This is a genomic window from Duganella sp. (assembly GCF_039595735.1).
Taxonomy (GTDB): domain Bacteria; phylum Pseudomonadota; class Gammaproteobacteria; order Burkholderiales; family Burkholderiaceae_D; genus Rugamonas.
Genome location: NZ_JBCNLB010000002.1, coordinates 337,129 through 450,907 on the forward strand (window position 1 = coordinate 337,129; position 113,779 = coordinate 450,907).

A 113,779-nucleotide genomic window follows, 5' to 3' on the forward strand; every position below is an offset into this window, starting at 1 on the left:
TAGTCGACACGCGACGGGCCGTTATCGACCACCACCCAGCCGGCAGGGCTCAAACGCCAGCCGCCGTCGGCGCGTACCCATTCGGCAGGACGCCAGCTGCTGCCGATGCGTTCGCGCTCCCAATGGCCGCCCAGCCAGACGTGGCGATAGCCATCCCAGTTCCAGTAGCCGGGCGCCCAGACGTAGCCGTGACGCGGTGCAGGCACGCTTTCAAAACGAGGCGGTGGTGGGGCATTGCCGATCACAACGCTGACGCCGACCTGCGCGGATGCGATGGATGGTACAAAAGCTGCTGCGCTCAGCGCGAGCATGGCGGTAGCGAAAATTGGCTTGATCATGATAGTCCTCCGTCTCTCTTTAATAGCGCGGTTCCGGCGCTTGGACGAACTATATCAAGCGGTAAAAAGTATTGCCGTGAATGATGCAACTTTTTACATATGACACAAAGCTGTTTGCCGCTATGTGCGGTGGCGAACAGATTGCAGGGGAGGAGATCAGGGATAGGGGTAGAAGCTTCGCCTGTTACGCGGGGCCGCGCGTTCAGGCGAAGGTGCTGCGGGCGCTCAAATCGTGCTCGCTTTTTGGGTATCGGCAGCCAGCGTGGTGGCGCGTTCTTCCAGGACCGATTGCAGCTTCTGTTCAGCGGTCATGCGCTTGGCGCTCACCACAACAACTTGCATGCTGGGGTCTTGCACGTCCACGCTGGATTTGTCCAGTGCGTAGGTGGCGCCGCAAGCCAGAGCGACGGTCATCACAAACAGGGCTTCGAAGTTTTTCAGGGTTTTCATTTTGCTTCCTTTCGGTGGTTAAAGTGAGTTTCGATGTGCTCACTGTATCCAAAGCCTCGTCAAGCTGCGATGGGATTGCGACGAGTCGCATTTTTTGCGGCCCGAAATGCGTTTTGGCGGGATGAGAGGGGTGTTTTTCCTCGTCCCCCTGCTAAGCAAAGGCAGACAAAGACCACCAGCGCGAGGGGCAAATGCCGCGATTCATCCATACGATCTTGCAAGCCTGGGCCGAGCGCCGGCGTGCCCGCCGCCGCAGCGCCAACCTGCGTGCCGGCCAGCGCAGCACGCCGACGATGACGCTGGTGCAGTCGCGCCGGACGGGCCCTGATTCGGCATCCACAGCGCCAGTCGCGCGCTCGCGGATGGCATGGATTGCGGCCGGGATGTGCTTCGCGCTCGGCGGCGGTGCGCTGATTGCCGGCCACGCGCGCCATCTGACGGCAGCCACGGCCAGCACGCCGCAGTCGGCCGCCAACGTGCGTGCCGCGCATGCCTATCAATCGGTCCTGCCAGGCATCGCATTCACGGTGCCGGAACAAGCCGGCATCAGCACCAGTCTGCATCCCGGCGGCGCCTTGCTGATCGCCGCAGGCCTGCAAGCCGCGCCGCCCGTGCGGGTGGACCTGTGCAGCCAGATGCGCAGCCCGACCGACAATCGCCTGCTGCCACTGCGCCTCGGCTATCGGTTTGATGACGTCAAGCGCTGGGTGGCACGCAATGAGCAGGCCAATGTACAGATCTCGCTGCGCAACGTGCTGCTGGTGGCTGACCGCAGCAGCGCTGGCGCCATGCCGGAAGTGCAGATCGAAGGCATTGCCCGCGCCGACTTCACCGACCCGTTGAGCGAACCGCTGCAACTGAGCTGGCGCAGCCAGCATGCCAATACCCGCTGGCTGAGTGACGCCAGCTTCGGCCAGGTGGAGCAGGGCACCAGCGGCCAGGTCGCGTTGCGTCAACAGGGCTGGCTGCTGTGGGGCGTAGATTCCGCGCTGCGCATCGAACGCCGTACCAATGCCATGTGCCCGCAGGCCGGTGAGCTGCTGGTCCAGTTGTATCGCCCGGCCGCCGCGACGTCTGGCCCGGCGCTGGTCACCGCGTTTCCGGCGCGTGGCCGCGCGGTCAGCGCTTATCTGGCGCCGGGCACATATCAGGTGCCCAATGGCGCCGGGAACGCGCTGGAAGATCAGGCCCTGTTCGATCAGTTGCAGGCGCAGGGGCTGGTCCGGCTGGCGCCCGGTGGCGCGATCGAACTGGCGCCGCGCGATCTGCCGCAATGGCTGGCTGCCGCCAGCGGGGAGCGGGCGGCGGAGCTGCGCAACTGGCAGCAAGTCCGTCCTGGATCTGCCACCAATAAGCTGTTCAAGCGCCTCTACTATCAGGCTGACGGCGCCTACGTTCGCCAGCAGATCGACATCTACAACAGCGAACGCCGGCTGCTCGCATGGCGCATCAAGGCGCCCGAAGGACTGGCGCTGGAGTGGACCGCCAGCACCGGCAGTGGCGCCGCCCACGGCAATGCGCCGGTGATGGTGGCTACCACCAGCCAGATGCCGGTGTCCGCCTCGCGCCTGTTCGCGTCGCTGCCGCAAGGCTGGCAGCCATGGACCCGCGTGGCGCGCTGGCCGCAAGCCGGCGAAAGCACGGGCGCCCGGCCAACCGTACATCTGACGCTCGCACTGCCGCGCGCCGCTGCGGGAGGGGAGGTGCTGCATCTGCTGGTCGCGGGCCGTGTCGGCGATGGCATCATCGGCGCCAGCGCGCAATCCGCGCCGGCCTGCACCGGCCGCGCCTGCGCTAACAGCGGCGATGTCCGGCAAATGGCGCTGACCCTGCAAGCCGGCGCGCGCAGCGTGCAGCTGGACGTGCAGCCGCTGGATTTCAATGCACCGGAAGACCAGAAATACCGCCACCTGCGTGTGGTTGACGGGCATCTGATCTGGCAGCCGCTCGCCGCCATCGACAACTCCGTCTCGCGCGCTGCCGCGCCATCGCCGGTCCAGCTGCAGGACCGTAATGGCACCACATTGTGGAGCGATGGTGCGCCGAGCGATGCCGCGGTGGAGGCGGGCCTGGCGCCGCTGCTCGGCATCAATCCGGAGCATGCCAGCGGCATCGCCGGCATGCTGGCGCGTCTGCCCGCCGCGGATGGCGTGGTGCAGGCCAGACTGACGCTGGACCTGCCCCTGCAGGCGCTCAGCCAGCGCATTCTCGACTGCGTGGCCATGCAGCGGGGCCGCTGGGATACGGGCCGCTGCATTGGCGGTCAGGCCGCACAGGAGGGCCGTCACGCCGGCATCGTCATCCTCGACACCGAAACCGGCGACATCCTGGCGGCAGCGGGCGCTGGCGCGGGCAACGTCACCAGCGCCAATTGGGCCGAGGTGCGTGACTTCGACCGCACCAGCCCCGCGCGCAGCCCGCTGCGCCTGCCGGCGCTGCAGCATGATGGCGGCGCGCACCAAAGTCCTGGTTCCACTTTCAAGGTGGTGAGCGCACTGGGACTGGAAATCGCCGCGCAAAGCGATCCGCAGATCGACGCGCTATTGGGCGGCATGCCGCTCCCCGCCATCAATCGGCTGGCCGCACAGCGCGGCTATGGATTCCAGACCGATGCCGCCAGCTATCCGCTGAACCCGCGCCTGGCCCACATCACCAACTACCGCGAACAAAGCCTGGATCGCCGCGCACAGGAAGGCCGCCTCGGCCTGGCACAGGCACTGACCTACAGTCTGAATACCTGGTTCGCCTGGTCCAGCGAGCTGAGTGACCGCAGCCTGTTCGGCCGCCCGGACGGTGGCGCGCCTGACCTGCAAGCGCTCGACCCCGATGCGCTGGACAGTATTCGCCCCATCGTGGCGGCCGCGCACCGCCTCGGCTTTGAACAATCGCTGCGGCTTGACGGCGGCTTGCTGCCGGCCGATTTCAACTGGCGCAGCTGGGACGCATTGCAGGCCACGCCGGCGCACATGGACCCCATCCACACCCGTCACGAGCTGCGGCAGATGGCCATCGGCCTGCGCATGCAGGTGACGCCGCTGCAAATGGCTCTGGCTTCAGCGGCGGTCGGACAGGGGCGGGTGGTGGCGCCGCGCATGCTGCTGTCGCTGGGGCGCGAGCAGGCCGTCGTGCCGGCTGCGCCGCCACTGGGCATCCGGCTGGACCGCATCAAGGCCGGCATGAAAGGTGTTGTCGATGTCGGTACTGGCGCCGGCGCGTTCCGCAGCGTGGCGCTGGCCGGCGTACGTCCTGGCTTGTACGGCAAAACCGGCACTGCGCCCAGTGGCGAGGAGACGGCCACGGTCTGGTTCACCGGTTGGCTGGAACCGGGCAGCCTGCCAGGTCAGACCCACAGGCTGGCGATGGCGGCCTTCGTCAGTCATTCCGACGCCACCGGCGGCGAGCACGCGGCCCCGGTGATTGCCGCCATCCTGTCTACGCTGGCAGCACAGAACGGTGAACAGAAGGGGAAATAGCCTTGTAAACGGGATAATGCTCGTTGCCTTTTTATGGCATGCTTGAAAAGCCTTTTGATTTACTCACTTACAGGACTTTATGCGCTTGCCAGGAACCCGCTATCAGGAGCATGGCTGGGAACAAGTGCGCAAGCTGCTGGGACTCTGCTCGTTGCAGGCGTTCCGGCAGATTGAAATGCACCAGGTGCTCGACCCCGAGCAGCACGCGGCGCTGCTTGACGCCTATACCGATGCGGTAGCGGCGTCGTTGCGCGCCAACGCCCGCACCGCACGCGGCGAGGCCGAAGGCAACAGCTACGGCGAGAGCGTGTATGAATTGTCGCTCGGCCTGCTGTATGAGCTGCAGGCGCAGCCGGCATATTGGACCGCGTTTGTGGCGGCCATGGCGAGCGAGCATGCGCGCAGCGGCGCATTCTGGCACGATGCGGCAGCCGAGGGTGTACTGCGCAAGAAGATCAACGACATGTATGCCACCTTGCGCGACAAGGTCGATGCGGATAATTACATCGTCGCCACAGGGCGCGAGTGTTCGCCCAACAAAATCTACACTTACCGGATGCTGGATACGGCCTATCGCGATATCGCCAGCCTGTTCGCGGCGTGGGAGCAGAATGCCGCGCAGGTTGGGGCGATCCTTGGGCGGACGCTGGCCGGCACCCCGATCGAGGTGCGGCAGATGAAGTCGATCTCCGGCTGCAAGTCAGAGTGGATTATCCGCTGGAGCGAGTCGCTGGAGCAGTTTGCCGGTGCGCCGGGGCCCTTGCACACCAAATCCAAGCGCTTTGCCAGCTTGAAGAACAGCCCGGAAAAGATCGCGTCGCTGCTGGCGGAAATTGGGGATTACGAAGAGCTGTCGGCCAATTTGGACAGCGCGGAAGACTGGCAGGGCGAGGCCGGCGAGGCGGCGCTATGGCTGGAAGATTACTGGCGGGTGCTGGGCGAGTCGGAACAGGAGGAGGCCAGCGGGCAGCCGTGCGACGACGACCGCATCCTCCCCGCACCCGAGTCGGATGAGGAAGATGCCGCCGAGGCGGACCCGGCGCCGACAGATACTGAGGTGGTTAGTGAGGCTGATCTGGCGGCCGAACAGGCGCGCGCCGATGGTCTTTCCCTGCCCCTCCGCTATCTTGAATTGGCGCGGGCAGCGCAGGAAGCCGGCAGTTGGACGGTGCGCGTATTGCGTGACGAGTCGCTGCCGATTCGCCTGGCGGTTTACCAGAAGCTGCTGGGCGCAGCCGATGACACCTATCCGGACGCCTGGCTGGACCCGGCCACCGGCGAGCTGCCGACCTTGCAGCAGTTGGCGGCACTGGACCAGATTTCGATGCCGACGCTGCGCAAGCGCCGTAATGAAGCGATCGCCAAGCTGCAGGCAGCGGGCGCGCGATGAAGGAGAACGATTTGAACTCAGCACAAGATGATCTCGAAGCGCGTTTGCGCGAACGCGTGCTGCTGTCACGCCCAGCGCCGGGCGATCGCCTGATGCTGGCCGACGCCACCATGCTGGCGGCCCTCGACGGCAGCCGTGTCCTGACGCCGAATGAGCGGCAGGCCCTGACCGCGTCGCCATTGACGTTGCGCCGTTTCCGCCAGTTGTCGCTGGAGCGCCATGCTGCCGTGCAGCCGGCCGCCAACGATTCAGCGTGGACCGGCAGTCGTGGCATGCTGCGCGCGGCGGCTACGGCGGAGACGCTGGATGCACTGGTGACGGACGATGGCTACTGGACCTTGCATTTCCTGCCGCAGGATGGCGGCTGGCAGGTGATTCTGAGCTTGTCGGCCGAGGCGCCGTTTGCGGTGCGTCTGCTGCGGGAGCAGCCGCAGTTGCGCGTTATTGATGGCGGTGGGGCGATCGTCCTGCAAGGACGGCTCGATGCGGACGGCGAATGTGAGCGCGCGTGGCCATTTGCGACGGCGCCGGCGTCGCATTTTCAACTCTATGGAGCCGGCTTTGCCGTCGAACCGGTAGCGCCGTAGATGATGGGATTGTTCAGCCGCCGCCGCAAACCGGCCGCCGATACAGGCGGCCTTGGCACCTCTCTGATCGCGCTGCGGCTCGATGCGGGGGATATCGCGCCGGCCCAGAGCATGGTGGTGATCTTCAATGCGGCCGGCCATGCACGTCGTGCTGCTGCTGGCAAGGTGTCGTGCGAGCAGGGGGAGGTGGTGTTTTGCTTTCATCCGGGGCCGTACACGGCGGACCTGATACCGTTTGCGGCGGCGCCGGAGTGGGGGCTGCGGCTGCGGTTTGTGGTGGATGCGGCCAATCCGCGTGTGTCGCAGCAGCGGTTTGATTTGTATTTGTACAGCGAGACGGCAGGGCGCCTGACGTTGGCCGATTTCGCATCGTCGGCGGAACTGGCGCTGCAGGCGGAGTTGGCGCAGGGGGCGCTGGATCTGCCGCCTTGCACCACGCTGGAGGAATGGCACGCGTTTCGGGCTGGCCTGAATCAGCTGATGTACACGCGGTATGGCGTGACGGTGGACGACTGCGTGCCGGTGGACCTGGGCGAGCAAATCGACTACGCCGCCATCCTGCAAACCCGCGCCGCCACCGCGCCCACCGAGCGAACCAGCCTGCCGCCCGCGCGCCCCGCTGTGCCGACCGCGCACACCAGCGCACCGGCCACACCAACCGCCGCGTCCACCGCGCCTGTCGCCGCGTCCACCGCGCCTGCCACGCAATCTGGCGTGCCGCCCGTGCCGCCGGCCGCACCAACCGCGCCGGCTGCCGTGCCGGCCGCGCCAAGCTTCGCGTCGGTCCTACAAGCCCACGGCGCTATGCCATCTGCTGCCTCCGCGCCTGCTGCTGGCGCCTTCGCCGCATCATCGGCAGGGCCGGTGGCGGAACAGGATGCGCGGTCTTTGCGCCGCCTGTTCCTCGAACTGCCCGCGCTGAGCACAGCACTGCGCATTCTCACGCTCCCCGAGGACCTGACTATCTTCCAGCAGCACCAAGCCCTGCTGATGCGCCTCGGCATGGCAGCGCTGAACGTCAACACCATGCCCGCGCTGGCATGGGCCGCCCCGGACCTGCCGCTGCCCGCCGACGACCAGGCCCGCCGCAGCGCCCAAACCCTGATCGCCCAGACAGCGCTGGACGAAGCCTGGTCCCTGCTGGCCCGCCTTCAACGCGCAGACCCGCAGCAATGGCCGCAGCTACTGGACGAAGCAGACCGCATCTGCGCCAACCTGGAAACCGGCCTGTCGCTGCGTCGCACGCCGCACATCGCACGCATGGAGCCATCATTATGAGCACCATCTCCATCACCGCAGTCCCTACCAACGCCGAATGCCGCAGTGTGCTGGCCGATGGCCGCACCGTCACCATTACCGCCAGCCGCCGCCCGCGCGCCAATCGCGCCGACGTCAAGTGCACAGTGCCGAATGCCCCGGCGATTGCTGAACACATGCAGCAAGTGGTCCGTCTCGCGCGTCACACGGAGGTGCGCCTCGACAGCCGCGATCAAGTGGTGCTCAGCATGGATCTTGCTCCCGCCGCCAACGAACGCGATTGGGAGCTGGCCGCCGTCCTGGCTGACCGCATGGTCCGCGGCCTGCATCCAATCAGGGCCGGGCAGCAAACCACCGCCCAAGGCCGTTCCGACGCCTGGCACATTGGCCGCGTCGACGGTATCGTGCATGTCGCGACAGTCCTCACGGCCGGCGCCGGCGCGGCTGCCGCCTTACACGATGCCGGCACCACCGCAGCCGCAGCGGTGCGGGGTGGCGATGGCACGCTGCACATCACCCACCTCGGTGCGCTGACCGGCCACGCCGACCTGTCGGCCGCCGTATCCACCGTGCGCACCTGGTTCCCGTTGCACAGCGGCGGCGTCAATGACACCCTCGGTTGGCTCGAAGTCAGCGTCTTCCCGCTGGAAGCCCCGGCGGCCAGCGAAGAAGACAGCATCGCCGCCCCCGGCCTCGATTTGACAGCTCAGCAGGACGTTCGCCACACCCTGGCCGCAGCCCGCCACTTCGACGGCAAAGGCCTGCACCGCTGGCGCAGCGTGGTCCGCTTTGGCCAGCCGCGCTTCCAGGGCGGCTCCTACCAGCTGGCGCTGGTGATGGCCGATCGTCTCGCGCGCGGCCGGGAATTCGTCCCGCGCGGCCGCATCATCGCCACTGGCAGCTCAACCGCGTGGCACGCCGGCCGGGTCGACACCGTGGAGGGCCGCGAACCCAAGCTGGAATTAATACTCAGTCAAGTAAACCACGGCGACCGCGTGCTGCTGCCCAAGGACTGGCAGGACCATCTACCGCCGGGCTACGCCGCCGGGCTACGCCAAAAAGGCGCAAGTCTGGCCTGTATTGACAAGATTGGCATGATTTAAACCGTGCGCAAGAAGCAAACCGGGCGCGCCCTGCTAAAATCGGCAGATCGCAGGACAGCCCTAAAGATGAATCGTAGAAGGAGTTTGTCATGTTCCAAATGTTTGGTTTTGGCGGCGTTAAATGCCCGCGGTGCGAGCACAAAAACGGCGACCAGTCGGGCTACTGCAAGCACTGCGGCCTGACGCTGGGCGCCCCGCGCAGCGAACCAGTCCTGCGTGACAACCGCTGGGTCCCCGGCGACAATGAACTGGCCGTCTACTTCGGCGTCAGCACACTGTCGGGCATCTTCACCAAGACACTGCGCGTGCCGGCCACCACGCGCGCCTACATCCTGCAAGCCGACAAGGCCACCGAAGTACCGCAGGGCGAATACGAAATCGAAGGCTTCTTCACGCGACTGAACCACCTGCTGCGCAACCAGAACGCTGAAATCCTCATCACCCGCACGCTGCCGCTGCCGGTTGAGTTCTCGTTCAGCGACCTGCACACCACCGAGCACCTGAAGATCTCGGCCCGCTTCACCGTCGCCATCCGCATTGAAAATGTGCCGGCCTTCGCCCAACACTTCATGACCGTGCCGGGCGTGGTCAGCACCTTGCATCTGCATGAGCTGCTGGAGCCGTCGGTGCGCCAGCTGGCGGCGGAATTCGTCGGCAGCCGTTCGATCCGCGAGATGGCCGGCAATGCCGATCTGCGCCTGCAACTGAATGAGCGCCTGCAGGCCGCGCTCAAACTCCGCCTTGCCACCTATGGTCTGGCGGTGGACGGCGTGGAAACCGCCGCGCTGCGTCACGATAAATTTGATCACAACCGCGAGCGCCTCGGCACCATGTGGCTGGTGGCGGACGAACGCCACGTGCAGCTGGAGCATGTCAAACAACTGGACGAAATCTACAACGAAGAAGAATGGCAGGCGATCTGGCGCGAGGAGCAGAAAATGCACTCGGAGTTCCGCCGTGCGGAGCTGCGTCAGGACGCCAGCATCAACAAGGCCGAGCTGTCGCTCAAAGAGGCCGAGCGCGTGCAGGCTATCCGTGCGCGCGAGGTGGAACTCTACAGCCGCGTAATGGAATCCAAAACGCGCAAAGTCGCCCTCGACAAGGGCGCCGGCACCGTGCTGGCGGATCTGGAACATGAACTGGCGCGCAACAAGGCGCATCGGGTAGGCGAACAGGCCGACTGGGAACATGTACGTCATCTGGCCCAAATCCGCATGCGTACCGAACTCGAAGTGCTGCAGCAAACCGCCGCCGAGCAACGGCAACTGGCGCAACAACGCCTGTCGCACCAGTTGCGTCAGCAGGCGATCGAAAACCAGATCGCGCAAGCCTTGCTGATCGAAGATGAATCGCACCGCCGCAGCGAGCTGGCGGCGCTGCGCCAGCGTGAAAAAGACGAGAAAGCGCGCGAGCTGCAGATTGAAGCGGAAGCCCACGCCGCCCGTATTCAAGGCATGACGATGGCAAACGCCGCACGCCGCCGCGAGGCCGAACGCGTGCAGGAGTGGGAAGACCAACTCGCGCTGGCGCGCCAGCGCGAGCTGCTGCGCGAAGACGCCGTCAAGGATGCCGCCAACGCTGTGCAGGTGGCCGAGATCAGCCAGAAGATCGAAGACCTGAAACGCAGCGGCGCGCAGGCCGACGCCGTGGCCCAGTATGAAAAACTGCTGCGCACCATCGAGGCGGATGGCATCCATCAGCGCCAGAATCAGGCCAGCGCCAAGCAGGCCATGCTGGATCAACTGGCGGTGGACGAACAGCGCCTGATCCTCAAGCAGAAAGAGCAGGAAGCCGCCTGGCAGCACGAGTTGAAGAAATTTGAGCAGGAGCGTGCGGCAGCCTTCAGCATCCAGCAATCGACGCAGGATCATGAGATCCGCCGCATGGAAACCATCAACCGCATGAGCGACATGGCGATTGCCGCCGTGGCCGCGCCATCCAATGTGGAAGCGGTGGCGCAGATCATGAAGCTGCAAATCCAGGGCGGCATGACGGCGGAACAAATCCAGGCACTGGCGCAGGTGGTGGCGGCTGAACATGGTGTGTCGCCGGTGGAAGCCGCCCGCATGGCATATGAGCGCGTGGTGGAAGAGCGCACGCATCGCGACGCGGAACTGGAAAAGGATCGCCGTTATCAGGTTGATCTGCTGAATACGCAAAATACCGTGGTCGCCAATGTGCGCCGCTGCGCCAACGGCCACGTGGTGCCGGCCGCCCGCGCAAACGATAAATTCTGCGCCGAGTGCGGCGCGCCTGTCACGTAGGAATGATGCAAACAGCAAGAGACAAGATCCGCGAACTGCGGGCCTTACATGATGACGGTCTGTTGAGCCTGCAGGAGTTCGACCGTCGCAAGAACGCCATCCTCGACGCGGAATACGCGCCGCCGGGAGGCAGTGCCACGCCTGCGGCATTGCCGCAGCGGCAGGGCACTGAACTGGGTTTGATGACCGGCCAGGAGATCGGTCCGCAGAACCGCCGCTACCGGCTGGAGCGTCTGATCGGCATGGGCGGCATGGGCCAGGTGTGGCTGGCCACCGACCTCGCCACCCATGCGGAGCTGGGGCACAGCGAACTGGTGGCCCTGAAAATCCTGCCCCCGCAGCTGACTCAGAGCGCCACCCACGCCAAGCTGCTGATCGAAGAAGCCACGCAGGCGCGCAAACTGGCGCACGAGCATATCGTCCGCGTGTACGAATGGGCGCAGGACCCGGCCACGTCCAGCTACTTCATCATCATGGAGTACCTGGAAGGACAGGATCTGGATGCCTACCTGGCCGAGCAGGGCACGCTGACGCTGGAGGCGGTGCTCAAGCTGCTGTCGCCGGTGGGCGAGGCGCTGCAGTATGCGTGGGACAAGCACAAGCTGGTGCACCGCGATCTCAAGCCGGGCAACGTGTTCCTGACCCAGCGTGACGAGATCAAGCTGCTGGACTTCGGCATCGCTTCGCGCGCGCGCAGCGCCGGCAGCAGTCTTGGCTTGCAGACGCCGAACGCCGGCACCGCCGGTTACCGCGCGCCGGAGTCGGGCACGCATCAACGCCAGCCGGCGCCCAAGCTGGATGTGTATGCCGTGGCAGTGATGATCTACCAACTACTGGAGGGCCGCATGCCGTTTGACGATATGCGGCCGGCGGACTTTCATCCATCGCCGCCGCGCGGTTTGAATGAACGCCAGTGGAAAGTGCTGCAGGAAGGGTTTGCGTATCTGCAGGAGCGGCGTCCGGCATCGGTGAATGAACTGTTGGCGGCTCTGGGCCGTGCGGCCGGTCCCACCGAGGCGGAACTGGCGGCACAGGCCGAGCAGGCGGCGCGCGAGCGCGAGGCCCGCGAGCAGCAGCGCAAGCAGGAGCAGGCGGCGCAGGCGGAAAAAGCGCGCGCCGATGAAGAAAAACGCAAGGCGATGGCGGCTGAACTGGCGGCGCGTCGTCAGGCCGAGGCGCAAGCCGCTGCGGCGGAAAAGCAGCGGCAGGAGCAGCAGCGCCGCGCTCTGGAAGCGAAGCAGCGCGCTGAAGCGGAAGCCGCAGCGCAGGCGCGCAAACAGGTGCTGCGCGAGCAGCTGCTGGCGCGTCGTGAAGCGGACGCAAAAAAAGCGCGTGAGGAGCGCGAGGAGCAGCAGCGCAAAGCCGCGCAGTTGAAGGCGGAAGTCGCGTATCGCCAGGAGCAGGAGCGGCATCGCAAGCAGCAGGCCGAGCGCCATGCTGCCGAACTGGCCGCGATGACGGCCAGCACCCCGGTGGCCGATGCCAACGGTGTGCTGCGCGACCGCTTCCTTGATGGCACGGGCGCTGGCCCGGATCTGGTGCTGATTCCTACCGGCCGTTTCCAGATGGGCTCTCACGAGCATGAGCAGGCTGCGGCCATCAAGGCTGGCGCGCAGAAAAACTGGCTGGAGCGCGAGCTGCCGCAGCGCTGGGTGGGCATCGAGCATTCGTTTGCGATGGGGCGTTATCCGGTGACGGTGGGGCAGTGGCGGCGCTTCGTGAAGGACACCGGCTGGGAGTCCCAGTCCGACACCGACTGGCGCGCGCCAGGCTTTGCGCAGACCGACGATCATCCGGTGGTGGGCGTGAGCTGGATGGATGTGCAGCTTTACCTGCGCTGGCTATCGCAGAAGACCGGCCAGGTCTATCGCCTGCCGACCGAGGCGGAGTGGGAATATGCCTGCCGGGCCGGCACCAGGACGGCCTTCAGCTTTGGCGATACCATCAGCACCGAGCAGGCCAACTACGACGGCCATTACACCTACAACGGCGGCCAGCGCGGCGCCTACGTGCAGGGCACCACCAAGGTCGGCGCGTATCAGCCCAATCCATGGGGTTTGTTCGACATGCACGGCAATGTATGGGAATGGACGCAGGACGTGGTGCACGACAACTACGTCGGTGCGCCGGTCGATGGCAGCGCGTGGGAAGAGGGCGGCGATCCGGTGCGGCGCGTGCTGCGCGGTGGCTCCTGGCTGTACAACCCGCGCTATCTGCGGTCGGCGGTGAGGAATGGTTTTTCGGCGGTGCTGGCGAATGATATCGTGGGCTTCCGCGTCGCCCGCAAGCTGGCATAAGGTATACTGCTGGCCTTTGAAAAATCAGGATCACTTATGAGCACCTTGCCACCATGCCCTAAATGCAGTTCCGAATACACCTACGAAGATGGCGCCAATCTGGTTTGCCCGGAGTGCGCGCATGAGTGGGCGGCTGGTGCCGCCGAAGCGGCTGAGGAAGGGGCGCGTGTTTATCGCGACGCCGTCGGCAATGTGCTGCAGGACGGCGACACCGTCACCGTTATCAAGGACCTGAAGCTGAAGGGCGGCGGCGGCGTGGTCAAAGTCGGCACCAAGGTGAAGAACATCCGCCTGGTCGATGCCGATCACGATATCGACTGCAAGATCGAAGGCTTCGGCGCCATGAGCCTGAAGACGGAGTTCGTCAAAAAGGTGGTGTGATCGTCACCGTGGAGAAGGGCGAGAGCACTTTCCAGCCGATGGTGGCGTAAAGACCTCGACCCGCTTCGGTGGCCACCAGCACACGCTGCGCAGCTTGCGATTTCTGCGCCGTTCCCAAAGCCGCCATCACTGCCGCGCCCAGGCCTTGATGCTGGTGTTCGGGAACGGTGGCGATGCGATCGAAGATAAAGACATTTTCATATTCTGCCGCGTAGCCGCTGGCGGCCAGTGTGTCGTCTTCCGTGAAAATGCGCGCGGTGGTGACGGCGGCTTCGGTCTGCACTTGCAGCCAGTAGCCCGGCGGCAGCGACGGCACCGGATTGCGGCCAGGCTCTTTGATCATCAGATATCCGGCTGGCTGCAACTGCCAGCGCTGCGGCACCAGTGACTGCAAACGCGCTCCCGGCCCACACATCTTGATGAACACGTACGGCTCGTGAATTTCCTGCGCCAGTTGTGTGATCGCCGGCGTAGGGCCGGCGAATACATAGCGCCGCAACTCCTCCGGCATGGCCGTATCGACCCGCAGCCCGCCGCGATCCGCCACCGGCTGCGGCAAATGCCGCGCGATCGAACGTGCGCGCAGCCAGCTTTCCAACAGTTCCGCAGTCATTTGTTTATCCATTTGAGCAGTCTAGCGTAAGATGCTGTGTCGAGGGCGTCTGGAAACGGATTTAACGATGAAGAAGATAGCGATATTCCTGGTGGCTTCAGGGCTGGCATCGATTGCGGCGGCAACGCCGGTGCAGGTGCACGGCGCGTTGAAAGTTGAAGATGCCCGCGTGGTGGACCAGCATGGCAAACCGGTGGCCCTGGCCGGGCCGAGTTTCTTTTGGTCGAATTCCGGCTGGCGGCAGGAGCGGTTTTATAACGCCGGCGCGGTCAAAACGTTTGCCACCGAATGGAATGCGTCGCTGGTGCGCGCTGCGATGGGCGTGGATGAAGGTGGCGGTTTTCTGCAGGACGCCTCCAATAAGGCGCGCGTCGAGGCGGTGGTGGATGCGGCGATTGCGAACGGCGTGTATGTCATCATCGACTGGCACTCGCATCACGCCGAGCGCTATCCCGAACAGGCGGCGGCGTTTTTCAGCGAGATGGCGCGCAAGTATGGACACGCGCCCAACGTCATCTACGAAATCTACAATGAGCCGGTGGATGTCGCGTGGAGCAGCGGCATCAAGCCGTATGCGGAAAAGGTCATTGCCGCCATCCGCGCCATCGACCCGGACAACCTGATTGTGATCGGTACGCCGAAATGGTCGCAGGACGTGGACGTTGCGGCGCGCGATCCGCTGCGAGGCCGCAATCTGGCGTATGCTCTGCACTTCTACGCGGCCACCCACAAGCAGCCTTTGCGCGATAAGGCGGATGCCGCGATCAAGCTTGGCGCACCGCTGTTCGTGACCGAATGGGGATCGGTCAGCGCGGACGGCGGCGGTGTTGTCGACCGCGAGGAAAGCCAGCGCTGGCAGGACTATCTGCGCAAGCACTGCCTGAGCCAGGCCCAGTGGGCGGTCAGCGACAAGAAGGAAGCTGCATCGCTGTTTCAACCCGGCGCCTCCAGCACCGGCCCGTGGACTGACGCCGATCTGACCGCCTCCGGCAAGCTGCTGCGGGAGATCCTCAGGAACTGGTCGACCACCTGTCGATAACTAGCCCAGCCGCTCCAGCGCAAAGTCGACGAAGCTGCGGACTTTGGCGGAAGGCCGCGTTTCCGGGCGGCGCAGAATGTGCATGGCGCGGCTCGGGAGTTCCCATCTGGGCAGCAGCCGCACCAGTTGGCCGGCTTTCAGGGCGGGTTCCATCAGGACGTCCGCTTGCATGACGACGCCCATGCCGGCGATAGCGGCCATCACCAGCGAGGCGCCGGTATTGCTGACCAGCGTGCCTTCCACGTTGACTTCGACTTTGTCCTCGCCGCGCTGAAAGCGCCAGGTGGCGGTGCCGCCAGCGAACACCAGACAGTTGTGCCGCTCCAGGTCCGACGGGTGCCGCGGGGTGCCGTGCTTTTTCAGGTAAGCCGGACTGGCGGCCACCAGTACGCGGCCCGGCTGCAATGGGCGGGCGATCAGGGTGGTGTCCGCGATAGGGCCGGAACGGATGGTCACGTCCACACCTTCTTCCGCCATGTCGATCACGCGGTTGCTCAGCACCAGATCGACGCGCACCTTGGGATAGCGCGCGGTATACGCGGCAATCACCGGCGTCAGTCGCTGTTCGCCATAAGTGGCAGGCGCCGAGATGCGCAGGCTGCCTTGCGGCTCGGCGCGCAGGTTTTCCGCCACATGGTCGGCAGCGGCCACGCTGGCCAGCACGTCGCGGCAGCGTTCCAGATAAGCGGCGCCGATTTCGGTCAGCTTTTGCCGGCGCGTGCTGCGTTCGATCAGGCGCGCGCCCAGTTGCCGTTCCAGCGCCTGCACATGCTTGCCGACCATGACCGCCGATAGATCCAGCGCCTGTGCCGCAGCCGCGAAGCTGCCGGCCGTGGCGGCGGCCACAAACACTTCCATGCTGCGTAGCTTGTCGCTCATATTCAAAACTAAATATTAGGAGTGAGTGAGATTCTAGCGCATTTATGTATAAGTGGATTGTGATGATAATGGAATCACACAAACCAAACAGGAGGTCATCATGGCAGCATATGCAATCGGATACGCAACCCTGCGCAGCACGGAATGGCAGAAGGAATATGGCGCCCACATGCCGGCGCTGACCGCCAAGCATGGCGGCAGGCTGGTGGCGAAGTCGCCGCCGCAGGCGATGGAAGGCGCGCCGGCACTGCCGGAGACCATGGTGGTGATCGAATTCCCGACCGCCGAACAGGCGCAGGCCTGGTACAACGATCCGGAGCACGCCCGCCTCAAGGCGCTGCGCCAGTCCGGCGCCGAGTTCTCGATGGTGTTGGTCGGCGCGTAGTCTTTTAGTAGAAGCGCAACCCCGTCATTCGGTGTACATTGTTGGTTCTGATTCAACCGCCACAAGGAACACCGAATGACTATCAAAGCCCTGCGTGATCAATCCCTGCCGATGCGCCACATCGTCCATGTGCGCAATCACATCATCTCCACCGATGGTTCGGTGGAAGAGGGCGGCAATGACGCCGGCCCGTCGCCACATGACCTGTACGACGCCGCGCTGAGTGCCTGCAAGGCGCTGACGGTAGTCTGGTACGCCAAGCGCAAGAATATCCCGCTGGAGCATGTGGAAGTGAGCATGGAGCGCGACGCCAGCGAAGAGCGCCAGGGCGTCTATCGCCTCAACGCCACCCTGCACGTCACCGGCAACCTGACCGAGACCCAGCGCGCCGAGTTGCTGGCTGCGGCGCAAAAATGCCCGATCCATAAGCTGATGACGTCCGTGACCACCGAAGTGACCACCGTGCTGGGGTAAACCATGACCATCTCGAATCTGTTGAAGGGCCACGAAAAGGATCTGGGCGGCGGCTTTGTGGTGCGCCGCTATCTGCCATCCGCAATCAAGCAGGCCGTCGGCCCGTTCATTTTCTTCGACCATTTCGGCCCCGTGGATGTGCCGGCCGATGCCGACCATGATGTGCGTCCGCATCCGCACATCGGCCTGGCGACCGTGACGTATCTGTTTGAAGGCGCGATGGATCACCGCGACAGTCTGGGCACCGTCCAGCGCATCGAGCCAGGCGCCATCAACTGGATGACGGCCGGCCGCGGCATCGTGCACTCCGAACGCACCCCGAAGGATCTGGTCGGCGTGCCGCATCGCACGCACGGCCTGCAGCTGTGGGCCGCGCTGCCGGTGGCGCATGAGGAAACGGAACCTGGCTTCTGCCACACGCCGTCCAGTGCGATTCCTGAATTGACGGTCGATGGCGCAGACATCCGGGTGCTGATCGGTTGCGCCTTCGGCCAGACCTCGCCGGTGCAGACTTACAGCCAGACCCTGTATCTGGACATCGCCCTCAAGCCGGGCCACGAACTGGCGCTGAGCGGCTTGCCGGCCGAAGCGGCCATCTATCCGATCAGCGGCGCGCTGGAAGTCGATGGCGCAGCGCTGGAACTGCACAATATGGCGCTGCTTAATACGGCCGACACGCGTCGCGTCAAGGCCAGCAGCGAGGCGCGCTTCGTCATCATCGGCGGCGAGCCGCTCGACGGCCACCGCTTCATGTCGTGGAACTTCGTCTCTTCAAGCAAGGAGCGCATCGTGCAGGCGGGCGAGGATTGGGAAGCGCAGCGCTTCCCGAAAGTGCCGGGTGAAACGGAGTGGATACCTCTGCCGGCCAGGAAGCCGGCAGCCTAAGCGACACCTAGGCGGTGGACATGGCGTTCGCCGCCACAGTGCTGTACATGTCGCCGCCGCCGGTGCGGATGATCCAGTGTTCCGGATACGGATCGCTGGCAAAGCGGGTGTGGCGCGGCACGCGGCTCAGTTTATCCAGCGAGACGCCCGGCGCCAGCGCGGTTTCCTTGCCGGTCAGCTGGTCCAGGTGCCAGAAGCCGCCGTCGCGATGGAACAGCAGCGGCAGCGCGGCCGCATGCGGCGCGGCGGCGAAGGATTTGACCGGATAGCCCGGATGCGTCTCCGGCGCCAGCAGATAGAAGCTTTCGGCATTGGCGCCTTGATCCACGCGGTGCAGGATCACGCCGTGCGGCATGATGGCCGATACCGACAAGGTCACAATGCCTTTGATGCTGGCGCTGAACTCAATCCGCATGCCGAGCCGCAGCGCGGTCGGCTTGTGCTTGCCCGGCCAGACCCCATCCAGCAGAATGCCGTAACGCGAGACGTCCTCAATTTCAAACCCCAGCCCGGAGCGGCGGATGATGGCGTGGCGGCCGGACAGGCGGCGCGTCAGGCCATTGGTGTCCTGGCCGTCAGCCGTGTAGTGGGTCAGCAGCACGTCCGATTCCGGATCGACCAGTTCAAAGCGGCCGATCACGCATTCGTGCATGGCGAACAGGCGGATCTGGCGCTGCGCGCCGGCTTCCGGCGCGGCGTTCACCAGCGAGGCGGCGGCGCTCGGATGTGGATGCAGTGCGGCCGCTTGCGGCATGTCGATTTCGATCAGGTCTTCATCCCACGCGATGGTGGAGAAGCCCAGGTCCACTTTGCCAGCCGGGGCGTTCAGGTCCAGATGCGCGATGCCGGCATTGCGGGCGGTGACGTCGATATCCAGCGAGTCGCCGCCTTGCGCGCTGACCCGGGCGATGGAGGCATCGTCCGCCATCACGCGCACGTTCTTGTGGGTGCTGAGGAAGATGCGGTGGATCTCGGTCAGCGTGGCGTCCAGGCGCGGCACCAGGATCACAAAGGTGCAGACCCATTTGCGCGCAGCCATGCCGGCGTGCTGGCTCAGCAACTCGATACTGATCTGGTACTGACCGTGTTCCTTGCCGCGTGAGGAAAACTCGACAAATACCGGACGCCATTCGCCATCGACTGCGCGTACGAATTGCTGACGCGCGGCACCATGCGGGATCAGGTCCGATTGCAGTTGTAGCGTCAGTTGCGGCGCGCAAGCCTCCGGCATGCCGCGCAGTTCCATCTTCAGCGTCTGACGGCCGCCGGCGGCGCGCGGATCAAAGCCGCTGATGTGCAGTTGCGGACGTTCGGCCTGCGCGCGTTGCAACGGGCGGGCGTAATTGGCGGTGGCTGGCGTTTCGGCGGTAGGGACGGCATCCAGCGCCGTGGCCGGGGAGGCGGCACGGGAGGTGCGCAAAGCAGTCAACAGGTCGAAGCTGGAAGGCGTTGCTTGGGCGTGGCCGCCTTCGCAATTTTGCTCTCCCGGTAAGACCCAATAAGTGCAGTGCGGGTGCTGGGCATTACTGCATTTTTTCATGACAAACCGACCGATGGGATACCCGTCAGTTTATGCGGTTTTCACTCTGTTTGGCAAACTTTGCAACCGATATTGCGATGGCTGTGTGCACGTTTCAAAAATGCGACGGAATTGGTGCGGCCGGTAGTGCCGTTTCGTCAACATTGCTGTCGTTTTTCGGTGCGTTGAACCGGATCACGATGGCGCTCAGGTTGTCGATGTGGAGTTGCGGCGGCGGGTTCCGGGCGTAATCGCTGAACAGGGCGTCCAGCGCGGCGCCGGCGCTGGGCTGGGCCAGCAGGGACGGCCAGCGCCCGATCCATGGTTGCGGCCGGGCGCAGGACCAGAAGCCGTCCGTGGCCAGCAGGTAGGTGGCGCCGGCTTGCGGCGTGACGGTACGGCGGTCCGCCAGATGATGCAGGAAGAGCGGCAGATTGGCGCGGTCCAGCGGCAGCAGGCCGTCGTCCAGAATCTGCGGGTTGGCGAAGGCGTTGCCAAGGATGTAGGCCTGCGAAATTTGCGCGCGGTGTTCGCCATGCACCTGCTGCCACCATTCGTCCTCGCCCAGCATGCCGTGCATGGCGAAGGCGGTGGCCGGCACGTGGTCCACCGTCAGCGCTTGCGCTGCCTGTTCCGTGATCTGATACAGGCGCGAGTCGCCGGCGTGGAACAGCATCGGCGGCCGCCCGGGCGGGATTTCCAGCAGGGTGAGGGTGGTGCCGGGTCGGCGGAAGGTATCGTGGTCGTCCGGGCGGCTGAAGCGGGCCTGCAACTGATGGTGCAACTGGTCGAGCTGCGTGTCGAGTTCGTCCTGGGTGGTGCAGGCCGGGATGCGCAGCAGACCGGTGGCGACGGCTTCCGCGGCCTGGCGTCCGTGTCCGTGGCCGCCCATGCCGTCGAGGACAGCAAGCCGCACGTGGCCGGGCGGCCAGCCGCTCAGGGTCGTGGTCTGCGGCGATTGATCGCGCAGCAGGACGGCGCGGCCGTCAACGTCAATGATCAGCAGATTGTCCTGGTTCTCCGGCACCTGCAGCTTGCTGATGCTGGCAAGGCTGCGGGCGGCGATGTCCAGTGCGGGGCCGAAGTTGAGTTGGTCGGTGATGCGGGTCATCGGTGCGGGCGCTGGTGCGCGGGATGCGAAAGACCACAGCTTAGCTGAAAAAACGTCGGCGGCGGCGGTCATTCGCTGCTCCGGCGCAGCCACAGGCTGCTGGCCCAGCCGGTTTGTGCGCGGCCATGGATGGTGGCCTGGATCTGCCACCAGTCGCCGTCACGTTCGCCGGTGGGCGTGACGCTGGCGCCGGCCGGCACCACGCCGACACGGGCCGCATGCACGCCGGGCGCCGCGCGCAGATTCAGATCGCGGTGAACGCGGAACGGGCTGCCGGCGGTAACGGCGCTGTCGGCGCCGACGGCAGCCACTACCGGCGCCGCAGGCATGGTCGAGGCGGTGCCGGCATGGGCTGGGGTTGCGCCATGGGTGGCGTACAAAATCAGGCTGCCGAAGCCCCACGTGCCGACTATCATGATGAATAGGGCGCGCGCGTTGGGACGGCGCCACCAGCCGCGCGGCGTCAGGTAAGCGGCCAGGAACAGCGTGATAATCAGGCCCGCGGCAAAAGCCGCAAAGGCGTAAAGCTTGACCGTGTCCATGACGGCTCAGGCCTCGAAACGCAGCACGTAGTGCCCCGCCGCCAGGTGGTGGCCCGGCGGCAGCAGGTAGGGCGCGTCGCCGACGCTGGCGACGAATTGCAACTGGTCGTCCAGGTGATACAGCGCCTGCGTGTCGCTCAGGCGGCCGATGGTATAGCCCTTGGCGGTGGCTTCAAAGCTGAAGGCATTGCGCGACAGGCCTATGCGGTCCGCGCTGCTGGCAGGCGCACCGTCGGCGCGCTTGAGAAAGCGCGGCGAATCCAGCAGGCGCAGGGTCGACAGCATGGGGGAATTCCGCCCGAAGGTGAAGCGCGCGCCGCTGGCCACCCCGGTGCTGACCGGTTGGGCGAGGCAGAGGATGGCGCGATAGCGGTCGGCCATCTCCGGCACGGCCGGCAGCAGGCGCAGGGCGCGCGCGTCCACCGGCGCAAAGGTGGCGGGGGGCTCGATGCGTTGGCGGCCTTCGGCCGTGCAGGCGTACAGATTGTCTGCCGCGTCGACCAGCAGGCTGATGGCCTGCGGCGTATCAGCGGACAGCGTGAGCGTGCTGTTGAACGGGAGTTCCATCGCCTGCGCGCCGGTGTCGCGGTAGCGGCTCAGGCGCGGCAAGGCCAGCGCCACCAGGCTGACGCGCTGTTGCGAGATCGGCGCGTAGGTGGCGTCGCTTTCGCCGGGGCGATTGGCCGGCTTGTGGCTGGCGGCGACCGGCACGGCGGTCAGGTCGATCGGGGCTGCGCCACTGCGTGGACCAACTGGCGCGGAGGCATTGCCGCTCCGGCTTTGCCAGACGGCCGGGCGGCCGGAAGACGCGCTGGGCATCGCCGGCGCCGCGCCAGTGCGGGCTATTTTCAGCAGCAGGCGCTGACCGCCTTGCGGCTCGCGGCGCGATTTGATGGTGTAGTAGCCGCTGCGCGGATCGTACTGGCAATCGAAGGCGTCCTTGGGGCGCAGCTGCACCACGGGCGGGGCATCGGGACCGTCGTTCAGTATCAGCACCGCAGCATCCGGGCCGAAGGGCCAGCCCTGCGCCACCGCACTGGCTTCGCCACCCTGGCCGCCGATCAGGGCCAGGCGCTGGTTCGGATAGATCGGGCACACCGGGTGCCAGATCGCGCTGTCACGCGAGACGCTGACGTTGTAGAGGATTTTTTCATCGGCGGCCGGCAGGTACACCGCGTGGCCGAACTTCACCTCGATCTCGCCAGGCGCCAGTGCGGCGTGGCCGACCACGTCATAGCGCACCTGATCGCTGCCCAGCAGGTCGCCGAAATCCTTTTGATGCAAGGCGGTCAGCGTTTGCGCCAGGTCGCGCGCGCGGGCGCCACGGGTGAGGTGGTAGTCGTCGTCGACATCTTCCTGCGGCAGCATCAGCGTCACATGCGAGAAGCAGCGGGTGGCGGCGCGGCCGCGATGCTCGCGCGGGCTGCGCTCCAGCAGGTCGCGCAGCAGCGGGCGGCGTGAGAACAAGGCCAGGCCAGGCGTCTGCCAGATGGCCTCGGCGTTGAATACGTCCGGAATGCGTCCCAGGACGGCGTGTTGGACATAGGTCGGCATGATTCAAACTCCTTCGGAAGATATCGCACTGAAGGTAAGCAGGGGGCAGAGGAAAAACAGCAGATGGCTGCCGCCGGCCGACAGAAAACTCATCGGCTGGCCCATGATGGGGAAGATCGCCAGGTTGGTGCCCCACGAGAGCAGGAAGTGCCCCAGCACGAAAGCGCCGCCGCCGCACAGCGCGAAGTAGCGGAAGCGTCCCAGCCACGCATGGCGGAAGTTGCGTGCCGCTGTGCCGCTGCGATAGGCCTGCAAGGCGCTCATCAGAAGACCGATCAAAAATGCCGCCTGCACGGCCCACAGCAGCAGTGCGCCCAGCAGGCCGTGGCGGTTGAGGAAGAAGGAGGCGGCAAAGTCGTCCTGCACGGCGGGGATTTGCAGCACGCTGCCGGCGGTCTGGCCCAGCGTCCGCAGGCCAAGCCAGCGATCGGCGCCGAGCCAGCCGCCGTCACCGATGGCGCGTGCGCCCAGCAGCAGTTGCTGGCCGGTGTGGGGGTGCTCGGCGGGATTGAGCCAGACCAGGAAGCGGTCGGCATAAAAGCCCCAGCGTATCAGGTCATCCGTGCCCGCCAGGCGCAGGTAGATGATGCCGCCGGCGGCCAGCGCGGCGCCGCTGAGCAGTACCATGGCCAGCGCGCGATTGCGCGCGGCATAGGCATAGGCCAGACCCGCGCCGGTACTCCAGACCAGCAGCAGGATCAATGGCGAGAAGTCGTCCACCTGCACCAGCGCGAGGCCGAGCAGGGCGAGGAACAGCAGCGCGGGCGCGATCAGCTGGAGCCAGCGGGCGCCATGGTCGGCCAGCCGCTGCGGGCCGTTGTGCCAGTTGAAGCGCAGGGCGAGGCAGTGAGCGGTGAGTGCGGTCAGCGCGAGTTTGGCTAGTTCCACCGGTTGCAGGTCGAAGACGCCGGTTTCATCGCCCCACAGGACTTGCGCGCCCAGAGCGGCCAGTGCGGCGGCGGCAAACAGCGCAAGCAGCCACTCGATAGTGCGCTGCCGCAGCTGGGCGCCGCGATATTGCGCCCACAACTGCAGCAGGCCGCCCATGCCGATCCCGATAGCCAGCATGGCGGCCGATTTTTGATAGTAGCGCAGCCACGATGATTCCTGCGCGCCCAGGCCAAGCTCCAGCTGCGCCAGCAGGCCCGCGGCCAGCAGGATGGCACCGGCGGCCTTGACCAGCGTCAGACGGCCGGGCAGCGCAAGCCAGACCAGCAGCGCACTTGCGCCGAGCAGCAGGGAGCTGGCCGTGCCGGGTGGATAGCCGGCGCGCTGCGATATCAGTGCAATCACGCCGGCGGCCAGCAGGCCGGCGCATGCCAGTCCGGCGGCGGCTGGCGCCAACCATCCGGCCCGCGCGCGGCCTGCGAATCCGAGAGCGGCGGCGCAGGCCAGCGTGAACGCGATGAGCGCCGCCACGGGGGCGCCAGGGCCGCCGCTGAATAGCGACCGCGGTTGCCACTGCCAGCGGACCTGTTCCGGCAGCTTCAGTTCCGGTTCGCTGTAGAGTTTGACGTGGCGGCTGGGATGCAGGGTCAGTTGGTCCCCCCCTACGGACAGCTGCAGGCGCGTGCGGCCGATCATGATGGCGTTCGCGCCATCCAGCGCGGCTTCCTGCTGGCGCAGGTCGGCCTGCTCCACAAGTACTGCGGCGCGGTCGCCATCCGGATTGCCGGCCGAGAGCTGCAGGCGCCCATTGCCGCGCGCGATTTGCGCGGCGCCCGGCGTGACCAGCGCCAGTCCCAAACGGTTGTCGCAGTACAGATTGCCGCCAAAGCTCAGAGGGCGGGCAATCGTCAACCACAGCGGCATGATGCGGTTCCACATCGACAGCAGCTTGCCCGACATGCGCGACTCCGGGCAACTGGCTTGCTGCCGGCCGTCGCGGTACAGCACCGCGCCGTCGTAATACCATTCGTGGCCGTCGCGTGCAAAACGCACGCTGCGCGCGTCGGCGGCGCGCACGTCGAACACCGCGCCGTCGATCTGGAATTGCCGCAGGCCCTGCACCTCGGCGTTGCCCAGCCGTTGCTCGTGGGCGTCGCGTATCAGCACCGCTGGCCGGGCCGCGCCCAGGTTGCGCAGCAGCCAGCGGCCCTCGGCATCGCGGCGCAGCGACAGCTGCTGGCGATCCGTCTGCGGCGCGGCCAGTTCACGCTGCCCCAGTGTGATGGCATCGCCGGGCGCGAGATGGATGGAGATGGCGGACGGTAGCCAGACTGCGGGGGCGCGCAGCAGCGCCAATGCCTGCAATCCGCCCAGGATCGCCAGCAGCGCGAGGGTGAAGGCCATGCCGCTGTGGCGCAGCGCGGCGCGCGCAGATGCCCGCAGCAGCACCGCCAATCCATCGCGGAGGTTGGCGCCGCGGCCGGCGGCATAGGGCGCTGTGCGGGAGGCGGAAGCGGCCATCACGCCGCCTGCATGGTTTGCCAGCCGTTGACGGCGGAAGGGCGGCGCATGGCCAGCACCGGATCGACCGCGTCAAGCGCACCGCGCGCCGGCCTCACGCCCAATACCGCGTTCAGCATGCGGCTGATCTGGATCGCATGGCGCGGACGCCTGGCGGGATCGATCTGCAGCAGGGCGCGCAGCAGTTCCAGCGCCGCATCGCGCTTATCCGCCGGGATGGCCGCGGCATAACGCTGCTCTTCCTCCGGTTGCAACGCGGATGGAATCTGGCCGCCATGGCGGCCGCGCAGCAACTCCGCCCCCGCCACATGGTGCTCGCGATAAGCCTGTCCGCAGTCGCTGCAGAACCGCAGCGGCAGTCCGCCCGCCACCAGAAAGTACAGCAAGGCCCCCAGCGAAAAATAGTCGCTGCGCGGACCGGTGGCGTATCCGCCGCCGTCGGCCGGGAAGAACTGCTCCGGCGCCTGCCAGTTGGCGGTGCCGGCATACGAGTGCGCCTGCAAGCTGCCCAATTCGCGGTTGGTGCCGAAATCGGCCAGCTTGACGGTGTTCAGATGGGTATCCAGCAGTACATTGGCCGGCTTCAGGTCGAGGTAGCGCCAGCCATATTGATGCACTTTTGCCAAGGCTTGATTGAGCTGGGCAATCCAGGCCAATGCCTGCGCCAGCGGCAGGCTCTCGCCACGGCCCTTGAGCGCCACCATCTGTTTGCCGAGGTCGGAGCCCATCAGTTCCAGCGCCAGCACCGGCAACCCCTCGTGCCAGCCACTGTCCAGCAGGCGCACGATGTGCCGCTCATCCCACGGTTCCAGCGACTGCAGGAATGCGATTTCGTTATTGGCGGCGGCGATCCAGCGCTCGCGCTGGGCGGGCAGGGCGCGCGCCATCTGCTCCTGGTTGATTAACTTGATGGCCACATCACGCGTGGCCTGCGGCCCGCTGGCGCGCCAGATGATGCCGTAGGCCGATCCGCCGATCTGCTCGCGCAGCCGGTAGTGGCCCAGTTCCAAAGCGATGATTGCGTCTGCTGTCGTCATGGTTTCCCCCGTCGCAGACATCTAGCGGAGGGACGAAAAAAAAGCCCCGGTAGATCCGGGGCCTTGGGGGGGGGGGATTAACGGCCCCAGCGATCATGGTGATAGTGGCGGCGTTCCCAGCGTTCCTCGCGATAGTATGGACGGGCCGGTTCAACGTAGACCACGCGTGGTGGCGGTTCGTAGTAGCGTACCGGCGGCGCGTAATAGACTGGGGTCGGGCGCTCGTAGTACACCGGCGCCGGTTGCGAGTAGACGCGGGTCTCGACGTAGCCACGGTCACGGCCGCGGTAGTAGCGGTCATCCGAGGTGCGGATGCTGTTGCCCACTGCCGCGCCCACCAGGCCGCCGACGATGGCGCCATCGCGGCCGCCGGCGCTGTTGCCGATGGCGGCGCCGACCACAGCCCCGGCCACCGTGTTGAAATCACGGTCGCCTGCGTATGCCGACGACGATACTGCTGCTACGGTCAGTAACGCTACACCCAATAATTTTTTGCTCAACATGGCAATCCCCTTGCTGTGGCCTGAACCGGAATGATTCGCTAGCCAGTGACTCCACTATAAATCCCCGGAAATTTAATGCCACGTCTTATACACATGCTTACAAACGGGCTGGCGCGGTAATGCCTTGTAACAATTAGAGACCTAGCGCTTCCCACTCCGGACGCAGCAGGCTGAACATCGTCACATCCTGATAATGGCCGTTGATGAAGAAGGACTGGCGCAGGGTACCCTCGGCGCGAAAGCCGCATTTCTGCGCGACCCGCACCGAGGCCACGTTCTCCGGCGCCGTCAGCAGCTCCAGGCGATGATAGGGGTGGACCCTGAACAGATAATCGACCAGCAGGCGGCACGCCTCTGTTACATAGCCCCGCCCGGCCAGCTTGGGATCGAACAGGCGGTAGCCGATTTCGCGCGCCACCGGGGTGCGGGTTTTGAAATGGGTGATCACGCCCACCACGTGGTGCGATGTATCCTCGATCACGAACAATTCGCTGTCTTCGCTCACAAAACCATTCAGCATGAACTCCTTGCGCATGGTTTCAGGCGATTTGAAATGGGTGGAAAAGTACTCGCCGCGCGAGGGCAGGTCGTTGGCCAGCGCGATGAAGGTGTTCAGATCGGCGGTCAGCAGGTGGCGTACGGTACAGAGTTGACCCTTGAGCATAGGCGCTTTCTTCCGGCAGTTGAAGTTTCATGGTAGTGCAACTGCGATAGCAAATCAATATGGATGACAAGTTCATCACGATCGGTTATCGTTTCTTGCTACCCACCTTTTATCTCTACAGGAATCGCATGAAATCCGTCTTCCAGAAATCCATGTCGCTGACCGTGCTGGCCACAAGCCTGCTGTGTGTCGGCGCTAGCGCCGCTCCCAATGATGCCGCCACGCTGGGCCAGATCCGCGACAGCGCCATGAAAAGCGACTGGGCCTACGAGCGCCTGGCCGACCTGACCGATCTGGTGGGGCCGCGTCTGTCCGGTTCTCCCGGCGCTGCGGCCGCGGTGGAGCAGGTGGCGGAAGCGATGCGCAAGCTCGGTGCGAAAGTGACGCTGCAGCCGGTGAAGGTCCCGCACTGGGTGCGCGGCGCCGAGACGGCGGAACTGGTGGAATATACCGGCCGTCCGGCCGGCATTACCCAGAAAGTGGTGCTGACCGCGCTGGGCGGCTCGGGCGCGACGCCGGCTGCCGGCCTGACCGCGCCGGTGGTCATCGTGCGCAGTTTCGATGAGTTGAAGGCCAAGGGCGCGCAGGTCAAGGGCAGCATTGTGCTGTTTGACGTGGCGTTTGATCAGGAGATGGCCGATCGCGGCCACGCCGGCCCGGCTTATGGCCGCGGCGCGGGCTTCCGTTTTGCCGGTCCGAAGCTGGCGGCGGACATGGGCGCGGCGGCAGCGCTGGTGCGCTCGGTCGGCGGCGCCAACTACCGCATCCCGCACACCGGCGCCACCGGTGTGGTGGAGGGCGCGCGCATTCCCGCCGCTGCCGTCACGGCGGAAGATGCGATGCTGATGAGCCGTCTGTCGGCCCGCGGCCCGCTGAAGATGCATCTGACCCTGACGCCGCAAAACCTGCCGGAAGCCGATAGCTTCAATGTGATCGCCGATCTGCCGGGCACCGACAAGGCGGACGAGGTGGTGATTGTGTCCGGCCATCTGGATTCCTGGGATCTGGCCACCGGCGCGCACGATGACGGCACCGGCGTGGCCGGCGCCATGGCGGTAATCGATACATTGAAAAAGCTCAATCTCAAGCCGCGCCGCACCATCCGCGTGATCGCATGGATGAATGAGGAAAATGGCACGCGCGGCGGCAAGGCTTATTTTGACGCCAACAAGGACAAGCTGGATAAGCACTTTGCGGCGATCGAGTCGGACAGTGGCGGCGGCCGTCCATTCGGCTTTATCGGCAGCGTGACACCGCCGATGGTGAAGTATTTCGCGCCGCTGAAGGCTGCGCTGGAGCCGATCGGCGCCGGGATCTTTGAGCGTCACGACATCGCCGGCGCCGCCGATACCGGCCCGCTGGAGCGCGCCGGTGTGCCGGTGTTTGAGCCGCTGGTCGATTCCAGCGCCTACTTCAACTATCACCACACGCCGGCCGACACGCTGGACAAGGTCAGCCCGCTGGAACTGAAGCGCCACGTGGCGGTGATGACCGCGCTGACCTGGTATCTGGCCAATATGGAAGAGAATATCGGCCGCGTACCTGAACAGCAGGAGTGAAGCGGGCGGCAGCGGGTCGGCATTGGTGCTATGCTAAAAGCATGAGTAAGGAGGCCATCATGGACAAGCTTCATTACAAGGGCTGGGCGATCATTCCGACCGCGTTGCCGACTGCCGACCACAAATGGTCCGCCAGTTGCGACCTGGCGCGCGTCACTGCGGCTGGCGAAGAGGTATTCGAGGGCGCGACCATGCAATTTGTGCGCGCCACCGAAGATGAAGCCCTCGCCGCCGCCCGCAACGAGGCGTGCATTCAGATTGATAACATCATCGCCAATCCCACCACAAGGATGGCTTGAATGGCAGGTCGCTAGCCGTAAAAAGCCTTGGTAGCCAAGCTCAGGATCGCGAGTACGACAATGATCTGGCTGCCGATTAACCAGCGTATCTGGATGCTTAACTGGTGAATTGACGCTTCCACGCGGTCCAGGCGCTTATCGAATTGTTCGAATCGTTGGTCCGCCTGGTCGAACCGCTTATCTACCTGGTCGAACCGCTTGTCTGCCTGGTCGAGCCGCTTGTCTACCTGGTCGAACCGCTTGTCGACCTGGTCGAAACGCGCGTTGGTTTGGCCGAAGCCGCGGTGCATCTCTTCCTTAAGCTCAAAGCACCGTCGGTTCATCTCGTCTTTGAACTCGGTAAATCGCCGCTTCATGTCATCTTGAAATTCCGTAAACCGCCGATTCATTTCCATTTGAAACTCGGAAAAGCGGCGATTTACTTCGCCTTGGTGCTCGGCAAACCTTCGGTTCATATCGCCCTGAAATTCAGCGAATCTCCGGTTCATGTCGGTTTGCAGATGTTCCATCCGATTGAGCGTCGGCTCATTCTCGGCCTTGCTCTGGCGTAGTTCGCTCAGCTCGGTTTCTATGCGATTGAATCGGTCATTCATCTCGTTCTCCAGCGCAGCTAGCGCGGCGGCGTTGCTGTCGGATGTTTTTTCCAACGTGGTCAGGCGTTCTTCCATCATGAAATCGTCCTCCTGTCGAGCCGCCGGGGCGATGGCGTGCTGATAAGGTGTTAGACCTATTTGCCTGAGATTTGATCCGCCTCAGGGGATTTGTTAGTATCCGGTGCTGATGAGAAAACTATCCCGCCTCCCGGAACAAATCGCCTTGCTGCCGTATATCGGCAAATGGATACTGCTCGCCGGGTTGGTGGCGCTGCTGAGTGGCACGGCCTCCGCCTTCTTCCTGTTCGCGCTGGATTACGCGACCAACTGGCGTCAGACGCATCAATGGGTCATCTGGCTGCTGCCTCTGGCTGGTTTTGCGGTCGGCTGGGTCTACCTCAAGCTTGGCAGCAGTGTCGAGGCGGGCAACAACCTGCTTATCGACGAGATCCATGATCCGAAAAGCGTCGTGCCGCTGCGCATGGCGCCGTTGGTGTTGATCGGCACCGTGGTGTCGCACTGGTTCGGCGCTTCGGTCGGGCGCGAGGGCACGGCGGTGCAGATGGGCGGCACGCTGGCCGATCAACTGACCCACATTTTCCGCCTGCGCCACGCCGAACGCCGCATCGTGCTGATGGCCGGCATCAGCGCCGGTTTCGCGTCCGTGTTTGGCACCCCGCTGGCCGGCGCCATCTTCGGACTGGAAGTGTTGGCCATCGGCCGCATGCGCTATGACGCCATCTTCCCCTGCATGGTGGCTGCCATTGCCGCCGACCAGGTGGGCATGGCCTGGGGCGTGCATCATACCCATTACGCCATCAGCAGCATCACGCCGATTACCTTCTGGAGCGTGGCCGCCGTACTGGCGGCGGGCATCGTGTTTGGCTTGGTGGGCATGGCGTTTGCCAAATCCACCCATGCCGCATCGGCTTTCATGAAGCGCCACATCAGTTACGCGCCGCTGCGGCCGATGCTGGGCGGCGCCGTGGTGGCGCTGGCGGTGTGGTGGCTGGGTACGCGCTACATCGGCCTGGGTATTCCGGTGATCGTGGAGTCTTTCCAGCAGCCGGTGGCGCCCTGGGATTTCCTTGGCAAGTTCATTTTCACCGTGGGATCGCTGGGCAGCGGCTTCAAGGGCGGCGAGGTGACGCCGCTGTTCTACATCGGCGCGACACTGGGCAATGCGCTGGCCCCTTTGCTGCAACTGCCGTTTGCGCTGCTGGCGGGACTGGGCTTTGTGGCGGTGTTTGCGGGTGCCGCCAACACGCCGCTGGCCTCGACCATCATGGCGATGGAATTATTCGGTCCGCAGATCGGACCTTATGCGGCGCTGGCCTGCGTGGCGGCGTATCTGTTCTCCGGTCATAGCGGCATCTATCGCGCCCAGCGCGTGGGCACGCTCAAACACCGCTTGCCGCCGGTGGCGCGCGACCGCAAGCCGCCTTCAACGTAAGCGAGCCATCAGGCGTTGCGCGTCAAACGGCGCATGCACCTTGATGTCGTTATCGAAGTAGCAGTAGATGTCGCGACTGACCCGGTGCGGCAGGGCTTCCTGTGAAATCAGCCTGGCGTCGGATGGCTGGCTGCCGTTCGCCCAGGCCCTGATGCGCGCGGCCCAGTGGTCCAGCGTCGCATCGTTATAGCCGCTGGCGTACAACTCCTCCGCACCGTGCAGACGCAGATACATAAAGCTCGCGGTGACGTCCTCGTAATCGGGCCATTTGCCGGCACTGTCTGCCACCACCAGCGCCAGCTTGTACTTGCGCAGCAGCGCCACGAATGCCGGATCGTTGAAACTCTCGTGGCGCACTTCCAGCGCGTGGCGCAGCTTGTGATTGGCGTCGATATCCAATGCAACACGGCCGTTCATGCGCGGCTCGTGCTGCCGGGCCAGCATCTGCGCCTGTTCCAGATCGCGTGGCAGCAGCTGAAAGAAGCGCTCCAGCCGCTGCGCATCGAAACGGAAATTCGGCGGCAGCTGCCACAGGAACGGCCCCAGTTTCTCGCGCAGATTGAACACGCCGGACGCCATCACATTGGCCAGCGCCGGGCCGATATTCTCGCCCAGGCGCAGAATGTGCGTCAGGTAGCGGTTGCCTTTGTGAGCGAACACAAAGCCTTCCGGCGTCGCCTCGTACCAGGCCGCGTAGCTGGACGGGCGCTGCAGCGAATAGAAGGAACCGTTGAGTTCTATGGTCGGCACCGCGCGCGCGGCAAATTGCAGCTCGCGCGCCTGCGCCAGGTCCGGCGGATAAAACACGCCGCGCCATGGCTTGTAGCGCCAGCCGGAGATGCCGATGTAGATTTTGCCCATGCCCGACTATAATCAGATCGGGCAGCGGCGGGAGTACGGCAGCGCACGTAATCTGCTTGTCATGGTTGTCTGGCAGTTACGAGCGGTTCATGGCATAATATCGGGCTGTGTGGGCTCCGATGGTGAAATTGGTAGACACAGGAGACTTAAAATCTCCCACCGCAAGGTGTGCCGGTTCGATTCCGGCTCGGAGCACCACCTTCACAACTATCTTCAAAAAATGGCTTCCGAAAAAACCGTGAAATTCATCATCGCTGCTGCGATGGTCGCCGTGGTGTTGGGCGTAGCCGGCTATGTGCTGGTGTTCTGGCACAACTACAACGGCTGCCAGCAGCTGGAGGCGGAAGCGGCCAGGAACGGCAAGCCGATGTCCTGCGCAGACATCAAGGCCGCCGCCAAGGCCCGGCGCTAAATCTCTTACGTTCCTTCCACCAGTTTGAAGCCCGCCCACGACAGGGTGGTCACTTCCACCACCAGCACTTGCGGCTCTGGCTGGATGGTGCTGGCGAGACGGAACACGGCATCGCGCACTTCGTTGATGGTTTCGTTGCCACTATAGCAGTACTCGCCTTGTGGCAGGTAGTAACCCTTGCCGTCGTCCGACTTGATGGCGGCTGCGACGTTGAATTTTGCCAGTTCGACATTCAGGCGATCGAAAGTGTCGCCGTTGGCTGCGGGGTAAGAGACGCGGATGATGTAGTTAACCATGTTAAATCCTTATTGTTGAAGCCGAATCATGGCATAAAAAAACGCGCCGTAGCGCGTTTTTATTGAAGCCAGGAAAAAGAAAAGCCCCGGGCAGGCGGGGAACCTGTCGGGGCTTTTGGTCAATTGGCGGAGAAAGCTCGTTTGACTGGAGAAAAGTGTAACTTTGCTTTCTTAAAACTGCCTTAGTAAAATGCGGGACAGATTTGAAGGATAACTATGCAGATCAAGATTAATGAAGTGTTGCGTGCTTACATAGAGCCGCTGACCGAAAGTGAATACCAGGCGCTGGAGCGCAGCATCCTGACGGAAGGCTGCCGCGATGCGCTGGTGCTGTGGGAAGATGTGCTGGTGGACGGTCACAACCGCTACCAGATCTGCCAGCAGCATGGCATTCCCTTCAAGGTCACGGAAAACACCAGTTTCCGCAACCTGGAAGACGTCAAGCTGTGGATGATCGATAACAATCTCGGCCGTCGCAGCATTTCCGATTTCCAGCGCGGCGTGCTGGCGCTGCGCAAGAAGGAAATCATGGCGGCGCGCGCGCTGGAGCTGGCGGCCGAAGCCGCCGCCGAAGATGCCCGCATCGCGCCGCAGGAAGGCGAGGCCGCGCCGAAAAAGCCGGCGGCCATGCCGCTGGCTTCACGCGAGGACATCGCCCGCGCCGCCCGCTTGAGCACCGCTACCCTGGGCCAGATCGAAAAGATCCAGAAGACCGCGACGCCGGAGCTGGTGGAGGCGGTCCGCGCCGGCACCATCTCGATCAACGCTGCCGCCACGGTGGCGTCGCTGCCGGAAGAAGTGCAGCTGGCCGCGGTCGCCGGCGGCAAAAAGGAGCTGCAGAAGGCTGCCAAGGAAGTGCGCGAACTGCGCGCCGCCTCGCGGCCTGCCAAGGAACCGAAAGAGCCGAAAGCCGCACCAACGGTGGATTACGGCGATGTGCCAACCGACGTGGCCGAGCTGCGCGCCGAGAATATCGCCTTGCGCGAAAAGAATGCCGCGCTGCTGGAAGAGATCACCGTCCTGCAACGCCGTATTTCTGAACTGGTCAGCGCCTGATGCGCGCGCCCGTCGCTTTATCCTGCCTGGTGGCGGTGAGCGCTGCGGTGGCAGCGCCTGCAGCGCCGGTGGCGGGCGAACCGGCACGCCTGAAGGCCGCCGCCAAGCGCGTCACCATCCTGCGCGATAAGTGGGGCATCCCGCATATTTACGGCAAGACCGATGCCGATGCGGTATTCGGCATGGTCTACGCGCAGGCGGAGGATGACTTCCACCGCGTGGAGCTCAACTTCATCAACGCCATGGGGCGTCTGGCGGAAGTGGAGGGCGAGGCCGAGCTGTATAAAGACCTGCGCATGAAACTATTCATCAATCCGGATGAACTCAAGCGCCAGTACGCCATGGCGCCGGCATGGCTGAAAAAGCTGATGAACGCCTGGGCCGATGGCCTGAACTACTATCTGCAAACCCATCCTCAAGTAAAGCCAGCGCTGCTCACGCACTTTGAACCGTGGATGGCGCTCAGCTTCAGCGAGGGCAGCATCGGCGGCGATATCGAAACCATCGACATCAAGCAGCTGCAGGCGCTGTACGCCAATGGCGCCACGTTGCCGGTGCTGCTGTCGTCGAATGACCGCATCGACATGGACAAGGAGCCGGGCGGTTCCAATGGCTTTGCCATCGCACCGTCGAATACGAAGAACGGTCATGCGCTGCTGATGATTAATCCGCACACCTCGTTCTACTTCCGTCCCGAGATTCAGGTGCATAGTGAGCAAGGCCTGAATGCGTATGGCGCCGTGACCTGGGGCCAGTTCTTCGTCTACCAGGGTTTCAACGACCGCCTGGGCTGGATGCACACCTCCGGCGGCGGCGATGTGATCGACGAGTACCTTGAAACCGTCAGCGAAAAGGACGGGCAGTTGTTCTATAAATATGGCGACCAGCAGCGTCCGCTGAAAGCCGTGGACATCGCGCTGCCATACAAGACCAGGGACGGCATGGCCAGCAAGACGGTGCGCGTCTACTACAGCCACCACGGCCCCATTGTGCGCGCCAAGGATGGCAAGTGGGTGGCGGTGCGCCTGATGAACGAGCCGTTGAAGGCGCTGACGCAATCCTTCATCCGCACCAAAGCCCGCAACTACAAGGATTTCTACAAGTCGATGGCGTTGCGCACCAATTCGTCCAACAACACGGTGTACGCCGATGCCGACGGCAATATCGCTTACTTCCACGGCAATTTCATCCCGCGCCGCGATCCGCAATTCGACTGGAAGCATCCGGTGGACGGCAGCAACCCGGACACCGAATGGAAAGGCCTGCACGAGGTCAAGGAAACCATCACGCTGTTCAATCCAAAGAATGGCTGGATCCAGAACACCAACAACTGGCCTTACACCGCGGCCGGCGCCTACAGCCCGAAGGTGAAGGACTATCCGGCCTATATGTCGATGAATCCCGAGAACCCGCGAGGCATCCACGCCGTGCGCGTGCTGGAAAACAAAAAAGACTTCACCATCGACAGCCTGATCGCCGCATCCTACGACAATCAGCTGCCGGCCTTTGAGCCGCTGCTGCCGCAGCTGTTCGCGGCTTACGACGAGCTGCCTGCCGACGACGCCCGCAAGGCCGCGCTGGCGCCGCAGATCGCCGCGCTGCGCGGCTGGGACATGCGCTACACGCTGGAGTCGACCGCCACTTCGCTGGCGATTTACTGGGCGCAGGATTTGTGGACCACCTGGCAGCCGTCCGCCAAGGCCAGGGAAGTGCAGGTGCTGGATTACATTCAGGCCGCTATCACACCGAAGCAGCGCATCGAAGCGCTGGAACGCGCGACGGCCAGGCTGACCAAGGACTTCGGCAACTGGCAAACGCCTTGGGGCGAGATCAATCGCTTCCAGCGCCTGACCGGCGACGTGGTGCAGCCCTTCGATGACAGCAAGCCTAGCTTGCCGGTGGCATTCGCCTCGGCCAACTGGGGATCGCTGGCGGCGTACGGCATGACCTCGAAGCAGACCACCAGGCGCATTTACGGCGAGCGTGGCAACAGCTTTGTGGCGGCGGTGGAGTTCGGGCCGCGCATCAAGGCGCGCAGCATTCTGGCCGGTGGCCAGAGCGGCAATCCGGCCTCGCCGCATTTTGACGATCAGGCCGCGATGTACGCGCGCGGTGAGTTCAAAGATGTGCTGTTCTACAAGGCGGACGTCGAACAGCATCTCGAACGCCGCTACCATCCGGGCGAATAATCAGGGCTGCGGGAATTCAGCCTGCTCCGGGTGCTCGACCTGCGAGGTCTTGGCCCATTGCAGGTTCTCGACCTTGTTATTGCGGACGTTGCCGTCGCGGTGGCGGATGGCCGGCAGCTTGTTCGGATTCGGCAGGAAGGCCTCGGCCACCAGATCATGCACGAAGAACTCGCCCTCGCGCGAGCCGCCGCGCAGCTTGACCTTCAAGCCTTCAGGGTACAGCGTCGGTTTCAGCACGGTGACCTTGGAGCCGGCGGACAGCATCACGCGGCCGTCTTTCGAGACCTTGTAGTAGTCGCTGCCGACCACCGGCTTGGCGCTGGCGACCAGAATCGAGTAGGCGAAGCCGAGGGCCAGCACCGCGGCGATGAGAATTAAGTAGACCATGCGCCGAATAGTAGCAGCTAAATCGCGTCCAGCGAACGGCGAATATCGGCCTTTAAATCCTCTAAATCTTCAATTCCCACCGACAGGCGGATCAAACCATCGCCGATGCCCAGCGCCGCCCGTTGCGCGGCCGGGATGGAGGCGTGGGTCATCAGGGCAGGGTGCTCGATCAGGCTTTCGACGCCGCCCAGGCTTTCGGCCAGCGCAAACACCTCAAAGCTTTCGAGGAAACGGCGCGCGCCCGCCAGGTCGGTATTCAGGTCGATCGAGATGATGCCGCCGAAGCCCTGCATCTGGCGTTTGGCCAGCGCATGCTGCGGGTGCGATTCCAGGCCGGGGTAGAACACCTTGCGCACTTTTGGCTGCTGCTCCAGCCATTGCGCCAGCGCCAGCGCGCTGGCGCAATGGCGCTCCATGCGGATTGCCAGCGTCTTCACGCCGCGCAGCGCCAGGAAGCTGTCGAACGGGCCGGCGATGGCGCCGACGGAATTCTGCAGGAAGGCCAGTTGGTCGCGCCACGCCTGCTGGTGCGGTTCGCCGCCCACTACCGCAATGCCGCCGATGATGTCCGAGTGGCCGTTCAAATATTTGGTGGCCGAGTGCACCACGATGTCGAAACCATGTTCCAGCGGCCGTTGCACGATCGGGCTGGCAAACGTATTGTCGGCCACCGCGATGATGCCGCGCTCGCGGCAGATTTTGCCGATGGCCTGCAGGTCGGCCAGTTTGAGCATGGGATTGGTCGGGGTTTCGACCCACACCATTCTGGTTTCCGGCCTGAGGGCGGCCAGCAGGTTCTCGGGATTGGTCAGGTCGACGTAGGTGAAATCGTGGCCGGCGCTGCGGCGGCGCACGCGCTCGAACAGGCGGTAGGTGCCGCCATACATATCGTCGCCGGCAATGATGTGGGAGCCGGCGTCGGCCAGTTCCAGCACTGTCGATATCGCGGCCAGGCCGGAGGCGAAGGCGAAGCCTTGCGCGCCGCTTTCCAGATCGGCCACACAGCGTTCCAGCGCCCAGCGGGTGGGGTTGTGCGAACGGCCGTAATCCAGCCCTTTGTGCACGCCGGGACTCTCCTGCACGAAGGTGGAGGTGGCGTAAATCGGCGGCATGATGGCGCCGGTGGACGGATCGGGCGATTGGCCGGCATGGATCACGCGCGTGGCCAGGGCGGATTTTTTGTCGTTCATAACGTCCTTCGCAGATGGTTGAGCAGGTCGTAGCGGGTAATCAGGCCGTAGAAGGTGGCGCCTTCGGCCACCACGGCGGTCAGGCCGCGGTCCAGCGTGGAGCGCAGCGCGTGCAGATCGGATGACGGCGAGAGGATCTCCAGCCGGCGCGTCATGGTCGTGCCGACCGGATGATTGAAGCGTTCCGGTTGCGTGCCGACCGACAGCAGCAGGTCGGATTCATCGATGATGCCCACCAGCTGGCCGTTCGACAGCACCGGCAATTGCGCCACGTCGGCGGCGCGCATGCGGTTGAAGGCGATCATCAGCGTGTCGTCGGGCGTGACGCTGATGACTTCTCCGGCATCGAAGCGGCGGCCGATCAGGTCGCGCAGATCGTTATGGCGCGGGCGCTCCAGCAAGCCCTGGTCGCGCATCCAGCCGTCGTTGTAGACCTTGGACAGATAGCGGGTGCCGGTGTCGCACACAAAGCTGACCACGCGCTTGGGCGTGCTCTGCTCGCGGCAGTAGCGCAGCGCGGCGGCCAGCAGGGTGCCGGTGGACGAGCCGCCCGGGATGCCTTCTTCCTTCAGCAGGGCGCGCGCGGTGGCAAAGCTTTCCCGGTCGGTGATGGTGTAGGCCTGCGTCACCGCCGTCATGTCGGCAATCGCGGGAATGAAGTCTTCGCCGATGCCTTCCACCGCCCACGAGCCGCTGGTCCCGGAGACATGGCCGGTCTTCACGTATTCGGCAAGGATGGAGCCGGCCGGATCGGCCAGGATGAATTCCACCTGCGGCGCCACCTTGCGGAAATAGCGCGTCAAGCCGGTCAGCGTGCCGGACGAACCGACGCCGACCACGATGGCATCCACCTTGTGTGCCATCTGCTCCCAGATTTCCGGGCCGGTGGTGGTTTCGTGCGCCAGCGGATTGGCGGGATTGTTGAACTGGTCGGAATACCAGGCGCCCGGCATCTCGGCAGCCAGCCGCGCGGCGTAATCCTGGTAATACTCGGGATGGCCTTTGCCGACGTCGGAACGGGTGGTGCGCACCTCGGCGCCCAGCGCTTTCAGGTGCAGCACTTTTTCGGTCGACATCTTGTCCGGCACCACCAGCAGCACGCGGTAGCCTTTCAGCCGCCCGACCAGCGCGAGCCCGAGGCCGGTGTTGCCGGCCGTCGCCTCGATGATGGTGCCGCCCGGCTTGAGCAAGCCTTGCGCCTCGGCCGCCTCGATCATGGCCAGGCCGATGCGGTCCTTGATCGAGCCGCCGGGGTTTTGCGATTCCAGTTTAAGGAATAGCTGGCAAGGGCCGGTATCGAGACGGGTAATCTCTGCCAGCGGCGTCTTGCCAATCAGGGTGAACAAAGCGGGTGTACGCATTTTTGTCTCCTTGCTGCATTAAAAGCAAGTATGCGCCTTTTCCGCTCATGTTGCATTTCCTCAGGACGCGATGTCGTCCGAGACTTCCTTGTGGGTCTTGCGGTAGGCCGCCAGCTCGGCTTTGACTTCAGCACGGGTTTTCGGCTGGACGGCTGGCTGGCCGACGCGCGGGTCCGGGTACTGTTCACCATCGCGGACTTCGCCGCGCTGGATGGCGGCCAGGGTTTCCGCTTTCACTTCTGCGCGGGTTTTGGTCGAGACGAAGCCGGTATAGCCGGAATATTCGGTGGTTTCCTGTGCCGACACGGCAGCGGAAGCGAACAGGGCGGCGACGGACAGGGCGATGGCGATGTTTTTCATAATCAAGTTCCTTAAGCTGGTTTTAAGTTTGTGCTATTTAAGCGTATGCGATGTATGTGGCCGAATTATTGCACCGTGACGATGTCGTCCGACACTTCCTTGTGGGTCTTGCGGTAAGCGGCCAGTTCTGCTTTGACTTCAGCGCGGGTTTTGGCCTGGACTGGCAGCTGGCCGGCACGCGGGTCAGGATATTGTTCACCGTCGCGCAGTTCGCCGCGCTGGATGGCGGCCAAGGTTTCCGCCTTGACTTCGGCGCGGGTCTTGGTCGAGACGAAGCTGGTGTTGCCGGCGTATTCACCGAATTCCTGTGCCGACACGGCAGCGGAAGCGAACAGGGTAGCAGCGGTCACGGCGATGGCGATGGTTTTCATGGTAAGGCTCCTTTGGTTTTGTTGGCTGGGCGTGGTTGCCCGATGTGTGAATAATAAAGCGTATCCGATGTAATCGCAAGAGATTTATATCAATCGGCGCGATAGAATTTATTGATCGGGGGGCATATAATCGGCGCCTGACAACCAGAAGGTAAGCAGTGGCAAAACTTTATTTCCGATACTCTGCGATGAACGCAGGCAAATCCACCGCGATGCTGCAGGTGGCGCACAACTATGAAGAGCAGGGCCAGCAGGTGCGCCTGTTCACCGCCGCGATCGACGACCGCTACGGCGTCGGCAAGGTCACCTCGCGCCTGGGACCGCAGCGCGAGACCGAGGTGTTCGACAAAAACACCGACTTCCTGCAAACCGTGGACAAGAAAATTGCCTGCGTGCTGGTGGACGAGGCGCAGTTCCTGAGCAAGGAGCAGGTCAAGCAGCTGCACCAGCTGGCGCAGGTGCGCGGTGTGCCGGTGATTACCTACGGCCTGCGGTCAGACTTTCTGGGCGAGCCATTCCCCGGCTCGGCCTACCTGCTGGCGCTGGCGGACGATATCGAGGAAATCAAGAACATCTGTACTTGCGGCAAGAAGGCGACCATGAACATCCGCGTTGACGAAAACGGCAAGCGCATCAAGGAAGGCGAGCAGATCAGCATTGGCGGCAACGAAAGCTACCGCCAGGCCTGCGGCCGCTGCTTCTACAGCGAAATTCACTGACCCCGAAAAGCTAGCTCAGCGGCGCCGTGGCGCGCTGCAGGTCGGCCACCGTGGCCGGCTTGGTCAGGTGCAGATCGAAGCGGGCATCGTAGGCGCGCGCCACGTCTTCTTTCTGGCCGTAGCCGGTCAAGGCCACCAGCCGCAGTGCGGCATCGCCGGTTTCCGCGCGGATGGCGCCGGCCAGCGCGTAGCCATCCATGTCCGGCAGGCCGATGTCGAGGATGGCGACTTGCGGGCGTTTGCGGCGGATCTGGTCGAGCGCCTCGGCGGCCGTGTGGGCGATGCGCACCTCGTGACCCAGCAGCTCCAGCAAGGCGGCGCCGGCCAGCGCGGCATCGACGTTATCGTCGACCAGCAGCAATTGCATGCCGGCCGGCTGGTCCAGGGTGGTCAATGGCGCTTCCTCGACCGGTGCCGCGCACAGCGGCAGCACCACCTCGAACTGGCTGCCGGCACCGGCGCCGGCGCTGCGGGCGCAGACATGGCCGCCATGCAGGTCGACGATCTTGCGCACAATCGCCAGGCCCAGTCCGAGGCCGCCGCTGCGCCGCGCCAGCGACTGCGGCGCCTGCTGGAACGGTTCAAACACACGGGCAATCAAGTCTTCGCTCATGCCGATGCCGTTGTCGCTGACGGTCAGCCGCACCTGGCTGGCATCCGCATCCAGCGTGACCTCGGTGGCGCTGCTGCCAAAGCGCTCGGCGTTTGACAGTAAATTATTGATCACCTGCGCCAGGCGGCTGTCGTCGCCCTGGACCCAGACGGCGTCGGGCGTGTTCAGGGTAATTGGCTGGCCGGGCAGGGCGGCCACCGCGTGGCGCACCACGTCAGCCAGGTTGACCGCGCGTTTTTCCAGCTCCAGCTTGCCGGAAGTGATGCGCGAGACGTCCAGCAGGTCATCCACCAGGCGGCGCAGATGGTTGACCTGGCGCCGCATCACGCGCCGCTCCTTGCGGCTGGATGGTTCGTCGCGCAGATCCAGCAAATCCAGCGAGGTGACGATGGGGCTGAGCGGATTGCGCAGCTCGTGGCCCAGCACGGCCAGGAATTCATCCTTGGCGCGGCCGGCCTGGCGCGCTTCGGCCAGCGCGGTCTGGTGGCTGGACAGGGCGCGGTTGAGCGAATCGAGCAACTGCGCCCGTTCGATTTCCTGTGCCGTGCGCTGACGCTCGGCCTGTTCCAGCGCGTGGCCGATTTGCTGGATTTCCGTGATGGCCGAAGGCGCCAGCGCCAGCGGCGCGCCCGAGCCGAGCGCGGCGGCGTCCTGCTGCAGGGATTTAATGGTCGCCACCAGGCGGTTGGACAGCAGCGAGGCGGCGGCGATACAGGCCAGCAGCGACAGCACAATGCCCACGCCAAACACGCCCATGCGTTCAAAGGCGGCGGCGCGCAAGCCATCGGCCGGCTGGCCGACAATCACGGCCCAGCCGTAGCGCGAGCGCGTGGTGTAGCCGGTCGCCAGCGGCATGCCTTCGGTGGTGATGGCGTTGCCAAAACCTTCCGGTCCGGCGCGCTGCATCAGCGCGATCATTGATGGGCTGGGTTCGCCGCCGACCTTGCGTTCCTGGTTTTGCGAGCGCGCCACCAGCAGCCGCGTACTGTCGCGCACGGCAATCACGGCACTGCCTGGCACCTGCTGACGCGCGATCAGACGCACCATGCGGTCCGGCAGGATCACCGCGGTCAGCGTGTAACGCCGGTCGTTGGCGCCGGTGACCGCCACCCGCACCGGAAACGCCGCCCGCCCGCGCGGTCCGCGCGTAATGCTGCCAGCCACCGGCTTGCCGCTGGCGAGCAACTGCTGCAAGCTGCGCTGATCGACCACCCCTTGGGCGGGAGTGCCATAGTCGTCCATGGTACGGAACAGGATCTTGCCGCTGTCGTCGGTGAGGATCACGCCCAGCCAGTCGGGCTGCGTGGCGACCAGCCGGCTGGCGGTCCGGTAAAACGCCGCCAGGTCATTGGTTTGCAGCGAGGATGCACCACCCAAGCTGTTGAGCACGGTGACAGCGCTATCCAGTTCCGCATCGACCGCGCTGGACAGCGCGCGCGCCAGGTCCAGCATCCAGCGCTCCTGCTCGCGCTCCTTGTACTCGCCGGCCGCATGGATATTCCAGGCCCCCAGCAGCGCCAGCGGCAGTAGTCCGATTGCGGTCAACATGATCAGCACATACCGCAAGGAGAACGTCAGACGAGGCCGAGGAGGCATAGATAATTAAGCAATGTAAATTGGAATCCGACAATTTACAGGAAGATGGCATGTTTGTGCTGGCGTGCTCATCATCGGGAAGAAAAAAAGCCCACTCCGCAGAGTGGGCGTGGAATCGTTGAGGATATCAACGAGGAGATAAAGCTTAAGCGGCGTCGGCGACGGGATCGAGTTTGCGCATCACTGGCGTTTTGAATTCGAAGCGCTTGATCTCGCCCACCATCAGCAGATAGCACAGGATGGTCACCACGGCGTTGGCGCCGACGAACACCAGCGCGCCCGAGAAGGAGCCGGTTTTTTCCAGGATGTAGCCGATCACGATCGGCGTGGTGATGCCGGCGGTGTTGCCGAAGGTGTTGAACAGCGCGCCGCTCATGCCGCCGGCTTCCTTGGGCGAAGTGTCCGCCACCACCGCCCAGCCCAGCGCGCCGATGCCCTTGCCGAAGAAGGCCAGCGACATCACGGTGATCACCAGCCAGTCCGCTTCAACGTAATTGCAGATGATCATGGTGGTCGACAGCAGCATGCCGCACACGATCGGCGTCTTGCGCGCCACCGATTGCGATTTGCCGGCCTTGATCAGACGGTCCGAAATCACGCCGCCCAGCACGCCGCCGAGGAAGCCGGCCACCGCCGGCAGGGCAGCCACGAAGCCGGCCTTCAGAATCGTCATGTGACGCTCCTGCACCAGGTACACCGGGAACCAGGTCAGGAAAAAGTAGGTCAGGGTGTTGATGCAGTACTGGCCGATGTAGACGCCCAGCAGCATGCGATTGCCCAGCAACTGCCGGATGCAGGCCCAGGTGTCGAGCTTGGCGGTGGCCGCGACCTTGTTCTTGCTTTCCAGATCGACCAGCGCGCCGCCGGCTTCGATATAGGCGATTTCGGCCGCGTTGGCTTTCGGGTGGTCTTTCGGGCCGTACACGGTCTTCAGCCAGATGAAGGCCATGATGATGCCCAGGCCGCCCATCACAAAGAACACGCTCTCCCAGCCGAAGGAATGCACCAGCCAGCCCATGATCGGCGCGAACAGCACGGTGGCGAAATACTGCGCCGAGTTGAAGATGGCCGCCGCCGTGCCGCGTTCGCTGGTCGGGAACCAGGCCGAGGCGATGCGCGAATTGCCGGGGAAGGAGGGCGCTTCCGCCGCGCCGATCAGCAGGCGCAGGGTGAACAGCGCAGCCACCGCCGCCGCGCCGGTGAAGAAGCCGACGCCGCCCATCAGCATGGTGAACAGCGACCACAGGAAGATGCTGAAGAAGTAAGTGATCTTGGAGCCAAAGCGGTCGAGCAGCCAGCCGCCCGGCAGTTGCGCCAATACATAGGACCAGGCAAACGCGGAGAACACAAAGCCCATTTGCACCGGCGACAGGCCCAGCAGTTTTTTCAGCTCGGGGCCGGCGATGGCAATGGTGGCGCGGTCGGCGTAGTTAATGGTGGTTACAGCAAACAGGATCGCCAGGATCATCCAGCGGACGCGGGTGGCTTGAGGTTGAGGCGTGGTCATGCGGGTCTCCATACTTTTGGTGCGACGATCATAGCCTAGATATCAGACATCATACAACTGGATATCTGCTAGCGTTTCACTAGTAAACGTTTAACTTGTTGATTTTTAACACCGTGCACCAAGCGGGTGCGCACCTAAGTTGTATGATGACAAGAGAGCCCATATGCAAAGTGGCATCATTTGCACAAATAGGGGGGCAAAGGTTTAAAATAACGGGCGAATTACTCCACAGATCGTTTACGAGGGAATGAACATGGCATCACAAAAATCGAAGATCATCTACACGCTGACGGACGAAGCGCCGTTGCTGGCTACCTACTCCCTGCTGCCTATCATCAAGAAGTTCACGGCACCGGCCGGCGTCGAGGTGGTCTCCAGCGATATTTCGGTCGCTGCCCGCGTGTTGGCCGAGTTCCCGGAATTCCTGACGGACGAGCAAAAAGTACCAAACAACCTGGCTGAACTGGGCGCCCTGACGCTGAAGCCGGAAGCCAACATCATCAAGCTGCCAAACATCTCGGCCTCGGTGGCCCAGCTGCAAGCGGCCATCCGCGAACTGCAAGGCAAGGGCTACAAGCTGCCGGACTTCCCGGAAGATCCGAAGACCGACGAAGAAAAAGCCCTGAAGGCCCGCTACAGCAAGTGCATCGGCTCGGCTGTGAATCCAGTGCTGCGCGAAGGCAACTCGGACCGCCGCGCGCCAAAAGCGGTGAAAGAATACGCCCGCAAGCACCCGCACTCGATGGGCGAGTGGAGCCAGGCATCGCGCACCCACGTGTCGCACATGCACGCCGGCGACTTCTACCACGGCGAAAAGTCCATGACCCTGGACAAGGCCCGCAACGTCAAGATGGAACTGATTACCGATTCCGGCAAAACCATCGTGCTGAAACCGAAGGTCGCGCTGCAAGCTGGCGAGATCATCGACTCCATGTTCATGAGCAAGAAAGCCCTGCTGGAGTTCTACGAGAAGGAAATCGACGACGCCTACAAAACCGGCGTGATGTTCTCGCTGCACGTGAAAGCGACCATGATGAAGGTGTCGCACCCGATCGTGTTCGGCCACTGCGTGCGCATCTTCTACAAGGAAGCGTTTGAAAAGCACGCCAAGACCTTCGAAGAACTGGGCGTGAACGTCAACAACGGCATGGTCAACCTGTACGAGAAGATTGAAAAGCTGCCAGCGTCGCAGAAGGAAGAAATCCTGAAGGATCTGCACGCCTGCCTGGAACACCGTCCGAAGCTGGCCATGGTCGATTCGGCCAAGGGCATCACCAACTTCCACTCGCCAAACGACGTGATCGTCGATGCCTCGATGCCAGCCATGATCCGTATCGGCGGCAAGATGTGGGGCGCCGATGGCCGCACCGCCGATGTCAAGGCCGTGATGCCGGAGTCGACCTTTGCCCGTATCTACCAGGAGATGATCAACTTCTGCAAATGGCACGGCAACTTCGACCCGACCACCATGGGCACCGTGCCGAACGTGGGCCTGATGGCGCAGCAAGCCGAAGAATACGGCTCGCACGACAAGACCTTTGAAGTGCCGGAAGGCGGCACCGCCAACATCACCGATCTGGACACTGGCGAAGTGCTGCTGACCCAGACCGTGGAGCAGGGCGACATCTGGCGCATGTGCCAGGTGAAAGACGCGCCGATCCGTGACTGGGTGAAGCTGGCCGTGACCCGCGCCCGCAACTCGGGCATGCCTGCCGTGTTCTGGCTGGACCCATACCGTCCGCACGAAGCCGAAGTGATCAAGAAGGTGCAGGTGTACCTGAAGGAGCACGACACCAAGGGCCTGGACATCCAGATCATGTCGCAAGTGCGCGCCATGCGTTACACCCTGGAGCGCGTCTCGCGCGGCCTGGACACCATCTCGGTGACCGGCAACATCCTGCGCGACTACCTGACCGACCTGTTCCCGATCCTGGAACTGGGCACCTCGGCCAAGATGCTGTCCATCGTGCCGCTGATGGCGGGCGGCGGCATGTACGAAACCGGCGCCGGCGGTTCGGCACCGAAGCACGTGAAGCAGCTGGTGGAAGAAAACCACCTGCGTTGGGACTCGCTGGGCGAATTCCTGGCGCTGGCCGTGTCGCTGGAAGAGCTGGGCATCAAGGAAGGCAACGCCAAGGCGCAAATCCTGGCCAAGACCCTGGACGAAGCCACCGGCAAGCTGCTGGACAACAGCAAGTCGCCATCGTCGCGCACCGGCGAGCTGGACAACCGTGGCAGCCACTTCTACCTGTCGCTGTACTGGGCCCAGGCCCTGGCCGCGCAGACCGAAGACAAGGAACTGGCCGCGCACTTCGCGCCGCTGGCCAAGCAGCTGGCCGACAACGAAGCCAAGATCGTTGAAGAGCTGAACAGCGTGCAGGGCAAGGCCCAGGATATCGGTGGTTACTACTATCCGGATCCAGCCAAGACCGAAGCGGTGATGCGCCCAAGCGCCACCTTCAACGCCGCGCTGGCAACGGTGTAATACAAAAAAAGGCAGCTTCGGCTGCCTTTTTTTGTTGCCTGCCGTGGCCGGCCTATTGCGGCGTCAGCATCTGGCGCGCGTAGCGCAGGCCGACGCCGTAACCGCCGCCATTCTTTTCAATCACGGCGCGCGCGGCGTCGTACGTGTCGTGGCGGGTCCAGTCGCGCTGCAATTCCAGCAGCACCTGCAGCCAGCTGGTCGGCTGGGCGCCGTTGGCGGTCATGCGCTGCAGGGCCAGCTCGTGGCCGGCCTGCGTCAGTCCGCCACAGGCGTCGCCCACCACATAGCATTCATGGCCGGCTTCCAGCGCGCTCAGCACGGCAAAGCTGATGCAGGCTTCGGTCAGCATGCCGGAGAAGATCAATTTCTTGCGGCCGCTGGCCTCAATGGCAGCGCGCACGGCGTCATCTTCCCAGGCGTTCATGTTGCGGCGCTCCAGCACCGGATGGTCGGGCGCCAGCGCGTGCAGGTCCGGCAGCAGCGGGCCGCTGTAGACCTTGCTGGCCGAGGTGCTGATGACCATCGGCAGCGCGAAGGCCAGCGCGGTTTCCATCAGCGCCACCGAATTGTTCAGCAGTGTCTGGCGGTCCATCGATTGCACGCCGAACTGCAGGCCGGCCTGCTGGTCCAGCAGCACCAGCGCGCAATTGTGGGGAGTCAGTAAATCTTGCATGGTAGTTCTCGCAGTGTAGGGGAGGAGCGCGGATTGTAGGCGCGGCGCGGCGGCGGCAAATCCCTTGAACTGGCAGCCGCCGCCTCCCCCTTTGGGGGCAGATTTGACGGCGCACCGCGTCCGTGCGAGGATGCCGCATGAGCAGCCTGTTTGAATGTGGCGTGCTGGCGCCTTCGTGGTTTTGCGAGCACCGCGACCTCCTCCTTTATCTGGCGCCATCCCTGTTGCTGGCGCTGCTGATCCGTGCCTTATCGGCGCGGCATCCCTTCTTTTTCCTGTTTACTGTGGCCGGCACGATATGCCATGAACTGGCGCATTTCGTGGCGGGCCTGCTGACGGGCGCGCGCCCGGCCGCGTTCACGGTGATACCGCGGCGCGTGGGGCAGGGGTGGGAGCTGGGATCGGTGCGGCTGACACGGGTGCGCTGGTATAACGCCGCGCCGTCGGCGCTGGCGCCATTCCTGGTGGTGGTGCTGCCGTTTGTGGTGGCCTGGTGGCGCACGCGCACCGGCCTGAACTTCCAGTGGATCGACGTGGCGCTGGCGTTTGCCGTGGCGCCGCAATTCCTGGCGTGCTGGCCCTCGACCACAGACTGGAAGATCTCGCTGCGGTCGTGGCCGTATTTGCTGATTGCCGGCTTGGCCTGGTGGGCGGTCAGTGTGCTGCGTTGAGCGGTTTCACCGGCGCGTCCACCACCACCTTGCTGCGCACTTTCTGCGCGTCTTCAATCTCCAGCGTCAGCGGGACCTTGTCGCCATCTTTCAACGGTTGTTTCAGATCCAGCAGCATCAGGTGATAGCCGCCCGGCGCCAGCTTGACCGGTTTGCCGGCAGGCAGATCCAGTGCCGGGATCTGGCGCATGCGCATCATGTCGTTTTCCATCTTCATTTCGTGGACTTCCACCACGCCGGCAGCCGGCGAGCTGACGCCCACCAGTCTGACGTTTTGCGCCGAGGTCAGCGTCATGAAGGCGCCGGTGGCTTTTTGTGCGGCCACGGTGGCGCGCACCCAGGGTTCACCGACGGTGACCTGGGCCAGGGCTGGCAGGGCTGCCATCAGCAGCAGGGAGAGCAGTTTTTTCATTGGAAGAGTCCTTTCAGGAAGCCGGTTTCTTTTTTCGGGTTCATCAGCAGGCGCAGGTCGGCGGCGCATTGCTGGGCGGTTTGTTCGTGTTTCATGGCCAGGCGGATTTTGCCGCTGGCGTCGAAGGCGTAGGTGAGGGCGGTGTGGTCCATGGTGTAGGAACTGCCGCTTGGCACCTTGCGGTAAAAGATCTTGAAGTCCTTGGCCACCTTGGCGGTTTGCTCCAGGCTGCCGCGCACGGCGACGAAGCCGGGATCAAAGGCGCGCATGTATTCGGTCAGCAGCGGGCCGGTGTCGCGCTCCGGATCGACGGTGACGAAGACGACTTGCAGCTTGTTGGCGTCGGCGCCCAGCAGGCGCTTGATGTCCACCGCGCGCGCCAGTGTGGTCGGGCACACGTCCGGGCACTGGGTGAAGCCGAAGAACAGCAGCACCACCTTGCCCTTGAAGTCGCGCAGCGAGGCGGGTTTGCCGTCGGGGTAGGACAGCTGGTAATCGGGGCCGATGCTGGCGCCGGTAATGTCGATGGCGTGAAAACCGGCGGCGTGCGCCGTGCCTGCCAACCAGGGCAGGGCAGCCAACGACGACATGAAGATACGACGTTGCATAAAGAGTCCTGTCAAACGAGTGTTGCGGAGGCCGCCATGGGCGGCGGCGATATGGCAAGGCGATCAGGCGGCAGGCGGCGCGCGCGGCTGGGCGTCGGACCAGCTCAGTGCCAGTGCCGGGGCGGCGCGCTGCCATTGCGGATACGCGTCATGGCCGTCCAGCGTGACCAGCAAGCCGGCCGGCACAGGTGGCGGCGCTTCGCTGTTGGTGTGGGTTGCGCAGAATACGCAGTGTTTGAAGGCGTGCCCGGCGGGCTGTTTGCGCTCGCCGGCCGGCGGCGCTGCACTGCAGATCTCGCTGGCCAGCGGATCGGCAGTCCAGGCGGTCATTGCCTGGCCAATCGCCGGCACGCACAGGTTCAGCAAGATCGCGATGAAAACGATCAGGCTGGTCAGGCGCCGGTGCTGGAGGAGAGTGGGCATCCCGTCATTATAAATAAAAAAGGCCGCCCCCGTTTCCAGGGGCGGCCCGGTGGGCTGCCGATGCTTACTTCAGCGCCAGGCGGCGCTCCTGGCGCAGGGCGGGCTGGCTGCCCAAATTGAAGATGCGCACCACGTCTTCCAGCTCGTGGGCCTGGTCCTGCAGCGCTTGCGCGGCGGCGGCGGCTTGCTCCACCAGGGCGGCGTTCTGCTGCGTCACCTGGTCCATCTGGGTGATGGCTTCGTGCACCTGACCGATGCCGGCACGCTGCTCTTCGCTGGCGTGGCTGATCTCGGCCATGATGTCGGTCACGCGGCGCACGCTGTCCACCACTTCCTGCATGGTGGTGCCGGCCTGTTCCACCTGCTTGCTGCCGACTTCCACCTTGCTGACGGAATCGTCGATCAGTTCCTTGATTTCCTTGGCGGCGGTGGCCGAGCGCTGCGCCAGGTTGCGCACCTCGGACGCCACCACGGCGAAGCCGCGGCCTTGTTCGCCGGCGCGTGCCGCTTCCACCGCGGCATTCAGCGCCAGGATGTTGGTCTGGAAGGCGATGCCGTCGATCACTGAAATAATGTCGGCAATCTTGCGCGACGACGCGGTGATCGAGCCCATGGTGTCGACCACCTGCGCCACCGCTTCGCCACCCTTGGCGGCGATGCCGGATGCGGCCAGCGCCATCTGGTTGGCTTGCGACGCGTTCTCGGCGTTCTGGGTCACGGCCGTGCTCAGCTGCTCCATCGAGGCGGCGGTTTCTTCCAGGCTGGAAGCCTGTTCCTCGGTGCGGCCCGACAGGTCCAGGTTGCCCTGGGCGATTTCGCTGGACGCGGTGGTGATCTGCTCGGCGCCGCGGCGCACCTGGCCCACCACGCCGGACAGATTGTCGCTGATGTTGTTCAGCGAGCGCAGCACCAGGCCGATTTCATCCTTGTTGTCGATTTCCAGGTGCACATCCAGGTCGCCCTTGGCGATGCGGTCGGCGGCCTCGGTGGCGCGCGCCAGCGGACGCGACACCACCGAGCGCACCAGCAGGAACAGCACCACCGCAAACAGCGCCAGTGCCAACAGGCCGAGCAGCGCATAGCGGTTGCGCAGCTGGCCGGCTTGCTGGGTGATTTCGGCGCTGTAGGTGCCGCCGACGATCAGCCAGTTCCACGGCTTGAAGGTGCGGAATTCCACCATTTTTTCGTGCGGGGCATCACCTTCCTTGTCGGCCCACTCGTAGGTCAGGCCGCCTTCTTTGGCTTCCAGCATTTCCTTGATGAAGGCGCGGCCGTCGGCGCTCTTCAGCTCCAGCACGTTCTCGCCTTCCTTGGTCGGGTGCACCAGTTGCACGCCTTGGTTTTTGCCCGGCGCGGCGTTGACGACGTAGATGTAGCCGGTGTCGCCAATCTTGATGGCCTTGATTTTCTCCTTCAGCATGGCCATGTTCTTGGAGATGTCGAGGCCGATGAACAGCACCCCGATGACCTTGCCGCTGCCATCCTTGATCGGGTCGTACTGGGTGATGAATTGCTTGCCGAACAGGGTGGCCAGACCGATGTAATTGTTGCCGGCGCGCAGCAGCGGGTAGCTCGGGTGGGCGTGGTCCAGCTGGGTGCCGACGGCGCGCTCGCCGTTTTCCTTCTTCAGCGAAGTGGTCACGCGCACGAATTCTTCGCCGCTGGCGGCAAAGATGGTGACGATGACGCCGGTTTCGTTGGTGAATTTGTCCGGGATGCTGAAGTCCATGTTCAGCGTTTTGCCAGCGTGCTTGAGCGACGGCGTCGGCTTGCCGCCGATGTCGATGGCGGCGGCGGGATCCAGCGTGAACTGGCCCTCGCCGAACTGGGAGGCGAACAGGCGCGCAAAACTGGACGCTTCATTCATCATGGCGGTGTTGAACACTTCCACCGTGTTGCTGATGCCGCCCAGGGTGTTGGCGACATTGGCTTTGGCGCGCTCTTTCAACATGGCCGAGGTGCTCAGATTGATCAGGGTGAGCAGGATGGCCAGAATCACGGTAATCAGGCCGAAAGTAAAAACGGTAATCTTGCTACCGACACCCCAGTTGCGGGGATTCATTATTGTTTTCATGGATCTTCTTCGAGAAAAGGTGCTGCGGTTGAGGTCGCTCGGAATCGAGCGTGCTCCGGAGGCGATGGAGCACTGCCAAGGCAAGTGGGCACTGCCGCTGTGGATTGCGCAGGCCGTCAATTGAAACTAAGACCGGAATGATAGCATATTTTTGCCGTTAAGCAACAAAAATGTACACCAACTCGAAAGATTTCTATTTATAAAACAATGACTTGTGACGAAAGTTGCATTTTAATAAGTATTTCTACGTAGCAAAACTGGCTTAAGCGAAGTTTCGTTTCAGCTACCCTTAAGCTTAGCCAGAGAAACTCTGAAATACCAGCCCCGTACGGGCACTGCTATCCTGTAGAATGAAGCAGCACGCATCTATGCAACAAACCTACTACATTTCGGAGTAAGCCGATGAAGAAGCAAATGCTGTTGGTGGCCGTACTTGCGGCCCTGTCAGTGCAGGCCGGCGCCGCCGTGCCAGAGAAAACGGCCGACACCGCCCTCAAACCGCAGCCCGGTCAGACCCAGGCCGCCCTGTGGGCCTCGCGGGTGCTGAGCAAATTGCACTACAAGCCGGCGCCGCTTGACGACGCCATGTCGGAAAAGATTTTCGATCGCTACTTCAAGTCGCTGGACGCGGAGAAGATGTTCTTCACCCAGGCCGACATCGATCAATACGCCATCGTGCGCACCCGCCTGGACGACGCCATCAACGGCGAAAACCTGAGCGTGCCGTTTGCCATTTTCAACCTGTACCAGCAGCGCTTCAACGAACGCATCGCCTACGCGCGCGATCTGGTCAAGCAGGGCAAGTTTGAATTCACCTCCGACGAAACCTATCAGTACGACCGCGAGAAGGCCGAGTGGGCCAAGAGTGATGCCGAGGTCAAGGATTTGTGGCGCAAACGCGTCAAGAACGAATGGCTGCGCCTGAAGCTGGCCGGCAAGGATGACAAGGCCATCCGCGAAACCCTGGACAAGCGCTACGAGGGCTACCTCAGCCCGTCGCGCAAGCTGACCAATGAAGATGTGTTCCAGATCTTCATGAACGCGTACGCCATGTCGATCGAGCCGCACACCAACTACCTCGGCCCGCGCGCGGCGGAAAACTTCGACATCGCCATGCGCCTGTCGCTGGAAGGCATCGGTTGCGTGCTGCAATCGCGCGACGACTACACCGTGGTGCGCGAGGTGGTGACCGGCAGCCCGGCCGGCCTGTCCGGCAAGATCAAGGTCGGCGACAAGATCGTCGGCGTGGCCAAGGATGAAAAATCGCCGATGACCGAAGTGCTGGGCTGGCGCCTGGACGATGTGGTGGCGCTGATCCGCGGTCCCAAGGATTCCACCGTCAAGCTGGAAATCATTCCGGCCGATGGCGGCGCCGATGCCAAGCACCAGTTCGTCTCGCTGGTGCGCCAGAAGATCAGCATGGAAGAGCAGTCGGCCAAGAAGTCCATCTACGAAGTCAAGGATGGCACGGCCAAGCGCCGGGTCGGCGTGATTTCGCTGCCGACCTTCTACATGGACTTTGAAGCGCGCCGCAAGGGCGACAAGGACTTCAAGTCGGCCACGCGCGACGTCGCGCGCCTGTTGGCCGAACTGAAGAAGGACAAGGTCGACAATGTGCTGATCGACCTGCGCAACAACGGCGGCGGTTCGCTGACCGAGGCGGTGGAACTGACCGGCCTGTTCATCGACAAAGGCCCGGTGGTGATGCAGCGCAATGGCGACAACAAGGTGGAAGTGGAAAGCGACACCAATCCGGGCATGGCCTGGGATGGTCCGATGGGGGTGCTGATCAACCGTGGTTCGGCCTCGGCGTCGGAGATTTTCGCGGCCGCGATCCAGGATTATGGCCGTGGCGTCATCATTGGCGAGCCGAGCTTCGGCAAGGGCACGGTGCAAACCCTGTTCGGCCTGGACCGCTTTGCCCAGAGCGACAAGGTGCATTATGGCGAGCTGAAATTCACCATCGCGCAATTCTTCCGCATCAATGGCGGCACCACCCAGCTGCGCGGCGTGACGCCGGACATCAAGCTGCCGACCATGGGCGATTCCGACACCTTTGGCGAATCGAGCTATGAAAACGCCTTGCCGTGGACCCAGATCAAGCCGGCCATCTACATTCCGACCGGCGACATGAAGGAAATCGTGCCGCTGCTGGATAAAAAACACGAAGCGCGCGTGTCCAAGGACAAGGACTTCCAGTACCTGGCCGAGGATATCGCGCTGGTGAAAAAGCAGCGCAAGGAAAACTCGGTGTCGCTGAATGAAGCGGTGCGCCGCAAGGAGCGCGACCAGCAGGAAGCGCGCGCCAAGCTGCGCGAGGCGCGTCTGCTGTCGAACACGCCGGGCGCGGATGATCCTATCCTGGTGCCGGACCCGAAAGACGCCCTGAACAAGGCGATTTCGGCCAAGCCGGCCAGCGGCAAGCCGGCGCCGTCGCCGAAGGTGGCGGGCGTGAAGGGCGCGCTGCGCAGTGACGACGGCCTGCAGGGCGCCGAGCGCTCGCTGGCGGCTGAACTGGAGGCGGAAAAAGCCGCCAAGGCCGCCAAGGACGTGCTGCTGAATGAAGCGGTGCACATCCTGGCGGACGAAGTGGGCGTGCTGAAGACCGACACCCGCATGGCCTCGCGCGTGCTGCCTTACGCGGCCGATGTCAAGTAACTGACCGGAGTACAGTCACAGGGCTGAGTTCCTCGGGGAGCTCAGCCTTTTTTTGTTCAGGAGATGCATGTCCACCTCAGCGCCGCCACCAAAAAATATTGTCTTGTTCATCGATGGTACTTGGAACAAGGCGTCGAACAAAAACATCACCAATGTGCGCAAGATGTTTGAGCGGGTTTATGCCCGCTCCGGCGACAAGCAAATCGCGCATTATATCGTTGGCGTCGGCGAGCGCCGTGAAGCCTATGATGAGTTGCCACTGTGGGCCAGGCGGGCCGGTATTCCCCGCGAGTCCGGCTCGGTTTTTGCCAAGGTGATGCGCAAGTGCCTGGGCGGCGCGATAGGTTACGGCATGCCGGCCAAGGTCATGGAGGCGTATGCCTTTCTGGTGGCGCATTACAATCCCGGTGACCGTATTTTCCTGTTCGGCTTCAGTCGTGGCGCGTATGCGGTGCGCTCGCTAAGCTGTTTTCTGGAGGAGGTCGGGCTGCTGCTGAAGGACTATCTGCACGAGGTGCCGCGTGCGTATCGCCTGTACAGCTCGGGTGATGCGGAGGGCATCGCCAGACTCGGCCATCATTTGCAGGCCTTGACCGGATTTGCGCGCGCGGGCGACGGCATCTATCGTCTGCCGGTGCACATGATGGGCGTGTGGGACACGGTGGGAGCGATGCGGTTCACCGATAATCATGTGCATTTCCGCGCTGATGATGAGGTGATCGATGTGCCTGAAAACATCTCGCATGTTCGGCACGCGCTGGCCCTGCATGAGTTGCGCGAGCAGTTCCAGCCGCTGTTCTGGAAGGTGAGGCAGGGCAGTGGACAATCGCTGGAGCAAGTCTGGTTTGCCGGCGCGCACGCCGATGTCGGCGGCGGCTACCGGCCGGCCGCATTGGCCAATATCGCGCTGGAATGGATGGCGTGGGAGGCGCAGCAGCTCGGCTTGCAGACCGATGCCGCGCCGGCGGCAGCGGATGCGGCGGTCAGCCAGGACGAAGTCCGGAACTCCTTCGCGCCCTGGTATGGGTACACCGCGCCACAGCTCCGGCCGTTCCTGAGTGAAGCCGAGGAAAGTTTCTTCGACAAAAACCTGGATAGCTTTGCCGTGCATTACACGGCGGCCAAGCGGATTGAACACCGCCACCAGGCCGGCTACAGTTTCTTGTGGCCGGAAGTCGATCAATGCCTGGCTGCCGTGGATGAGGCCACCATCAATCTGGCTTGGGCGCTCGGGCTGACACGCGGACGGTTGCTGGCCGGCTGTCAGCAGGCCGATATTGAACTCGATCCGCAATTTATCGAACAGGTGAGGCAGGCGATACCGGAAAAGTTCCGCAACCTGGCAGAGGCTGGCGATCGCATCCAGGATGCGAGGTCGATTATCAAGGGGGCCGTGCGGCAAGATGCCGTCGATATTGATGATTTCGCCATGTCCATTCTGGTGTACGCGCTGCTGGTGGGCGATATCCACTTCGGCTTTATTGTCGAGCAGTTGCAGCAGCTGCACAGCGAGCTGGTGGAGATGTTTGATTCGGGCGAGGAGCCGCATGCGCTGGCTTTGATCGGCGCGCGGATACGTGTCATCTCGCGCGGGCTGACTGTAGCTGCGCATCTGGCGCCCAATGCGGCGATGTGCGAGACATTGCTGAAATTGGCGCACTACGCGGTTCTGTGTTATGCCGTGGAACAAAAGGCGGCGGGGGCCGTCAAGCGCTTGAAAAAGGTCAAAAAGATATGAATGCCTGTGAAATAGGCTTTGTGAATATCTGCCATTGGAAAGATAAATTGGATTTATATGCTGTAACGCAGCATACTTCACTTGTCTCCTCTATTCTCCTCAACGGAAATAGACTTCAGCCCGCTCCCTGAGCGGGCTTTTTTTTCGCCTGAACCTGGCCAGGATCGGTTAAGCTTTCTATAAGTCAACGTTTAGGTTCAGATAAGTGTCTCCTACTCAATTCAAACTCGCATTGCTTGCGCTGGCGCTGGGTGGCGCGGCGGTGGGCGGCGGCGTCGCCTACGTGGTGGTGCACAAGTCGCCCCAACAGGAAGATATCGGCCCGGTGGCGCGGCCGAGGGCGGCCGGCACGCCAACCGGCTGGCACGCGCGCGTGACCACCATTGCCGGCGACGGCTTGCCGGGCGCCAGCAATGGCAGCGGCCGGCGCACCCGGTTTGCCGACCCGTTCGGCGTGGTGCTGGACCAGGAAGGCAATCTGTACGTGGCCGATGGCGGCGACAATAACAGTATCCGCAAGATCGACCTGGCCGGCACCAGCACCACGCTGGCCGGCAGCACCGAGGGGTATGCGGAAGGCAAGGGCGGGGCAGCCGCCTTCAATACGCCGTCCGGACTGGCGATCGACGCCGCCGGCAATCTGTATGTGGCCGACACCGGCAACAACGCCATCCGCAAGATATCCCCGGACGGTACGGTGTCCACGCTGGCCGGTGACGGCCTGGCCGGCGACAAGGATGGCAAGGGCGCCGGCGCCCAGTTCAACGGGCCGGTCGGCGTGGCGGTGGATGCCGCCGGCGCGGTCTATGTGGCCGATACTTATAACGACCGCATCCGCCGCATTGCGCCGGACGGCACCGTGACCACGGTCGCCGGCGGCAAGCGTGCAGGCAAGGCCGACGGCCCGGCCGCGCAAGCGTTGTTCGATACGCCCACCGGGCTGGTGGTCAGTGCCAGCGGCGATCTGTACATCGCGGACACGGCCAACCACGCCGTCCGCAAGCTGGCCAGGGACGGCACGGTCAGCACCATCGCCGCAGCTGCAGAAGACGATCGCGATTCGCTGCTGCGCTCGCCGGTTGGCATAGCCTTGAGCAGCGACGGTTTCCTCTATATCGCCAGCAACGGCCATGGCCGCGTGGCGCAAATCACGCCGGCCGGGCAGGTGGTGGCGCTGCAGGATGTCGACCATCCGGCCCAGCCGGGCTATGGCGCGGACGGCAGCGTGCGCCTGTATGCGCCGCGCGGCATCACCGTGGCTGCCGACGGCGCGCTGTTTGTGACCGATGGCGCCACTTTCCGCCTGCATCACCTCGCCATTGCCAGCGGCAAGGAGGAACCGCTGCCGGATGATCCGCCGCCCGGCCTGCCGGCGCACAGCGCCACCATGCAGTGGCCGCTCAAGCCGCAGAACCAGGCGCACGAAGTGGTCGGCCTGATGGGCGAGGTGCGCGGCAATTTCGATGGCGAGAGCCGCGACCATTTCCATACCGGACTGGACGTGCAGGGCGCGATTGGCACGCCGGTGCAGGCGATTACCGCCGGCAAGGTCACCGACCCGCGCGCCAGCTGGGGCTATGGCGAGTTGTCGGAAGGCCTGGCGTTTGGCGGCATGCAGTATGTGCACATGCGCGTTGGCCGCGATGGCAAGGACAAAGCCATCGATGCGCGCTTCCTGGTGTCCAAAAACGACAAGGGCGTGGCCGGCGCGGTGCGCGTCAAGCGCGGCACCCGGTTCGAGCGCGGCGAAACGCTGGGCACCATCAACCGCATGGCGCACGTGCATCTGGACTACAAGCCGAATGGCGGCCCGCTCAATCCGCTGCTGCTGCCGTTCATCGATCTGGAAGACACCATCGCGCCGGAGATCAACAGCATCAGCGTGGTGGGCGCCGACGGCAAGCCGCTGACCGAAAAGCGCGACGGCCGCCTGTACATTCCACGCAGCCTGAAGGAAGTGCAAATCGTGGTGGACGCCAGCGACCAGATCAACGGCAACCAGAAGCGCCGCCGCCTGGGCGTGTACAAACTGGGCTACCAGTTGCTGAACCAGGATGGCGATACCATTCCCGGCATGACCGAGCCCATCATCACGCAGCAGTATGACCGCCTGCCGCGCAACCGCGAGGCAGTCAAGCTGGCCTACGCGGCCAGCAGCGGTATCACGGTGCACGGCGCCAGCGAGACGCGCTTTGCCTACGCCATCAACAACCGGCTGATCAACGGCAAACTGACGCCGGGCGCATGGAAGGTGGGGGAGTTGGGGCCGGGTAATTACATCCTGCGCATCACGGCGCAGGACTATGCCGGCAATGCCGCCAACCGCAACCGCGAACTGGCGGTCACGATCGACTAGCGGGAGCGGAACTTAGCTAGGAATCACGCCGCCAGACAGCAGGAACGGCCACATCGACGCCGTGCTTTCCAGGCTGCTGACCAGTTGCTCCTTGTCGGCGGCAATCGCTTCATGCGAGGGCAGGCTGCGCTCTGCCGGGACGTCGTCCGGATGCAGGGTCACGCCGACGCCGGCCAGTGCGGCCACCGGGTCGGCCAGCAGGTGCGCGCGGAAGTCATGGTCGTGCGCGAGCTTGTCGAGGATGGCGCTGAGTTCGCTGGTATTTTTCATATTGAGTAGTCCCTCGGTTGGAATGATGAATGGCATGTCTCCATGCGCGAGTCATGCTACGGCAAACATATGCGTTTGCCAAGCGGCATCGTTGCCGCCTGGCTAGTCATCGGCTAGACTCAGCATTTCCTTGAGCAAAAAATGGGACGCCATGAAGATCCGCCGCTGCGCAGTGTTGTACATCGAATCACGCGAACAATTATCCATCGACTGGCGGGCTGTGCTGGCTGGCGGCAGCGGCCTGGCGGCCGACAGTCAGTGGGTGGCGCTGGCGCCGCATCTGGACCAGGAATTGACGATCAGCGCCGCCGAACTGGCGGCGCTGGGCGCCATCAGCCAGACCGTCTGGGGCGAGCGCGCGCCATGCGAGCAGCGTCACGGCGAGGCCTGCGTCGCGCGCTTGCTGGAACTGGGCCTGCTGATCGGCGATACGCCGCAGTACGCGGCTGCGCGCGCGCGTGATGAAACCTTGCGCGCCACCCACTGGCGCCCATTGTCGGCGCTGGCCCATACCTTTGGCCGCTGGCGCGAAGTCACCAGCGAGAACGGCATGGAGGCGCCCAGCTTCCAGGCCTTGCTGGCGCAATTCGGCGAACCGCCGCCGCCGACGCTGGACCTGCCGGCGCACAGTGCAGTCAAGCTGCCCGCCGCAGGCGGCGGGTTGCTGGATGAACCGCTGTTGCACCGTTACACCGGCCGCAATTTCGACCTGCAGGCCAGCGTGCCGCTGGCGGCGGCGGCGCGTCTGCTGCAGCGTACTTTCGGCGCGCAGGAAGTGCGCACCATCGGCCCGCATAGTTCGGTGCTGAAGAAAACCAGCCCCTCGGGCGGCGGCCTGCATCCGGTGGAGGCCTTCGTGCTGGTGCAGCGGGTGGCAGGGATTGCGCCGGGCCTGTACCACTACCATCCTATCGCGCATGAGCTGCGGCCGTTGCGCACCTTCGACGCTGCCCAGGCCGCGGCGCTGGCCAGGCAGGTGCTGGCCGACCAGCACTGGCTGGCCGATGCGCCGCTGCAGGTGCTGATGGTGGGGCGCTTGGAGCGCAGCTTCTGGAAGTACCGCAATCACCAGAAGGCCTACCGCGCGCTGGCGCTGGACGCCGGCCACCTGTCGCAAACCTTTTACCTGCTGGCGGCGGAGGCGGGCATGCCGGCGTTTGTGACGGCCGCCATCAACGACGTCGATATCGAACAGATGCTGGACCTCGACCATCTGCGCCACGCGGTGGTGGCGGTGTGCGGCTGCGGCCCGGCGGCTGCCGGCCCGCGCACCATGGTGGAACTGCGTTACGGCGAGACCGACGCCATCTGATCGCGCGCGCCGCCGTCCAGCGCCTGCGCGCTCTCGATCACCCGTTCCAGCGCGGCGGCAAAGGCCGCCAGCGCTTCGCCGTGCTGGTCGCGTTGCGGCGACAGCAGCAGCTGTTCCAGCTCGCCGGCGCTGCGGTGCAGTTCCGGCATGGACAGGTTGCCGGCCGCGCCGCGCACCTTGTGCACCAGCAACGCCGCCTGCTCAAAGGCGTCATGCGCCAGCGCGGCCTGCAAGCGTTCCGGGGTGGCCTCGAAATCCTGCACAAAACGCGCCAGCAGCACTGCCAGCAGTTTGCGGTTGCCGCCCAGCCGCGTCAGGGCGGCCTCGCTGTCGATGCCTGCCATGCTGGTCAGGGCCGGCGCGGCAATGACGGCCGGCGCCGGCGCACTCGCCGGTGCGCGCTCGGGCAGGCGCTGGATCTGCGCGGCAAGCACCGCGTATAGCCGCTCCGGATCAATCGGCTTGGTGACGTAATCGTTCATGCCCATGCCCAGGCTGCTCTCGCGGAAGCCGGCCACCGCGTGCGCGGTCATGGCGATCAGCGGCAGTTGGGTGTGCTCCGGCTTGGCGCGGATGCGGGCCGTGGCCTCGTACCCATCCATGCCCGGCATCTGTATATCCATCAGCACGGCGTCGTATCGGCCGTGGTCGACCATCTGCATGGCCTCGATGCCGCTGCCGGCCAGCTCCACTTGCACGCCCGCGCCCAGCAGCACCTCGCGCGCGACCTGCTGGTTGATGACGTTATCGTCGACCACCAGCACGCGCGCGCCGGCAATCCGTTGCGCCATCTCCGACAGCTTGGGGGAGGCCGACAAGGCCGGATGCGCCGGCAGCGCCAGGCCGAGACCGACCAGCACCGCTTCGCGCAACTGTGGCGCTTGCACCGGCTTGACCAGCAGCGCGCTGACGCCAGCCGCCGCCGCTGCCTGTTCGGCGGCCTCACGCGAGAATTCAGTCATCATCAGCACCAGCGGCAGCTCGGCATGGGTAGCGCGGATGCGCTGCGCCACAGCGCCGCCGTTCAGGTGCGGCAGATCCCAATCCAGCAGCACCAGGTCTGCACTGTCGCGCGCCAGGTAGTCCAGCGCGGCGACGCCGCTGCTGACGGTGGCGACCTGGCAGGCATCACTCTGCAATTGCTGCTCCAGCATGTCACGCATGGTGGCGTTGGCGGCCGCCACCAGCACCCGCTTGCCGGCCGCGGCGGATGGCGCTGGCGCGGTCTCCTGCTGGCACTGCAGCGTCAGTTCGAAATGGAAGCGGCTGCCATGATCGGGACGGCTGTCGATGGCGATCTGGCCGCCCATGGCCTGTACCAGCTGTTGCGAAATCGCCAGGCCCAGCCCGGTGCCGCCGTACAGGCGGGTGGTGCTGGTGTCTGCTTGCGAGAAGGCGCGGAACAGACGCTCCTGCTGCTCGGCGCTGATGCCAACGCCGGTATCCTGCACACTGAAGCGCAAGCGCACCAGCCCTGCCGCCGTGTCGGCATCCGGCACCCGTTCCACGCACAGACTGATGTGTCCGCGGGCGGTGAATTTCAGTGCATTGCCGACCAGGTTGACCAGCACCTGGTTCAGGCGCAGTGGATCGCCCACCAGGCGCAGCGGCACGTCCGGCCTGGCCCAGGTCAGCAGCTCCAGGCCTTTCTCCGCCGCCCGCCACGAGAACAGGTCGGCGATCTGCGTCAGCGTTTCGGCCAGGTCGAACGGCACCGTCTCCAGTTCCAGCTTGCCCGATTCGATCTTGGCGAAGTCCAGCACGTCGTCGATGATGCTCAGCAGGTTCTGGCCGGCGCGGCCGATCTTGGTGAAGTAATCGTGCGGCTTGGCCGGCAGGTCGAGGTGCGTGCCGAGGCCGGCAAAGCCGAGAATCGCGTTCATCGGGGTGCGGATTTCGTGGCTGATATTGGCCAGGAACTCGCTCTTGGCGCGGGTGGACGCCTCGGCATCGGCGCGCGCGCGCTGGATGGCGCTGATGGCGCTGGCCTTCTGGAAGGCCGAGATGAACGGCTCCTTCAGCGCCATGAACATCTCGATGTCCTTGCGCGCGAACGGCGTGCTTTGCTTGAACACCAGGTAGCCCTGCACCTGCTGCTCGACGCGGATGCGCACCGCCAGCATGGTGCGCTGCTTGAGGAACATGTCCGGCGCGATCACGGTGGCGGCATCGACAAACTGGGCTTGCGCCGCCGCCAGCGCCATGCCGGCGCGGGCCGAGGGCAGGGCGTCATGGCCCCAGCTGGCGCGGATCGCCAGTGGGCCGCCCGGCGCTTCGCAAATCAGCGCGTAGGCCACGCCCACTTCGCCGATCGCGCTTGACTCGCGCAGGATGGTGTTGAGCAGGGCGTCGAAATCCAGCTCGTCGTTGATCGACTTGACGATGGCGTGCACCCGCTCCAGGTGCAGGGTGCGCGAGTACACCTGCTGCTGCAGATTGCGCACGCGCCAGCGGTAGGCCCCCCAGCCGGAAGCCAGCACCGCCAGCACGGTGCCGAGGCGCGTCCACCAGGTCTGATACCAGGCCGGCAGGAAGTGCAGCTCCATGCTCAGTTCATGCGGGCTCCAGGTGCCGTCGCGGTTACTGCCGCGCATCGCCAGGCGATAGCGGCCGGGCGGCACATTGGCATACGTGGCGGCGCGGTGGCTGGCGTCGGCTTCCACCCAGTCCTTGTCGTAGCCCTCCAGGCGGAAGGCGTAGCGGTTGCGGTGGCTGGCGGAATAGTCCAGCGCGGCGACTTCCACTTCCACCTTGCGCGTGCCGGGCGGGATGTCCAGCGCCTTTGCCTGCGGCGCCAGCAGGGGCGCGGCCGCCACCAGCTGGTGGTCCAGCCGCACCGAGCTGACCACCAGCGGCGGCTGATAGCGCCAGGGATGCGGCAGTTCCGGCCGCACCACGACGTAGCCGCCCGAGGTGCCAAACACGATATCGTCCTGGGCCGTGCGGCCGGCCGCACCAACGATGTAGGGCTGGAACACCAGCCCGGCGGCGCGGTCCAGGATGTGGACCTTCAAGCTGGTTTCATCGACCGTGGCCAGGCCGTCGGTGGACGACAGCCACATGCGGCCGCGACGGTCTGGCTGCAGGGCCGCGACGGTCAGGCTGGGCAGGCCGTCGGCCATGCCCAGACGCAGAAAGCGGCGCGTGCCGTCCCGGTTGCGGCCGGCGAGAATGCTGATGCCGGCGCCGTTGCTGCCGATCCAGAGCCGGCCCTGATGATCGAAGGCCAGCGAGGTGATCACGCTGTGCGGCAGCGACTGGTTGGGCACCACATCCGGCAGAATCTGCTCGGCCTTGCCGCTGGCCGGATCGAAATGATTCAAGCCGTTGCGGGTGCCGACCCACAGCGTGCCGTCCGGCGCCGCGCGCATGGTGGTGATGCGGCTGTCGCTCAAGCCGCCGCTGGCGGCCGGGCCCTGGCCGTACAGCTGGGCGCTGCGGCTGCGCGTGTCGTAGCGCAGCAGGCCGCCCGGCACACCCAGCCACAGGATCTCGCCTTGCCGCACGATGCTGCCGATGCGCGGATAGGGATCGGTCTGCGGCAGCGGCACGCGCTCGGCGCGGGTGCCGCGGCCGCTGGTGCGGTACAGGCCGAGCGCGGTGGCGATCCAGGCTTCCTCCGGCTCGGCCTCGGCCATCCCGAGGATCAGGCGGTTGGGCAGGGCGTGCTCGGGCCGGGCCGGGTCCGGCCGCAGCCCGGCGCTGCGGCTGCCGTCCGGACCGATCAGGTCGATCCCCTGGTCGCCCAGCGCCACCCACAGGCGGTTGCCGCTGTCGGTCATGAAGGCGAAGGCCGAGATTTCCGGCAGGCCGGCGCCATCCAGGATGGTGGCCACGGTGTCGTTGGCCGGGTTGTGGATGTCGACCCCGCGTTCATTGGCCACCCACACCAGGCCGCTGCGGTCGCGCCACACGGCGGCCGTGCGGTCATGCCCCAGGCTGATCGAGGTGGCCGGCCGGTGCATGATGCGGCGGCCGTTGCCGTTGATATCGAATTCGATCACCCCGCCGCCGTAGGTGGCGGCCCACCATTTGTCGCCGCTGGTCTGGGCAATCGACAGGACCATGGCGCTGCCGGCGTCCTTGACTTGCGGCAGCGTCAGCACCCGGGCAACGTCGCCGGCGCGCGCCAGGCCGACGCCGCTCTTGAGCGTGCCGAACAGCACCTCGCCGCTGCCGTGGCTGGCCAGTGACAGCACGGCATCGGCTGCGGCGTTGGCAAACGGCAAGTCTTCAAACTTGCCGCTGCGGCTGTCGCGCCGCGACAGCCCGGCATTGGTGCCGATCCACAGGTCGCCGGCCTGGTCCATGACGAGGGCGCGCACCTGGTTGCTGCGCGGGCCGCCGGCGGCGCTGGCTTCGCGCGGGTAGTGGCGGATGGCGCCGCCGCGGGCGGTGTCGATGTAATCGAGTCCGGCGGCGGTGCCGACCCAGACGCCGCCGTGCGCGTCGCTGGCCAGGGCGGTGATGGCCGGGCTGCTCAGACCCTGCGGTCCGGCCGGATAGCGCACAAAGCTTTCGCTGCGCTTGTCATACATGGCGACGCCGCCGGTGGTGGTGCCCAGCCACAGCCGGCCCAGCCGGTCGACGTGCAGGGTCTGGACAAAGTCGCCCGGCAAGCTGTGCGGATCATCGGCCTTGAAGAGGAAATTGCGCATGCGGTAGCCGTCCCAGCGGCCGAGGCCGGCCTGGGTGGCAAACCAGATAAAGCCGTCGCCATCCTGGGCGATGCTCATCGTGATCGGGTTGGGGAAGCCGCGTTCGGCCGGCACCAGGTGCTCGAACATGGTGGGCGCGAGTTTTTGCCAGGACGTGGTCGCGGCAGGGGCGAGCAGCGGCGCCAGCGACAGCGCGACCGCTAAGGCGCGGCCAGCAAAAGGATAGAAAGAATCGCGCACAAGTTACCGTATAAAAGCACCCATGCCCGATGGCAATGGGAAATGCGTTTGAAAGCATACGGAATAGTTGGTCTACTGTCTATTTATAACAGCAAGCCAGTGTCTCCTTGCGTGCTCGCGTTGACAAAAAATATTTATCGGAATATATTTTGGATTCGCGATTGGAATCGTTTCCAATTTGTTCGGAGTGTGGATAAGGAGACATAATGAAAAACCAGAAATGCGTTTTGTCCGCCGTTGCCGCCAGCCTGGCGCTGGCCTATGGCTTGCCCGCGACGGCCAGCGTCACCAGTCCTGTCATCGGCGCCTTGCTGTGGTCGGAAGAGTTCAATGGCACGGCGCTCAACACCAGCTTGTGGAACACTTACGACGGCAATGGCTGCCAGATCAACCTGTGCGGTTATGGCAACCAGGAGCTGGAGTACTACAGCGCGAACAACCTGTCCATCGTCAACGTGCCGTTTGAAACGGCCACGCGGGCGCTGGCGATCCAGGCGCGCAACCAGACGGTGGGCAGCAACGTCTTCACCTCGGGCAAAATCGACTCCTTCAACAAGGTGCAGGTGCAGTACGGCATGGTGGAAATCCGCATGGCCACGCCGCAACTTGGCACCGGCCTGTGGCCGGCCGCGTGGATGCTGGGCGTGAGCCCGCAGACCTGGCCGCGCAAGGGCGAGATCGACATCATGGAAATGGGCCACAAGGCCAGCAGCCGGGCGGCGGCCGGCACGCCGACGCCGGCCATCGACAACTTCACCGGCGCCAACGTCATCACCTGGCAGCAGGCCGCCTGCGTGCCGGGCAACGAAAGCTGCGCCGCCTCGACCGCATGGCAGACCAAGAACTGGTACGTGCCGGCGCAATCGCTGGCCAACCGTTTCGTGATCTACCGTTTCTACTGGACCGAATCGCAGATGCGCTTCACGGTGATCGACAATGGCCTGGAATACGACATGTACAACAGCCCGCTGCCGGTGAACTCGACCGCGCTGCAGGCGCCGTTCTACCTGCTGTTCAATCTGGCGGTGGGTGGAAACTTTACGGACGCGGCCACGCCGGCCCAGGTGACCGCGCCGTTGCCGGGCACCATGTACGTGGATTATGTGCGCGTGTACCAGCTGGACGGCAAGGGCTCGGTCAAGCTGGGCAACCAGACCCCCGCCGAAGTCGGCAAGTTTGGCGTCTTCACCGACAACACCGTGGTCAACAACAAGCTGGAGGCGGGTGTCACCTCGGACGTGTTCGTGTGGAACACGGCATCCACCTCGGCCGGCAACATCGCGCCGTACGAAGGGGCGAACGCCATGTCGTGGAGTTTCAACACGCCAGGCTCATGGTTTGGCGGCAGCGTGCAATCGCGCCAGGCGCGCGACATGAGCGGCTTCCGCAACGGCAATATGAAGTTGAAGATCAAGATTCCGGCGAATGTGGCGTTCACGGTTGGCATCCAGGACACCTACACCAATCAAAACGCGGTGAAATTCCCGGCCAACGCCACCACCTACGGGCTGGTCCGCAACGGCGACTGGGGCACGGCCACCATCCCGATTGCCGACCTGGCCGGACCGAAGATCGCCTTGCAATCGATGCTGGACATGTTCCAGATTGCCAGCGACGGCGCAGCCTTGCCGCAATCGGCGTTCCAGATGTCGATAGACGACGTAATCTGGGATAGCGGCGTGACGCCAACGCCTACCCCGACGCCAACACCCACCCCGACACCAACGCCGACGCCAGCGCCGACCGCCACCCAAACCAGCTCAACGATGCTGAAATTCACCATCAACACATCGAGCTGGGCGGACGTGCACTACACCGTCAACAATGGTGGCCAGCTCAACGTGCGGATGACGCAAGCGAGCGGCATCAACAGCTACACCGCCAGCGGCCTGAAAGCCGGCGACGTAGTGCGTTACAACTACACCTACTGGGAGAGCAACAACAACTACGCCGTCGACACCGCCCAGCAAACCTACACCATGAAATAAATCCGGGGTCAGGTCCGGAAATTCACATGAGCTCGTGTAGAAATGACGGACCTGACCCCGGAGTTCAGGGGGCGACGGTGGCTTGCAGCGGGTGGGCGGCGCGGGTGGCGATGAATTTGACTTTCTCTTGCCACTCGGCCGCCGTTTTTACGTGGCCGGCGCGGTCCCACGCCGCGCCGATGTAGTAGCGCAGCGGTTTGCCCGATTCCACCGGCGCGAGGATCAGTTCATTGAGCGCGTCCTCTGCCGTGCCACTTGCCGTCGGCAGCACGATGGCGGTGCCGAACGCGCCTTTGGTGTCTTGCGTAACCCATTGCGTCAGGGTCGTGCCCTCGCGGCTGACCGTGATTTTTTCGTTCTGGTTTTTGTCGGCCGGCTTCTTGTTCAGGCCGACCGCCACCGTCAGCTGCGACGGGCCGCTGAAGGTGAAGGTGCTGTCCATGGTGTCAAAGTCCTGGCCGGCATCGACAGTGAAGCGCTTGACTTCGCTCACCCTGGCGCCAGCCGCATCCCAGCCTTCATACGTCAGCTCGAACACGCTGCGGATCGGGCCGTTGGCCAGCACTTTCCACGACGCGTAGTTGCGGCCCACGTACAGCTGCTTGCCATCCCACACGCCGGTGCCGCCGGCGCCGCGCGATTTGCCGACGTTGTACATGTCCATACCTTCACCTTCATCGTGGTGATAGTGGTCGTGGCCCTTGTTGTACCAGCGGTCGACGATCGGATAGCTGACGCGCTTGAACCAGATGTCCAGCCCGCTCGTGACCAGCACTTCCTTGCCGACGCCGGCAGTGTCCGGCGCGCCCAGCGCCGGGCCGTAGGTGCGGTGCGCAATGTGATCGTTTTCCCAGGCGAAGTCATCCAGGCGTTCCGGCACGTAGCGGGCGAAGGTCCTGGTGGCGAACGGCTGGGTTACGCTCTCGGTCTTTTCGACCGTGAAAGTGGCCTGTTTTTCGCCGGCCGCAAAGCTGTGCTGGAAGTACAGCTCGCCATACGCGACGCCGATCCCTTGCGGGTCCTTGGCCTGCGGCTTGACGTTGCTGACCTGGTAGGGCAGCAGATTGCCCTTGCTGTCCTTGACCGCGATCTTCTGGATCAGCGCGCCGGGCAGGGCGCGGTTGATCTCGCTCCACGGGATGGCGATGGTTTCCGAGGGGCGCGCCTGGTCCATGTCATTGGTCACGGTGATGCGCGCCAGTTCGGCCGCGTGCAGCGCGCCGCCAGCCAGCAGGGCGGCAATCGGTAACAGATAAGTACGCATGGCGGTCCTCTTATTCATGGCTGTAGTTGGTGGCGCCGGCATCTTTCGGCACGTAGTGGTAGGTGCGCAGCTTGACCTGGATGTCGATCTTGGGATTGTTGAGCAGCTTGATCATCTCGGCGCCAGCCAGCAGGGCCGGGCCGTAGCCGTGCAGCGCGTCGACGCTGGTCGGGCGGTTGTAGTAGTAGATGTGGTCGCTGGCGAAGGTGGTGCCGACGCAAGTGCCTTCCACCTGGCCGCGGGCGTTGATGCGGGTCGACAGGCCGACCCAGCCGGCCTGCGCGATCGACCCGTAGGTCGCGGCGCTGATCCAGCCTTCGTTGATGGCGTGCGCGATCACATAGGTGAACATGGCGCTGGCCGAGGTTTCAAGGTAGGAGTCGTTGCGGTCGATCATCTGGTGCCACAGGCCGGTGCCGGATTGCTGCTCGGCGATGCCGCGCAGCGCCAGGCGCAGCTGCGCCAGCACTTTCGGATAGCCGGGATGGTCTTTCGGCAGCACGTCCAGCAGGTCGCTCATGGTCAGCACGGCCCAGCCGTTGGCGCGCGCCCAGTAGAAGCGCGGCGCGTCGGGGTTGTTGGCGTTCCAGCCGTGGGTGTACAGGTTGAGCTGCGGATTGAACAGGTAGCCGCTCATTTGCAGCACGTTCCTGACGGCGTCGTCGTAGTACTCGCGCTTGCCGGTCAGGTGGCCCATCTCGGCCAGCGCCGGCACGCCCATATACATATCGTCGGCCCACAGCGACACCGCTTGCGGCCGCTCGCGCGCCAGGGTGCCGTCTTTCAGGCGGAACTGTTTTTTGTAGACCCAGTTGCTGCAGGTCTCGATGAACTGGCCCATGTCCGGGCCGATTTTGGCAAAGCGGGCACGGATCAGGGCCGCGCACATGGAGCCGGCGTCATCCAGCGAGCGCGGATCGATGAAGCGGGTGAAGCTGTTGGCGCGCTTCAGGTGGAACTGCTCTTCCTGCGCCTTGAAGTAGGGCAGCTTGTCGCGCATGAACTGGAAGTGGCGCTCGGTCATGGCCGTGAATTTTTTGTCGCCGGTGACGGCGGCAGTTTTGATCAGGCCGGCGTGCACCACGCCCATTTCGTAGACCTGGATACCCCATTCGGCGCTGCTCGGCTCGACGATGGCATCGGCCACCGGCTTGCTGAAGTCGGTGATCTGCACGCCGGTGTCCTTGTGGATCACCTTGGTGGGGGTGGTCGCTTCCAGGTAGCCGCGGATGCGGTCCAGCGAGGCGGTGATTTCGGCCACGGTCGGCTTCTTGTAGGGCACGGGATACGTGCCTTCGCCGGCGTCGTAGACGCTCTTGTTGTCCGGGTTGCGGTAAGCGCCATCCGCATGGGCTGGCAGGGCGATCAGGGTGGCGGCAACAGCCGCGATCAGGGCGGTGGGGGAGGTCACGGGTTTTCGTCTCTTTGTTGTTGTTAAACGTTTATTTGGTCAGGCCATTCTAGATTGGTCCGGCCAATTTTGCAATCCGGACAGGCCACTTTGTGGCGACCCAGAACATCAGCGCGATGAGGCTGAGGCCGGTGCCGAGCAGGCACACCCCGGACCAGCCCGCCCACGCATACACATTGGTGGCCGCCCATGCGCCGCCGCCGCTGCCGACTGCATAAAACATCATGTAGGCGCCGATCAGGCGGCTGTGCTGCGCGCCGCTCTGCAATATCAGGCTTTGGTTGGTGACATGCAGGGCTTGTACGGCCAGATCCAGCGCCAGGACGCCGATGATGAGCGCGGCCAGCGAATGCGGCGCCAGCGCCAATGGCAGCCAGGACAGCAGCATCAGCGTCAGGGCGACGGCGCTGGTGTGTTGCGCGCGTCCCTGATCGGCCCAGCGGCCGGCGCGGGCAGCGGCCAGCGCGCCCGCCAGGCCGACCAGCCCGAACGCGCCGATTGCTGTATGCGAGTAAGCGTAGGGCGGCGCGCTCAGCAGAAAGACCAGCGCGCTCCAGAAGGCGCCGAACACGGCAAACATCAGCAGGGCAATCACCCCGCGCACTTGCAGCACGCGCTGGCGGCGCAGCAGAGCGAACATGGAAGCGATCAGGGCCAGCCAGGACGGCGGTGCCGCCTGCGCCGGCTGGCCGCCATCGTTTGCCTCGGCGCGCTGGCGGGGCATCGGCCCGGCCACGGATGGCAGGCACGTTGGCGTGACGTCCGCCGGCGCATACCCGGCATTGCGCGGGGCGGACGCCGGCAGCGCCCGCCACAGCAGCATACCCAGCACCAGCATGATGGCCGCCGAAGCGCCGTACACCCCGCGCCATCCCGCCTGATCCGCCACCCATCCGGCAACCACGCGCGCCAGCAGCAGCCCGGCCACCACGCCGCTCTGTGCCGCGCCGACTACCCGGCCACGCTCGCCATCATCGGCCGCGCTGGCGGCATAGGCGATCAAGCCTTGTGTCATGGCGGTGCCCAGCATGCCGACCGCCAGCATGCCGGCCATCAGCCAGGCCGCGTGACGGGCCAGGCAGACGCCGGCCAGCGCCGCTGTCAGTGCCATCAATTGCCACAGCATCAGACTGCGCCGTGGCAGCAAATCGCCCAGCGGCACCAGCAACAGCAGGGCCAGCACGCTGCCGGCCTGCGTGGCCGTGATGATGCTGCCCGCCGCTGCCGGGGGCATGCCGAAATCCACCGCCAGCGCATCCAGCAACGGCTGCGCGTAATACACATTGGCGACGCACAGCCCACTGGCGCAGGCAAACAACAACACAAGGGAACGTGGCATGATGGCCCTCCAAATCTGGTTTTAAATTAAAACTGGTTGCAGCCTACCGTAAACCAGTTTTAAAATGCAACCATGGCCAAACGAAAATCCTTGCAAGACGATGCCTGTCCCGTGGCCCGCGCGGTCGATCTGGTGGGCGACCGCTGGTCCATGCTGATCATTCGCGACGCTCTGGATGGCATCCGCCGCTTTGGCGACTTTCAGCGCAACCTGGGCGTGGCCCGCAACATCCTGTCCGACCGCTTGAGTGCGCTGGTTGAGGGCGGGCTGCTCGCCGTCCAGCCGGCTTCCGACGGCAGCGCCTACCAGGAATACGTGCTCACCGCCAAAGGCGAAAGCCTGTTCCCGGCCATCGTCGCCTTGCGGCAGTGGGGCGAGCACCACTTGTTCGCAGCGGGCGAAGCGCATTCCACCTTGATAGAAAGAGTCAGCGGCAAGCCGGTCGCTGCCATGCAGCCGCGCGACCACGATGACCGCATCCTCAAGCCCGGCCAGGCCCTGGTGAAAAAAGTCGTTTCGAAGTGAACAAATTTCCCCAAACTGTCGCCCTTTTACAGAACATGGGAGTACAATTATTCTGAACGGTCGTGCTTTTTTGTTGGCCGAGGGAAAACAAGGAGACAGCATGGATTTGACTTACACGGCTGCGGACCTGGCGTTTCGAGACATGGTGCGGGGCTTCCTCGATACCAACCTGCCAAGCGACCTGCAGAAAAAAGTCCGCAACCACTTGCGCCTGAGCCGTCAGGATTACGTGCGCTGGCACCAGATTGTCGCCCGTCAGGGCTGGTCGGCGCCGGGCTGGCCGGTCGAGTATGGCGGTCCTGGCTGGAGCGCCACCCAGCGCCACATCTGGGAAGAAGAGTGCGCCCGTGCCGGCACGCCGCCCATCCTGCCGTTCGGCGTCAATATGGTGGCGCCGGTCATCATGGCCTTCGGCAATGAAGCGCAAAAAGCCCATTACCTGCCACGCATCCTCAACTGCGACGACTGGTGGTGCCAAGGATACTCCGAGCCGGGCTCGGGCTCTGATCTGGCCTCGCTGAAAACCACTGCCGAGCGCGCGGGCGACCACTATATCGTCAATGGCCAGAAAACCTGGACCACGCTGGCGCAGCACGCCGACATGATCTTCTGCCTGGTGCGCACCGATACCACCGTGCGCAAGCAGGAAGGCATCTCGTTCCTGCTGATCGACATGAAATCGCCCGGCGTCACGGTGCGGCCGATCATCATGCTGGATGAAGACCATGAAGTGAACGAAGTCTTCTTCGACAACGTCAAAGTGCCGGTGCAAAACCTGATCGGCCAGGAAAACAAGGGCTGGACTTACGCCAAATATTTGCTGGGCCACGAGCGCACCGGCATTGCGGCAGTGGGCCGTTCCAAGCGCGAACTGCTGTTCCTGAAAAAAATCGCCGCCGAACACTACAAGCACGGCAAGCCGCTGATGCAGGACCCGGTCTACGCCGCCAAGGTGGCCAGCGTGGAAATCGAGCTGATGGCGCTGGAAACCACGGTGCTGCGCGTGCTCACGCGCGAATCGCAAGCGCCGGGGCCGGAAGCGTCGCTGCTGAAGATCCGTGGCTCGGAAATCCAGCAGCAACTGACCGAGCTGATGGTCGAAGCGCTGGGGCCGGACGCGCTGCCGTTCGACACCGACTACCTGGAAGGCAAGGCTGACCACGCCGTCACCGGCGATGACGCGGCCGCGCCGCTGACCGGCTACTACTTCAACTACCGCAAGACCTCGATCTACGGCGGTTCCAACGAGATACAGAAAAACATCATCACCCAGATGATTCTGGGCCTGTAAGGGAGCGGCAATGGATTTCAACTTCAAGGAAGAGCAGCAGCAGTTTGCCGACGCCCTGCGCCGCTGGGTGGACAAGGATTACACCTTTGAGACGCGCAAGCGCATTGTGCATTCGGCCAGTGGCGTGTCGGACGTGGCATGGAATACCCTGGTGGAGCTGGGCATGACCGCCCTGCCGGTGCCGGAAGAGCAGGGCGGCTTCAGCGGCTCGGCGGTGGACATGCTGGTGGTGATGCAGGAGCTGGGGCGTGGCCTGGTGGTGGAGCCGTACTTCGCCACCGTGTGGGGCGCCAAATTCCTGCAACTGGCCGGCAACCAGCATCACCGGCTGGAGGACGTTGCCAAGGGCGAGCTCAAACTGGCCTGCGCGCTGGGCGAAAAGCATGCCCGGCATGATCTGGCCGACATCAAAACCATCGCCAGCATCAATGGCGAAGGCTACCGCATCGACGGCACCAAAACCGTGGTGATCCATGGCGGCCAGGCTGACGCGCTGATCGTCTCGGCGCGCAGCGCCGGCACCCAGCGCGATACCAACGGCATCAGCCTGTTCGTGGTGCCGACCGACACGCCAGGTGTGGTGATCCGCGACTACCGCACCATTGATGGTCAGCGCGCCGCCACCGTGCAATTCAACCATGTGGCAGTGCCGGCCTCGGCGCTGCTGGGCAAGATGGGCGGCGGCTGGGACATGCTGGAAGAGGCGGCCGACTATGGCGTCAGCCTGCTGTGCGCGGAAGCGGTGGGCGCGATGGACGCCATCTTCAACGCCACGCTGGAGTATCTGAAAACGCGCAAGCAGTTCGGCATCGCGATTGGCAGCTTCCAGGCCTTGCAGCACCGGATGGCGGACATGTACATCCATCTGGAGCAGGCGCGCTCAATGGCGATGCTGGTGGCGGCGCGCATGGTGTGCGACGCCGAAGAGCGGCGCCGGGTGGCCTCGGCGGCCAAGGTGCGGATCGGGCAGGCGGCCAGGTTCATCGGTCAGCAGGCGGTGCAACTGCATGGCGGCATGGGCGTGACCGACGAACTGCCGGCCGCGCACCACTTCAAGCGTCTGAGCATGATCGAACTCACGCTGGGCGACGTCGACCACCATCTGGAGCGCTTCACCGCCCAGCGCGGTTTCCAGCAGCATTCTAATTGACTGTGGACTGATGTATGCCTCAAGGGGCGCAGCTGACGAATATTGCCATTGGTTTGTGCGGCTCATTCACGAGCCGGAACAACGATCTGGATGGTTACTGGTCAATCGGCAAACTACGTTCGCTGGCCGATCGGCATGGCCGGACGGCGGTCGTACTTGACTTGCTGACGTCATCCATTCACCCGTCCTCGTCCGAATTTGCAACGGTCTTGGCGCGCTATCGTCACCTTCTTGCAAAGCTGGCGGGCCTGTCGCGAATCCGGCTTGAGGACATCACGGTGGCGCACATCGCGCTTGATTTCGCACCTGCACCTTGGCCCAGGATCAGCTACTACAAGCCACAATGGGGCGATCAGTTCACCGTGGCCGTGACCATTAACGCTGACGGTAGGGCCGCTGGTATCGCGCATCACGGCGGCTATTGCCGGGCGCATGATCCGGTCCGCGAGTGCCGGTCAGCTCGCCCATGAGTCGGGGTCAGAGTCGGGGTCAGGTCCGCCATTTCTACACGTTCTCAGCTTTAGATTTACTGATAAGCTCGTGTAGAAATGGCGGACCTGACCCCGACGTTGTGACCCCGACGTTGTGGCTAGGGGTTAGCCGGCGGTGTTTTGCTTGCGGCGGCGCGCCAAGCCCACCAGTGCCACGCCCGACAGCATCATGGCGTAGGTGGCTGGTTCCGGCACGGCCGTCACCGAGTTGATCCAGCCGATGTGCGAGAAGGTCGCGGTCGAGCCGGACAGGTCGCCGTAGCTCGACGAGTTGCGGCTGCTGACGTCGCAGCCGCTCAGGCCGAAGTAGGGGCAGGAATCGCTGCCTTGCCAGCCCCAGCTATGCACCGCCGACAGGATCCATTCCTTGCCGTTCCAGATGAAGTCGCCACCGCCCGAGTCGCCGCCGGCGATCAGGGCTTCTTTCGAGCCCAGGCCGAGGCCGCTGGTCCAGCCGCCACCCACCACGTCCGACATGCGGCCCAGGGTGTTGTGCTGGTCGGTGCCGTCGTCGAAGTCGCTCATGTAGGTGACGCCCGGCGCGTAGTAGGAAGCGTCGTAGCCCCAGCCGATGGCTTCGTCAGTGACGCGGTTGTAGGTCTGGCTGTCGACGTCAAAAGTGTTGTAGCCGTAGTGGCCCCAGCGGCCGTCATTCCAGTTGGTCGGGGTGCTGGTGCTGCCATTGGTGGTGGTGCCGTAGCCGGCCATCAGGTAGTCCTTGCCGACGTCGTTGGTGGTGCTCAGCTTGTAGCCCTGGATGGTGGTGACGGACTGGTCCAGCTTGAGGATGGCGATGTCGGCGCCGGTGTCGAGGTTGCCGTTCCAGTTCGGGTTGACGAAGGCATTGCCGACGCTGACGTTGCGGGTGACGGTGGCGGTGCCGTCGGCCCAGCCGAATTGCACTTTCATCGAGGTGAAGTCGTCCGCGCAGTGGGCGGCGGTCAGCACGTACTGGCCGCCGGCCAGCAGCGAGCCGGAACAGGCCCAGTTGCCGGCGGAATTGCTGAAGCTGAGACGGGCTACGCCGTCCAGCGCGCCCACCACGCCGTTGAATGCCTGGCCTGGCGTGAAGCGCCATTCGGTCGGCGAGCTGGTGTTGCCGGTTAGCGGTGTCAGGAAATCGGCATTGCCGGCCTGCGCCGCCGACGCGGCCAGCATGCCAGCTGCCATTGCGATCAAAGTGAGTGCTTTCGACTGAACTTTCATGAAGTCTACCCCTGATGAATATGATTATTGTTAAGTTGTACTCTCTCGTTCCGTGCGTAATCACGGAATTGTCAATGTAGCATTGTTCGTGTAAAAAATATCTGTATTTTTGTGAAATATTTTTTTACAACAAAGCCTTGCCAGCGAGGGTAGTTTTACGCTAGGGACAAACTTAACAGGCGGGGAGTTCAGGTGTCCAGGCTGATGCAGTAGCGGTTGCGGCCGCTTTGCTTGGCGCGGTACAGATTGGCGTCGGCACTGCGGATCAGGGCGTCCAGCGCCATGTTGTCCGACGGCGGCAGGGTGCTGGCCAGGCCCATGCTGAGGGTGACGATCGGCGCGGTCGGGGAGGCCGCGTGCGGGACGGCCAGCCTGGCCACTTCATCCAGGATGCGGTTGGCCACCACTTCGGTGCCCTCCGGTCCTTCCTGCGGCAGCAGCAGGATGAATTCCTCGCCGCCATAGCGCGCCAGCAAGTCCTGCGGGCGGGTGGCGCAGCGCTTCATGGCCGCGCTGACCTGCTGCAGGCAGGCGTCGCCGGCCTGGTGGCCGTAGTGGTCGTTGTACAGCTTGAAGTGGTCGATGTCGATCATGATCAGCGACAGCGGCAGGCCGGCGCGCGCGCAACGGCGCCATTCGGCGTCAATGGTGTCGTTGAAGTTGCGGCGGTTGGCCACGCCGGTCAGGCCGTCGGTCATGCTCAGCTCGCGCATGGCGTCAGCCTGGCGCTTGATGGTCAGCTGGCTGCGCACGCGCGCGCGCACCACCGCCACATTGAAGGGTTTGCTGATGAAATCGACCGCGCCGCCTTCCAGCGCCCGGGTTTCATCTTCCGGCTGGCTGAGCGCGGTCACGAAAATCACCGGGATGTCCTGCAGCCGCGGCGAGCCGCGCAGGGCCGCCACCACGGCGTAGCCATCCATGCCGGGCATGACGGCATCCAGCAGGATCAGGTCGGGCTGCTGCTCGCGTGCGATCTGCAGCGCTTGCTCGCCATCCAGCGCGAACAGCACTTCATGCTCTTCGCGCAGCGCGTGGTGCAGGATCTGGATGTTTTCCATGGCGTCGTCCACCACCAGGATGCGGCCATTCCGCGCCAGGTCGGTCCAGCTCATGCACTTTCCTTTCGCTGCAACATTTCTTCCACCATGAGGCGCGCGGCCTTGAAGTTGAGGGTTTCCACGGCTTCCCCCAGGGCCTGTGCCTGCCGTGCCGACGCCAGCGCCGGTTGCAGGGCCCGGAAGTGTTCCAGTGCTTTCAGATTGTTATTCTGAAGCAAACCCTGTAACTCCGCCAGTTTTTGCTCCAGATCGGGCGGCGTGGTGTTGCTCTCCGGAATACTCGGGGTGGACGCGGGGACGGTCAGGCTGCGCGCGGTGCGCGTGACCAGGGCCAGCGCCTGCTCCAGCCGGGCCAGCGCGGCCGGCATCGCCAGCGTGTCGGCGCCGTCATCGTGCAGGACGGCCTCGGCGGCGGCGGTCAGGCGCGCGACGTCGCTGGCGCCCAGGTTGGCGGCCACGCCGCGCAGGCGGTGCAGCACCTGGGCGGCCTGCTGCCGCTGGCCGGCCGCCAATAAGGTGCGTACTTCGGCCACGGCGCCGCCGTGCGATTGCTCAAAGCGCTTGAGCAGGGCGGTCAGGGCGGCCTGGTTGCCGCCCAGCCGCGCCAGCGCCGCCTCGACGTCGATGCCCGGCAGCGGCGACAGCGGCGGCATCAGCGCTGCGGCCGGTGGCGGCGGCGCTGCCATGACCGGCACCGGCGCCACCATTTCGCGCGCGGCGCCGCGGATGGTGACCAGCCGGGTCAGCACCGAGATCAGTTCCTCGACGTCGATCGGCTTGGCCACATGGGCGTTCATGCCGGCTTCGGCGGCGCGCCGGCGGTCGTCTTCCAGCACATTGGCGGTCATGGCAATGATCGGCAAGGTCAGCAAGCCTTGGGCGCGGATCGCGCTGGTGGCGTCGTAGCCGTTCATGACCGGCATCTGCACGTCCATCAGCACCACGTCGTACTGCTGCGGCGCGGCCGCCAGCAAGTCCACCGCCAGCTGGCCGTTGGCGGCCACGTCCACGCTGGCGCCGGCATGCAGCAGCATGTATTGCGCCACTTCCTGGTTGATTTCATTGTCTTCCACCAGCAGGATGCGCATGCCGCTCAGGCGCCCCTGCAGCGGCGTGTGTTCCATCTGCGTCAGCACCACGGCGGCGGCCTGGTCGCCGGCCAGCAGCGCGCTGACCCGTTCCAGCAGCCGCGCCGGGCTGACCGGCTTGGCCAGCACGCCGGCCAGGCCCAGGCCGGCCGATTGCTGCACCAGCGTGGCGGCCTGGTGCTCGGAGGTCATCATCAGCACCGGCGGCAGCGTCAGGCCGGCGGGCAGCTGCTGCAGCATGGCCGGGCCGTCCTGCTCCGGCATGTCGCGGTCCAGCAGCAGCAGATCATAGGGGCTGCCGGCGCGCGCGCGCTCCTGCAGCAAGGCCAGGGCCTGGGCCGCGCCGGCGGCGCCGGCCATGTGCCAGCCGAAGCTGTGGCCGGCCGCCTGCAGCGCCTGGCGCACGCTGGGGTTGTCATCGACGATCAGCACCGACAGCGAAGTGCTGGCCGGCGGCGGCGGCGGCGCCGCCAGCGGCACCGTGCATTCCAGCGGGCAGGCGAACAGGAATTCGGCGCCGCGCCCCGGCTCGCTGGTGACGCTGATGGCGCCGCCCATCATGTCGGCCAGCTGGCGGCAGATCGCCAGGCCCAGGCCGGCGCCGCCGAACTTGCGGCTGGTGCTGCTGTCGGCTTGCGAGAAGGCGTCAAAGATGCCGGCCTGCTGCTCGGGGGCGATGCCAATGCCGGTGTCGCGCACGCGGAATTCCACCAGCACCGCGCGGTCGCCGGGCCGTGCCGAACCGGGCGCCGGGCGCACCGTCAGCACCACCTCGCCGTGGGCGGTGAACTTGATGGCGTTGGATACCAGGTTGAGCAGCACCTGCTGCAGCCGCATCGGGTCGCCGGCCAGCTCGGTCGGCATGCTGGGATCGATGTCGTACACCAGCTCCACGCCCTTGTCGCTGGCGCTGCCGCTCAGCATGACGCTGATGCTGTCGAGAATGTGCTGCAAATTGAAGGTGGCATGCTCCAGCACCAGCTGGCCGGCTTCCACGCGCGAAAAGTCCAGCACGTCGTTTACCAGGCTGAGCAGGGATTGGGTGGCAAACTGGATCTTGTGCAAGTAGCCGCGTTCGCGCGGCGCCAGCGGCGCCTCCTCCAGCAGGCGGGCCAGGCCGATGATGGCGTTCATCGGCGTGCGGATTTCGTGGCTCATGTTGGCCAGGAATTCGCTCTTGGCGCGGCTGGCGGCCTCGGCGCGGTCGCGTGCCAGGATCAGTTCCTCGTTCAACTCCTGCAAGTGCAATTCCGTTTCCTTCAGTTCGGTGATATCGGAGACTAGCACAAAGAAACCCTTTACTGCGCCGTTATCGTCGAGGTCCGGAATGTAATTGACCCAGGTGTGGCTGATTTCCCCCGAGGGCCACTGCAGGCGGCCGCCAAAACCCTGCGGTTCGCCGGCCAGCGCGGCGGCCACGTACGGCGCGCCCTCGGCGTACTGCTGCTGGCCCACCACGTCCGGCATGCCGGCGCCGATGATGTCGTCCTGGCTGACGCCGTGCCAGTCGAGGAAGTAACGGTTGGCAAAGCGGCAGTGCAGGCTGGCGTCCCAGTAGGCCACCATGCCGGGCAGGTTGTCGGTCACGGCGCGCACGAAGCGCTCGCTGGCGCTCAGGCGCTCGGCGGTGGCGCGCAGCACCTCCTTGGCTTCCTTGCGGTCGGTGATGTCGAGCGAAATGCCCAGCACGTGGGTCGGCTGGCCGTGCTCGTCGCGCAGCGCCACCTTGCGGGTGGTCAGGTAGCGCCGGCCGGCGGCGGTTTCCAGCGGTTCTTCCATGATTTCGGTCACCACGCCCGGCGCCGTGGCCAGCACTTGCTGATCGGCGGCCTTGAAGGCGTCCGCCATCGCGGCCGGCACCAGTTCATAGTCGGTCTTGCCGACGATGTGCTCGCTGGTGGTGCCCAGCATCTGGGCGCCAAAGCGGTTGAAGATTTCAAAGCGCAGGTCGCCGGCGCGTTTCAGGAAAATCATGGCCGGAATATTTTCCAGCACTGAGCTGAGCAGCTGGCGCGACCGCAGCAGTTCGGCTTCCACGCGTTTTTGCGCGGTCACGTCCAGCAGCAGGGCGGTGATGCCGATGATCTTGCCGTCGGTGCCGAATTGCGGGTAGTAACTGACCACCCAGTGGTGCAGCTGGTCGGGCGAGGAGGCCGGATAGCCGGTGCGCTCCAGTCCGGTCAGCGGCTTGCCGCTCTCCAGCACGATGCGGTAATCCTCCAGCACCTGCCGGCGCACCGCGTGGTCGGGAATCATGTCGCCGATGTGGCGGCCGAGGTGGGCGATCGCCTTTTGCTGGTTGAGGGCGGCCAGGTAATCGTTGATGCGCAGCACCCGCAGTTCGGCGTCCACATAGCTCAGGCCGACCGGCGCGGTGGCGTACAGGGTTTCCAGCTGGCTGCGGTTTTTTTCCAGCTGGCTGGTGCGTTCGGCCACCAGCCGCTCCAGCTCCTGACTGTGGCGCAGCAGGTCGCCCTCGACCGCCTGCAGCGAGCGCGCCACCATGTCGGCCTCGGCAAAGGTGGTGGCCGGCATGGCAAACGGCTTGCCGCTGGCCAGCGCTTGCGCTGGCTCCACCAGGTCGCGCACCGAACCGGCGATGCGTCCGCCCACCGACCAGGCCAGCGAGAAGCCGGCTGCCAGCACGGCCAGCATGGTCAGGGCGATCAGCGCCACCGCTTCCAGCAGTTGCAGCGTGGCTTTGTCGCGTGCGCTGGCAATGGCCACCGTGGCGCCGCTGACCGGCGCCCGGCTCAGCCCCATGTACACCGGCGTGCCGGCGGCATCGTCGGTTTCCAGCAGGATCTCTTGCCCTTTGTACAGTTGTTCGCGCAGCGCCGGATCGGCCGCGTGGCCCAGCAGCAGGCGCGGTCCGCCGGCCTGGGCCACGACGTTGCCGTCGGCGTCAAACAGGGTCATGGCCTGGTCGGCGGCAATGTGTTCATCCTTGAGGATGCGCGTCAGCCGGTCCGGCTTGAGCAGCGCGGTCAGGGCGTAGCTGACCCGGCTGTCCAGAAACACTGGCACGTCGATCGCCAGCAAGGCGCTGCCTGCCACGATCACCACCGACATCTGCGGCCGGCCATGGCCGAACAGCGCCTGCAGCCGGCGCGCGTTGTTGATCGGGTTCAGGGTCTCGGGCAGGGGGGCGCCGACGTTGAGCACGGTCTTGCCGCTGGCTTCGCTGAGGATGAATTGCGAGGCTGGAAACTGCGGGCTGAGCAGGGCGCCGGCCTGCAGGCGCAGCGCCGCCAGGTCGCCGCTGCGCAGGCTGGGCGACGAGGACAGCGCCACCACCGCGCCCTCGCTTTGCACCAGGTCGCGGTCGATGGCGGCCGCCACCGCGCGGGCCGCCTGCTGGGTGTCCTGTTTCAGGGTTTCGCGTTCGCTGCGGTAGAACTGCGCCACCAGGGCGCCAAAACCGATCACCGTGGGCAGCGCGCACGCCATGACCAGCAGCGCGATCTGCGAGCGGATGGATGGCAGTTGTTTGCGTTTGGTCTCTGGCACGCCCCTGGCCTCACTAGAGTGCTGGCAGCACGATAGTAGCCGAGGCGCGGGATTTCATAAAGTGCTTTTGTCCAATACGGGCCACGCCCGCCACAGCGTCTGGCTAGATGGCTTTGCCGCAGGCGTAAGACCAGCCCAGTTCCGCCATCGGCCGCGCCATCTGGCCCGACTCCAGCGCTTGCGCGCTGGCGGCAGTGCCATCGACATAGCGCTTCATGATGCCTTGCATGATGCTTGCCAGCCGGAACATATTGAATGCCAGGTAGAAGTTGAAATCGGCCAGCGCGATCTGCTTGCCGGTGCGCTCGGCATAGCGGGCGATGTAATCCTGTTGCGACGGGATGCCCAGCGCCTGCAGGTCGAGGCCGGCGATGCCGCGGAACTTGCCCGGCTCGATGTGCCAGCTCATGCAGTGGTAAGAGAAATCGGCAAACGGGTGGCCCAGGGTCGACAGTTCCCAGTCCAGCACGGCCAGGATGCGCGGCTCGGTCGGGTGGAACAGCAGATTGTCCAGGCGGAAGTCGCCATGCACGATGGCGGTATCCTCGCCGGGCGGGATGTTGGCCGGCAGCCAGGCGATCAACTGGTCCATGGCGGCAATGGTCTCGGTCTGCGAGGCCAGGTACTGCTTGCTCCAGCGCTCGATCTGGCGCGCGAAATAATTGCCCGGCTTGCCATAGTCGGCCAGGCCGATAGCGGCGTAATCGACCGTGTGCAGCTGGGCGATCACGCGGTTCATTTCATCATAGATGGCGGCGCGCTCGGCCGGCGTCATGCCGGGCAGGGCCTGGTCCCACAGCACCCGGCCCGCGACAAATTCCATCACGTAGAAGGCGCGCCCAATCACGCTTTCATCGGTGCACAGGGCATATTGGCGGGCGGCGGGGAAGCCGTGTTTTTGCAGCGCGTCCATGACCCGGTATTCGCGTTCGATGGCGTGGGCGGAGGGCAGCAGCTTGGCGGCCGGGGCCGGCTTGGTGCGCAGCACATAGTGCTGGCCCGCAATGCTCAGTTTGAAGGTGGGATTGGACTGGCCGCCCTTGAACTGTTCGACGCTGAGGTCGCCGTCCGGATAGCCGTCGACGTGCTGGCGCAGCCAGGCGTGCAGGGCGGCGGTATCGAACTGGTGGCGCGCGGACACCGCCTTGGTGCCGATGAATTCTTCAAACATGCTGTCTCCTGCTGTTATCCGTGGTGACAGCTATTCTAAACGAATAAAAGTACGGGCGTGCTTTTAAATTCAGAAGAATACGGCGGTGCGCTGGATGACGCTGCCGTTGTTGGTGTAGGGGCTGGTGGCGCGTACCGAGCCGGTGTTGTATTTGCCGTCATCCAGCTTGCTATCGACCTGTTCGGCAAACGAGTCCGGCAGGTTGTCCAGGCGCACGCCGTTGCCGCCGCGGCCAGCCACCACATCGTTGTAAATGTACACCGCGCCGCCCTGGGCGCTGGTCATGAAGTCGGTGGTGCCGTTGAACGAGCCGGTAATGAAGCCGGACAGCGCCAGGTGCTGCGGCGCCAGCAGGTATTCGGAAATCTGGCCGTCGCCGTTGCCGTTGCCGGTGGCGCCCGGCGCGTGGGTGGTGCCTTGCACGTCATCGCCGGGCAGGGCGCGGAATTTATCCTGGTAGGCGTTGACCGCCGCCGTCAGCGAGGTGGATTGCTGGATGATGTTCTTGACGCGCGCACTGTCGATCAGTCCCTGGCCCTTCAGCACCCCGCCCAGCAGCAGGCCAATGATGACCAAAACGATGGCGATTTCCACCAGGGTGAAGCCGCGTTGGCGGGCGGTGCGAGGGTAGGGGCGCATGGCGAGATCCTTTGGTTATTGTCTGCGTAGTATAGCAAGCGGCCTAGGGCTTGTGGTCGGCATTCAGCTGGTCCAGCCGGTCGGACAGGAACTGCAATTCGTGCGGGTCGGTGATCTGGCCGCTGCGCAGCAGGCCGCCGATCAGGGCGCGTGCACTGTCGCGTTCGTTCATGTCTTCCGCGATGAAGATTTCCAGCTCGCGCGCCCAGGCCGGCACCTGCGGGCCGGTGGCGTGCAGGCGGATCGCCTGCGCATAACTGCGCGCCAGCGGCAGGTCGTGCAGGCGGTGCCTGGCCACCAGCGCGGCGTGCGCCAGCCAGGGCCAGCGGCGGTTGGGATCTTCGCCAAAGCGGGCGTAGACGAAGTCGAGCATCAGGCGCGCGCGGGCCGGATCGGTGACGGCGCCATACACTTCGCTGGCGGCCAGCAGCGGGTATTGGCCGCGCGGGTCCAGCTCCAGCACGCGCTGCAGCCAGCCGGCCAGCTTGCGGTAGTCGAGGTCGCGCCAGGCGATGCTGATGCCGGCCTGTTCGTCGAAGCCTTGCACGTACAGCATGGTGGCCTTGGACAGCGCCACCGGGTCGCCCAAGGCTGCCAGCTGCAGGGCGGCCAGCGATGGCGCCGGCGGCAGGTCTTGCGCGCGGGCGCGCGGCGGCGGGCGGCTGGCCTGCCAGCCGATCTGCGCCGCCAATGCCAGCAGCACGGCCAGCAATACGGCACGTGGCGCCGGGCGTTGTGCCGCAGCGCGCGTGGACCGGCTGGCAGGTGGGGCGGGCGGCAATGGCGGGGTGGACGATGCGGCGGCCATGGCGGCTCAGATGGCTTTGCGGTGCAGGTCGAACAGCGCGGCGGCAGTCAGCAGCGCCACGTAGATCGCGGTTTGCGCGGCGATCGCGCCCAGTTCGGCGGCGCTGCCGCTGTGATACACCAGCCAGTCGCTGCGGGTGAACTGGTCGAGATGGGGCAGCAGCAGCGCCAGGCCGTCGATGCCGGTGTTGAGCGCCTGCTGGCTGACGCTGTGGACGCTGGCGGCGCCGTGGCCCAGCAGCTGCAAGACGGCGATCACGCGCGCCAGCAGGTAAAACGCAAACGCGGCGGCCAGCGCCGGCAACACCTGGCTCAGGGTTAGCATGCACAGCACGCTGAAGGCGGCCACGATCCAGCATTCGCACAGCAGCGAGAACGCCCACAGCGCGGCCTGCGCCGGCGGCGCGAAAAACAGGCCGAGCGCGCCGAACAGCAGCGCCGGCAGCAGCGCCAGCGCGCCGAAGCCGGCCAGTTTGCCAACCAGGTAGACGGCGCGCGGCAGCGGCAGGGCCATCAGCAGTTCCAGGCCTTTGTCATTGGCTTCGCGCGCCATGCTGGTGACCACGAAGGTGGCCACCAGGAATACCGCGGCCAGCCGCAGCACGGCGCCCAGCAGGGCGGCCTGCAGTTGACGGCTTTCAGTCAGCGCCAGCTCGTTGAGAAAGCCGCTGACCGCCACCGCGCCGGCCGCCATCAGCAGCAACAGCCACAACAGCCGGTTGCGCAGCGCTTCCAGCAGCGTGTAACGGGCGATGGTGAGCGCGGGCGCGATCATGGCAGTCGTTGTGCCGCCACCATGCGGTTGTACAGGATGTTGGGCGAGATCCAGCTCACCACATCGTCGAACGCGCCGCCGGGCGTGCGGTTGTCGTCGCTGGGGTCGCGCGCGATCAAGGCGGTGCCGGAGCTTTGCAGGTTGGTTTTCTCGTCCAGATTGCCATTGCCGCCATCGGCAATGATGATGTTCTGGTCGCTGGTGGCGCCGTAGCCGTTGCGGCCGAAGGATATGATGGCGGCCGGGATGTCGTTGATGCCGGTGGCGGCGGTCAGCTGGCCGTTGCGGTCGCGCGTGGCAATGGTGATGTCGCGCGGGGTCTTGAGCGTGAACAGGATGGCCGAATGCGCAAACGCCGGGGTGACGGTGTAGCCCATCAGGCGGTTCCAGCCGTCCAGGCGGCTGACGCCCAGCGTGGCCCACGGCAGGTAGCCGTAGCGCTTGTTGCAGACGTTGCCGGTGCGGTCTTCCAGGCCGTTGCTGAAGGAGATGGCCGGGCAGGGCAGGTAGCCGTTGCGCAGCGCGAAGCCGAACAGGGCTTCGCGCGCCTCGCCCATTACGCGCTGGGTGTCGCTGACGCGGCGCTGTTCCAGTTGCGACGACAATGGCGCGATCAGGCCGCCGATCATCAGGCCGACAATCAGCAGCACGATGGCGATTTCCACCAGCGTGAAGCCGGACTGGCGGCCGCGCGCGGACTTAAGGTTCATTGACATCCTTGATGCGTCTTTCGTTCAGGTCGTAGCGCTGGCCGGGTTTGAGCACCACCTTGGTGCCGGATGGCAGCACCATGGTCAGGGCGGCCGGGCCGGCATTGGGCGGCGTCAGCGCGCCCTGCAGGTAGGGCTGCGGGGTGCCGTTGAGCCAGACAGTGATCTGGTTGTCGCTGCTGCGCATGACGCCGCTCATGGTCAGGGTGGAGCCTGCGCCTGGGGATGGCATGGCGCCGGCAGCGGAGGCCGCTGCCGGATCTGGCAGCGGCGGGCCGCCGGGCGCACCAGGCGGAGCGCCGGCCACCATGCCGGGACCGCCGGTGTAGCCGGGCGGAGCACCCGCCACGCCGCCAGCACCGCCGGTGTAGCCTGGCGGAGCGCCCGCCACACCGCCCGCGCCGCCGGTATAGCCGGACGGGCCGCCGCCCACGCCTCCCGCGCCGCCGCCGTAGCCGGCTGGGCCGCCGCCCACGCCGCCTGCGCCGCCGGACGGGGCGCCTGCCACCGCCCCGGGATCGCCAGCGTATACGGGCGGAGCATCGGCCACCATTTGCGCGCCGCCGGGTGGCGCGCCCGCGACCATCTGTGTGCCCGGGCTGCTGGCCGGCTGGCCAGCCTGTCCACCGCGTGCGCTCTCCATTGCCGAGCGTTCCGCCGGTGACGAGAACAGTCGGCCCAGCGTCACCTGCGCCTGTGCGGTTCCGGCGGCCAGAGCCAGCAGCACGATCCAGGCGGTACGCTTCATAATTTGCCTTTCTGCGGCATGGTTCCCGCCAGTGCCGGCGCTTTCGGCGCGGTGTTCAGCGTGATCCAGTTCAGCGTGCAGTCCGCGCCCAGTGTTGGCGCGCCTGGCGTGCCGGCCACCACGCCCAGCCGCTTGATCGAGCAATCCTGCACCACGGCATAGCTGCTCTCGCGCAGCTCCTGGAAGAAGTTGAACAGGTCCAGCTCATGCAGCAATTCCATGTGCAGATGCATGCGGCTGCCGCGCAACTGGAAGTCGCCGAGGTCGAGCGGCGTCTCCAGCTGCACCACCTGCTGCGGCTCGATCTCGTAACTGAGCGGCGGCAGCTTGAGCTGCGCCTGCGTGCGGCGCATGGTATCGAGCCACTCCAGCCGCCGCTCGTCGCCAATCAGGCCGCGCTGGCGCAACTGCACATAGCGCTGCTGGAAATTGCGGATGTCGCGTTTTTCATTGTCCACCTGGGCGTACAGCGAATAAGCGGCGTCGCGGTTGCGCTGTGCGCGCTCGGCCTGCTCGATGGCTTCCTGTTTGTTGATGTCGCTCAGCAGCACCCCGGTGGCCGAGACGGTCAGCGCGGCCAGCAGGGTCAGCACCGCCGTACGGATCAGCGCGAACTCGTTGATCCAGTACGGCATGGCGATGGTGGCAGCCGCTTTCTTGGGGCCGGTGACAGGGTTCGTGCTCATGGTTTCCACACCAGGTTCAGGGTGAATTTGCTGCGGCCGGTCTCGCCGGCCTGCGGCCCAGCCTTGCCGGCCAGCTTGACGGAGGAACGGGTGTCCACCGGCGGCTTCTCGATTTCCACCGTCAGGTGCGGATGCCGCGCCAGGGCCTGGGCGAACTGGGTCATGTTGTCGACTGCGGCGCGGTAATCGTCCGGCGGCGTGAGGATCTCGGCCTCCACCACCAGCACCTGCGGCGCGCGCGACGGAATGCCGGCCACCAGCGATGAAATCGGCGTGGCCTGGTTGTCTTCCTGGCCAGGCGCCGGTCCGTTGGCGGCCGGCACGCTGACCTTCCAGTCCATCTGCACCAGGCGGATCTGCGGTGCGCCTTCCAGCGCGCGGCTGACCAGGGTGGCCATGCCCAATGGCGTCGCTGACTGCGTGGCCAGCATGCGCTCGACATTGACGGCGGCGCGCATATTGGCGGTGCTGGTCACGCGCGGCGGCATCTCGGCCATCAGGTCGCGGTAGCGCTGGTCGAATTGCGCCGTCTCGCGCTTCAGCAGGGCGGTGTCGCTTTCGGCCTGCGCGTGTTGCCACAGGTTGTAGCCGGTGATGCCAGCACACACCATGGTCAGCCCGGCGCTGACCGCGTACAGGTTGACCCGCATGCGCCACAGCTTGAAGTAGCGCTGCCAGACGCCCAGCGTGTAATGGCTGTCCGGCTCACGATGCGCGAGGAAGGCCAGCATCATCGGCTCGGCCATGTGCTGCGCCAATTGCTCGACTTCGCCCGGACCGGTCTTGAGGCCGGCGCGCGCCGCCACCGATTCCAGCGTCAGAAAGCGGAACTCGGTTTCGGCGCCGTCTTCGCATTGCTGGTCGAGCGCTTCGCTGTCGGCGGCCGGGGTGATCACCACGGTCTGCAGCACGGTGCCGCGGCCGATCAGGCGCTGGCTGGTCAGGAATTGCTGGGTTTTGGCGGTTTCGCTGCCAATGTTGACCGGTTTGCCGTCGCGGTCGATGGCCGGCGTCAGGCGCGAGAACTTCAGCATGCCTTTCTGGAAGTAGCTCTGGCGCCAGCCGGCCGATTGCTGGGTCACCAGCAGCAGATGCTCGTCGCGCAGTTTCAGGCGCTGCGCCAGCGCCTCGCTCAGCAGGGTGGTGGAATACAGGCCGGCCAGCGGCACGTGCAGCTGCTCCAGCGCCTCCACCCACGGCTGCACCGAAGATGGATTGGTCAGGGCTGACAGCAGCACGATGTCGTCGCGCCGGCCGGCCGCTTCGCGCCCCTGCACCTCGTAGTGGCGGAACGGCGTCTCGCGGTATTGCTGCACCAGGCGGCGCTGCTGCAGCTTGCGCGCCGCCATGCCGCTCACGTGCGGCATGGTCAGGCGCTGAAAGTCTTCCTCGATCAGGTCGGCCAGGATGTACACCGGCACGGCGCGCTGGCTGTCGACGTAATCCATGAAGTCGTCGATGCCGGCGCGGTTGTTGGCAAACGCGACGCCGCCGGTCAGGCGGCCGCCCTGCCACTGGTAGGCGCGCAGCTGATCGCTGGTCAGATAAAATAAATGTTTGCTGAACACGGCGGCCTCAGGTCCTGATCTTGCTGATGGTGTCGTAGATCGGCCCCATCACCGACAGCATGATCCAGCCCACCATCACCCCCAGCACCACGGTGATGGCCGGCTCGATCATGGACTGGACTTTCTCGATCATCTCCTTCACTTCGCGGTTGTAGAAGTAGCTGACGTTGCGCAGCGCGCCATCGAGCGCGCCGGTCGATTCGCCGACCTTGAGCATGCGGATCACCAGCGGCGGGAAAATCCCGGTATTGGCAAACGCGGCGGTAATGCCCTGGCCCTCGGAAATCTGCTGCGCCGCGCGGCGCAGGCCGGCCGCCACCACGCGGTTGCCGACGATGCCTTCGGACAGCTGGATGCATTCCAGGATGGTGATGCCGGAGGCGTACATCATGGCAAAGAAGGTGGCAAAGCGCGCCAGGATAATCTTGTGCAGCACCGGCCCGATCAGCCAGATGCGCAGCTTGAAGGCATCGGCGGCGTAGCGCGCCTGCTCGCTGTGGGCCAGCCAGGCGCGCAGGCCGAAGTAGCCGACAATCGGCAGGGCCAGCATGATGTACCAGTAATCGATGAAGATGTTGGACACGAAGATCAGCGCCCTGGTGTGCAGCGGCAGCGTGTTGCCCATGTTTTTGACGAAGGAGGTCAGCTGCGGCACCAGGTAAATCATCAGGAAAAACATCACGCCGGTGACGAACAGGCCGACGGCGGCCGGGTACATGACGATTTTCCTGGTCTGCGAGGCCAGCTCGTCCTGCCATTTCAGGGTTTCCGACAGGTTCTTGAAGACCTCGGTCAGCTTGCCGCTCTGTTCGCCGGCCATGATCAGGCTGGTGAAGGTGGCGTCAAACACTTCCGGATAAGCCGCCATCGAGGCCGACAGCTGCTTGCCACCTTCGATGTTCTCAATCAGGCCGGTGATCATTTCGCGGAAGCGCGGGTGGTCGATGCTTTCGCGCAGGTCGTTCAGGCCATCCAGGATGGGCACGCCGGCGCCAGTCATCTGCTCCATGTGGAAGCAGAAGTTGATCAAGTCCTTGCGCGTGATCAGGCGCTTGAGGGCCACCACCTTGGCGCGCGAGACGCGGCAGTCGATCAGATCCAGCCCCATGCGGTGCAGCCGCATCTCCAGATCGGGCTCGTTGCTGGCGTCCATATTGCCCGGCTGGATAGCGCCGGTGGCGTCCATCGCGCGGTAGAAATATTGCGGCATCAGCTCAGCCTTTCGGTGAGGTCCACCACGCGGCCGACTTCCTCCAGCGTGGTCACGCCTTCCAGCACGCGGCGCAAGCCGTCGTCGATCAGGCTGTGGAAGCCGCCTTCGGCGGCGGCCTTTTTCAGTTCGCGCGAAGAGGCGCGGCGCGCCACCAGCTCATCCAGCGCCGGCGTCATCTTCAGCAATTCGATGATGGCAATGCGGCCCTTGTAGCCCTGGTGCGCGCACTTGTCGCAGCCGACCGGGCGATACAGGGTTTGCGGGCCGCTGTCGTCCGGGATGGCCAGCAGCTTGCGCTCGATCTCGTCGGCCACATGGGCTTCGCGGCAGCTGGTGCACAGCTTGCGCACCAGGCGCTGGGCGATGATGCCAATGATGTTGCCGGCCATGATGTCGGGCAGCACGCCGATGTCCAGCAGGCGCGGGATGGCGCCGATGGCCGAGTTGGTGTGCAGGGTGGAATACACCTGGTGGCCGGTCATGGCGGCGGCAAACGCCATCTCGGCGGTTTCCTGGTCGCGGATCTCGCCCACCAGGATCACGTCCGGGTCTTGCCGCATCATCGAGCGGATGCCTTCGGCAAAGCCCATCTTGGCCGATTCGTTGACCGAGGTCTGGCGGATCATGTTCATCGGGTATTCGACCGGGTCTTCCAGCGTCATGATGTTGACGCTTTCGGTGTTGATGTGGTTGAGGATCGAATACAGGGTGGTGGTCTTGCCGGAGCCGGTCGGGCCGGTCACCAGGATCACGCCGTCGGGGCGGGCGATCATCAGCTTCAGCAGGCTGAGTTCTTCCTCCGCCAGGCCCAGGCCGTCCAGCGGCACGATGCCTTTCTGGCGGTCCAGCACGCGCAGCACGAAGTTTTCGCCGTGGGTGGTGGGCTGGGCCGAGGCGCGGAAGTCGATCTGGCGGCCGCTGAACTTGATCGAAATGCGGCCGTCCTGCGGCGCCCGGGTTTCCGCGATGTTCATGTTCGACATCACTTTCAGGCGCACCGCCATCGCCGGCCAGTAGGATTTGTGCAGGCTGCGGATCTGGCGCAGGATGCCGTCGATGCGGTAGCGGATGCGCAAAAAGGATTGCTCCGGCTCGAAGTGCAGGTCGGAGGCGCCGTTCTGCACCGCGTCCGCCAGAATGGCGTCGATCAGGCGCACCATCGGCTGGCTGTATTCGTCCGAGGTGGTGCCGAGGCTGGCGTAATTGACTTCGCCGGTTTCAATCTCGTGCAGGATGCCGTCGATTGACAGCTCGAAGCCGTAGTACTGGTCGATGGCGCGCTGGATGTCCGATTCGTTCACCAGCAGCGGCGTGATGGTGATGCCCTTGACCAGCATGGCGCTGATCTGATCCAGCGCCACGATGTTGCTGGTGTCGGACATGGCCAGGATCAGATTGTCGGTGGCGCGCTCGTAGACAATGGGGAATACGCGGTAGCGCTTGGCCACGTCTTTCGGGATCAGCTTGAGCGCGATGGCGTCCACCACCAGGCTGTTCAGGTCCGCGCTCTGGGTATTGAGGTTCTCCGACAGCGCCTCGCGCACCGTGGCCTCGGTCACGAAGCCCAGCGTGATGAGCAGCTTGCCCAGCGGCTCATTGGTGCTTTTCTGCTCGATCAGCGCGATGCGCAGCTGGTCTTCGCTGATGATGCCTTTCTGGATCAGCAGTTTGCCGAGCGGGAGTTTGGGTTGTTCTGCCATGTGTTCAGTGTGCGCCGCTGCCGAGGCCCAGTTCGTGCATGCGCTTGCGCAGCGCGTTGCGGTCGAAGCCCACCGCCTTGTCCTGGGCCAGGGCCAGCGCGCGCTGGTAATAGGTCAGCGCCAGCTTGGGCTGGTTCAGGCGGTCCAGGCCGACAGCCAGGTTGTAGGCGTAGTCCGGATTGTCCGGCGCCGAGCCGACCGCGCGGAAGTAGGCTTGCTGCGCGTCCGGCCAGCGGCCCTGCTGGGCGTACAGGTTGCCCAGCGCGAACAGTACCGGCGCGGCTTCCGGATTGGTGTTGAGAATGCCCTTGAGGCGCGCTTCGCTCAGGCTGATGTCGCCCTGGCGCAGGCCGATCAGGCCGGCCGTGGCGGCGCCGTCATTGGGCGACAGTTCCAGCAGGCGCAGATAGTAGGAAGCGGCCTTGTCTTTCTGGTTCTGGCGCGCGGCCACGGCCGCCGCGCCCAGCAGGGCGTCGCGGTTGTTGGGGTCTTGCGCCAGCGCTTCGCCATATTGCTGCTGGGCGGTGTTCAGGTCGCCGCTGTTGAAGGCGCTGTAGGCGCCGTCCAGCGCCGGCGCCACCGGCGAGGTTTGCATGTTGCGGGCGACGCGGATCTCGCCGCTGTCGGGGGCGGACAGCGGCGGCATTTGTTCGGGACGCGGCGCGTTGACCGCGGCGGCCGCTGCCTGCATGGCCTGGCGGGTGGCGGCCAGTTCTTCCTCGGTGCGGGCGATGCGCTGTTCCAGCGCCTGCTGGGCGGCGCGGCTCAGGCCGGGGCTGGGCGCCAGCATGGGGTCGTCGGGATCGGCGGCCGGCGCGGTGGGCGCGGCGCCGCCGGGGGCGATGCTGGCCACCACCGCTTGCGCCGGGGTGGCGCCGGTGGCGCCCGGCGGCGGCATTGGCACCGGCGGCAGGTCGGCGCCGGCGCCCGGCGCGGTCAGGGCGCGCCAGTAGTACAGGCCAAAGCCGCCCACCACCAGCACCAGCACGGCGATCAGACCGATCAGGCGCAGGCGTTCAGGATCGATGCCGGTCGGTTCGGCGGTGGCGGCGGCGCGCGCGCGGGCGCGGGCGGCCGCGCGCGGCTTGTCGCCACCAGCCGGCGCGGCAGCGGCTTTGCTGGCGGCGCTGGCTTGCGCGGCTGCGCCGGCGGTGGTGCCTGCGGCCGGCTTGGCGGCCGTGCGCGGCGCGGCCTGGGCACTGGCCGCTTGCGGGGCCGGTGCGGCGGATTCAGCATCCAGTCCGGCGGCCGCGCGTGCAGCGGCGCTGGCGCCGGCCGTGGAAGCGGCGGCCGGGTGCGCGCTGGCGGATGGGGCGCTTGCGGCCGGGGCTGCGGGACTGGCTGGCGCGGCAGGATCGGGCGCCAGGTCCAGCGTCAGGCCGGGTTCCTTGTGGTCGCTCATGGCCGGTTCCGGGCTGGGCGTCGGCCGCGGCGCGGCGGCGGCGGCCACCGTGGGCGCCATCGGCTCCAGGCTCAACCCTTCGAGATTGAATTCGCGTGCCGGCGCGGCCGGCGCCGGGGGCGGCGGCGCGCTGTCCGGCGTCAGCGCCAGTACCTCGTCAAACGCTTCCGACGGCTTGTCGAGCTCCTCGTCGGAGACCGAGTTTTGTTTTGCGCGCTCGGCTTTCTTGAGCGCCTGCATTAAGAGACTCATGATCCATTGGCCTTGGAAACGGGATACGGTTCGGTATCGGGCTTCTGGCCCGGCAGGATGTAGCGGTAATCCTTGTAGTCGCCGTTGATGCTGGCGTCCTTGACCACCACTGGCCGCATGAAAATCACCAGCTCGGTCTTGGTGGTGTTCTCGTTACGATAGGAGAACAGGTCGCCCAGCAGCGGAATCCGGCCCAGCACCGGCACGCTGTCCTTGGCGTTGTCCACCGAGTCCTGCATCAGCCCGCCCATGACGGCGATCTGGCCGCTGTTGACCCGCATGATTGATTCCAGCTCGCGCGCCTGGATCACCGGCACCTCGCTGGTGACATTGGCGGCCGCCAGCGCCGGGTTGGGGTCCTTGACCTTGCCGACCACGCGCGTGATGGTGGGGCGCACGTTGAGGGTGACTTCGTCGCTGTCGGAAATCTGCGGCGTCACGCTCATCACGAAGCCGACCGGCACGGTTTCCAGGTGTGATTCATAAGTGGCCGGCGTGGTCGGTACGCCGTTGGCGTTGAGGATGGCCGGCGTCACCTTGATCGAGAAGAACACATTGTTGTCGACCACCTTGAGCAGCGCGGTCTGGTTGTTCAACACGCTGATTTTCGGGCTGGACAGCACTTTCACCTTGCCGAACGATTCCAGCAGCTGGATGGTGGTGGCGATATTGCCCAGCCGGCTGTTCGGGTTGACGTAGTTCAGCACGAACATGCCGGGCGTGGTGCCGACCGTCACGCCGCTGGGCAGGGCGGTGGTGCCGACCTGGCCCTGATTGAGCTTGAGACCGCCGCCGGCGACGCTGTTCCAGTTGATGCCCTGCTGGTAGGAGTCGCTCAGCTTGACCTCGATGATGGTGGCTTCAATCAGCACCTGGCGCTTGGCCGCGCCCAGCACCACGTCCAGGAATTGCTGGATCTTCTCGTGCTGGCGCGAGGTCGCGCGCACTGCGATCAGGCCGCCCTCGGGGTTGACGATGACCGAATTCGTGCGGTTGGCGTTGCGCGACTGCGCGCCCAGGTCCAGCGCCGGTACGGCGGCCGGCTGGCCGAGGCCGTTCGGCGCGCCGGCGCCCTGCTGGGCCTGCTGCAGGGCGGCCAGCGGATCGCTCGGGCTGTCGGACAGGTTGGTGGCGCGCAGCATGTCGCGGATATTCTTCTCCAGGTTGAACCAGAAGTTGTTGTCCGAGCGGTTATTCACCACCGTGGTGGAATTGTTGGTGCCATTGGCTGCCGGGCCGTTGTTGGTCTGCCCGCTTTGCTGCGACTGGCCGTTGTTGTTGCCGTTGTTGTTATTGGCGTTGGCGCTGTTGACCGGCTGCTGGCTGGCCTGCACCGGATTGGAGCTGGTGTCGGCGCCGCCGCCGGTGGTGGAAATCTGGGTGGCGATATTCACGCTGCTGGCGGTGCTGCGCGCGATGTTGACGTAATCAACCTTGTAGTTGCGCCATTCCGGGCTGTCCGGCAGCACGGTCAGGGTCTCGCCGTTGATTTCATAACGCATGTCGACCTGGCGCTGGATGCGGTTCAGCAGTTGCGGCAGGGTCTGGTCCAGCGCGTTCAGCGTCACCACACCGTCGATGCCGGGGTGGATATCGACATTCAGGCCGGCGTCGCGCGCCAGCGCAAACAGCAGCGACTGCACCGGCACCTTGTGCACGGTCACGCTATAAGTCGCGACCTTGGCGGCCGGCTTGGGTGGCGGCAGCGCCACACTTTGCTGGACCGGCTCGGGAATCGCTCCGGCCGCCGGCGGCGGTTCGCTGATATGGGCCGGGGACGGCGTAACAGGATGGCTGGCGCAAGCACTCAGCAACACGCTGCAAACCACGGGGACGAAGGGAGAGCGCAAAGTTTTCATCGGTTCAGGTCGCAGTTTTTGTTGTGCTTTTGCAATTATAGATGGCATGATCTTATAAATTCCGCGCCGCCGCAAGGAGCAGAACGCAAATCACGGCCAGTGCGGCCCCTATAACAACAGCGCGCGGCGTGCGCCGGCCACGCCGGCGGCCGAACGGCGATTCCAGAATGGCCTGGCGGGCGTGGCTGGCCTCCACCGTGTCGGCGTCGTCGGCAAACGCGGCCAGCATGGCCTTATCGGCCAGGATGTTGATGCGGCGGACGATGCCTTCCGAGGCTTCCGCGATCAGCCGTGCCGCAGCCGGGCTGAACAGGGCAGGGCCGTCGTGGCCGGCCGCGCGCAGACGGCAGGCCAGGAAGTCGCCGGTCAGGTCGGCCTGCAGCGCCGGCACGTGGAAGCTGTGGGTGATGCGCTCCTTCAGCTGGCGCATGCTGGACAAGGCCAGGTTTTCGTCCAGCTCGGGCTGGCCAAACAGCACGATCTGCAGCAGCTTGCTGCGCGCGGTTTCCAGATTGGTCAGCAGGCGGATCGCTTCCAGCGTATCGAGCGGCATGGCTTGCGCTTCCTCGACCAGCAACACCACCTGGCGGCCGGCGCTGTGCCGGGCAATCAGCTCGGCGTGCAGGCTGCGCTGCACCTCGTCGGCGCGCAGCCCGCTGGTCGGCAGGCCCAGCTCGGCGGCGATGGCGTGCTGCACCTCCAGCGGATTGAGGTTGGGATTGACCAGGTAGATGACGTCGATATGCGCCGGCAGCCGGCTTTCCAGCATGCGGCACAACATGGTCTTGCCAGTGCCGACCTCGCCGGTGACTTTGATGATGCCTTCGCCGTTGCCGACCGCGTACAGCATGGCTTCCAGGATATCGCCACGCGCATTGCCGGCGTAGAAGAAGGCCGGATTGGGCGTGATGTGGAACGGCGATTCGCGCAGGCCAAAGTGGGATTGGTACATAGTCATCCTCACGCTATGCAAGTCAGAAAGGCTTGTTCCAGCGTCTGTGCGCCAAACCGGGCGCGGCATTCGGCCGGCGTGCCGATAAAACGGAGGCTGCCGGCGTGCAGGATGGCCATGCGGTCGCACAGCTCCTCGACATCGGCCAGCGCGTGCGAGGTCAGGAACAAGGTGCTGCCACCGCGATGCAAGCTGCGCAACTGGTCTTTCAGCAGGGCGCGCGCTTTTGGGTCCAGTCCGCTCATCGGCTCGTCCAATACATACAGTGGCTTGCGCGCCAGAAGGCAGGCGGCCAGGCCCAGTTTTTGGGTCATCCCTTTGGAATAGCTGCGCACCGTGCGCTTGAGCGCGTCCTGATCGAGGTCCAGCGCCGCCAGCATGGCGCGCACGTCCGATGGCTGGTAAGCCAGTCCTTGCAAGCTTAGCAGGTAGCGGATGAAGTCGGCGCCGGTTAAATAATAGGGCGGCGTGAAGCGCTCGGGCAGGAAGCCCAGCGGCTGGCGCGCGGCCGGCTGGTGGTGCGGCTGGCCGAAGATCTCGATACTGCCGCCGTCCAGGGCGCAGAAATCCAGCAGGCATTTGATCAGGCTGGTCTTGCCGGCGCCGTTGACGCCGACCAGGCCAAAGCATTCGCCGCTGCGCAGCTCCAGGTCCACGCCGTGCAGCACGCTGGCCGTGCCATAGCGTTTGGTAACTTGCTGGAAGCGCAGTGCTGGGAAGATCATGGGCGACACTGTAGCGCATCCGTCCAAAGAAAGCGACACCTTGGCTCGCTCTAAAAACACATCTGGCATAGAATGGCCGCAAGTTTTGGTGAGAATCGTCAAGGAGAAGGCATGTCGAGGCCAGAGAAAGTCCGGCTGGGGGAAATCCTGGTACAGCAAAAGCTGCTCTCGGAGGAGCAACTGGGGCTGGCGCTGGCCGACCAGAAGCGCAGCGGGCGCAAGCTGGGCCGCGTGTTTGTCGAGAACGGCTATGTGACCGAGGAACAGATCGCCGGCGCGCTGGCGCGCCAGCTCAACATTCCGTACCTGAACCTGAAGTTCTTCAACATCAATCCGGAAATCGTGCGGCTGCTGCCGGAAACCCAGGCGCGCCGCTTCCGCGCGCTGGTGCTGGAAGACCGCCATGGCGCGTTGCTGGTCGGCATGTCCGATCCGACCGACCTGTTCGCGTATGACGAGATTGCCCGCATCGTCAAGCAGAATATCGAGCTGGCGGTGGTGAATGAAACCGAGGTGCTGGCCGCGATCGACCGCATCTACCGCCGCACCGAGGATATCTCGGACCTGGCGCGCGAGCTGGAGCAGGATCTGGGCGACGTCTCGGTCGACTTTGGCGCGCTGGCCGCGGCCAATCCGAATCTGGAAGAAGCGCCGGTGGTCAAGCTGCTGCAATCGGTGTTTGACGATGCGGCGCAGGTGCGCGCATCCGACATCCACATCGAACCGCAGGAAAGCCGGCTGCAGATCCGTTTCCGCATCGACGGCGTGCTGCACCTGCAGACCGAGGCTGATATCAAGATTGCACCATCGCTGGCGCTGCGCCTGAAGCTGATGTCCGACCTCGACATCTCCGAAAAGCGCCTGCCGCAGGACGGCCGCTTTGCCGTGCGCGTAAAGAATCAGCGCATCGACGTGCGTATCTCGACCATGCCGACCCAGTACGGCGAGTCGGTCGTGATGCGTCTGCTGAACCAGGGCGGCACCCAGCTCAAGCTGGATGCGATCGGCATGCCGCGCGGCCTGCTGGAGAAATTCCGCGCCATCGTCCAGCGCCCGAACGGGCTGGTGCTGGTGACCGGGCCGACCGGTTCCGGCAAGACCACCACCCTGTATTGCGCGCTGGCCGAGCTGAACTCGGTGGAGAAAAAACTGATCACGGTGGAAGATCCGGTCGAGTACCGCCTGCCGGGCATCAACCAGGTGCAGGTCAACGACAAAATTGACCTCAACTTCGCGCGCGTGCTGCGTTCGGCGCTGCGGCAAGACCCGGACATCGTACTGGTGGGCGAGATGCGCGACCAGGAAACCGCCGCCATCGGCCTGCGCGCCGCCATGACCGGCCACCTGGTGCTGTCCACGCTGCACACCAACGACGCCGTCAGCACGCCGCTGCGCCTGATGGACATGGGCGTGCCGCGCTACATGGTGGGGTCGTCGCTGCAGGCGGTGCTGGCCCAGCGTCTGGTGCGGGTGATCTGCGAGAGCTGCACCACGCCGTACGAACCGACGCCCACCGAGCGCGAATGGCTGTCGCTGGAGCTGAATGACAAGGTCGACAAGGGCCGCTACTTCCACGGCAAAGGTTGCTCGCACTGCAACGGCATGGGGTATCGCGGCCGGACCGGCGTGTACGAGCTGCTGGAAATGACGCGCGCCGTGGTGGACGCCGCCAACGATCCGGACCCTTCCAATTTCCTCAAGGTGGCGGCCGCGCAGATGGCCGGCGAAACCTTGCGCCGCCACGCGGTGGCGCTGGTGATCCAGGGCCGCACCACGGTGTCGGAAGCGATGCGCATCAGTAACCAGGTCGAGGACTAATCCGTGCCGTTCTTTGCCTACAAGGGCCGTAACGCGCGCGGCGAGCTGATGCAAGGCGTGCTGGAGGCGGCCGACAGCGGCGCCGTGGCCGACCAGCTGTTCAATACCGGCGTGACGCCGATCGAGATCGTGGTGACCAAAAAGGCCACCGCCGACAGTGGCGAAAGCTGGCTGGCCAAGCTGCTGGAAAAGAAGGTCACGTCGATGGACGTGCAACTGTTCAGCCGCCAGATGTACACCTTGCTCAAATCCGGCGTGCCGATCATGCGCGGACTGGCGGGCTTGCAGGAATCGGCGGTCAGCAAGTCGTTCGCCAAGGTGATCAAGGATTTGCGCGAGTCGCTGGACGCGGGCCGTGAACTGTCGGCCGCCATGCGCCGCCATCCGGACGTGTTCACGCCGTTTTATCTGTCGATGGTGCGGGTGGGAGAGATGACCGGGCGGTTGGAGGAAGTATTTCTGCGCCTGTTCGACCATCTGGAGTTCGACCGCGACATGCGCGAGCGGGTCAAGAGCGCCACCCGTTACCCGACCTTTGTGGTGGTGGCCATGGTGATTGCCATGGTGGTGGTGAATATGTTTGTGATTCCGGCGTTTGTCGGGGTGTTCGCGCGCTTCAACACCGAGCTGCCGCTGATGACACGGATATTAATAGGCACCTCGAACTTCACGGTGCGCTACTGGCCGGTGCTGGCGGGCGCCCTGGTACTGAGCATTTGGGGATTCCGCGTGTGGGTAGGCACGCCCAGGGGCTTGTATCAGTGGGATAAGTTCAAACTGAAGATTCCGGTGGCCGGGAAGATCGTGCTGAAGGCCACCATGGCGCGCTTTGCGCGTAGTTTCGCGCTGTCCAGCCGCAGTGGCGTGCCGATCGTGCAGGCTTTGACGGTGGTGGCGCAGACGGTGGACAACGCTTATCTGACCGCGCGCGTAGAGCAGATGCGCGACGGCGTCGAGCGCGGCGACAGCATTCTGCGTACGGCCGCGGCCACCAATGTGTTCACGCCGGTGGTGCTGCAGATGATCGCGGTGGGTGAGGAGAGCGGCTCCATCGACGACCTGATGGACGAGATCGCGCAGATGTACGAGCGCGAGGTGGATTATGAGCTGAAGACCTTGTCGGCGCAGATCGAGCCGATCCTGATTGTCTTCCTCGGCATCATGGTATTGGTGCTGGCGCTGGGCATCTTCCTGCCGATCTGGGATCTGGGCAAAGCCGCCTTGCACCACTAAAATGAATTTTTTGGCAATTTCTGTATCTTCAAAACAACGCGGCGCCAGTTTGCTGGAGTTTGCGGTTGCGACGGCGGTGATCGGTATTTTGATTGCCTTGTTGTTACAGCGAATATGGTATTACCAAGGCGAAGCTGAACAACGCGCTGTACAGATGACGGTGGCGGCCGTGCGCACGGCCTTAGAAATTAAGGTGGTAGAGTCAAAATTGCCAGGGCGCAATCATGATTTAACGTTTTTGGCCGAAGAAAATCCGTTCAATTTACTAAAAGATAAGCCGGTGAATTACGTCGGAGAATTATTTCGGCCTGATGACAGCGATATCGGGGCGGGGAATTGGTGCTTCGATCGCGGTGATAAAAGTCTGATTTATTTGTTAAATAATGGAAATTCTTTCGGAAATGCTCCATCGAAACGTTTGAAATTCAAGGTAAAATTATTTCGCTTGCCCCATAGCCCCGCCAAGCCGTCAGGCACACCCGAACCCCAAGGTGTGGCCTTTGAGCAAGTTAAGGATGCATCTTCTTAAAGACGATTTGGAGAAATACATGAACAAGCCAGCACTGACCGCAATGCGCAAACAAGCCCAAGGCGGCTTCACGCTGATCGAATTAATCGTGGTGATCGTGATCCTGGGCATCCTGGCCGCCACCGCCTTGCCGCGCTTTGGCAACTTGAGCGGAGACGCTCGCTTGGCTTCGATGAATGCCGCGCGCGGCGCGCTGCTTTCACTGGCCTCTGTCGCGCATGGTCAAGCTCAGATTAATCCCGCCGCCGCCGCTCTGCCGGCCGGCATTAATTTTGAAGGTACGGCTGTTACTTTCGTTAACACTTATCCAGCTGCCAATGCCAATACAGCGATTGCAGCTGGTCTTAATGCTGCCGACTACACAGTTGTCGCGAACAATGGCTCAATGGTTATTCGACCTGCTTCGCTTCCTGCTGCCACTAATTGTTCCATTACGTATAACGAAGCCGCGAATGCGACTACGGCGCCGGTCATTACGACGATGCAAAACATCACGGCAGCCGACTGCACCCAGTAATTGTTTGCTGGCGCTGCTCGGGAGTTATTGTGACTCGTACAGCGCGTAGGGCCGCCGGCTTCACGATCGTGGAGGTTGTCGTCGTCCTGGTTATCATGGGCATCCTGGGCGCGATCGGTGTGTCGCGCTTCTGGGATAACGCTATCTTCCAGAACCGCGCCTACGCTGATCAAGCGCGTGCCATCATCCGCTACGCGCAGAAGCTCGCCATCGCGCAAAACCGCCCGATCTTCGTCATCACCAATGGCAACAGCTTTGCTGTCTGCTCCGGCCCCGGATGCGCTGCAAACGAACTGGTCACCGCGCCGGGCGGCAGCAACAGCGGCAGCGCCGCCACCCGCGCACGCTGTCAGTCCGGCGGCAGCTATAACGCGGCCTGGCTGTGCGAAGGGAGGCCCGACGATGTGACCGTCACCGCGAGCGTCAATACCGGCGGCTATTTTTACTTCGACGCCTTGGGCCGTCCCTACAATGCCGCCGACAACACGCCCGGCGTGTCCACTTTCAACCAGCTAAGCCTAACCATCAGCAGTGGCGGCAACAACAGCCAGATCACCGTCTGGCTGGAAACCGGCTATGTGCAATAACCGCCGCCGCCAGCAAGGCCTCACCCTGATCGAGCTCATCATGTTTATGGTGATCGTCGGCGCGGCGGCGGCCGGGCTGCTGCAAATCATGAACATGGCCAACACCAACAGCACCGACCCGATCCGCCGCAAGCAAGCGTTGCTGATCGCCGAAGCGTATATGGAAGAAGTCCAGCAAGCGCAAATGAGCGTTTGCGACCCGGCCGACGACAACGCCGCGACCGCAATCACGTCAGCCCAGTGCACCGCTCCCGTCACTGTTGAAAACTGGGGGCCGGAAGGAGGCAACGCGCGGCCCTTCGACAACGTCAATGACTATGTTCCGAACAACTATATTTCCGGCACGGCAGTGCGGGCGTTTGCCGTCAACGACGGCACCAACCTGATCGATCGCGACGTGGCCGGCAACCCGCTGGGCGCCAACGCTGCCGGTGGGGCGTTGGCCAATAGTACTCTGGCCGGCATCACCACCACGCTGGCGTTGACGCCGGTCGCGCTGGGGCCGGCCGGCTCCCAGGTGCCTGCAGCGGATGCGCTGCTGATCACCATCACGGTCACTTACGGCGCCGGTGCCAACGACGTGGTCACGCTGCAAGGCTACCGCAGCCGCTACGAGCCGAGGGCGCGATGAAGAGCCAACGCGGTTTCACGCTGATCGAAGGCATCGTGGTGATGGTGATTACCGCCATTCTGGCCGGCATCATGGTGCTGTTCATCCGCCGCCCGGTGCAAAGCTACATTGACAGCGCCGAGCGCGCCGACATGGCCGACGTGGCCGACATTGCCCTGCGCCGCATGACGCGCGAGCTGCATGGAGCAGTCCCCAACAGTATCCGCTGGCTGGAGATTGGCAACACCACGCTGCTGGAATTCATTCCCACCAAGGCCGGCGGCATTTATCTGTCGGAGGAAGACGCTGCAACAGCGCCACCTCTGCCGGCGCCCCAACCAGCGCCGCTGAGCTTTACTAGTACCACAGCCGTGACCTTTGACATCGTCGGTCCGGTGCCGGCCGCGCCGTATGCGATTGCCCCCGGCGACTCCATCATCGTCTACAACCTGGGCAACGAAATTACTGATGCCGATGCCTACTCTGACGGCGATGGCACCGTCAATGGCGTCAACCGCGGCACCGTCCAGTCTGTTGTCGGCAACCGCGTCACGATCTCCGACCCGAACTGGCCGCTACCGAACACGCCACGCAACCCGTTTGCCGTACCTGCCGCGAACAATCGCGTTGCCAGCACCTCACCCGGCAAGCGCTTCACCGTCGCTACTGACCCGGTCACCTTCGCCTGCGTCAACGACACCGCGACGGGGCGCGGCACGCTCACGCGCATCTGGGGCTACGGCTTTGTTCCAGTTCAGGCCGCGCCGCCCAACACCGCGCGCAGGGCGCTGATGGCGGCCAATGTCTATGCCTGCCGTTTCAGCGTGCAGCAGATGGCCAATCAGAACACCGCCCTGATCGGACTATCGATCGCATTGGCCCGCAGCAGTGCCGGCGCCAGCGCCAACGGCCTGGAGACCGTCACGCTCAGCCATCAAATTCACGTGGAAAACACACCATGAGCGCCATCCCATACCTGCGCCGCAAGTCGCGCGGCGTCGCCATGCTGACCGCCATCTTCCTGCTGGTGGTGGTGGCCGGCCTCGGCGTGGCCGTGGTGACGCTGACCACCAGCCAGCAGGCCGGCTCCGCCTTGGATGTGCAAGGTCAGCGCGCCTATCAGGCGGCACGCGCCGGCATCGAGTGGGGCTTGTACATCGCGCAGCGGCCAGTGCTCCAGAATCCGAATGATCCAACTGTGACGGCGGTTTGTCCTCCCGCCAGCAGCTTTGGTTTCCCGAACGCGGACACGCTGTCGGCTTTCACCGTTACCGTGACCTGTCAGGCCACCGGCGGCCACTTGGTGATTCGCGCCACCGCGTGCAACCAGCCGGACGCCGCGAACACCTGTCTCAACCCGGTGCGCGGCGCGGATTATGTGCAGCGCGTGATCACGGCGCAGCTTTAATGTCGCAACTGTGTGGAAATGTGTGTATTTTTGCGGAATCATTGCCAGTTTGAGCATGAAATGGCGCAGAACTTGAATATAATCAATCATCTAGCGCGTAAACCTCGTGTGTTGATCTATGGGCTTGTTTAAAAGAGCTAAAAAAACCGATGGCTGGCTGACTGTCACTTTTCTGAGGGACGGTATCTGCGTGGGCCGCGTTCAGCGCCGCCGCGATGCCAAGGCCTTGGTGGAAGTGTCGAACTTCTATCCGGCCGACACTAGCTTCTCGCCCGACGTGCTCGATAAACTGAACAAAGACCTGAAAGCCGGCAACTACAACTGCGGCACCATGCTCAGCGGCGGCGAATATCAGATGTTGATGGTCGATGCGCCCAACGTGCCGCCGGATGAATTGAAAACCGCCGTGCGCTGGCGCTTGAAGGATATGTTGGACTTCCACGTCGACGACGCCACCATCGACGTGCTCGATATTCCGGTCGATCCCGGCAATGCCGCGCGCGGCCACTCCATGTTTGCCATCGCTGCCCGCAATACGCTGATCCAGTCGCGCCAAACGCTGTTCAGCGAAGCCAAGCTGGCGCTGACTGTGATTGACATTCCCGAGATGGCGCAACGGAATATCTCCGCGCTGCTGGAAACCGAGGGCCGCGGGCTGGCCATGCTGTCGTTCGATGCCGACGGCGGACTGCTGACCATCACCTACAAGGCCGAGCTGTATCTCTCGCGCCGCATCGACGTCACGCTGGCGCAGCTGCTGGAGCGCGATTCCGACCGTCAGCATGCCTGCTTCGACAAGATCACCCTGGAGCTGCAACGATCGCTCGACCACTTCGACCGTCAGTTCAGCCATGTGAATGTGCTCAAGTTGCTGCTGGCGCCGACTGGCGCCGAGGGTTTGCACGAACACCTGGCCAGCAATCTGTATATGCCGGTGGAAGCCATGACGCTGGATGACGTGTTCGACCTCAGTAACACGCCGGAATTGCAGGATACCGCGCAGCAGCAGCGTTTCTTCCTGACGCTGGGCGCGGCGTTGCGGCATGAGGAGGTGCATCTGTGAGCCAGCAGATCAACCTGTTCAACCCGATCTTCCTCAAGCAGAAGAAGATTTTCACCGCCTTGCCGATGGCGGAAGCGCTGGGCGTGGTCGTGGCCGGGGCGTTGCTGTTGAACTGGTACGCCAGCCAGAGCGTAGCCGAGCTGGAGAAAGAAGCCGCCGCCGGCAAGGTGGCGCTGGCCAAGCGCGAGCAGCGGCTGCAGCAGGCCAAGGCGCAATTCGCGCCGCGCGCCAAGGACCCGGCGCTGGCCGCGCAGTTGGCCGAGGCCGAGGCGGAATTGAAGGCGCTGCACGATGTGTCGTCGGTGCTGCAGGGCGGGGCGCTGGGCAACACGGCCGGCTATGCGGAATACTTCCGCGCGTTTTCACGTCAGAACGTCAGCGGCTTGTGGCTGACCGGCTTGAGCATCAATGGTGCCGGCAACGATATTGGCGTGCAGGGCAGGGCGATGCAGGCGGCACTGATTCCAAGCTACATCACCCGCCTGACCGGTGAACGTGTGATGCGCGGGAAGAGCTTCGCCAGCCTGGATATTGCGCGGCCGGCTGCGGCTGCCGTGGCGGCCCCTGCCGCAGGCGCGACCGCGCCGGCAAATGCAGCGCCGGCCGCGTCGCCGTTCGTGGAGTTCAGCCTGCAATCGACCGCGCAGGAGGCTGCCAAATGAAACAGCAGCTGCTGCAACAATGGATTAAGCTGAGCACTAAACTGGACGCCATGACCCTGCGCGAGCGCGCCATGGTGTTTGCGGCGGTGGTGGCGTCGATCCTGTTTCTGCTGTACACCACCTCGGTCGAGCCGCTGCTGAACAAGCAAAAGCTGCTGCGTGGCCAGATCAAGCAACAGCAGAATCAGGTGGCTGGCATCGATATGGAAATTGCCGCCATGGCGCAGGGCTTTGTGGTTGATCCGGACGTGGCCACGCGCGACAAGCTGCAAGCCGTGCGGCACGAAATCGACACTACCAGCGCCGGCCTGATGGCGGTACAAAAAGGGCTGGTGGCGCCGGACAAGATCGCGCCGCTGCTGGAGCAGCTGCTGCGCGGTAATGGCAAGCTGAAGCTGATGTCGATGAAGACCTTGCCGGTGACCGGCCTGAACGAAGCGGCCCTGCCGACTGCGCCGGTGCCGACGCCCGCTGCGGCCCCTGCGGCAGCGCCCGCCAAGGCCGCGCCCAAGCCGCGCGAGCTGCTGTACCGCCATGGCGTGGAAATCGTGCTGCAAGGGAGTTATCTCGACATGATCAGCTATATGGAAGCACTGGAGTCGTTGCCGGTTCAGCTGTTCTGGGGCAAAGCCAGGCTGGACGCGCAGCAGTATCCGAATTCGCGCCTGACGCTGACCCTGTACACGCTGAGCCTGGATCAGAAATGGATGAAACTATGAAGCGCCTGTTCTGCACTGCCTTGTTGCTGGCGGGCGTCGGCCAGGTTCATGCACAGACGCTGGTCGATCCGACCCAGCCGCCGCCGGAAGCGCGTCTGAGCCCGGGCGCGTCAGCGGACGTGCCGGCTGCGCCGAGAGGCCCGCAGCTGCAATCCGTGTTGATCGGCTCGCGCGGGCGCGAAGTGGCGGTGATCGACGGTCAGACTGTGCGCAAGGGTGAAAAGTTCAATGGCGCGGTGCTGGTGGAAGTACGTAAGAACCAGGTAGTGCTGCAACACGGCCGCAACAAACAGGTGCTGACCCTGTTCACAGAACCGTCGGCAAAATAAACGCGAAGAACGCTATGCAAAAAATTCTGACCATCGCCCTCGTTACGCTGCTGCTGGCTGGCTGCCAGACGCCGTCCACGCGCGACACCTACGACAAGATCAACAACGAGGTCAGCGCGGCCGCGGCCAAGCCGGCCATCGCCACCCAGAATGAGGCGGTGAGCAGCGCCTTGCTGCCGCCGGTTTCGCAACTGACCGATCAGTTGCCGAAGGCGCGCGCGGTGCTGGAAGAGCGCTTCAACGTGTCGTTCAACAATGTGCCGGTGCAGCAGTTCTACAATTCCATCGTGGCTGGCACGCGCTACAACATGCTGATCAACCCGGAAGTGACCGGCAATATCACCGCCAACCTGAAGGACGTGACGCTGTTCGAGGCGCTGGACGCGGTGCGCGAGCTGTATGGCTACGATTACAAGGTGGAAGGCACGCGCATCTACATCCGTCCGCTGACCATGCAGACCAAGATGTTCAAGATTAACTACCTGACCGCGATCCGCAAGGGTGGTTCCAGTCTGCGCGTGTCGTCGACCTCGGTGGCCAATGCCGGTGTGAGCAATAGCGGCGGCCAGAACAACGGCTCGTACAACAACAATAACGGCAACAACAATAACAACAACACCGGCAACGATCCGAACAATCCCAACGGCACCGGCTCGCAGTCGCAGCGCGATTCCGCCAACGTCTCGACCCGCTCGGAAAGCGATTTCTGGCTGGAGTTGAAGACCGCGCTGGAAGCGCTGGTGGAAATCGGCAAGGATGGCCGCAGCGTCACCATCAGCCCGCAGTCGGGCGTGATCGTGATCCGCGCCATGCCGGACGAGCTGCGCAATGTGGACATGTACCTGAAGGCGACGCAGTTGTCGGTGGACCGCCAGGTGATACTGGAAGCCAAGATCCTGGAAGTGGAATTGAACAGCAACTTCCAGAGCGGCATTAACTGGGCGGCATTCGGCAAGTTTGCCGCTGGCGGCAACAACCGCTTCTCGGCCGGCACGCTACAGCCGGGCAGCACACTGGGGCCACTGGGCACGCCGCTGGCCAGCACTGGCAAGACCGCCATCAACAGCACCCCGGGCAGCACCCTGGGTGCGGCCAGCGACGCGGTCGGTTCGCTGTTTGGCATGGCCTTCCAGACCAGTAATTTCGCCGCGCTGATTTCCTTCCTTGAAGGGCAGGGCACGGTGCATGTGCTGTCCAGCCCGCGCATCGCCACGCTGAACAACCAGAAGGCGCTGCTGAAGATCGGCACCGACGAGTTTTATGTGACCGGTGTCAGCACCACCACCACCACCAATGCCACCGGCGGTGGCATCAGCACACCGACCGTGACCTTGCAGCCGTTCTTCTCCGGGGTGGTGCTGGACGTCACGCCGCAGATCGACGAGGATGGCAACATCATTCTGCACGTGCACCCATCGGTCAGCCAGGTGTCCACCGTGAACAAGGGTTTGAACCTGGGTTCGCTGGGTAATTTCAACCTGCCGCTGGCGGCGTCGTCGACCTCGGAAATGGATAGCATGGTGCGCGGCCAGAACGGCCAGGTAGTGGCGATCGGCGGCCTGATGCGCCAGGCCACGACCACCGACCGCTCGGGCGTGCCGGGCGCGAACAGCGTGCCCGTGCTGGGCGCACTGTTCGGCAGCAAGAGCGAAGTGATCCAGAAGCGCGAGCTGGTGGTGCTGATCAAGCCGACCGTGATTGAATCGTCGTCGGACTGGAACCAGGATTTGCTCGATAGCGGTCGCCGCATGAAAGAGCTGGACCCAGGCCGGGCCAAGGGGCGCAATTAATCATGTACAGCAAACACTTCGGCCTGCGCGAGGCGCCGTTCAGCATCACGCCGGATACCAGCTATTTCTTCACCAGCCCGCATTCGCAGGAGGCGTTGAATACCTTGCTGGTGGCAGCCAAGAGCGGCGAGGGCTTCATCAAGATCACTGGCGAGGTCGGCACCGGCAAGACGCTGTTGTGCCGCAAGTTCATTGCCACGGTGGGGCCGGATTTTGTGACGGCGTATATCCCGAACCCGTATCTGGAGCCCCGCACGCTGATGCTGGCCCTGGCCGATGAACTGGAAGTGCCGCTGGAGCGCGACGTCGATCAGCATCAGCTGCTGAAGTCGATCACGCATCGGCTGATGGATCTGGCGCGCGAAGGCAAGCAGGTGCTGCTGCTGCTGGACGAGGCGCAGGCGATTCCAACCGAAAGCCTGGAAGCCTTGCGTCTGCTGACCAATCTGGAAACCGAGAAGCGCAAGCTGCTGCAGATCGTCCTGTTTGGCCAGCCGGAGTTGAACCAGCATTTGCAGGCCAATTCGATCCGTCAGCTGGCGCAGCGCATCACTTTCCATTACCACCTCGGGCCGCTGTCGCGCGATGACATCGAATACTATCTGGCGCATCGTCTGCGCGTGGCCGGTTATGCCGGCGGGCGCCTGTTCAGCCGTGGCGCGATTGCCGGCTTGTACAAGTCGAGCGGCGGCATTCCGCGTCTGGTGAATATCATGGCCAACAAGGCGCTGATGCTGTGCTACGGCGAGGGCAAGCAGCAGGTGACGCGCCGTCACGTCTCGCTGGCAGCCAGTGATACCGTGACCGGCGTACGCGGCCGCTTGCGCTGGGCGTGGATGGCGGGCGGCGTGAGCCTGTTGATTGCCGCATGTGGCCTGACCTGGGCGCTGACCAAATGAGCTTGATCAATAAAATGCTGCAGGACCTGGATGCACGCGGCGGTGCCGCTGCTTCGGCCGTGCATCAGGATGAAGTGAAGGCTGTGCCGTCCAGAGAGGGTGATCGGCGCCCGCTGCTGTTGGGTGGGGCGGCGGCCGGCGTGCTTGTGCTGGCTGCGGCTGGCTGGTATGGCTGGCATTGGTGGCAGGCGCGCAGCGCACCGCCGCCTGTGCAGATGGCGCGGGTAGTGGATACTCGTATTCCCATTCAACCGCGCTTCCAGCCGCCGCCGGCGCCCAAGTCGGCCGCCACCGCGAACCGTGACGAGGTCGCATCCGGCGCGGAGCGCGCCACCTCGGCGGCGGAGGCCGGTAAAAACCATGGCGAGCCGGCGGCCGACCACGGTAGCGCGGCACCGGCGGGCGAGTCTGCCGCTGCAGAGATGCGCAAGAGCCGCCGCGAGTCCGCGGCTGGCGATATTGCTGCTGCGGGGATGCTGAATGGTCGTCGCGAACCGGCAACTGGCGGCGTGACGGGCGAAGAGGCGCCCGCCAAACGGGCGGCACGGCCGACACGCGTGGCCGGCGACGCCGATGCCGCTGCGGCGCCATCGCGCAAGACGCGCGCGGCGGCGGCGACGTCGCCGGCCGCAGACGGCGTGGTGTTGCGCGAACTGACGCCGAAACAAATCTCGGAAAACAGCTATCGCCGCGCGCTGCTTGCCCTGCAGGAAGGCCGCGTGAGCGCGGCGCTGGCAGACCTGGACAAGGCGGTCGAAGTCGACCCGCGCAACGACGCTGCGCGTCAGACCTATGTCAGCCTGCTGCTGGAAAACAAACGCACCGACGACGCCATCCGCCAGCTGCGCCTGGCGCTGGGCGTCGATCCGCGTCAGCCGGGACTGGCGATGGTGCTGGCGCGACTGCAGCTGGAGAAGGGTGGCCCGGCACTGGAGACCTTGCTGAAGACGCTTCCATACGCCGGCGATAACGCTGATTACCACGCTTTTCTGGCCGGTGTGCTGCAGCGCGAGCAGCGCCACACCGAAGCGGCCGAGCATTACCGCCAGGCGCTGCAAATGTCGCCGCAAAACGCCGTGTGGTGGATGGGATTGGGCATTTCGCTGCAAGCCGAGCAGCACCTGCCGGAAGCGCGTGAAGCCTACAACCGGGCCCGCAGCAATCCCGGCCTGACGCCGGAACTGCGCGGCTTCGTCGAACGCAAGCTGGAACAGCTATCGCGCTGACACGTCGTTCCGGCGAACGCCGGAACCCATAGAACGCGTGCGCTGTATTGAAGCACGCGCTCTATGGATACCGGCTTTCGCCGGTATGACGGTCAGAGACTGGCTTGTGCGCCCCAGATCTGCTTCATGCTGAAGCGGATCGAAGCCTGATCTTCGCTCAGCGACTCGGCAATGCAGCACTCGCCGTCACCAGTGCGGCGCTGCATGGCCGGCGACAACACGCCGCCTGCCGGATCGCGCAGACAATGGATGCCGCGCGCCTCGCCGTCCGAAAAACGCTGACTGACCACACCTATCTCGCCGCTGGTCAGCCGCACCACGCAGCCCGGCGGATAATCGCCCAGCTCGCGCTGAAAATACTGCACCAGCAGCGGGTCCACCGGCGCCGCCTTATCCTCGATCAGATTGCGCAAGGCTAGCCGCGGCGGCAGCGAACGGCGGTAATTGCGTGCCGAGACCTGCGCGCAGTAGCGATCAGCCAGGCTCAACAGCTTGGCGTTCAAGGTCACTTCCGGGCTGGCGATGCCGGCCGGATAACCGCTGCCGTCGTCGTTCTCGTGGTGCATCAGCACACAGGAAATCCAGTCATCGTCTTCCACGCCGACACAGCGCAGCATGTCCACACTTTCCTCCGGGTGACGGCGCACGATGGCCATCTCCTCGCTGGTAAGCGGGGTGGTCTTGTTCTGGAACGTCTCGTGATGGCGCAGCATGCCGACGTTCATGGTCAGCGCGGCGGCCGTCACGGTCAGGGTGTTGTTTGCATCCAGCTGCATGGCGCGCGCGATCACCACCGTCACCACCGCCGTCTCGATGCAGTGACGCACGGCATAGGTGCCGTTGATCTGGCTGAGGAAAATGCAGGCCAGCGCCACGTCCGGATTCAGCTCCACCGCCTGGATCACCTGGCGCGCGATCTCGCGGATCTCGCGTTCGGCGTTGTGCTCGTTGCGCAGATTGTGCAGCAGGCGCTCCAGCTCGCGGTTGCACAGGTTCAGCTGATGCAGCACCGACGGCGTGGGTTCTGCAAACGCCGGCGCCTCCAGCGGCGATTGCAGTTGATTAGCTTCGGACATGTTGTAATCCCGGTCTACACTTTGCCCAGCCGCTCCAATGCGAGTGCCAGGGTCTCCTCTTTTTTGGCAAAGCAGAAGCGGACGATGCCGGACTCCTTGCCTTGCTGGTAAAAGGCCGATACCGGAATGGCGGCCACCTTGATTTCGGTGGTCAGCCACTCGGCGAATTCGGCTTCTGTCTGTGTTGAAATTTTATCGTAACGCACGCACTGGAAGTAGGTGCCGTCGGCCGGCAGCAACTCGAAGCGCGTGTTTTTCAAACCGTCGCGGAACAGGTCGCGCTTGCGCTGGTAAAAGGCCGGCAGTTCCAGATATGGCTTGGGATCGGCCATGTAGCTGGCGATGCCGTGCTGCATCGGCGTGTTCACGCTGAAGACGTTGTATTGATGGACCTTGCGGAATTCCGCCATCAGCGGCGCAGGCGCGGCCACGTAGCCGATCTTCCAGCCGGTGACGTGGTAAGTCTTGCCGAAGCTGGATACCACGAAAGCGCGTGCCGCCAGTTCGGGGTGGCGGCTGACCGATTCGTGCTGGTGGCCGTCATAGACCATGTGTTCATAGACTTCGTCCGACAGGAGCAGGATATCGGTGCCGCGCACGATGTCGCTCAGCGCCTGCATGTCGGCGGCGCGCAGCACGGTACTGGTCGGGTTGTGCGGCGTGTTGATGATGATCAGGCGGGTCTTGCTGGTGACCGCCGCAGCGACCTTGTGCCAGGGCACGGTGTAGCCATCGGCGCCGACTTCCATTTCGACCGCCACCGGCACGCCGCCGGCCAGCGTGATCGCCGGCACGTAGCTGTCGTACACCGGTTCGATGACGATTACCTCGTCGCCCGGATGGACGCAGCAGAAAATCGCCGTGGTCAGGGCCTGGGTGGCGCCGGCGGTGACGGTGATCTCGCCGTCAACGTGGTACTGGTGGCCGTAGATGGCCGCGATCTTGGTGACGATGGCCTGGCGCAACACCGGCGCGCCGCTCATCATCGGATACTGGTTGAAGTCAGCCTGCATGGCGTCGTTGACCGCATGCAGCAGACTGCGCTCGCAGCCAAAGTCCGGGAAGCCCTGGCCCAGATTGACGGCGCCGGCCTGCGCGGCCAGCGTGGACATGCGGGTAAACACAGTGGTGCCGACCGCCGGCAGGCGGGTGGTCAGAATGGGCGTCAGCGGGAGATCGTTGCGGCTGTTCATGGTGGTTTGGTCGTGGACGGTTAGCTTATTCTAGCGCAATCCACTTCTCCGGTAGCATCACCTTGAACATGCCTTCGCGGGCCAGGCGGCGCGCCAGTTTCAGCAGGGCTTTATCCTTGGTGATCAGCACCTCGGCGCCGGCATCGCGGGCGATTTCCAGGAACTTCTGGTCGGCCTTATCGCTGCACACCGGCAGCTTGATGGCGGATGCGGGCGGCGCCACCACCTTGATCAGCTGGTCGAAGCGGGCGGCGGCCAGCGGGCGGCTGTCGTCATCCAGCGGCAGATGCTGGTAGTGCAGCACGATGTTGTATTCGTCGCGGCAATCGGCGCGGGTGACGGCTTCGATCTCGCCGCGCTCGATCGCCCCCACCAGCTTGGCCCAGCGCGGATCGTTGAACACGAACAGATCGAGGCAAACGTTGGTGTCGATAACGACTTTCTTTGGAACAGGTATCATGTAGGCTAGTTATGTGAAAATGTTTTTTGGAATCTTATGCTGATAGTGCTTTCCCCGGCAAAAAGTCTCGATCTGGAGACCCCGCCAACCACCCGGTTGCATACCCAACCGTCGTTTCTCGATCATTCCGAACTGCTGATCAACCGTCTGCGCGAGTTTACCCCGGCCGAACTGGGCGAGCTGATGGACTTGTCCGACAACCTGTCGGCCCTGAACGTGGCGCGCTATGCCTCGTGGACCAAGGACACCAGCGAAGCACGCCAGGCCGTGATGACGTTCAACGGCGATGTCTACGATGGTCTGGACGCCCGCACCCTCAAGCCGGCCCAGCTGGATTACGCACAATCGCGCATCCGCATCCTGTCGGGGCTGTACGGCATGCTGCGTCCGCTGGACCTGATCCATCCGCACCGGCTGGAGATGGGCACCCGCCTGACCACGCCGCGCGGCAAGAATTTGTATGACTTCTGGGGCGACACCATCGCCCAGGCGTTGAACCAGACGGCGGGGGAGCAGGGCGCCGAGACGCTGGTGAATCTGGCATCGGAGGAGTATTTCAAGTCGGTCAAGCCAAAAGCGCTGGGGCTGCCGGTGATTACGCCGCTGTTCGAGGACTGGAAGAACGGCAAATACAAGATCATCTCGTTCTATGCCAAGCGCGCGCGCGGGCTGATGGCGCGTTACGCGGCCGTGAAAGGCATCACCGATCCGCAAAAGCTGAAGAAATTCGACGTCGACGGCTACCGCTTCGTGCCCGATGCCTCCGACGCCAACACCTGGATCTTCCGCCGCCGCATCGAGCAATAAACTCCGGGGTCAGGTCCGCCATTTCTACACGACCTCTACCGTAGCAAACGCTACGGTAGAGGTCGTGTAGAAATGGCGGACCTGACCCCGGAGTTTTTACATGCTGGCGTTGGAGCTCCAGAAGTTCCACCACTTGCGACCGGCCTTTTTGCCTTCGTCCAGGAACTTGGAGTTCGGGTAGTTGAGCTTGAAGACGCGCTCGGTGTCGTTCTTCAGCTCGGTCATGCCCAGCTTGTCGTAGCTGCGGATCATGATGAACAGCGCTTCCTCGATCGACGGCGTGTCGCGGAAGTCGTTCATGATGCCCATGGCGCGGTTGGCCGCCGCCAGGTAGGCGCCACGACGGTAGTAGTAGCGCGCCACGTGAATCTCATACGAGGCCATCGCATTCAGCAGATAACGCATGCGCGCCAGGGAATCCGGGGTATACTTACTCTCCGGGAACTTGGTCACCAGCTCCTTGAACGCCGCGTACGCTTCGCGCGTGGCTTTCGGATCACGCTCGGTGGCGTCCTGCTCGTAGACGAAGTTCAGGAAGCTGATCTGATCGTTGAAGTTGATCAGGCCGCGCAGGTAGTACATGTAATCGACGTTGGCGTGATTCGGGTGCAGCTTGATGAAGCGCTCCACCGCCGCCAGCGCCTGCGCCTGGTCCTGCGACTTGTAGTAAGCGTAGGCGATATTCATCTGCGCCTGCTGGGCGTAGGTGCCGAATGGATAGCTCGATTCCAGCTTTTCAAACAGCTGAATTGCGCGCTCGTAGTGCTG

General features: G+C 64.3%; 99 protein-coding genes and 1 tRNA gene (2 of these 100 running past the window's edge). 47 read left to right on the top strand and 53 right to left on the bottom strand.

Features of this window, described 5'->3' with window-relative positions; genetic code table 11:
* Both ABDW57_RS06600 and ABDW57_RS06605 read right to left on the bottom strand, forming a co-directional pair.
* Positions 1–338, bottom strand: the 5' end (the start) of a protein-coding gene (locus tag ABDW57_RS06600; protein ID WP_343729406.1) for a hypothetical protein. It extends 406 nt beyond the left edge of the window; 338 of the gene's 744 nt are visible here — the first part of the coding sequence; its start codon is at positions 336–338; its stop codon lies beyond the left edge, outside the window.
* 225 nt (positions 339–563) lie between these two features.
* Positions 564–788: a hypothetical protein gene (locus tag ABDW57_RS06605; RefSeq protein ID WP_343729407.1), complete on the bottom strand. Its 225-nt coding sequence runs from the start codon at positions 786–788 to the stop codon at positions 564–566.
* Between the two features lie 191 nt (positions 789–979).
* Between ABDW57_RS06605 and ABDW57_RS06610 the strand changes: the two genes are divergently transcribed.
* The 8 genes from ABDW57_RS06610 (at position 980) to ABDW57_RS06645 (ending at position 13,540) form a co-directional block, all read left to right on the top strand.
* Positions 980–4,261, top strand: coding sequence for a penicillin-binding transpeptidase domain-containing protein (locus tag ABDW57_RS06610; RefSeq protein WP_343729408.1), 3,282 nt, complete (start codon positions 980–982; stop codon positions 4,259–4,261).
* A 79-nt stretch (positions 4,262–4,340) separates the two neighbouring features.
* Positions 4,341–5,651, top strand: coding sequence for a hypothetical protein (locus ABDW57_RS06615; protein WP_343729409.1), 1,311 nt, complete (start codon positions 4,341–4,343; stop codon positions 5,649–5,651).
* A gap of 11 nt (positions 5,652–5,662) precedes the next feature.
* Entirely contained in the window at positions 5,663–6,238 is a 576-nt protein-coding gene (locus ABDW57_RS06620; protein ID WP_343729410.1) for a hypothetical protein, read from the top strand.
* Complete coding sequence (locus ABDW57_RS06625; protein WP_343729411.1) at positions 6,239–7,516, top strand: hypothetical protein; 1,278 nt, start codon at positions 6,239–6,241, stop codon at positions 7,514–7,516.
* The gene (locus tag ABDW57_RS06630; protein WP_343729412.1) at positions 7,513–8,598 is read left to right on the top strand and encodes a hypothetical protein; all 1,086 of its coding nucleotides are present in this window, start codon (positions 7,513–7,515) and stop codon (positions 8,596–8,598) included. The genes ABDW57_RS06625 and ABDW57_RS06630 overlap by 4 nt, the downstream gene beginning before the upstream one ends.
* 89 nt (positions 8,599–8,687) lie before the next feature.
* The gene (locus tag ABDW57_RS06635; protein WP_343729413.1) at positions 8,688–10,862 is read left to right on the top strand and encodes a hypothetical protein; all 2,175 of its coding nucleotides are present in this window, start codon (positions 8,688–8,690) and stop codon (positions 10,860–10,862) included.
* A gap of 2 nt (positions 10,863–10,864) precedes the next feature.
* On the top strand, positions 10,865–13,159 hold the full coding sequence (locus ABDW57_RS06640) for an SUMF1/EgtB/PvdO family nonheme iron enzyme (protein WP_343729414.1): 2,295 nt from the start codon (positions 10,865–10,867) through the stop codon (positions 13,157–13,159).
* Positions 13,160–13,195: 36 nt separating this feature from the next.
* Positions 13,196–13,540: a zinc ribbon domain-containing protein YjdM gene (locus tag ABDW57_RS06645; RefSeq protein ID WP_343729415.1), complete on the top strand. Its 345-nt coding sequence runs from the start codon at positions 13,196–13,198 to the stop codon at positions 13,538–13,540.
* Here the strand turns inward: ABDW57_RS06645 and ABDW57_RS06650 are convergent.
* Positions 13,524–14,153, bottom strand: coding sequence for a GNAT family N-acetyltransferase (locus ABDW57_RS06650; RefSeq protein WP_343729416.1), 630 nt, complete (start codon positions 14,151–14,153; stop codon positions 13,524–13,526). The two genes, ABDW57_RS06645 and ABDW57_RS06650, sit on opposite strands and share 17 nt — an antisense overlap.
* Positions 14,154–14,220: 67 nt before the next feature.
* Here ABDW57_RS06650 and ABDW57_RS06655 point away from each other — a divergent pair, with 67 nt between their 5' ends.
* Positions 14,221–15,192, top strand: coding sequence for a glycoside hydrolase family 5 protein (locus ABDW57_RS06655; RefSeq protein WP_343729417.1), 972 nt, complete (start codon positions 14,221–14,223; stop codon positions 15,190–15,192).
* Here ABDW57_RS06655 and ABDW57_RS06660 read toward each other — a convergent pair whose 3' ends face one another.
* Positions 15,193–16,071, bottom strand: a complete 879-nt coding sequence (locus tag ABDW57_RS06660; protein ID WP_343729418.1) for a LysR substrate-binding domain-containing protein — start codon at positions 16,069–16,071, stop codon at positions 15,193–15,195.
* 100 nt (positions 16,072–16,171) lie between these two features.
* Here ABDW57_RS06660 and ABDW57_RS06665 point away from each other — a divergent pair, with 100 nt between their 5' ends.
* The 3 genes from ABDW57_RS06665 to ABDW57_RS06675 all read left to right on the top strand — a co-directional run bounded on the left by ABDW57_RS06665 (position 16,172) and on the right by ABDW57_RS06675 (position 17,815).
* The gene (locus ABDW57_RS06665) at positions 16,172–16,456 is read left to right on the top strand and encodes a DUF1330 domain-containing protein (protein ID WP_343729419.1); all 285 of its coding nucleotides are present in this window, start codon (positions 16,172–16,174) and stop codon (positions 16,454–16,456) included.
* 75 nt (positions 16,457–16,531) lie between these two features.
* Positions 16,532–16,930, top strand: a complete 399-nt coding sequence (locus tag ABDW57_RS06670) for an OsmC family protein (protein WP_343729420.1) — start codon at positions 16,532–16,534, stop codon at positions 16,928–16,930.
* 3 nt (positions 16,931–16,933) lie between these two features.
* On the top strand, positions 16,934–17,815 hold the full coding sequence (locus ABDW57_RS06675; RefSeq protein ID WP_343729421.1) for a pirin family protein: 882 nt from the start codon (positions 16,934–16,936) through the stop codon (positions 17,813–17,815).
* A 7-nt stretch (positions 17,816–17,822) separates the two neighbouring features.
* Here ABDW57_RS06675 and ABDW57_RS06680 read toward each other — a convergent pair whose 3' ends face one another.
* From ABDW57_RS06680 to ABDW57_RS06715, 8 genes are all read right to left on the bottom strand, one after another.
* Positions 17,823–19,355 carry an FHA domain-containing protein gene (locus ABDW57_RS06680; protein WP_343729422.1) on the bottom strand — a complete coding sequence of 511 codons (1,533 nt, stop codon included), beginning with the start codon at positions 19,353–19,355 and terminating at the stop codon, positions 17,823–17,825.
* 94 nt (positions 19,356–19,449) lie between these two features.
* Entirely contained in the window at positions 19,450–20,517 is a 1,068-nt protein-coding gene (locus tag ABDW57_RS06685) for a protein phosphatase (RefSeq protein ID WP_343729423.1), read from the bottom strand.
* Positions 20,514–20,987: an SH3 domain-containing protein gene (locus ABDW57_RS06690; RefSeq protein ID WP_343729424.1), complete on the bottom strand. Its 474-nt coding sequence runs from the start codon at positions 20,985–20,987 to the stop codon at positions 20,514–20,516. The genes ABDW57_RS06685 and ABDW57_RS06690 overlap by 4 nt, the downstream gene beginning before the upstream one ends.
* Positions 20,988–20,993: 6 nt before the next feature.
* Positions 20,994–22,541, bottom strand: coding sequence for a hypothetical protein (locus ABDW57_RS06695; RefSeq protein ID WP_343729425.1), 1,548 nt, complete (start codon positions 22,539–22,541; stop codon positions 20,994–20,996).
* Between the two features lie 3 nt (positions 22,542–22,544).
* Positions 22,545–24,950 (bottom strand): FtsW/RodA/SpoVE family cell cycle protein, encoded by a 2,406-nt coding sequence (locus tag ABDW57_RS06700; protein WP_343729426.1) that lies wholly within the window; start codon positions 24,948–24,950, stop codon positions 22,545–22,547.
* Entirely contained in the window at positions 24,950–25,987 is a 1,038-nt protein-coding gene (locus ABDW57_RS06705) for a serine/threonine-protein kinase (RefSeq protein WP_343729427.1), read from the bottom strand. The genes ABDW57_RS06700 and ABDW57_RS06705 overlap by 1 nt, the downstream gene beginning before the upstream one ends.
* 77 nt (positions 25,988–26,064) lie before the next feature.
* Positions 26,065–26,490, bottom strand: coding sequence for a glycine zipper domain-containing protein (locus ABDW57_RS06710; protein WP_343729428.1), 426 nt, complete (start codon positions 26,488–26,490; stop codon positions 26,065–26,067).
* A 133-nt stretch (positions 26,491–26,623) separates the two neighbouring features.
* Positions 26,624–27,154, bottom strand: a complete 531-nt coding sequence (locus ABDW57_RS06715; protein WP_343729429.1) for a GNAT family protein — start codon at positions 27,152–27,154, stop codon at positions 26,624–26,626.
* Positions 27,155–27,282: 128 nt separating this feature from the next.
* Here ABDW57_RS06715 and ABDW57_RS06720 point away from each other — a divergent pair, with 128 nt between their 5' ends.
* Together ABDW57_RS06720 and ABDW57_RS06725 are read left to right on the top strand one after the other, a co-directional pair.
* Entirely contained in the window at positions 27,283–28,713 is a 1,431-nt protein-coding gene (locus ABDW57_RS06720; protein WP_343729430.1) for a M20/M25/M40 family metallo-hydrolase, read from the top strand.
* 59 nt (positions 28,714–28,772) lie between these two features.
* Positions 28,773–29,012, top strand: coding sequence for a hypothetical protein (locus ABDW57_RS06725; protein WP_343729431.1), 240 nt, complete (start codon positions 28,773–28,775; stop codon positions 29,010–29,012).
* 11 nt (positions 29,013–29,023) lie between these two features.
* Here the strand turns inward: ABDW57_RS06725 and ABDW57_RS06730 are convergent, their stop codons facing one another.
* On the bottom strand, positions 29,024–29,683 hold the full coding sequence (locus ABDW57_RS06730) for a hypothetical protein (protein ID WP_343729432.1): 660 nt from the start codon (positions 29,681–29,683) through the stop codon (positions 29,024–29,026).
* A gap of 109 nt (positions 29,684–29,792) precedes the next feature.
* Between ABDW57_RS06730 and ABDW57_RS06735 the strand changes: the two genes are divergently transcribed.
* Positions 29,793–31,058: a voltage-gated chloride channel family protein gene (locus tag ABDW57_RS06735; protein WP_343729433.1), complete on the top strand. Its 1,266-nt coding sequence runs from the start codon at positions 29,793–29,795 to the stop codon at positions 31,056–31,058.
* On the opposite strand, the gene ABDW57_RS06740 is transcribed toward ABDW57_RS06735, so the two are convergent.
* Positions 31,050–31,919, bottom strand: coding sequence for a DUF72 domain-containing protein (locus ABDW57_RS06740; protein WP_343729434.1), 870 nt, complete (start codon positions 31,917–31,919; stop codon positions 31,050–31,052). The genes ABDW57_RS06735 and ABDW57_RS06740 overlap by 9 nt on opposite strands.
* Positions 31,920–32,032: 113 nt before the next feature.
* On the opposite strand from ABDW57_RS06740, the gene ABDW57_RS06745 reads away from it, so the two are divergent.
* Together ABDW57_RS06745 and ABDW57_RS06750 are read left to right on the top strand one after the other, a co-directional pair.
* Positions 32,033–32,117: transfer RNA gene (locus ABDW57_RS06745), tRNA-Leu, on the top strand.
* Positions 32,118–32,157: 40 nt separating this feature from the next.
* Positions 32,158–32,331: a hypothetical protein gene (locus tag ABDW57_RS06750; protein WP_343729435.1), complete on the top strand. Its 174-nt coding sequence runs from the start codon at positions 32,158–32,160 to the stop codon at positions 32,329–32,331.
* Between the two features lie 5 nt (positions 32,332–32,336).
* Here ABDW57_RS06750 and ABDW57_RS06755 read toward each other — a convergent pair whose 3' ends face one another.
* A complete protein-coding gene (locus ABDW57_RS06755; RefSeq protein WP_343729436.1) occupies positions 32,337–32,627 on the bottom strand; it encodes a hypothetical protein in 291 nt (96 codons plus the stop codon).
* 216 nt (positions 32,628–32,843) lie between these two features.
* Between ABDW57_RS06755 and ABDW57_RS06760 the strand changes: the two genes are divergently transcribed.
* Together ABDW57_RS06760 and ABDW57_RS06765 are read left to right on the top strand one after the other, a co-directional pair.
* Positions 32,844–33,683: a hypothetical protein gene (locus ABDW57_RS06760; RefSeq protein WP_343729437.1), complete on the top strand. Its 840-nt coding sequence runs from the start codon at positions 32,844–32,846 to the stop codon at positions 33,681–33,683.
* Positions 33,683–35,872 (top strand): acylase, encoded by a 2,190-nt coding sequence (locus ABDW57_RS06765; RefSeq protein WP_343729438.1) that lies wholly within the window; start codon positions 33,683–33,685, stop codon positions 35,870–35,872. Before ABDW57_RS06760 ends, ABDW57_RS06765 begins: the two co-directional genes overlap by 1 nt.
* On the opposite strand, the gene ABDW57_RS06770 is transcribed toward ABDW57_RS06765, so the two are convergent.
* From ABDW57_RS06770 to ABDW57_RS06790, 5 genes are all read right to left on the bottom strand, one after another.
* Entirely contained in the window at positions 35,873–36,259 is a 387-nt protein-coding gene (locus ABDW57_RS06770; protein WP_343729439.1) for a hypothetical protein, read from the bottom strand.
* 17 nt (positions 36,260–36,276) lie between these two features.
* Positions 36,277–37,449 (bottom strand): PLP-dependent aspartate aminotransferase family protein, encoded by a 1,173-nt coding sequence (locus ABDW57_RS06775; RefSeq protein WP_343729440.1) that lies wholly within the window; start codon positions 37,447–37,449, stop codon positions 36,277–36,279.
* Complete coding sequence (locus tag ABDW57_RS06780; RefSeq protein ID WP_343729441.1) at positions 37,446–38,810, bottom strand: pyridoxal-phosphate dependent enzyme; 1,365 nt, start codon at positions 38,808–38,810, stop codon at positions 37,446–37,448. Before ABDW57_RS06780 ends, ABDW57_RS06775 begins: the two co-directional genes overlap by 4 nt.
* Before the next feature lie 60 nt (positions 38,811–38,870).
* Positions 38,871–39,170, bottom strand: coding sequence for a DUF4148 domain-containing protein (locus tag ABDW57_RS06785; RefSeq protein ID WP_343729442.1), 300 nt, complete (start codon positions 39,168–39,170; stop codon positions 38,871–38,873).
* Positions 39,171–39,235: 65 nt separating this feature from the next.
* Positions 39,236–39,541: a DUF4148 domain-containing protein gene (locus tag ABDW57_RS06790; protein ID WP_343729443.1), complete on the bottom strand. Its 306-nt coding sequence runs from the start codon at positions 39,539–39,541 to the stop codon at positions 39,236–39,238.
* Between the two features lie 158 nt (positions 39,542–39,699).
* Here ABDW57_RS06790 and ABDW57_RS06795 point away from each other — a divergent pair, with 158 nt between their 5' ends.
* Complete coding sequence (locus tag ABDW57_RS06795; protein WP_343729444.1) at positions 39,700–40,260, top strand: thymidine kinase; 561 nt, start codon at positions 39,700–39,702, stop codon at positions 40,258–40,260.
* Between the two features lie 10 nt (positions 40,261–40,270).
* Here the strand turns inward: ABDW57_RS06795 and ABDW57_RS06800 are convergent, their stop codons facing one another.
* The gene (locus ABDW57_RS06800; RefSeq protein WP_343729445.1) at positions 40,271–42,421 is read right to left on the bottom strand and encodes an ATP-binding protein; all 2,151 of its coding nucleotides are present in this window, start codon (positions 42,419–42,421) and stop codon (positions 40,271–40,273) included.
* A gap of 193 nt (positions 42,422–42,614) precedes the next feature.
* Complete coding sequence (locus tag ABDW57_RS06805) at positions 42,615–43,976, bottom strand: MFS transporter (RefSeq protein WP_343729446.1); 1,362 nt, start codon at positions 43,974–43,976, stop codon at positions 42,615–42,617.
* A gap of 253 nt (positions 43,977–44,229) precedes the next feature.
* On the opposite strand from ABDW57_RS06805, the gene ABDW57_RS06810 reads away from it, so the two are divergent.
* Positions 44,230–46,461, top strand: a complete 2,232-nt coding sequence (locus ABDW57_RS06810; RefSeq protein ID WP_343729447.1) for an NADP-dependent isocitrate dehydrogenase — start codon at positions 44,230–44,232, stop codon at positions 46,459–46,461.
* A gap of 52 nt (positions 46,462–46,513) precedes the next feature.
* Here ABDW57_RS06810 and ABDW57_RS06815 read toward each other — a convergent pair whose 3' ends face one another.
* Positions 46,514–47,134 (bottom strand): hydrolase, encoded by a 621-nt coding sequence (locus tag ABDW57_RS06815; RefSeq protein ID WP_343729448.1) that lies wholly within the window; start codon positions 47,132–47,134, stop codon positions 46,514–46,516.
* 137 nt (positions 47,135–47,271) lie between these two features.
* On the opposite strand from ABDW57_RS06815, the gene ABDW57_RS06820 reads away from it, so the two are divergent.
* On the top strand, positions 47,272–47,805 hold the full coding sequence (locus tag ABDW57_RS06820; RefSeq protein ID WP_343729449.1) for a hypothetical protein: 534 nt from the start codon (positions 47,272–47,274) through the stop codon (positions 47,803–47,805).
* On the opposite strand, the gene ABDW57_RS06825 is transcribed toward ABDW57_RS06820, so the two are convergent.
* The 4 genes from ABDW57_RS06825 to ABDW57_RS06840 form a co-directional block, all read right to left on the bottom strand.
* Positions 47,789–48,217: a copper chaperone PCu(A)C gene (locus ABDW57_RS06825; protein ID WP_343729450.1), complete on the bottom strand. Its 429-nt coding sequence runs from the start codon at positions 48,215–48,217 to the stop codon at positions 47,789–47,791. The two genes, ABDW57_RS06820 and ABDW57_RS06825, sit on opposite strands and share 17 nt — an antisense overlap.
* Positions 48,214–48,825, bottom strand: a complete 612-nt coding sequence (locus ABDW57_RS06830) for an SCO family protein (RefSeq protein ID WP_343729451.1) — start codon at positions 48,823–48,825, stop codon at positions 48,214–48,216. The genes ABDW57_RS06825 and ABDW57_RS06830 overlap by 4 nt, the downstream gene beginning before the upstream one ends.
* Positions 48,826–48,888: 63 nt before the next feature.
* Positions 48,889–49,248 carry a DUF2946 family protein gene (locus ABDW57_RS06835; protein ID WP_343729452.1) on the bottom strand — a complete coding sequence of 120 codons (360 nt, stop codon included), beginning with the start codon at positions 49,246–49,248 and terminating at the stop codon, positions 48,889–48,891.
* 64 nt (positions 49,249–49,312) lie between these two features.
* Positions 49,313–51,322, bottom strand: a complete 2,010-nt coding sequence (locus ABDW57_RS06840) for a Cache 3/Cache 2 fusion domain-containing protein (protein ID WP_343729453.1) — start codon at positions 51,320–51,322, stop codon at positions 49,313–49,315.
* A 402-nt stretch (positions 51,323–51,724) separates the two neighbouring features.
* On the opposite strand from ABDW57_RS06840, the gene ABDW57_RS06845 reads away from it, so the two are divergent.
* The 3 genes from ABDW57_RS06845 to ABDW57_RS06855 all read left to right on the top strand — a co-directional run bounded on the left by ABDW57_RS06845 (position 51,725) and on the right by ABDW57_RS06855 (position 58,074).
* Positions 51,725–53,980: a carboxy terminal-processing peptidase gene (locus ABDW57_RS06845; protein WP_343729454.1), complete on the top strand. Its 2,256-nt coding sequence runs from the start codon at positions 51,725–51,727 to the stop codon at positions 53,978–53,980.
* A gap of 67 nt (positions 53,981–54,047) precedes the next feature.
* Positions 54,048–55,718 (top strand): DUF2235 domain-containing protein, encoded by a 1,671-nt coding sequence (locus tag ABDW57_RS06850; protein ID WP_343729455.1) that lies wholly within the window; start codon positions 54,048–54,050, stop codon positions 55,716–55,718.
* A 205-nt stretch (positions 55,719–55,923) separates the two neighbouring features.
* Positions 55,924–58,074 carry a gluconolaconase gene (locus ABDW57_RS06855; RefSeq protein ID WP_343729456.1) on the top strand — a complete coding sequence of 717 codons (2,151 nt, stop codon included), beginning with the start codon at positions 55,924–55,926 and terminating at the stop codon, positions 58,072–58,074.
* A 12-nt stretch (positions 58,075–58,086) separates the two neighbouring features.
* On the opposite strand, the gene ABDW57_RS06860 is transcribed toward ABDW57_RS06855, so the two are convergent.
* Positions 58,087–58,344 (bottom strand): NHLP-related RiPP peptide, encoded by a 258-nt coding sequence (locus tag ABDW57_RS06860; RefSeq protein ID WP_343729457.1) that lies wholly within the window; start codon positions 58,342–58,344, stop codon positions 58,087–58,089.
* A gap of 130 nt (positions 58,345–58,474) precedes the next feature.
* Here ABDW57_RS06860 and ABDW57_RS06865 point away from each other — a divergent pair, with 130 nt between their 5' ends.
* Positions 58,475–59,656, top strand: coding sequence for a putative peptide maturation dehydrogenase (locus ABDW57_RS06865; protein WP_343729458.1), 1,182 nt, complete (start codon positions 58,475–58,477; stop codon positions 59,654–59,656).
* On the opposite strand, the gene ABDW57_RS06870 is transcribed toward ABDW57_RS06865, so the two are convergent.
* Entirely contained in the window at positions 59,632–64,554 is a 4,923-nt protein-coding gene (locus ABDW57_RS06870) for a response regulator (protein WP_343729459.1), read from the bottom strand. The two genes, ABDW57_RS06865 and ABDW57_RS06870, sit on opposite strands and share 25 nt — an antisense overlap.
* 206 nt (positions 64,555–64,760) lie before the next feature.
* Here ABDW57_RS06870 and ABDW57_RS06875 point away from each other — a divergent pair, with 206 nt between their 5' ends.
* Positions 64,761–66,542, top strand: a complete 1,782-nt coding sequence (locus tag ABDW57_RS06875) for a glycoside hydrolase family 16 protein (RefSeq protein ID WP_343729460.1) — start codon at positions 64,761–64,763, stop codon at positions 66,540–66,542.
* 64 nt (positions 66,543–66,606) lie between these two features.
* Here ABDW57_RS06875 and ABDW57_RS06880 read toward each other — a convergent pair whose 3' ends face one another.
* From ABDW57_RS06880 to ABDW57_RS06890, 3 genes are read right to left on the bottom strand one after another with little or no spacing between them, the layout of a single operon-like run.
* Entirely contained in the window at positions 66,607–67,806 is a 1,200-nt protein-coding gene (locus tag ABDW57_RS06880) for a DUF4861 family protein (RefSeq protein ID WP_343729461.1), read from the bottom strand.
* A gap of 10 nt (positions 67,807–67,816) precedes the next feature.
* Positions 67,817–69,217: a glycoside hydrolase family 88 protein gene (locus tag ABDW57_RS06885; RefSeq protein ID WP_343729462.1), complete on the bottom strand. Its 1,401-nt coding sequence runs from the start codon at positions 69,215–69,217 to the stop codon at positions 67,817–67,819.
* Positions 69,218–69,266: 49 nt separating this feature from the next.
* Positions 69,267–70,556, bottom strand: coding sequence for an MFS transporter (locus ABDW57_RS06890; protein ID WP_343729463.1), 1,290 nt, complete (start codon positions 70,554–70,556; stop codon positions 69,267–69,269).
* Positions 70,557–70,628: 72 nt separating this feature from the next.
* Here ABDW57_RS06890 and ABDW57_RS06895 point away from each other — a divergent pair, with 72 nt between their 5' ends.
* From ABDW57_RS06895 to ABDW57_RS06910, 4 genes are all read left to right on the top strand, one after another.
* Positions 70,629–71,081: a helix-turn-helix domain-containing protein gene (locus tag ABDW57_RS06895; protein ID WP_343729464.1), complete on the top strand. Its 453-nt coding sequence runs from the start codon at positions 70,629–70,631 to the stop codon at positions 71,079–71,081.
* A gap of 100 nt (positions 71,082–71,181) precedes the next feature.
* Positions 71,182–72,372 carry an acyl-CoA dehydrogenase family protein gene (locus tag ABDW57_RS06900; protein ID WP_343729465.1) on the top strand — a complete coding sequence of 397 codons (1,191 nt, stop codon included), beginning with the start codon at positions 71,182–71,184 and terminating at the stop codon, positions 72,370–72,372.
* 10 nt (positions 72,373–72,382) lie between these two features.
* Positions 72,383–73,522: an acyl-CoA dehydrogenase gene (locus tag ABDW57_RS06905; RefSeq protein ID WP_343729466.1), complete on the top strand. Its 1,140-nt coding sequence runs from the start codon at positions 72,383–72,385 to the stop codon at positions 73,520–73,522.
* A 14-nt stretch (positions 73,523–73,536) separates the two neighbouring features.
* Positions 73,537–73,992 (top strand): hypothetical protein, encoded by a 456-nt coding sequence (locus ABDW57_RS06910; RefSeq protein ID WP_343729467.1) that lies wholly within the window; start codon positions 73,537–73,539, stop codon positions 73,990–73,992.
* Between the two features lie 126 nt (positions 73,993–74,118).
* On the opposite strand, the gene ABDW57_RS06915 is transcribed toward ABDW57_RS06910, so the two are convergent.
* The 17 genes from ABDW57_RS06915 to ABDW57_RS06995 form a co-directional block, all read right to left on the bottom strand.
* Positions 74,119–75,219, bottom strand: a complete 1,101-nt coding sequence (locus ABDW57_RS06915) for a trypsin-like serine protease (RefSeq protein WP_343729468.1) — start codon at positions 75,217–75,219, stop codon at positions 74,119–74,121.
* Between the two features lie 188 nt (positions 75,220–75,407).
* Positions 75,408–76,334 (bottom strand): diguanylate cyclase, encoded by a 927-nt coding sequence (locus ABDW57_RS06920; protein ID WP_343729469.1) that lies wholly within the window; start codon positions 76,332–76,334, stop codon positions 75,408–75,410.
* Positions 76,331–80,878 carry a PAS domain-containing protein gene (locus ABDW57_RS06925; RefSeq protein WP_343729470.1) on the bottom strand — a complete coding sequence of 1,516 codons (4,548 nt, stop codon included), beginning with the start codon at positions 80,876–80,878 and terminating at the stop codon, positions 76,331–76,333. Before ABDW57_RS06925 ends, ABDW57_RS06920 begins: the two co-directional genes overlap by 4 nt.
* A 103-nt stretch (positions 80,879–80,981) precedes the next feature.
* Positions 80,982–82,049 carry a phosphotransferase gene (locus ABDW57_RS06930; protein ID WP_343729471.1) on the bottom strand — a complete coding sequence of 356 codons (1,068 nt, stop codon included), beginning with the start codon at positions 82,047–82,049 and terminating at the stop codon, positions 80,982–80,984.
* Positions 82,050–82,118: 69 nt separating this feature from the next.
* Positions 82,119–82,688, bottom strand: a complete 570-nt coding sequence (locus ABDW57_RS06935; protein WP_343729472.1) for a prepilin-type N-terminal cleavage/methylation domain-containing protein — start codon at positions 82,686–82,688, stop codon at positions 82,119–82,121.
* Positions 82,689–82,731: 43 nt separating this feature from the next.
* Positions 82,732–83,496 (bottom strand): hypothetical protein, encoded by a 765-nt coding sequence (locus ABDW57_RS06940; RefSeq protein ID WP_343729473.1) that lies wholly within the window; start codon positions 83,494–83,496, stop codon positions 82,732–82,734.
* Between the two features lie 6 nt (positions 83,497–83,502).
* Positions 83,503–84,270, bottom strand: a complete 768-nt coding sequence (locus ABDW57_RS06945; RefSeq protein WP_343729474.1) for an ABC transporter permease — start codon at positions 84,268–84,270, stop codon at positions 83,503–83,505.
* Positions 84,267–84,980 (bottom strand): type II secretion system protein, encoded by a 714-nt coding sequence (locus tag ABDW57_RS06950; RefSeq protein ID WP_343729475.1) that lies wholly within the window; start codon positions 84,978–84,980, stop codon positions 84,267–84,269. The genes ABDW57_RS06945 and ABDW57_RS06950 overlap by 4 nt, the downstream gene beginning before the upstream one ends.
* Positions 84,970–85,728 (bottom strand): hypothetical protein, encoded by a 759-nt coding sequence (locus ABDW57_RS06955; protein ID WP_343729476.1) that lies wholly within the window; start codon positions 85,726–85,728, stop codon positions 84,970–84,972. Before ABDW57_RS06955 ends, ABDW57_RS06950 begins: the two co-directional genes overlap by 11 nt.
* Positions 85,725–86,414, bottom strand: coding sequence for a hypothetical protein (locus tag ABDW57_RS06960; protein ID WP_343729477.1), 690 nt, complete (start codon positions 86,412–86,414; stop codon positions 85,725–85,727). Before ABDW57_RS06960 ends, ABDW57_RS06955 begins: the two co-directional genes overlap by 4 nt.
* On the bottom strand, positions 86,411–87,982 hold the full coding sequence (locus ABDW57_RS06965) for a hypothetical protein (protein WP_343729478.1): 1,572 nt from the start codon (positions 87,980–87,982) through the stop codon (positions 86,411–86,413). The genes ABDW57_RS06960 and ABDW57_RS06965 overlap by 4 nt, the downstream gene beginning before the upstream one ends.
* 7 nt (positions 87,983–87,989) lie before the next feature.
* Positions 87,990–89,192 (bottom strand): type II secretion system F family protein, encoded by a 1,203-nt coding sequence (locus ABDW57_RS06970; protein ID WP_343729479.1) that lies wholly within the window; start codon positions 89,190–89,192, stop codon positions 87,990–87,992.
* Positions 89,192–90,895 carry an ATPase, T2SS/T4P/T4SS family gene (locus ABDW57_RS06975; RefSeq protein ID WP_343729480.1) on the bottom strand — a complete coding sequence of 568 codons (1,704 nt, stop codon included), beginning with the start codon at positions 90,893–90,895 and terminating at the stop codon, positions 89,192–89,194. Before ABDW57_RS06975 ends, ABDW57_RS06970 begins: the two co-directional genes overlap by 1 nt.
* Positions 90,896–90,899: 4 nt before the next feature.
* Entirely contained in the window at positions 90,900–92,549 is a 1,650-nt protein-coding gene (locus tag ABDW57_RS06980) for a tetratricopeptide repeat protein (protein WP_343729481.1), read from the bottom strand.
* A complete protein-coding gene (gene mshL / locus ABDW57_RS06985) occupies positions 92,546–94,366 on the bottom strand; it encodes a pilus (MSHA type) biogenesis protein MshL (RefSeq protein WP_343729482.1) in 1,821 nt (606 codons plus the stop codon). The genes ABDW57_RS06980 and mshL (ABDW57_RS06985) overlap by 4 nt, the downstream gene beginning before the upstream one ends.
* Positions 94,367–94,460: 94 nt before the next feature.
* The gene (locus ABDW57_RS06990; RefSeq protein WP_343729483.1) at positions 94,461–95,360 is read right to left on the bottom strand and encodes an AAA family ATPase; all 900 of its coding nucleotides are present in this window, start codon (positions 95,358–95,360) and stop codon (positions 94,461–94,463) included.
* A gap of 8 nt (positions 95,361–95,368) precedes the next feature.
* Positions 95,369–96,085 (bottom strand): ABC transporter ATP-binding protein, encoded by a 717-nt coding sequence (locus ABDW57_RS06995; protein WP_343729484.1) that lies wholly within the window; start codon positions 96,083–96,085, stop codon positions 95,369–95,371.
* Positions 96,086–96,196: 111 nt separating this feature from the next.
* Between ABDW57_RS06995 and ABDW57_RS07000 the strand changes: the two genes are divergently transcribed.
* The 15 genes from ABDW57_RS07000 to ABDW57_RS07070 all read left to right on the top strand — a co-directional run bounded on the left by ABDW57_RS07000 (position 96,197) and on the right by ABDW57_RS07070 (position 109,475).
* Positions 96,197–97,903 carry a GspE/PulE family protein gene (locus ABDW57_RS07000; protein ID WP_343729485.1) on the top strand — a complete coding sequence of 569 codons (1,707 nt, stop codon included), beginning with the start codon at positions 96,197–96,199 and terminating at the stop codon, positions 97,901–97,903.
* A gap of 3 nt (positions 97,904–97,906) precedes the next feature.
* A complete protein-coding gene (locus ABDW57_RS07005; protein ID WP_343729486.1) occupies positions 97,907–99,136 on the top strand; it encodes a type II secretion system F family protein in 1,230 nt (409 codons plus the stop codon).
* A gap of 1 nt (position 99,137) precedes the next feature.
* Positions 99,138–99,665, top strand: a complete 528-nt coding sequence (locus tag ABDW57_RS07010) for a type II secretion system protein (protein ID WP_343729487.1) — start codon at positions 99,138–99,140, stop codon at positions 99,663–99,665.
* Positions 99,666–99,684: 19 nt separating this feature from the next.
* On the top strand, positions 99,685–100,182 hold the full coding sequence (locus tag ABDW57_RS07015; RefSeq protein ID WP_343729488.1) for a type II secretion system protein: 498 nt from the start codon (positions 99,685–99,687) through the stop codon (positions 100,180–100,182).
* Between the two features lie 29 nt (positions 100,183–100,211).
* Complete coding sequence (locus ABDW57_RS07020) at positions 100,212–100,769, top strand: prepilin-type N-terminal cleavage/methylation domain-containing protein (RefSeq protein WP_343729489.1); 558 nt, start codon at positions 100,212–100,214, stop codon at positions 100,767–100,769.
* Entirely contained in the window at positions 100,759–101,400 is a 642-nt protein-coding gene (locus tag ABDW57_RS07025; protein WP_343729490.1) for a type II secretion system protein, read from the top strand. Before ABDW57_RS07020 ends, ABDW57_RS07025 begins: the two co-directional genes overlap by 11 nt.
* On the top strand, positions 101,397–102,341 hold the full coding sequence (locus tag ABDW57_RS07030; protein WP_343729491.1) for a type II secretion system protein: 945 nt from the start codon (positions 101,397–101,399) through the stop codon (positions 102,339–102,341). Before ABDW57_RS07025 ends, ABDW57_RS07030 begins: the two co-directional genes overlap by 4 nt.
* Positions 102,338–102,787 carry an agglutinin biogenesis protein MshP gene (locus ABDW57_RS07035; protein ID WP_343729492.1) on the top strand — a complete coding sequence of 150 codons (450 nt, stop codon included), beginning with the start codon at positions 102,338–102,340 and terminating at the stop codon, positions 102,785–102,787. The genes ABDW57_RS07030 and ABDW57_RS07035 overlap by 4 nt, the downstream gene beginning before the upstream one ends.
* Before the next feature lie 190 nt (positions 102,788–102,977).
* Positions 102,978–103,850 carry an agglutinin biogenesis protein MshI gene (locus ABDW57_RS07040; protein ID WP_343729493.1) on the top strand — a complete coding sequence of 291 codons (873 nt, stop codon included), beginning with the start codon at positions 102,978–102,980 and terminating at the stop codon, positions 103,848–103,850.
* Positions 103,847–104,512: a hypothetical protein gene (locus ABDW57_RS07045; protein ID WP_343729494.1), complete on the top strand. Its 666-nt coding sequence runs from the start codon at positions 103,847–103,849 to the stop codon at positions 104,510–104,512. Before ABDW57_RS07040 ends, ABDW57_RS07045 begins: the two co-directional genes overlap by 4 nt.
* A complete protein-coding gene (locus tag ABDW57_RS07050) occupies positions 104,509–105,231 on the top strand; it encodes a hypothetical protein (RefSeq protein WP_343729495.1) in 723 nt (240 codons plus the stop codon). Before ABDW57_RS07045 ends, ABDW57_RS07050 begins: the two co-directional genes overlap by 4 nt.
* Entirely contained in the window at positions 105,216–105,560 is a 345-nt protein-coding gene (locus ABDW57_RS07055) for an MSHA biogenesis protein MshK (protein WP_343729496.1), read from the top strand. Before ABDW57_RS07050 ends, ABDW57_RS07055 begins: the two co-directional genes overlap by 16 nt.
* A gap of 14 nt (positions 105,561–105,574) precedes the next feature.
* Complete coding sequence (gene mshL / locus ABDW57_RS07060; RefSeq protein WP_343729497.1) at positions 105,575–107,350, top strand: pilus (MSHA type) biogenesis protein MshL; 1,776 nt, start codon at positions 105,575–105,577, stop codon at positions 107,348–107,350.
* A 2-nt stretch (positions 107,351–107,352) separates the two neighbouring features.
* Positions 107,353–108,249, top strand: coding sequence for an AAA family ATPase (locus tag ABDW57_RS07065; RefSeq protein ID WP_176648447.1), 897 nt, complete (start codon positions 107,353–107,355; stop codon positions 108,247–108,249).
* Entirely contained in the window at positions 108,246–109,475 is a 1,230-nt protein-coding gene (locus ABDW57_RS07070) for a tetratricopeptide repeat protein (protein ID WP_343729498.1), read from the top strand. The genes ABDW57_RS07065 and ABDW57_RS07070 overlap by 4 nt, the downstream gene beginning before the upstream one ends.
* A 92-nt stretch (positions 109,476–109,567) precedes the next feature.
* Here the strand turns inward: ABDW57_RS07070 and ABDW57_RS07075 are convergent, their stop codons facing one another.
* The 3 genes from ABDW57_RS07075 to ABDW57_RS07085 are packed head-to-tail and all read right to left on the bottom strand — an operon-like array spanning position 109,568 to position 112,204.
* The gene (locus ABDW57_RS07075; RefSeq protein WP_343729499.1) at positions 109,568–110,551 is read right to left on the bottom strand and encodes an HD domain-containing phosphohydrolase; all 984 of its coding nucleotides are present in this window, start codon (positions 110,549–110,551) and stop codon (positions 109,568–109,570) included.
* Positions 110,552–110,565: 14 nt separating this feature from the next.
* Complete coding sequence (locus ABDW57_RS07080; protein WP_343729500.1) at positions 110,566–111,744, bottom strand: pyridoxal phosphate-dependent aminotransferase; 1,179 nt, start codon at positions 111,742–111,744, stop codon at positions 110,566–110,568.
* Between the two features lie 25 nt (positions 111,745–111,769).
* On the bottom strand, positions 111,770–112,204 hold the full coding sequence (locus ABDW57_RS07085; RefSeq protein WP_343729501.1) for a putative toxin-antitoxin system toxin component, PIN family: 435 nt from the start codon (positions 112,202–112,204) through the stop codon (positions 111,770–111,772).
* 36 nt (positions 112,205–112,240) lie between these two features.
* On the opposite strand from ABDW57_RS07085, the gene yaaA reads away from it, so the two are divergent.
* Positions 112,241–113,011: a peroxide stress protein YaaA gene (yaaA, locus tag ABDW57_RS07090; RefSeq protein WP_343729502.1), complete on the top strand. Its 771-nt coding sequence runs from the start codon at positions 112,241–112,243 to the stop codon at positions 113,009–113,011.
* A 96-nt stretch (positions 113,012–113,107) separates the two neighbouring features.
* On the opposite strand, the gene ABDW57_RS07095 is transcribed toward yaaA, so the two are convergent.
* Positions 113,108–113,779: the 3' portion of an outer membrane protein assembly factor BamD gene (locus tag ABDW57_RS07095; protein WP_343729503.1), read on the bottom strand. It continues 144 nt past the right edge of the window; only the last 672 of its 816 coding nucleotides appear in the window; its start codon lies off the right edge, out of view; it ends in the stop codon at positions 113,108–113,110.

What these genes read in the sequence shown, in the direction of transcription:
- ABDW57_RS06960 (WP_343729477.1), bottom strand. Translation starts at nt 86,414, where the DNA reads ATGAGCACGAACCCTGTCACCGGCCCCAAGAAAGCGGCTGCCACCATC.
- ABDW57_RS06700 (WP_343729426.1), bottom strand. Translation starts at nt 24,950, where the DNA reads ATGGCCGCTTCCGCCTCCCGCACAGCGCCCTATGCCGCCGGCCGCGGC.
- ABDW57_RS06980 (WP_343729481.1), bottom strand. Translation starts at nt 92,549, where the DNA reads ATGAGTCTCTTAATGCAGGCGCTCAAGAAAGCCGAGCGCGCAAAACAA.
- ABDW57_RS06915 (WP_343729468.1), bottom strand. Translation starts at nt 75,219, where the DNA reads ATGAAAGTTCAGTCGAAAGCACTCACTTTGATCGCAATGGCAGCTGGC.
- ABDW57_RS06645 (WP_343729415.1), top strand. Translation starts at nt 13,196, where the DNA reads ATGAGCACCTTGCCACCATGCCCTAAATGCAGTTCCGAATACACCTAC.
- ABDW57_RS07030 (WP_343729491.1), top strand. Translation starts at nt 101,397, where the DNA reads ATGAAGAGCCAACGCGGTTTCACGCTGATCGAAGGCATCGTGGTGATG.
- ABDW57_RS06895 (WP_343729464.1), top strand. Translation starts at nt 70,629, where the DNA reads ATGGCCAAACGAAAATCCTTGCAAGACGATGCCTGTCCCGTGGCCCGC.
- ABDW57_RS06705 (WP_343729427.1), bottom strand. Translation starts at nt 25,987, where the DNA reads ATGACGACAGCAGACGCAATCATCGCTTTGGAACTGGGCCACTACCGG.
- ABDW57_RS06970 (WP_343729479.1), bottom strand. Translation starts at nt 89,192, where the DNA reads ATGCCGCAATATTTCTACCGCGCGATGGACGCCACCGGCGCTATCCAG.
- ABDW57_RS06715 (WP_343729429.1), bottom strand. Translation starts at nt 27,154, where the DNA reads ATGCTCAAGGGTCAACTCTGTACCGTACGCCACCTGCTGACCGCCGAT.
- ABDW57_RS06725 (WP_343729431.1), top strand. Translation starts at nt 28,773, where the DNA reads ATGGACAAGCTTCATTACAAGGGCTGGGCGATCATTCCGACCGCGTTG.
- ABDW57_RS06955 (WP_343729476.1), bottom strand. Translation starts at nt 85,728, where the DNA reads ATGAAGCGTACCGCCTGGATCGTGCTGCTGGCTCTGGCCGCCGGAACC.
- ABDW57_RS06765 (WP_343729438.1), top strand. Translation starts at nt 33,683, where the DNA reads ATGCGCGCGCCCGTCGCTTTATCCTGCCTGGTGGCGGTGAGCGCTGCG.
- ABDW57_RS06825 (WP_343729450.1), bottom strand. Translation starts at nt 48,217, where the DNA reads ATGAAAAAACTGCTCTCCCTGCTGCTGATGGCAGCCCTGCCAGCCCTG.
- ABDW57_RS06735 (WP_343729433.1), top strand. Translation starts at nt 29,793, where the DNA reads ATGAGAAAACTATCCCGCCTCCCGGAACAAATCGCCTTGCTGCCGTAT.
- ABDW57_RS07025 (WP_343729490.1), top strand. Translation starts at nt 100,759, where the DNA reads ATGTGCAATAACCGCCGCCGCCAGCAAGGCCTCACCCTGATCGAGCTC.
- ABDW57_RS06805 (WP_343729446.1), bottom strand. Translation starts at nt 43,976, where the DNA reads ATGACCACGCCTCAACCTCAAGCCACCCGCGTCCGCTGGATGATCCTG.
- ABDW57_RS06670 (WP_343729420.1), top strand. Translation starts at nt 16,532, where the DNA reads ATGACTATCAAAGCCCTGCGTGATCAATCCCTGCCGATGCGCCACATC.
- ABDW57_RS06625 (WP_343729411.1), top strand. Translation starts at nt 6,239, where the DNA reads ATGATGGGATTGTTCAGCCGCCGCCGCAAACCGGCCGCCGATACAGGC.
- ABDW57_RS06755 (WP_343729436.1), bottom strand. Translation starts at nt 32,627, where the DNA reads ATGGTTAACTACATCATCCGCGTCTCTTACCCCGCAGCCAACGGCGAC.
- ABDW57_RS06720 (WP_343729430.1), top strand. Translation starts at nt 27,283, where the DNA reads ATGAAATCCGTCTTCCAGAAATCCATGTCGCTGACCGTGCTGGCCACA.
- ABDW57_RS06840 (WP_343729453.1), bottom strand. Translation starts at nt 51,322, where the DNA reads ATGAAAACAATAATGAATCCCCGCAACTGGGGTGTCGGTAGCAAGATT.
- ABDW57_RS06910 (WP_343729467.1), top strand. Translation starts at nt 73,537, where the DNA reads ATGCCTCAAGGGGCGCAGCTGACGAATATTGCCATTGGTTTGTGCGGC.
- ABDW57_RS06730 (WP_343729432.1), bottom strand. Translation starts at nt 29,683, where the DNA reads ATGATGGAAGAACGCCTGACCACGTTGGAAAAAACATCCGACAGCAAC.
- ABDW57_RS06860 (WP_343729457.1), bottom strand. Translation starts at nt 58,344, where the DNA reads ATGAAAAATACCAGCGAACTCAGCGCCATCCTCGACAAGCTCGCGCAC.
- mshL (WP_343729497.1), top strand. Translation starts at nt 105,575, where the DNA reads ATGCAAAAAATTCTGACCATCGCCCTCGTTACGCTGCTGCTGGCTGGC.
- ABDW57_RS06890 (WP_343729463.1), bottom strand. Translation starts at nt 70,556, where the DNA reads ATGCCACGTTCCCTTGTGTTGTTGTTTGCCTGCGCCAGTGGGCTGTGC.
- ABDW57_RS07015 (WP_343729488.1), top strand. Translation starts at nt 99,685, where the DNA reads ATGAACAAGCCAGCACTGACCGCAATGCGCAAACAAGCCCAAGGCGGC.
- ABDW57_RS07010 (WP_343729487.1), top strand. Translation starts at nt 99,138, where the DNA reads ATGAATTTTTTGGCAATTTCTGTATCTTCAAAACAACGCGGCGCCAGT.
- ABDW57_RS06945 (WP_343729474.1), bottom strand. Translation starts at nt 84,270, where the DNA reads ATGATCGCGCCCGCGCTCACCATCGCCCGTTACACGCTGCTGGAAGCG.
- ABDW57_RS06935 (WP_343729472.1), bottom strand. Translation starts at nt 82,688, where the DNA reads ATGCGCCCCTACCCTCGCACCGCCCGCCAACGCGGCTTCACCCTGGTG.
- ABDW57_RS06770 (WP_343729439.1), bottom strand. Translation starts at nt 36,259, where the DNA reads ATGGTCTACTTAATTCTCATCGCCGCGGTGCTGGCCCTCGGCTTCGCC.
- ABDW57_RS07075 (WP_343729499.1), bottom strand. Translation starts at nt 110,551, where the DNA reads ATGTCCGAAGCTAATCAACTGCAATCGCCGCTGGAGGCGCCGGCGTTT.
- ABDW57_RS07080 (WP_343729500.1), bottom strand. Translation starts at nt 111,744, where the DNA reads ATGAACAGCCGCAACGATCTCCCGCTGACGCCCATTCTGACCACCCGC.
- ABDW57_RS06790 (WP_343729443.1), bottom strand. Translation starts at nt 39,541, where the DNA reads ATGAAAACCATCGCCATCGCCGTGACCGCTGCTACCCTGTTCGCTTCC.
- ABDW57_RS06900 (WP_343729465.1), top strand. Translation starts at nt 71,182, where the DNA reads ATGGATTTGACTTACACGGCTGCGGACCTGGCGTTTCGAGACATGGTG.
- ABDW57_RS06830 (WP_343729451.1), bottom strand. Translation starts at nt 48,825, where the DNA reads ATGCAACGTCGTATCTTCATGTCGTCGTTGGCTGCCCTGCCCTGGTTG.
- ABDW57_RS06610 (WP_343729408.1), top strand. Translation starts at nt 980, where the DNA reads ATGCCGCGATTCATCCATACGATCTTGCAAGCCTGGGCCGAGCGCCGG.
- ABDW57_RS06975 (WP_343729480.1), bottom strand. Translation starts at nt 90,895, where the DNA reads ATGGCAGAACAACCCAAACTCCCGCTCGGCAAACTGCTGATCCAGAAA.
- ABDW57_RS06690 (WP_343729424.1), bottom strand. Translation starts at nt 20,987, where the DNA reads ATGGACACGGTCAAGCTTTACGCCTTTGCGGCTTTTGCCGCGGGCCTG.
- ABDW57_RS06930 (WP_343729471.1), bottom strand. Translation starts at nt 82,049, where the DNA reads ATGTTTGAAGAATTCATCGGCACCAAGGCGGTGTCCGCGCGCCACCAG.
- ABDW57_RS06820 (WP_343729449.1), top strand. Translation starts at nt 47,272, where the DNA reads ATGAGCAGCCTGTTTGAATGTGGCGTGCTGGCGCCTTCGTGGTTTTGC.
- ABDW57_RS07065 (WP_176648447.1), top strand. Translation starts at nt 107,353, where the DNA reads ATGTACAGCAAACACTTCGGCCTGCGCGAGGCGCCGTTCAGCATCACG.
- ABDW57_RS06695 (WP_343729425.1), bottom strand. Translation starts at nt 22,541, where the DNA reads ATGCCGACCTATGTCCAACACGCCGTCCTGGGACGCATTCCGGACGTA.
- ABDW57_RS06740 (WP_343729434.1), bottom strand. Translation starts at nt 31,919, where the DNA reads ATGGGCAAAATCTACATCGGCATCTCCGGCTGGCGCTACAAGCCATGG.
- ABDW57_RS06635 (WP_343729413.1), top strand. Translation starts at nt 8,688, where the DNA reads ATGTTCCAAATGTTTGGTTTTGGCGGCGTTAAATGCCCGCGGTGCGAG.
- ABDW57_RS06815 (WP_343729448.1), bottom strand. Translation starts at nt 47,134, where the DNA reads ATGCAAGATTTACTGACTCCCCACAATTGCGCGCTGGTGCTGCTGGAC.
- ABDW57_RS06605 (WP_343729407.1), bottom strand. Translation starts at nt 788, where the DNA reads ATGAAAACCCTGAAAAACTTCGAAGCCCTGTTTGTGATGACCGTCGCT.
- ABDW57_RS06835 (WP_343729452.1), bottom strand. Translation starts at nt 49,248, where the DNA reads ATGCCCACTCTCCTCCAGCACCGGCGCCTGACCAGCCTGATCGTTTTC.
- ABDW57_RS06780 (WP_343729441.1), bottom strand. Translation starts at nt 38,810, where the DNA reads ATGCGTACACCCGCTTTGTTCACCCTGATTGGCAAGACGCCGCTGGCA.
- ABDW57_RS06760 (WP_343729437.1), top strand. Translation starts at nt 32,844, where the DNA reads ATGCAGATCAAGATTAATGAAGTGTTGCGTGCTTACATAGAGCCGCTG.
- ABDW57_RS06675 (WP_343729421.1), top strand. Translation starts at nt 16,934, where the DNA reads ATGACCATCTCGAATCTGTTGAAGGGCCACGAAAAGGATCTGGGCGGC.
- ABDW57_RS06880 (WP_343729461.1), bottom strand. Translation starts at nt 67,806, where the DNA reads ATGCGTACTTATCTGTTACCGATTGCCGCCCTGCTGGCTGGCGGCGCG.
- ABDW57_RS06785 (WP_343729442.1), bottom strand. Translation starts at nt 39,170, where the DNA reads ATGAAAAACATCGCCATCGCCCTGTCCGTCGCCGCCCTGTTCGCTTCC.
- yaaA (WP_343729502.1), top strand. Translation starts at nt 112,241, where the DNA reads ATGCTGATAGTGCTTTCCCCGGCAAAAAGTCTCGATCTGGAGACCCCG.
- ABDW57_RS07035 (WP_343729492.1), top strand. Translation starts at nt 102,338, where the DNA reads ATGAGCGCCATCCCATACCTGCGCCGCAAGTCGCGCGGCGTCGCCATG.
- ABDW57_RS07085 (WP_343729501.1), bottom strand. Translation starts at nt 112,204, where the DNA reads ATGATACCTGTTCCAAAGAAAGTCGTTATCGACACCAACGTTTGCCTC.
- ABDW57_RS06940 (WP_343729473.1), bottom strand. Translation starts at nt 83,496, where the DNA reads ATGGCCGCCGCATCGTCCACCCCGCCATTGCCGCCCGCCCCACCTGCC.
- ABDW57_RS06680 (WP_343729422.1), bottom strand. Translation starts at nt 19,355, where the DNA reads ATGAAAAAATGCAGTAATGCCCAGCACCCGCACTGCACTTATTGGGTC.
- ABDW57_RS06800 (WP_343729445.1), bottom strand. Translation starts at nt 42,421, where the DNA reads ATGTTGACCGCAATCGGACTACTGCCGCTGGCGCTGCTGGGGGCCTGG.
- ABDW57_RS06850 (WP_343729455.1), top strand. Translation starts at nt 54,048, where the DNA reads ATGTCCACCTCAGCGCCGCCACCAAAAAATATTGTCTTGTTCATCGAT.
- ABDW57_RS06655 (WP_343729417.1), top strand. Translation starts at nt 14,221, where the DNA reads ATGAAGAAGATAGCGATATTCCTGGTGGCTTCAGGGCTGGCATCGATT.
- ABDW57_RS06905 (WP_343729466.1), top strand. Translation starts at nt 72,383, where the DNA reads ATGGATTTCAACTTCAAGGAAGAGCAGCAGCAGTTTGCCGACGCCCTG.
- ABDW57_RS06685 (WP_343729423.1), bottom strand. Translation starts at nt 20,517, where the DNA reads ATGACCGCCGCCGCCGACGTTTTTTCAGCTAAGCTGTGGTCTTTCGCA.
- ABDW57_RS07050 (WP_343729495.1), top strand. Translation starts at nt 104,509, where the DNA reads ATGAAACAGCAGCTGCTGCAACAATGGATTAAGCTGAGCACTAAACTG.
- ABDW57_RS06665 (WP_343729419.1), top strand. Translation starts at nt 16,172, where the DNA reads ATGGCAGCATATGCAATCGGATACGCAACCCTGCGCAGCACGGAATGG.
- ABDW57_RS06875 (WP_343729460.1), top strand. Translation starts at nt 64,761, where the DNA reads ATGAAAAACCAGAAATGCGTTTTGTCCGCCGTTGCCGCCAGCCTGGCG.
- ABDW57_RS06810 (WP_343729447.1), top strand. Translation starts at nt 44,230, where the DNA reads ATGGCATCACAAAAATCGAAGATCATCTACACGCTGACGGACGAAGCG.
- ABDW57_RS07055 (WP_343729496.1), top strand. Translation starts at nt 105,216, where the DNA reads ATGGATGAAACTATGAAGCGCCTGTTCTGCACTGCCTTGTTGCTGGCG.
- ABDW57_RS06920 (WP_343729469.1), bottom strand. Translation starts at nt 76,334, where the DNA reads ATGAGCTGGACCGACCTGGCGCGGAATGGCCGCATCCTGGTGGTGGAC.
- ABDW57_RS06990 (WP_343729483.1), bottom strand. Translation starts at nt 95,360, where the DNA reads ATGTACCAATCCCACTTTGGCCTGCGCGAATCGCCGTTCCACATCACG.
- ABDW57_RS07070 (WP_343729498.1), top strand. Translation starts at nt 108,246, where the DNA reads ATGAGCTTGATCAATAAAATGCTGCAGGACCTGGATGCACGCGGCGGT.
- ABDW57_RS06775 (WP_343729440.1), bottom strand. Translation starts at nt 37,449, where the DNA reads ATGAACGACAAAAAATCCGCCCTGGCCACGCGCGTGATCCATGCCGGC.
- ABDW57_RS06845 (WP_343729454.1), top strand. Translation starts at nt 51,725, where the DNA reads ATGAAGAAGCAAATGCTGTTGGTGGCCGTACTTGCGGCCCTGTCAGTG.
- ABDW57_RS07000 (WP_343729485.1), top strand. Translation starts at nt 96,197, where the DNA reads ATGTCGAGGCCAGAGAAAGTCCGGCTGGGGGAAATCCTGGTACAGCAA.
- ABDW57_RS06630 (WP_343729412.1), top strand. Translation starts at nt 7,513, where the DNA reads ATGAGCACCATCTCCATCACCGCAGTCCCTACCAACGCCGAATGCCGC.
- ABDW57_RS06950 (WP_343729475.1), bottom strand. Translation starts at nt 84,980, where the DNA reads ATGAACCTTAAGTCCGCGCGCGGCCGCCAGTCCGGCTTCACGCTGGTG.
- ABDW57_RS06995 (WP_343729484.1), bottom strand. Translation starts at nt 96,085, where the DNA reads ATGATCTTCCCAGCACTGCGCTTCCAGCAAGTTACCAAACGCTATGGC.
- ABDW57_RS06640 (WP_343729414.1), top strand. Translation starts at nt 10,865, where the DNA reads ATGATGCAAACAGCAAGAGACAAGATCCGCGAACTGCGGGCCTTACAT.
- ABDW57_RS06710 (WP_343729428.1), bottom strand. Translation starts at nt 26,490, where the DNA reads ATGTTGAGCAAAAAATTATTGGGTGTAGCGTTACTGACCGTAGCAGCA.
- ABDW57_RS06615 (WP_343729409.1), top strand. Translation starts at nt 4,341, where the DNA reads ATGCGCTTGCCAGGAACCCGCTATCAGGAGCATGGCTGGGAACAAGTG.
- ABDW57_RS06650 (WP_343729416.1), bottom strand. Translation starts at nt 14,153, where the DNA reads ATGACTGCGGAACTGTTGGAAAGCTGGCTGCGCGCACGTTCGATCGCG.
- ABDW57_RS06660 (WP_343729418.1), bottom strand. Translation starts at nt 16,071, where the DNA reads ATGAGCGACAAGCTACGCAGCATGGAAGTGTTTGTGGCCGCCGCCACG.